Source organism: Candidatus Kuenenia sp., assembly GCF_027493735.1.
Taxonomy (GTDB): Bacteria; Planctomycetota; Brocadiia; order Brocadiales; family Brocadiaceae; genus Kuenenia; species Kuenenia stuttgartiensis_A.
The window spans coordinates 57672-173014 of sequence record NZ_JAOSKF010000006.1 but is presented as its reverse complement, the minus strand read 5'-3'; the positions used below and the strand labels follow the sequence as shown (position 1 = coordinate 173014).

Genomic DNA, 115343 nt, shown 5'->3' with positions numbered 1-115343 from the left:
ACATATTACCCCTGCCAAAAAAGAACAACTGTTTTCCTATTTCAGCCTGTTGCGAAAGTGAAACACATGGGGAGCGGGATATGGTGCATCAATCACCCCTGATTTTAAGACCTCTCTACAGTATTAACCAGGCAAACCCATAGCATTACTATAAATTTTACCTTTTATTTTCGGGATATCGTTTTTTTGATTACGTATCCTTTTTGTTTATCCTTGTATTTTTTCGGAGTTACGCATTGTGTTTGTAGATGAAGCCGTTATTTATGTAAAAGGCGGGGATGGGGGAAACGGCTGCGTCAGTTTCCGCAGGGAAAAATATGTTCCACATGGCGGCCCAAACGGAGGCGATGGCGGGAAAGGGGGTGATATTATCTTGTTGGCAAGCGAAAAGATAGAAACCCTTTTAGACATTACCTCCAGAGTCAAACACATTGCAGATAATGGCATCCACGGAAAAGGATCGAACAAAAACGGCAAGGACGGAAAAGATATCGTCCTCTTATTGCCGCGAGGCACCTTAATAAAAGACAAAGAGAGCGACCGTATCCTGAAGGACATGAGCACTGCCGGAGAAAGCATAGTCATCGCCAGAGGCGGAAAGGGCGGTAGGGGGAACAAGCATTTTGCCACCGCAACGAACCGCGTCCCCCGTGAGGCAGAAGATGGGCAGCCCGGCGAGGCACGATGGCTGATTTTAGAGCTAAAACTTTTTGCGGACGCCGGTCTTATTGGTATGCCAAACGCGGGAAAATCTACATTGCTCTCCCGTATTTCCAAGGCAAGGCCCAAAATAGCAGATTATCCCTTTACCACATTACAGCCACAACTGGGTGTTGTAGAAATAGAAAACTTCCGGCGCTTTATCGTCGCAGATATCCCCGGCCTCATAGAAGGCGCACATAAAGGCATAGGGCTTGGAGACGAATTTTTACGGCATATTGAAAGAACAAAGGTGCTGGTACACATGCTGGACGCCTCTGTTTTCCCGGAAAAAGACCCGTTAGAGGCATACCGTATCATCCGTAATGAATTAAAACAGTACAATCCAAAACTCACGGAAAAAACCGAAATTGTTGTTGCGAATAAAATGGACCTCCTTGACGAAGAAACTGGCGCTGCATGCATTAAAAAGCTTGAAGAAAATATTTCCCACCCTGTCTGCCCCGTCTCAACAATAACTGGAAAAAATTTGAGTAGCCTGATTTATTTGTTGTCCAAAACATTACAAAAAGACACTGCTTAATCGGGAGCGGCGCCATGTGGCTGGCAATTGATATTGGCAATACGAACATCCACGCCGGAGTTTTTGAGGGGGATGTTTTACGCTCATCCTTTTCCCTCAGCAGCAGCGAGCCGCATATGCTGCATGATAGCCTCGCAAAAGCAATATCCACTTGTTCTCTCAAAAACAGTGTTTCTGCCGTGATTATTTCCTCCGTAAACCCAAAACCAGAAGAGGTTCTCTTCGAATGCATAAAAACCCGGTTACATGTGTCACCCCAAAAAATCGGAAAAGATATTCCCGTTCCTTTGTCTGTTTTTGCAGAGTACCCGGAAAAAATTGGCGCCGACAGATTGCTGAATGCGGTTGCCGCATATGAACGATTCCATGATTCGGCAATAATAATTGACGCCGGCACTGCAATTACCGTTGATGTTATAAATAATCACGGCGCCTTTCTCGGCGGTATTATTGCTCCCGGCATGGCTATTTCTTCAAAGGCATTACACCATGCTACTGCTCTGCTGCCAGAAGTATCCATCACGAAAAAACCTGATACTATTTTAGGCAGAAACACCGTCGAAGCGATACGGTCAGGAATTTACTGGGGCGCAATCGGAATGGTAAAACAATACATTGAACTCATTTGCAAGGAACTCCGCGATACACCGGCGATCATTGCAACAGGGGGAAGCGCACCTATACTGGCGCGGGAGATACCGTCAATCGCTTCCATAACACCGCACCTTACGCTGGAAGGTATTCAATGTGCGTACAAGGCCTGGCGGGAGAGGGAATAAGGAGCAGGAACGGGCCACTCATGCGGTACGGATGTACGGATAAATTTTTATGGTAACCAATCCTGCCTTCATAGCTTGAAAATGGAAAAAACAACCCTGACATGGTTCGGAACCCTGTCAGGGTTAATCAAGCAAGCAAGATGCTTCTAATACAATATCTGTCAACCGACAGATATTCGCAAATATTTACAAAAAATCGGGAATGCACCCTAAAAAACTACTTTGATACTACTTTTCCTGTTCTTGAAACTATGCCTTTTTTGAGATTTTTTTTAACAGGTTTTTATACCGAAGGTCTTTTCTGAGAACCGCAAGGTCTTTGTCGTTTTTAATATAGTAAATATCGTTGTAGCCCAAATCTATTGCCTTTTCCAGTGCAATAAACGCTTCTTCTGTATTTTTAAGCAACGCATAACTGCATGCCAGATTGTAATGCACAAACGGGTCATCTTTTCGCAGGCGGCACAGTTTCAGGTCAATCAGAAGACCCTTTTCGTACCTGCCCGTTTCAGTGTAAGCATTGCCTAAATACATAAGACACTCAACATAATCCGGTACCTTTTCAATGATCCCTTCGAAAAACCAGACAATAAACTCTTCCCCCTCCCTCTGAAATTCAGGAGCACGGAGGGTGAAGTTATATTTGGGCAGTTTTATTGGTGAAAGCGCCCTTTTTTTTGATTCTGTTTTCATTTGAACAATCCACCCTGTATTATGTGTACTCTGTTAAAGAAACATTGCGTCAATCCCTATGCAACCGTTTCGTTTTCTAAAACACCAACTACCTTTGTACGGTATGTATTAATGTGGCAAATTACGCAATTAACCGTACCCCTTTCTTTTATTTTGCCAATTTTATTGTTGCCACATTTGTTCCAATATTTTAAAACATATCCTTATCTTGTCCAAGTACAAAATTATCCGTTTTCTTTCTCAAAGGAAAATACATGACCATCGATAAACAATTGCTTAAAAATGCTCTTTCCGGCAAAAAAGATGTTGCGCTCAAAAAAATAACGGAACTCGTGGCATACAAAATATATGAGAGCCAGGAAAATCTTGGGGAAAAAGCGAACTACATTGCCGCGATTGATGCTATCGTCCAATACATATCAGAAAATTTTCCCGACATTCCTTCCTTCCGGGAAAGGCTGTCACATCTTAGCAAAGGAATATTGTCTGTTCATCAGTTCGCAGATATAATTTATGAATATTACAGGGAGAATCATTTCCTTGACTTTGAGGTGGTAAAAAATCTTATCTCTACGGCAAAAGACACCGACTTAAAAAAAATTACCGATATTGTGGCGTTTAAAATCTATCAGAGCCCCGAAGATAAGGGGCCTGAACTAAACTTTCTTTCCGCAGAAACATTTGTGGCGCATTATGTGTCAGAAAATTTTAAAAATATACCCGCCTTTAAAGAATATCTTACTACCCTTGGAAAAGGAGCTGCCACTTTAGAGACGTTTGCACAAATAGTGTACTATTATTATTATCGAAATGAAAACGAGCAGTCTTGCGCAAATGAATGAAACCATACTGATCGTAGATGATGAACGGGATATTGTAAACCTTATTATGTACCATCTGGAAAAGGATGGTTACAAAACGATTACCGCCTTGGATGGCGAGGCAGCGCTTGAGTTGTCGAAATCGGAACGGCCGGCGCTTATCATCCTGGATATTATGCTTCCCGGAATGAACGGTCTGGAAGTATGCAAGCGTTTAAAGTCAGATGAAGCATTGTCCGATGCTGCCATAATCATGTTGACCGCCAGGGGAGAAGAAGACGATATAACACGCGGCCTCAAACTCGGAGCAGACGATTATGTTACAAAGCCATTCAGCCCGAAGGAACTCGTAGCGCGGGTACATTCCGTACTAAGACGCACAAAGAATGCTTCCTTTAAAAAGGAATTGTTAGAAATAGGCGATCTGAAAATTAACATGGACAACTATGAAGTAAAAATCGGACACGATGTCATCCCCCTGACACTTACCGAATTCAAACTATTGTGTCAATTGGCAGGCAAACCGGGCCGCGTATTTACCAGGGACCAATTGATTGATGCAATCGCCGGAGTGGAAACAATTATTATTGACAGGACGATTGATGTTCATATAGCGTCCCTGCGAAAAAAACTGAAGTCGTTTAAAAACCACATCATAACGATACGAGGCATTGGATACAAATTCATGGAATGGCAAGCATGTTGAAACACAAGCCGGTTTTTAAAGCATGTTTCCTCCTTTTTTTACTGTTATCCGTTTGTTTCTTCTCCGCCTTTTATTACGTTCACAGAACACTGAAATCGCATCATGTAACCCTTCTCGACGAAAATATTCTTTCAAAATCATCTGCAGTATATAATTCTTTGAAAAACGTGCTGCAGGGAAACGACAGGGGAAAGATTGTTTCTGCCTGTGAAGATATCGGTAATTTACTCAAGGTCGGCATTGTTATCACGGATGCTGCCGGAAGTGTTGCCTATACTTCCTTAAATAAAAATATACCGGAAACATTCACGGAGGATAACGTTCTCGCACGCCTGCTTAGCGGCGGGGAAAACACTATATTTCACGATAAATTACACCGGGTATCACGCATATCTTTACCTATTGCTATTCCTGATGTGGATATAAAACTCCTTGTCGTTATTTCCCCTTTTGAACACGCTCACGCCGCGATCTCCGCTGTTTCAAAAAAAATTACCGTGTGCCTTTTAATTCTTTTTGCTGTTAGTGCTGCCATAGGATTCATCATTATCGAACGAATCCTTTCCCCGGTAGCAGAAATTACCGGAATTGCCATGGATTTTCTCCGGGGTGATTTTACGATGAGGGCGGATATTTCTTCCCGGAATGGTACGAAGGAACTTGCCAAAGCAGTTAATACGATGGGAAACCGTTTGCAGGCGCAACAACAAATAATTTCCGATAGTGAAAAAAGGTTGACGGCTATCATAAATAATATGAACGACGCCATCATAGTGGTGGATTTACAGGAAAGGATTTTGCTTATAAACAATACGGCAATGACATTTTTTGGCATAGCAGAGATAACGCCTGGCAGGGATTATTTGTGGGAAAGGATAAGAAATGAAACGCTGCAAATACTGGTAAAACAGACAATGAAAACCAATACCGGATTTACGACAGAAATAGAATACGCTTCCCCAAAGAAAAAGCTGCTTCAGACGCAGTTTTCCCTGCTTCAAAAAGACAATAATACCATAGGAATTCTCATTGTATTCCACGACATTACTGATTTAAGAAAATTGGAAAACACCAGGAAGGAGTTTGTCGCCAATGTTTCTCACGAATTAAGGACACCTCTTACCTCAATCAGGGGATATGTGGAAACGCTGTTGGAAAACTATGCCGCTGGGGGCGGGCATACGTATAACAGTTTGAAAGTTATTATGAAACATACACAAAGACTTGATAATTTGATTAAAGATATTTTGGAACTCTCAAAGCTGGAAACGAACGAATTGAAAATGGAGCTTCATGAATTAAACATATATGAGTGTATTGAGGATATATTGCACACCTACAAGGAACACTGCGAGGAAAAGAAACAATCGTTTCGCCTGCACATCTCACAAAACCTCCCCACTGTAGAATCAAATGAATACCTTTTAAGGCAGCTACTGACAAACCTTCTTGACAATGCAATAAAATATACGCACGAGAGCGGGGACATCAGGCTTTCAATCTCTCCGGCGGAGGAAACAATACAAATTGAAGTTTCAGATACGGGTATCGGAATACCACACGAGCATATTCCCCGTATTTTTGAGAGGTTTTACCGGATAGACCCGGCACGTTCAAGGGAAATGGGCGGAACAGGGTTAGGTCTTTCTATCGTCAAACATATAGTAAACCTTCATAATGGCGCCATTAAACTGAAAAGTACGGTCGGCAAGGGGAGTACCTTTACGGTCATATTGCCGCAAAAACAAGAAAAACCGTCAGCCGCTTTTGATGGCAAATAACGTTGGCAAGGGGAGGTGGTTTTCTTAGCCAAAAACCTTCCATACAAAAATAACGATCATTGTCGTTCCAATAATCCCTTTCATCAGGGTTCCGCCAACAAAACCGATAAAATTACCCAGGCCTGATTTCATAGCGCCTGCGTAATTTTTCCCGCCAATTATTTCAAAAATAATGGTGCCGATAACAGGCCCTACAATTAATCCAATTGCCCCTGCCCAGAAAAACCCTGCAACGCTGCCCATGATCGACCCTGCAATCCCCCATTTCGTAGCGCCGAATCTCCTGGCGCCGTACACATTGCCTATGTTTTCGATAACTATGGAAAATACCGTTAACAGAGCAAATAGCAACAACAGTTTCCACGTTATTTCGCTGAAACCCGTGAAGACGGCATAAAAAAAAGCCCCGAACCAAATTAACGGGATACTGGGGAGTATTGGAAGCACAATACCCAGCATGCCCGCAATCATGATAACCATTGATACGGCAAATAGTATTATTTCCCAAATATTCATTTTGCAAAACTGTTTAATAGTAACATTGATATACGGTCAAAACGTATGACCGACATAGTATTTTACCTGGAATATCTGAAAAAATCTGGAATTTTATCTATCGTTAATTTATTGTTATTACAGATTTCACAGAATACTCATGCCCATACACCTTTTTTCATTCATTAATTACCTTGAACTCTGTAAATAAAACACTTTTAACTGTTATAATAGCGATAATTACGTTTTTGATTGCTATGGGGTTGCTCTCCTTTAAAATCCTTGGGTCTGGGCTTCGAAAACAGGTTCAGAACCACCTCTTTTCCGTTCGGGAAATTAAAAAAACACAGATACAGAGCTTTTTCCGTGAACGGTACGGTGACATTAATATCCTCTCCAAAAATCCGCTCATTATGCAGAGTTTACCGGTTTTTGCCGCCGCGTTTAAGGAAGGCGGTTTTGGTGATCCCCGTTATAAACAAGCAGAAAGGGATTATGGATACCTTTTTATGCATTTTTTGACGCAGCATGGCCTCCAAAACATATACCTCGTGGATGCAGAGGGATTTGTTGTCTATGGAGTAAAAGGCGAATCGTTTCGTGGAGAAAATTTAAAAAGCAGTCATTTTGTTTCAACGACACTCAATGAAGTCTTCACTGAAGGGTTAACACGCCTTCATTTTTCAGATATAACCTTTAACGAGAAAACGAGAGACTTCATGTGCATTGGCGCCTGCCCTGTTTTTGATAATGCCACTACATTTTTAGGGGTAATTATTGTTGAAATACCCTATTCGAAACTTGACGCTATTGTGTCACAATCGGAAGGATTAGGAAAAACAGGAGAGATTTATATTATTGGCGAAGACAAATTAATGAGAACAAAGTCAAGATTTCTCAGGGAAAATACTATTTTAAAAATGAAAATAGACACAAAATCTTCGCGGGATGTCATTCTTGGCAATACCTATATACAACGAGTGAAGGATTATCGCAACCTTCCCGTGATCAGCGCATATACACCCCTTGACGGTTTAAGGGATGTGAAATGGTTTCTCCTTGTGGAAATGGATGAAAAAGAAGTATTGCATCCCTTTGTTGTGCTGGAAGCGTACCTTGTAGTTGTTGCAACTGTTATCTTCACTATTTCTATTGTATTTCACCGGTTTATCAGAAAAAAAGCCCTGTTATAAATATCCTTCCGTCGTCCTCTTCAAATTTCAATTAATCCCTGGAAAACATGCCTGCCGGCAACGATTTTCACCCTATTTGTTTTCAGGTGACTCAGAGAAGAAAATTACCGTGACACAAAAAGTGCCACGGTAATTTTTGGCAATCACATTTATCCTATTTTTGCGGATTTCTTTCATAAGGCAACACCATTTCGACATCTTCGATGCTGACAATTGTATCGGGGTGCTTTGGTAATATTTCCTCACGTAAATACTCAAAAAGCTCATCGGCTTTTTCATTTTGCAGCAGTGCTTCAATACGCACTAAAGAATATGCTGCATTTGGTGTGTCCGTCAGCTTTTTGACCGGTTCTATGCTTGCAAACCTGGCAATATCAAGGTTCATAAAGCCTTTCCTTACCAACGCCTGGGCTCCCGTTTCAGCAACAATGCTTACATGTTTTCTTACGATCAATTCCCTGTTATGTTTCATGGCAGAAAGTTTATGTCCCGACAGCTTTTGATGTGCCTCTAAACCAACTACTTCCAGGGTAAGATTTTTACGCTCGAATTCATGCTCGAACTCGTTTAGCTTTCCCATAACACTATGATCAATAAGCTTTGTTTTTGACATGTTCAATATTACATTTTTACCTTCTTTAAGGAAGTATTCTACCTGTTTTCTGAACGGAATCCAGTTGCTGAAAACAGCCGAATCGCTTGCGAAAATTACTACCGTCTTATCGTCCTTTATCTTAACATCCAGATACGGCCTGAATAATGACCGAAGGGGTACGCCGTTTATGATATGTACGAAAAATTTTGCTCCTATGCCTATGGCGATTCCGATGACCAGGTCCGTTGCCAATACTGCTACTAATGTAGTGACAAATATGACCAACTGCTCCACGCCAATTTTGTAAGTATGAACAAATTCCTTTGGCGCGGTTAACTGAAACCCTGTGTATACAAGCATTGCGGCTAGCGCCGCCAGGGGTATTTTGCAAAGTAAAAAAGGCACAAGCGCGACAAAAAGCAGCAACAATAGACCGTGGTACATGTTTGCAAAACGTGTGCGCGCACCATTGTCTATATTTGCCTTACTACGCACAATTTCAGATATCATAGGCAGTCCGCCGATAAATGCACACAGTGTGTTTCCTATTCCAACAGCAAACAAATCCCTGTCAAGGTTTGTTTTCCTTTTCCATGGATCAAGAATATCTATCGCCTTTGCGCTAAGAAGGGATTCGATGCTTCCTATCAGTGCAAACATTATTACCCATTTCCATCCTGCAATGTATTTTAATGAAGAAAAATCCGGGAAGGCGATTGCCTTGAACATATTGCCTGGAATATTTACCATGAATTCTTTTCCGAGGTTATATTCATATCCTTCAAAGACATAAATGCCTTCATTTGGCACTCCAAGAGATAAACAAAGCGGTATTGCAAAAAATAGCACAAACATTGGAGGAGGAATCTTTTGCAGTATTTTATACTTATGCTTTATCTTTGGGATACCAAACATGATAATTAAACTGCCGATGCCTATTGCCGCAATGTAAGGATTCATATCAATGATAACCCTGGGTATCTCTGCCATTAATTCAAAAGGTTCACCTGCCGCAGTACCGCCTAATACTATGGGAAATTGTTTGAGAATGACAATAATGCCAATAGCGGCTAACATGCCATGTACAGCACATAAGGGGAAAAAATCCCCAAGTGAGCCTACCCGGAGAAGACCAAATATAATCTGTAAGCAGCCGGCGGCGACACCTACCCCCAGCGCCATTCTGTAGGCTTGAATATCTGCGGCGATGTCTCTTCCCCCGGTATACCCGAAATCGGTAACTGCACCAATTGCAATAACAATTAACCCCGCGGCCGGCCCTTTTATTGTTAACTGTGAATTACTAATAAACGTTGTAACGACTGCGCCTACAACCGCAGTGAATATGCCTGCTATTGCCGGATAACCACAGGCAAGAGAAATCCCCAGACACAACGGAAGTGCAATTAAAAAAACCAGAAATCCCGCATTAAAGTCTTTTTTAAAATTTTGTCCCATTCCGGAAAAGCCGGCATTCGGAACGGGCTCTTGAGCACCGTTTAATTTCGACACACTCATTTACCTCCTTAATTGTAAATCTTAAGAATATTTTTATACGATAGTACCTTCTTGTCACACCACTTCTTTTAAAAAGAAGTAGTCACAAGTCAAGCAAATTGCGCTCCCAAAACAATACACCTTTTATACACATGAATATGTCATATATACTTAATCATACTCAGGATATTTACAAAATGTGCTTTTTATGCTGTGCGGCAGGGGCAAATTATGTTTGTCTTAGTTGAACTTGCACAGTGTTGTCCATGGACGTCTATGCTAAAATTTTGATATACAGCACAAGCCTATAGTGCAAGGAGTCTCACGCAGGCATTTTGCTAAAGCATTCTGCTGAATGATATAACCACTATTCAATGCATAGCTTATGTGACAAATTATACTATTGCAGGGATCTGATTTTAAGCTCTTAACAGGTATGGGTTATTTATAATATCTACCTTGCGCTATGTTTTATTTCGGACGAGAAACAAGCATTTCATTTTGCAAGGATACTTTGTTTGTGCATTTATGGTTTTAGAGACGTATAAAATGATCAACTTTTTTCGCGAGAAGCGGGGCTTGTCGGCAGGGGTAGGCATGTGTGGTTTTTCGAAAAAGGCTGCAATGCCAACCTTCTCTGTCTCTTTTCTTCCTGTTTTATGCTTATTTGGATCCGGCTTATCCTTGTTAAGGATGATTTGGTTGAAAGAATGAGGCGATAAATGGCTGAGTAACGCAAAAAAGCCAGCTACCGAAATAAGCAAAACAAATAAGCGTAATCCAAAAGATTTTCAGAAAATTTGTGTAAAGAGGATTTTTTTTATATATTTCAAGCCAAATGGTGGCTAATGTGAGCAGTACAGGATTTATAAAAAGATCGTTTGTGCCGGGCGAGGTAGTAGCCCCGATATAATTAAAGAGAAGGCCTACCACTACGCTAATAAACAGAGAGAGATAGTAGGTGTTTTTCGCAATAATAATGCTGAAAATAACCAGGGAATGTGAAAGTATGGATGCTATTGCGAATTCCAAACCGCGGTAAAACTCGTAAGAGATTATAGAATAGGGCGTAAGAAACGCAAAGAGGATGGCATTTCTCTCTTTCCCAGTTGTATTATAAAAAAAATATAATGAAGCCGGGGCGATAAATTTGAGAATGTCATTATCACTCCAGTATTCATTGTCGCCAAAATACACACATGCAATGCCAATGCAAGCGGAAAGATAGAGGAGAAATTCTATTTTTTGCTTTCTTCGCAAAATCCATAATACAAGGAGAAAAACAAGTGCCGATTGCAATAGGGTAAGGCACTCTTTAAGCCAGAAAATATGTTCATAGATATAAATAAGATTTTCGAAGTTAGTTGTGATAAATTCCATAGGATTATTGCATTTTCAAATGATAAAAAACAAAAAAAGTGTTGCATGGAAGCTTATTATACAAAAACGAAACAAGCCTGGAAATCTGTGGTTTCAACCTCTTTTTACCTTTGCTACTGAAACTTTGTCCCGCCGGATGTTTTCCACTTATATCATTTTTTCAAAGCCATGGGGAAATGAAAAAATTCTAAATGAAATTTTTTTAGGAACTAATCTTATAATTTAGGAGTGTTTAAAAGTTCATTTTCCCTTAAAATCATAAGTAATTATTTATATATATGTTGTAACGTTTCAGGCGGAAAATTTAGTTGAATTTAAAGTTTAAGTTTGTTAAACTCAATCCCTTAAATACCTTAAAAGAACGTCTTTTAAGTAATTGCATTTTAGTAAAACAGATGGAGATTCGGTAATATGGCAGATACGGTATCTGAGTTAGATATCAACAAACTCCTTGACGCTGAAACAATTTCAAGAGAGACTGTTGCTGAGATAAAACAAAAAGTTTTAGGCTTTTTAGAAAACAGGAAGATCTTTGATAAAAAAATAGAGTCATTAAGGGAAGGAATAAGGAAGGAAACTGATAACGCTAAACTGAAAGACAAAAAGCTGTTGCTGGGAATATGTTTGTGGATCATTGGAGAAACGAAAGAAGCTATGGGCTTATTGAATGAAGTAAAGACAAGGAAAATAGGCTCGTATTACCTGGGGAAATGTTATCAGGAATTGGGTGATTATAAAAATGCGTTAGAGTGTTTTGAACGGGCGAAAAAATCAGATGATGAAGAATTTGATATCTGCATGGATATTGCCGAGACAAAAAGAATGGCGGGCGACAGCAATGAGGCATTAAAGGTAATAAAGAATTTTTCACAGTCACACAACGACAACGCTGAACTGCATTATCAATGGGGACATTGCCTGGAGTCCTTGGGGATGTACGAAGAGGCTTTCGTGCATTACGACAAGGCGCTTCAGATCGAACCAAATCATACGAAATCTCTTTTTCAAATGGCATTTAATTACGATATCGCCGGGGAAGACGACCTTGCGATTGAATATTATGAACGATGCACCAACCTCCGTCCTGCCCATAAAAATGCATACATGAATTTAGGGATATTATACGAAGACAATGGAAAATATGATGACGCAATTTTTTGTTATGAAGCCGTTTTGGATGTAGAGCCTATGCACGAAAGGGCCTCATTTTGCCTGAAGAGTGCAAAGGCTTCTTCGGAAATGGTTTTTGATGAGGAGGCGTCGAAAAAACAGGGACATGAAGGTGACGTGTTAAATATTCCCATTTCCGACTTCGAACTTTCCGTTCGGAGCAGAAATTGCCTTGAAAAAATGAATATTCATACCTTAAGAGATCTGACAAGAATTTCAGAACCAGATTTGTTGACATTTAAAAATTTTGGGGAAACCTCTCTTAACGAAATAAAGGCAATATTGATACAAAAAGGATTACAATTGGGACAATCCTATGATGGGCACAATATCGAGAAATCCACTGGCAAAAAGACTGGTTCCCTGAAGAGGGCAAAAGGTTGATTTGGCAGTTTGCTTTGCCATGGTCGGTTTAGGCAGATTGCAATCTGAAGGTCAGCATTTTTTCGTGTTCCACAAGTAAGTTTTTCTTGGAAATCAACAAAATAGAAACCCCTTTCAGACAGATATAAATGTTGGCGGTATAAAGTGGCAGGAGGCGTGTTTGCGGAAAGGCCTCAAAGAAAATGGCAGGAATGGCGCTGGATGTTATATAGCAGTGTGTTGCGGAAGGTATTCTTATGTTAGATTACATCCGGGGGCAAGTGATTAGCAAATCTCCCACCAAGTTGGTCTTGGAAGTTGCAGGCGTTGGTTATTTATTACACATTCCAATCTCTACTTTTGAAAAAATTCCCAGCCGTGGCGAAGTTACAATTCATACTCAGTTGTTTTTGAGAGAAGATGGCATAAAACTGTTTGGATTTGCCTCAGATGAAGAAAGGGGCTTATTCCAGCTATTGCTATCGGTAAATGGTGTTGGGCCAACTATGGCAATTGCCATACTATCCGGCAGTACGGCAAACGATATTAAGTGTGCAATAGCCAGAGAAGACACAAAGGCATTAATGCGAATCAAAGGAGTGGGAAAAAAAACAGCGGAACGAATTGTGTTGGAACTAAAGGAAAGCGTTAAAGGGGCAAAAGCATCCATAGATATAGAAATGGATGGCAGACAAAGGGCATTTGCCGACGATGCAATTATGGCGTTAATTTCTTTAGGATATGGCAGGCCTGTGGCGGAAAACGCAGTAAAAGAGGCCGTAAAAAAATTGAATTTGGTGGACAATATAGAAGTTCTTGTGCGGGAAGCCTTGAAGTTTAAAACATAATAGAGTGCTGTAATGGTTCTTAATTTACTAAGTAAGGAATCGGGCATGTTAAATGAAGGGGTATTGTCTTCTTCCGCGGCAATTGAAGATAGTAATCTTGATCTTACGCTTAGGCCGAAAAGATTTAATGATTTCATAGGACAAGATCGTATAAAAGAAAACCTGCATATCTATATAAAAGCGGCAAAAAAAAGGGGTGAACCAATTGATCACGTCTTGTTTTCCGGCCCGCCTGGTTTGGGGAAAACGACGTTATCCCAAATCATTGCGAGTGAAACAAATACCGCTATAAGGACGACTTCCGGTCCCATATTGGATAAACCGGCAGACCTTGCGGGCATTTTAACCAATTTACAGCAAGGTGAAATTCTTTTCATTGATGAGATTCATCGATTAAATACTAATGTAGAAGAATATTTGTATTCTGCAATGGAAGATTTCTCCATCGATATAATTATTGACCAGGGGCAAAAAGCGAGGTCGGTAAAAATAAACCTGCAAAGGTTTACACTTATTGGAGCCACTACCCGTGAGGGGTTGCTTACTGCACCGTTACGGTCACGGTTTGGGGTACTTGAGAAACTGGAATTTTATCCATGGGAAGATCTGTATAAAATTGTGTGTAATTCTGCGCGTAAGCTTGCGATACCAATTGAGGTAAAGGGTGCAGAAGCAATAGCAAAGCGGTCGCGTGGCACCCCGAGGATTGCAAACAGGTTTTTAAGGAGAATTCGGGATGTGGCCCAGGTGTTAGGAGAAGACGGGAAGGATGTGATAGACGAGAAAATAGCACTCAGGGGGCTGGAGATGTTGGGCGTAGACGAAAATGGTTTATGCGAAATGGACCGCAAGATTTTGCAGACGGTAGTAAAAAGCGGAGGAGGCCCTATCGGATTAAAAACGATAGCAGTATCGGTAAATGAACAAGAAGATACTATAGAAGAAGTGTATGAATCCTTCCTTATCCAAAGAGGTTATTTGGAAAAAACGCCGCGGGGGAGAATTGCCACAAAACAAACATACGAGCATCTCGGTGTTCACAAACAAATGCCGGCGCAAAAAAAGATATTTCAATAGCAAAGGAATTTTCAAACAAATATGCAGCTATTATTACATATCTGTTGCGCATGTTGTTTATGTGCGCCACTCAATGAATTGAAAAAAGAAGGTTTTGCCGTTACCGGGTTTTTTTATAATCCGAATATACATCCATTGCTTGAGTTTCGCCGTAGAATAAAAGCATTGCGGGTTTTTCAGGAAAAAAATCCAGTAAAAATTATTTTTAACGAAGAATATGGATTAAGAGATTTTTTGAAAAATGTGAATTATGAGGGAGGCAACCGTTGCGCAGATTGCTATGCCATGAGGCTTGATTGTGCCGCATCGTATGCAAAAAAACATACGTATGACGCCTTCACCTCTACAATGTTATTCAGCAGGTACCAGGACCATGTACAATTAAAAGAAATTTCCGAAAGGCTATCAAAAGAAAAAGAGATACCTTTTTTGTATCGTGATTATCGTTATTTATCTGAGCATAGCAATGAAATTGCACGAAAAAACATGATTTACCGGCAGGGCTATTGTGGTTGTGTCTTCAGTGAATATGAAAGATACAAAGATACGACCCGGGAATTATATAAGGGAAATAGCCTTCAGTACAAGGAGAATGAAGATACTTCCGGGGGGTTGCCGGCAAAAAGCGGTGGCGAAATATGCCATTGTTCAAGATGACATGTTCCCCCTTACCGTGGTTTTTCAAAAACTAAATTGTTGCCATTTTTTTGGTATAAAATCATGCACAAAACATTCTATATAGCAATAATGTTCATTGTGCCGTTTCTTGTTGCAGTCACTCATCTGTCATGCAAGAGGGATATTACAAAAATAGAAGAAGGGGGGCGGGACTATGCTTCCCGTGATGAAAGTGCTCTCAACGTCAGGATACTCCTTCTGGATAGGGTTAAAAAAGCTGAATTGTCGGTTGATGGGCGATATCAGATTTTGGGGGGTTTGTCCAATGTGGTAGATGAAGGTGTGAAGTTGGATAAAGCGAATGTTTTTATCGAAAATGGCTGGATTAACCTAGGCGGCAAGAGGCATTACAATAGCGAGTTACGGATCAAAGATTTAGGGGGTAGCGGTATTGTATTGGATTCAATCCCCTATCGCGGCGAAATACGGATATTACCGCAAACAGACAAAGAATTTTCGGTTATCGAAGAAATTAATATTGAGAATTTTGTGGTAGGCGTACTTGGGTGCGAAATGCCGAATTCATGGGAAGAAGACGCTTTACGTTCCCAGGCAGTCGCCATAAGAACTTATGTGGAAAACAGAAGGAAGGCCAAAAAAAACGAACCGTTCCACCTGGATAAGTCTGAGCTTGCATACAGGGGCATGCTTGGAGAAACTGCGAAAAGCGTAAAAATTGTACAGGATACGGCGGGCATTGTTATGGCATATCACGGAGAGATATTTTCTGCCTATTTTCACAGCACCTGCGGCGGACATACCGAGGACGTCAATTTGGTATTTGGCAAAGAAAAGCTTCCTCCGCTGTCTGGGGTAAAATGCGGGTACTGCGAAAATTCCAAATATTACACATGGAGCGTTAATATTGAGAAATCCTCAATACTACAGAAATTACAAAAAGCGAAGGTTAACGTTTCAAATATCGTTTCTGTTAAAACGGTAAATCATGGCCCTGGGGAGCATGGTTCTGAGGTTGAAATTATTGCTGCAAAAGGGAAGGAACTGATGAATGCAAACAGATTCAGGCTGCTGGTAGGGCCAAATAATTTATATAGCACCGCATTTACCGCCAGGAATAATGGCAAGAATATTACCTTTTCCGGCAAAGGCTGGGGGCATGGCGTCGGGCTTTGCCAGTATGGCGTACAGGGCATGGCGAAAAAAGGGTTTAACTGGAGAGAGATTTTGGGACATTATTATCCAAAAAGTGAGTTAAGGCGAATATATTAATCACCCATTCTTTTGGGGGAAATAATTGTTTTTCAAGGTTTTGGCAACAGATAAACAAACAAAAGCAAGGCGTGGCGAATTACATTTGGCCGGTCAGATTATCCCTACCCCGGTTTTTATGCCGGTTGGAACGCAAGGTACGGTTAAAACGCTAACCCCGCTGCAGATCAAAGAAACAGGAGCGGAAATAATTTTATGTAACGCGTATCATTTATGTCTGCGGCCAGGCGCTGAAATTATTAAACAACTTGGCGGACTTCACCGGTTTATGGGATGGAAGGGCGCTATTATAACGGATAGTGGGGGATTCCAGGTTTTTTCGTTAAGCAAATTGACAAAAATATCAAACAATGGTGTGGAATTTCAATCTCCTATTGATGGTTCAAAATTGTTACTTACCCCTGAGAAGGTGATAAAAATACAGAATGACATCGGGGCAAATATTATTATGGCATTTGATGAATGCGTTCCGTATCCCTGTGAAAAAGACATGGCAAGTGTTGCAGTTGAGAGAACGCTTAATTGGGCTGCGCGGTGTTTGGATTCCCATAATAATGAAGACCAGGCGCTTTTTGGCATAGTTCAGGGAAGCGTTTTCGAGGAACTTCGCATTGAATGCGCAAAACATCTTGAAAAAATGAATTTTCAGGGCTATGCCATAGGCGGATTAAGCGTTGGCGAGGGAAGCTTATTGATGAACGAGGTCATGGATTATACAGTTGAGTATTTGCCTCCGGGAAAGCCAAGATATTTAATGGGCGTTGGCTTCCCTGAAGATATTCTTCACGCGGTAGAACGGGGGGTTGATATGTTTGACTGCGTTATTCCGACTCGCAACGGTAGAAACGGCTGTGCTTTTACTCATTTGGGAAAGGTGAAAATACTCAATAGCCGATACAAAGAAGATACAGGGCCGTTGGATGAAATGTGTGATTGTTATACGTGTAAAAATTTTTCAAGGGCGTATTTGAGACACCTCTTTGTCGCAAAAGAAACATTGGGGCTAACGTTGCTCTCATTGCATAATATTTTTTATTTTCAACGGTTAATGCAACAGATAAGGGACTCTATTGAAAGGGGAGAGTTCCGAAGCTTTAAGGAACAGTTTTTTTCAGCGTACAAAAATAATTGAAAGATTTTTTTCAGCAATATTGTGTTGGCGGCATTGGTCGCATATGGTGAAGTTGACGGGGAAAGGTTCGTTTAATTTTTTTAGTAGTAAGGAGGAATATTATGCTTGTTCTATTACAAGCGGCTGGAAAAGGGCCCGGCGGGATGATGTCTTTATTGCTTCCATTTATACTTATGTTTGTGGTAATGTATTTTTTAATACTCCGGCCTCAAAAGAGAAAAGAAAAGGAGCGTAAAGCATTATTGTCCCGGATAAGAAAGAGTGACAGGGTCATTACCGCGGGAGGTATTCACGGGGTTGTTACCTCTGTGCGGGAAACTGAGGTGGTTATTCGCATAGATGAGTCAAAAGACGTTAAAGTTAAGGTGGACAGGAGTTCAATTGCCACGGTATTGGAAACCTCGCATGATAGTGATGTTGAAGAAGAAACAGAAGCGGAGGCGATGACGTCAGAAAGTAAGGAAAAAGAGAGCAAAGGAAAAGAGGGCAAGGAAAAGAAGTAGATACTTTGCTCTTTTGTGTTGATTTGACAAATTTTTCATGAATAACGGAAAGGGAGCCGTTTGAGGAGACGGAAACGGAAATGGGAAAAAACTTAAGGTGGAAGATACCTCTCATTGTGATAGTGATTGCTATTGGATTTATGATCTTGTACCCACCAGCGGAAAAGGTCTTAAAGAGAGAGATGGTAAAAGAAGCAGATGGCAAAGTCATTGAAAGCAAAATAGTTGAGAAAGCATGGACACATTTTTTGGTAACGAATCCTATTATCCGTGAAACGATCATCGGCGAGGAAATTGGTACAGATGGCAAAAAGATAACCACCAAAACCGTTGAATATTTTACAAAGGGAAAGATTAAACTTGGATTGGACCTTAAAGGCGGTTCGGAGTTGCTTTATACGGTCCGGGTAGATGAAAGAGAAGACCGCCCTGGCATTACAAAAGAAATTATTGAGGTATTAAAAAAGAGGATAGATCCGCAGGGTGTGATGGAATACAGGATACAGGAGCAGGGTCATAGGAGAATCCTTATTCAGGTACCGGGGGCAACAAGGAGTGAAACGGAAAGCCTGAAAAACCGCATAACCAAGCTGGGGAAACTGGAGTTCCGCCTGGCCGCAAGCACTGATAGCGTTGAATATAAAGACGCAATGGAAGGGAAAAGCGTTCCCGGATATTACAAACACTGGCTGCGGAAACGAAAAGGTGAAGAGGGAGAGGAAGGAAAGTGGTTCCTCGTGAGAAATACAACAGAAATCACCGGAGAACATTTATCCAGAATTTATGCGGATACAAAGGGGATAGAGCCTGTAGTCGGTTTTGAATTTGACGCTGCAGGAAAATCGAAATTCGGGCAAATTACGGAGAGAAACATCGGCAAGCCGCTGGCGATTATTTTGGATGGAATTTTATATTCCGCCCCAACAATACGTGACCGCATACCGGGAAAGGGCATTATTGAGGGGAGTTTTACACAGAACGAAGTCAATGAACTTATTGCGACAATGAGGGCGGGAAGTCTTCCGGCAGACCTGGAGCTGGAAATGGAGACCATGGTTGGCCCAAGTCTGGGAAGGGATTCTATCAATAAAGGCCTGACGGCTGGTATTATCGGGGGAATCTTTGTTGTCCTCTTTATAGGTATTTACTATCTGGGCATAGGTTGGGTTGCAAATTTTGCGAACGCATTGAATGTGTTTTTGATCATTGGGATAATGGCATTGCTGAACGCAACATTAACGCTTCCCGGAATAGCAGGGTTAGTGCTCATGATAGGTATGGGCGTAGATGCGAATGTGCTTATTTACGAAAGAATCCGAGAAGAAAGGGCAAAGGGAAAACCTATTCGCGCTGCGGTGAAAGCAGGATACCAAAAGGCGTTTTCCGCAATTTTCGATTCTAATATTACGACGTTAATTACCGGCGTAATACTTGCCTCAGTCGGCACAGGCCCGGTAAAAGGCTTTGCATGGATATTGATCATTGGTTTGATTATAAACTTGTTTACCGCAATATTTGTTACGAGAACAATATATGAATTGTTAATGGATTTAAAATGGGTAAAGAGTTTTTCGATGTTGAGGCTAATTGGTGTTCCAGACATCAGGTTCCTTAGCATACGGCATATTTTATTTATCGTTTCCGGGGTCTGTGTTCTTGGCGGCATGACCTTTTTTGTCATTCGCGGAGACAAAAAGTATGATATAGATTTTACCGGCGGAACGCTCGTGCATTTACACCTGAAAAACGAAACAACACCTGGTTTTATCAGAACATCATTAAAAGATGCAGGTTATGGGGAAGCAGAGGTGCAGAGCATATGGTCAGGCGAAAACCTGACTCAGTTTGTTTCAAAAGCAGATGAGTTTGGCATAAGAATTAAAGAGATAAACGAAGAAAAGGAAAAGCAAAAAATTGCTACGGATATAAGCAATGTATTTGGCCAGACGGAATTATTACAGGGTATCGATTTTATAAAGCCGACAATATTTAATTTAAAATTGCAAAGGCCAATAGATGAATTAGCAGTGCAAAAAAATCTGAAACAGGCTGGATATAGCGAGGAAGATGTGGCGTCCATAATGCCTGTTAACCTCCTTGCCAATAAATATTTATTAAATATTGCCGGAATTGATGAGGAGCCAGAGAGGTCACGCTTGATAGGTGCAATGGTAAATGGACTTAAAGACCATCTTGTATTCCAGGAGGCGAAGATAACTCTGGGTGAGGTGGTTGAAACATTGCAGGCACAAATGTCAGTACCTTTTATAGAGGTTGATTTAAACAGACGAATAGCCCCTGTATTGTTAGAAATTGAATTAAACAGGCAGGGTTTTAATAATGTCAAAGTGACCGAACAGCCCGGGAGTGAAAAAAAAGGTACTGTTAACAAGCTAAGAATTGAAGGATCAAGAACGGCTTTGCAAAATATAAAGCAATCCTTTAACGATAAAATTTCTTTGCCTGGGATTTATTTTGATGGGGATACATCTGCTGTAAAGGTGGAATTGAAAGACAAAATAAGCAAATCAGATTTTGTCAGCATGATAAGCAAAATCAGGGCGGTGAAAAACATGATTAAAAGTGTTTATACCCTGGACGCGCCAGCGCAAACATTTGCAATTCACCTGAATCCATTGAGCGCGGAAAAGATACAGGAAAAAATCAAAGAGGATATTATAAACAAATTCAAAGACAACCTGTACGAAGAAAAGATCGATGTGGCTTTTCAGGAAATTGGCGATTACCTCTTCAACATGACATTGTCGAAACCCCTTCGCAAGGAAACGATAGAAAAGACATTGGATTCTGCGGGTTATACAGGCTTATTGACTGAAAATCTGGCAATGGACAAGGAATATCAAACGGTTGCGTTATCCTTTAACGAACAACAAAATGTTGGAGCAGCAAAGGAAGCGATTCAAAAGGCGTTTATTGTTCCCAATCCACTAAAGAGAGTTGTAAGCATTGGCTCAACGGTGGCAGATGAGATGAAAAGCCGCGCTATATTAGGGGTCTTCTTTGCGTGCGCAGCGACTATATTTTACGTATGGTTTCGTTTTGGGGATTTCAGATTTGGTTCTGCAGCAATTATTGCGGTTATTCATGATATTCTTATAACGTTGGGAGTTGTGGCTGTAGCGGACTATTTATTCGGCAATATGAAATTCGACAGTTCAATGGTTGCGGCGTTTCTTGCTGTAGTGGGATATTCGCTGAATGATACGATAATTGTTTTTGACAGAATCAGAGAGAACATGGAGGGACGCGGCAAGATATTAAACGCACAACTCATCAATGAAAGTATTAGCCAGACGTTAAGCCGTACGATATTGACAAGCGCTACTACTATTGGTGTATTGTTCTCCTTGTTCTTCCTTGGCGGAGCGGAAATTCATGGATTTGCCTTTGTTATGTTAACGGGTATTATAGTGGGCACGTATTCTTCTATTTTTATAGCTTCTCCGTTGTTGCTTAGAGGGCAATCTGCGCCAAAAGTAAGACATACCTCACAAAAGCAAAAGGGAAAGGCGGTTGTATCGGCGAATAAGGCATAAAACAGACGGTAGGCCTTTAAAGGCTTTGTGTATCGGTAAATTTGAATAGTGCTAATGATTTATCCGGCAGGAGTCTTTTGTCTGGGTAATAGTTTAGCCCATTCCTCTAAACTATCCCAAGTTGGGAAAATATAAAAAGTCCCTGCTGAGAGGGTAAATTAAGGGTGGGTTGGCGCACGGACAAACAAGGTTGCCCGTGCGCCAACCCACCCTATAGATATTAAGAGATTATATTAAATTTTTCGAAAAATTTACACACTCCCCGGCTCCTCTTCTTAGAGGAGATTAAGGGGTATGTTTGATAGTATGCTTAGTCAGATAAATCTGTTTTTTAGAAAGCCATTTTATCGCAAAATTTCTAAAATCATATTTGTTTGGCTATAGTATTGGATGGACGAAATAACATTTTAACAAAAAGCAAGACATGGTTCTGCGTTGATTTTTAAGTATTCATTCCTATTGCGGCAAAAGAAAGGGACAAAAATTATGAAAAGAGATGTGCAGGTCGGCGTTATCTTGGGAGTGATTATTCTTGCAATTATCGGAGTTTTTCTTAGCACAAGAACCAATGTAAAAGAGCCTATTATCCCCATTCCGGAAATAGATGGTGATGTATCACGGGATTTATTAAGTCTGAATGAACTTCCTAAGCATCCGGAAGGCTTATCTCCACAAGGCGAAGACCTGGCAAAGAAGGAGGACGAAATCCGTGGAGGGGTAGAGCCAAAAAGAGAAAACATTGGACAGGAACCGGCAGTTGAAGAGCAAGACTATGTAATTGAGGGTGAATTGAGGAATGCAGGCAATGCCGAAAACAAAGTTGCGGCAGGCAGTCAAAAACAGGCTATCAAAAGCCGGGAACACGAGTATCAGGGAAAAAGCATTCTACCCGCAGAATCAGAATCGTCGCAAAACCCAAACGTCGTGATATATAAGGTGCAAGAGAGGGACACCCTGCATAAAATTGCCAGGAAATATTATGGCGATGATAATAAATGGCTGCTGATTTTTAATGCAAACCAGGATCGGATTTATGACCGCAACAATCTTCGCGTGGGTACGGAACTCATTATACCAAATAAAAATGAAATCCCTGCGCAGGTATCAGATGAAAGAAGTACGCGTTTGGTGGCGCATGAAGTAACTGAACAAACAACAGCCGCAAAGAAACACGTCGTGCAGGCGGGAGATTCATTGTATAAAATTGCTTTAAAGCATTATAAAGACGGATCAAAATGGAAAAAAATATTAGAGGCAAATAAACACAATATAAAAAATGCAAATGTATTAAAGGCCGGCCAGGAATTGATTATCCCTGACATTTAATAGCAGTGGATTTCCCCTTTTATTTATATCGGTATCCAGCATATTTTGCATATCTTATCCCTGCAGGTTCTACCTGCGTTCTCGGTAGGACAAAACAAGGTGTATAGCCAAGGTTTTCCTCCTGTCTGCAGCACTAAAAGCCGCTATTTTAGCCTCATTTGTTGTAAGGTTTTTAGTTTTTTAAAACCCAACCTAATTTAAATAAGGAAAAAAAATAAATGAAATTAGAAAATAATCCGGCAAAGGACTTGATACGCATATTTTGTTTTATTCTGTGCACTATTGTGATATGCGATTATGTCGATAGCGGGAATGTTTACGCAACAGATGCCAACAGTGCATTTCCCATGTTCAAATACAACAGAGAAAGGACTGGCAAAACGCCTTTCGATGGGCCTTTTAAAAACGAGATAAAGTGGTATGTTTCCAGCGCCGGTGAGATATGGTCTTCTCCGGTAATTTCTAAAGAAGGAAATATTTATATAACAAGCACGGATGGTAATTTGTTAGCAATAGCCCCTGAAGGGAATGTTTTGTGGGCATTTAAGTCGGAAGATGAGATTTTTGCAACGCCCGCGGTGGGGGAAAACGGAGACATCTATTTTGGAGCGGTTGATGGAAATCTTTATACAGTTGATGCTTACGGAAAAATGAAATGGAAATTCAACACAAATACGTCCATCCATTCCTCGCCGGTTATTGATGCAGAGGGCAATATTTATTTTGGCGCCTATGATGGCAATCTTTATGCGGTCGATGCTCAGGGAAAGCTTTTATGGAAATTTAAGACAGGATCTGCAATTATTGCATCTTCTCCTGCTATCGGGCAAAATAATACAATTTATGTCGGCTCGTGGGATAAACACCTGTATGCCATTAAAAGGGATGGTGGTTTGATGTGGAAATTCCGGACAGAAGGCAAAATAGACGCTTCTCCCGCAATTGGCAACAGTGTAATATATATTGCCGATGTAACTGGAAAATTATATGCAGTTAATCTGGACGGTACCCTGAAATGGGGATTTGATCTTGACTCCCGCACGCACTCTTCGCCGGTACTCTGCTCTGATGGAACAATTTGCATTGGCACACACGATGGCGGTGTATGTGCAGTGAAGAATGATGGAAGTTTAAAATGGAAGTTTAAAACAAATAAACCTGTCACCGCAACTCCAACGGTTGATGCAAAGGACATTATTTATGTCGGGTCATGGGATGGTAATTTATACGCTATAAATAAAGACGGCTCTCTTAAGTGGAAACTTGATTTTAAAAACTCATTGCTTTCTTCGCCGGCAATAGATTCCCGAAACAATATTTACATTGGCTGCGCCGACTGGCGCCTTTATGCAGTTGGGCAGTAGATTTTAGAATATATTTATGGACGTTATTTTGTTAGAATAAAAATTATTACATAAATGATAATTTATTCATCGTAGAGAGAAATATATACTGCGAAAATAATGCTATTTTAAAGTAGGTGTTGTTAGTCGTTGTTGTGTATGTTTCGTATTAACAGGAGAAAGATATGATTGGTATATCAAAATTATATTGTGGAACGGTTGAACCTTCTGATGCTTTAAGATATGGAAGAGAATCCAAAAAACTTCCGTCACATTTATTGCAATTTTCAAAAGATAAAAAACCCGTTGTTGTTTGGAATGTAGGCCAAAGATGTAATTTAAAATGCGTACATTGTTATTCTCAATCGAAAGATATCGAATATCCAAATGAATTATCAACAAAAGAGGCAAAGGCAATGTTGGATGACATAGCTGAGTACGGCGCCCCGGTGATTCTTTTTTCCGGTGGAGAGCCACTCATGCGCCCAGACCTTCTGGAATTGATAGAATATGCCAAAGCGCAAGGATTACGGGCGGTAATAAGTACTAACGGCACATTGATTACGAAAGAAAAGGCGGATGAACTGAAAAAATTCGGCCTTTCTTATGTTGGGATCAGTCTGGACGGACTTAGGGAAACAAATGATCGTTTTCGGGGCATTCCGGGAGCATTTGACCTGGCAATAGAAGGCATAAGAAATTGTATGGCAGCCGGCATAAAAGTTGGACTTCGTTTTACAATCAATAAGCGCAATGCGCATGATATCCCTGGGATATTCCACCTTATTGAAAAGGAAAATATACCACGGGTATGTTTTTATCATTTGGTATACTCGGGAAGAGGTTCCAATTTGATCGAAGAGGATCTTTCTCACGAAGAAACGCGGAAAGTCGTAGATTTAATAATAAATAAAACAAAAGAATCCCACGACAAAGGTAAGAAGATAGAAGTGCTTACGGTAGATAATCATGCGGATGGCCCGTATATTTACTTACGTCTGTTGAAAGAAGATGCGAAGAGGGCAAAGGATGTATTGGAACTTCTTCAGTGGAACGAGGGAAACAGCTCCGGCAAAGGGTTGGCCTGTATTAGTTGGGATGGCGAGGTTTACGCAGATCAATTCTGGAGGCAATATTCCTTTGGAAACGTGAGAAAGAGAAAGTTCAGCGAAATATGGGAAGATACATCAAATGAACTAATGGCAAAACTTAAAAATAAAAACCCCTATATAAAAGGGCGTTGCGCCTTGTGTAAATGGCTGAATATATGCGGAGGAAACTTTAGAGCAAGGGCAGAGGCATTCTACGGCGATATATGGGAGCATGACCCCGCATGCTACTTAACAGATGAAGAAATCGGCTGCGGGACGGTAATTGCAGTCGAAGAAAGTAAACAAAAAATTATGGTGTAAGGAAACCTTATTAATGAATTTTTAATATAGGGGCGAAGCATTTGCTATAAGATGTCATTAATACGCAAATACCCAAATTGGCAAATGCTTCGCCCCTGTTTTTTCAAAGAACGAAAGTTAGGTGCATTTGCTGCCACTTGCAGCTTCGATCATTACACCTGCCAGTAATTTATATGCCTCACTCCATGCTTCTTTTACCTCCAAGGTAAAAGCATCTCCCAAACCCTGCTCTAAAGTCCAAAGCAAAGCATTGCCGACAGTTTCATAATGCTCTTCTTTTACTCCATATCCAACATGACGTTTTCCCAGCGCCTGAATTGCAGGCAGGATTATTTCCGGGTCGTCTAAACCTTTGACTGCAAAGTCAATCATTTGCATGAGCATACGCCCTTGTTTCTTTATGTCTCTTTTAAAAAGTTGTCTTAATGAAGGGTCTGTCTCAAACAAATGCCTGTAAAACATTTCCGCTGCTTTGTAGGAAACAGGTTGAATTTTTGCAAATGTCTTCCGAACCAGCTCTATTTGTTCGGGTCTCATTGCTCCTCCCTTCTATGTTCCAGCAGAACATAAAAAAGGTTTTTACGATTTCTTAAATTTTTTTATCCCCCGCCTATCTGCATCCATTCAGGCCATTCAGGCCACTTGGAACGATAGGTCTCATGACATTTAAAGCAAGCATCCCTTAGCATCAAATCAAAGCTATTATACGTCTCTGCAATATTTTGTTTTGTAGAAATTTCTGCTATTTTTTTTGCCGAGCTGGTGATCTTGAGTATGTATTTTTCAACATCCTCTTTCACCGCCTGTACCATCTTTGGATTGTTTTGATCTAAACCTGAAATACCAGAGCCTTCCATCCATTTACCAACAGGTTCCCCTTCCGGGAAAAAACTTCTCAACAAGCTCTCGCTTTTCTCAACGACGATGTCTGCTTCCTTTTTCACCGAATCATAATCACCCATCATGATAGCATCCAGAATATTTGATGTATGAGAACTTATTATAAACATCAACGACCTTATTGGTGCATATTCTGCCTTATGTTTTTTTTCAATATCTTTTCCCGAAACAATACCACCCATGAATACACCTAAAACACTTATTAAAGCTATAAAAGATACAATAACCATAATTGCTCGTTTTTTACCCTTTTTTCTCATATGCATTTTCTCCTTATGAAAATTTTATGTATGAAAAGAAGCAAAAGTGTTTAATGCTCGTGTCATTATTCAATAATTATTAAACTCTTGTAAACCTGAAAACAGCGTTTTTCCTGCATTTAGACAAATTTAATCATGAAGATATTTATTCATAGTCTTTCGTTTTACCTGCCAGGGCCGTGACTTCCTGGTTGGTCAAGCAGCCAGTCCCTATTTTTTCTGTGACAAGCAAAACAGGTTGTTTCAATCATATCCGTAAATGCCCTTAAGGTTTCTTCCTGATTCCCGGACATGGCCATTTTTCGAACGTTCAAGGCCTTATACACTATTCCACTCTGATATAATGTAAATTCTTCTTCTCGTTTTGCAATCTCCCCGGTATCAGCCGGATCGATGCCTGCACGTTTAAACCAGTCATTTCCCTTCCTGTTAAAATCAAAGAAAATCTGGTTTATTTTGTAGCTTTTATCAACAATCGCACCAGCTTCATTCGCAACATATTTCAAATTATTCTCCAGAATTCCCGACAACATATTATTTAACCGATTTTCTATTTCTTTCATTAATTCCTTTGTTGGCGCTATAACTTCTTCGTGCTCCATTGCTTTCCCTTGTGCCATAATCACTTTAGAGTTTACAGGAACATTTACAACAACGCCCACGGTTAATAGGCAAAAAAACAGTGCATGATACTTCATGATGCAACGCCTCCTTTCGTTTAAAACAGTAATGATGTAAATTTATTTAACAAAACAACAGTGGTGACTTTATGATTACAAAAAGCATATATACCGTAAGGGTTCACCAACAGTGATTTTTAACATATATTTAACCTTTGTTAATATAAATAGTTATAGCATTTCGCAAATCACATTTTAGGAGATCCCTGAGTATAAATATACTTTTAATAAAAAAAGGTATTAATAGTATTTTTAAACTAATTTCTTTTTTTTTCAATACCCTAAAATGGGTAGACCCGAAAGGGTGTATGCAGGGAGGGGTATACAACAAGTGGCTTAAAACAATTTAAAAACCTATAAATGTATATGTATAAATTATCATTTCTATAATTCTAAGACATTCAAGAAGATTAAACTATTTTTACCTATGACGTCCTATATTTCCAATAAGTTACGAAGAAAATACGCTATAATGGATGGCTAGAACAATAAGTGGTGCAATGAGATAGATATTAATTGACGCGGATAAACGAGGTTGATACTATGCCGTTGTTATTATAAGCAAAGGGTTTACAGTATGAGCTATTACCACCAACTGGAACATTGGGCTTCAGGATTCAAATCTAAACCTGCACAGGACAGTCATGTTGCTGTTATTCAAGCATCTGCAACTGCCCTGCCTTATAAAGATAATTTCTTTGATGCCGTTTTTACTGACCCACCCTATTACGACAACGTGCCTTATTCTTATCTTTCAGACTTCTGAGAGTAAGGAGAAGAAACTGTTGGATGGACTTCTTGCTGGTAAGGAAAGATTGAGGGATGAAATAACGAAATAATCGTCAACGCCAAAACAAAAGAAGTTGCTTTAATGAAAAAAAACACAACTCCCTATATCCCCCTTTGTTAAGGGGGATTTCAATTAAGTCCCTCTCAACAAAGGGGAAAATTTTAAGGTCCCCCTTAATAAAGGGGGAATCAGGGGATTGTTATCTCTCAGATGAAAAATCTTTCGGTTTTCAGCATAATCCTGCTGATTGTGATTGATATTTGCTATATCACAAAATAACATGTGGGGCAATTGTGGGATAAAGATAAATATTATGCAGCAATACTTGTACGAAGAGAGACCTTGAAATCAAATGCCGGAACCTACGATTAAGTGTTTAAACTGCCAAACTGAGTTTCAAAAGCGTCGTTTGCGTTGCACAAATTGCAATGAGATCGGCATCTATAAACTATACAAGTATGTAAGGTTCTACGATCGTTCACTCGACATATTGAAAAACAAAATGATTTGGTTTTCAACTGCAGAAAAATTAAACGATCCATTTGAGTTTAGTTTTCACCTTTCTGAAATGCATATAAATGGATTTCCGATAGATGAAGTATCGCTCGAAACAGCGATAAGAGCTATGAAACAAATGGGGGTGCTTCCGTTTAGCGAGATTAACGATAATATCTTGATGTGGTCGCACTATTCAGAGTCTCATACTGGTTTTTGTATCGAATTTGAGCGAACCGATTCTAACGAATTGGGGAATTGGGATTATTGTATGCCTGTCCTGTATGATGATAATCTTCCAACAATTAAACCCATCGAATTGGGAGATAAAAAGGTTGTCTCAAAGATATTGACTACAAAATCAAAGCTTTGGTCATATGAGAGAGAGTGGCGCATCCTAGTCAACAAAGGAAATCAAATACATGATTTACCAGGCAACATCACGGGAATAGTGTTCGGTTGCAGGATGCTCTTTGCTAAACGTCGAGAAATCGCAAGAATTCTCGGCGGCGCTGTCACGTACATGCACGCCGTTAAGGCGCTGTAAATAAATTAACGTCTCACTTTGAAGCCTTGATTGCATGTTTCCAGAGCATGAAATTGATCTACTTGATACCTTTATTTATTTACAGTGCCTAAGAGTGCAACCAAGTTTGCTTTTGATATAAAGCCAGTTTCGTTATCTGATCTAACAAGTTGATGTAAGGTGGGTAATAAAAAGATGGTAACGGCATGAAAAACAAGGAAGAATTTAAAGAGTTATACGGATGGGATGATGGGAATATATATTTCATGAATGAAGAGCGCAAAAAGGAATGGTGTGTAAGTGACAATGAAGAATTGTATAATCAATTAATAGAAATTTGTAGAAAATATTTTAAAGTGAATGATGTCGTATAGCAGGATAAACTACAGAGGACACGAAGAACACGAAGGTATTAATTCATGGCAATAATTTGGGTTTTTGAAAAATTCCGGTAATGTAGGGGGTCGAACATATGGTCACATATAAATTTTCAGTAATAATCGAAAAAGACAGTGACGGTTATTTTGCCTTTTGTCCTGAATCCTAGGGTTGCTATGCACAGGGAAATACTTATAATGAGGCATTGGAAAATATCAAAGACGCTATAAGGCTTCATATAGAAGATAGAATCGCAAGCGGTGAAGATATTCAACAATCTGACTCTGTGAGTTTGACCCTCATGGAAGTATCAGTATGACAGAGAAGTTGCCAAAAGTCACCGCAGGAGACACAATCAAGGCATTAGAAAGAGCCGGATTTTACTTTTCCCGACAGAGCGGAAGTCATAAGATATACGAGGATAAAGATGGACAACGAATATAAAGAAACATACGCAAAGCTATACAAAATTTACAAAAAATATCAGAAGAAGTATAAGCATAACCCGGACTCACACCAAATGTGTTGTATGTGGTCAACGGTTAATCCCCCAGATACAATCGAAGATACTAAGCCAATGTATGAAATAGAGAAAACTTTTGAGATAAATTTTGACGAAGACGAGGCGCTTGTGCTTTATGATATGGATTTAGATGAAGCAGCTCAAAGGATTATTGAGATAAAGAGGGGAAAATGCTAACAAGGCCTTTATGCAGGAACTTGCCGAGGCGGTAAGCGCATTAGAAAAGATTTGTCTTGTAGTAACCTTGCCGTCGAGTGTTATTGAGCATTATGATGAGGGTATAGAGAAGCTCTATCAGCAATTACAAAAGGTGGCAGGACGCGTTGAGAAGATTTACACCCCGTACAAGGTTTGGGAACGAGCCGTGTATCGTTTACGCTGAATAGTTACGGAAAAGATGCTATTATCAAAACCTGAATAGTAGTTCTCATATTTTTTTAACTTATATTACGAAAAAACATACCAATGAATCCCATTTTTATTCTGTGCATTTCCGTTGTCTGCTTTTTGCTGGCGGGTAGATTTTACTCCAGATTCGTATCAAATACCTTGGGAGTCGATTCCGGAAGAAAAACCCCTGCGGTAGAAATAAATGATGGACGCGATTACGTGCCCACTGCAACCCCTATCGTTTTTGCGCATCATTTCGCGGCAATTGCCGGAGCAGGGCCAATAATAGGCCCTGTTATGGCACTAATCTACGGATGGGGTCCCGCATGGTTATGGATATTACTAGGCGGGATATTCTTCGGCGCCGTCCATGATTTTTCCGCTCTCTTTATAAGTGTGCGGGAAGGGGGGAAATCTATTGGCGAAATCGCCAGAAAGTCATTTGGCCCGGCCGCGTTTGTTATGATCATTTCCTTCGCCATCGTCATGCTGGTTCTGGTTAATGCAACATTTCTCAACGCATCCGCAACCGCCCTGACTTCAATCATTGATAGTACACATATCGGTCTCAGCAAAGACCAGAAATTCTTTCGGTGGGCAGATGAAGCAGGGGGCAAGGTGCTTATCGGCGGAATAGCATCGATGTCGGTTATTATTGTCACCGTTTTTGCGCCGCTGATGGGCTATCTTTACATTAAACGCAACGTTTCTGTCATAAAATGCGCTCTTTTCGCTATTTTTATTTGTATTGTTTCGGTTGCCGCCGGAATCTATATGCCGATAACCATGGAACCAAAACACTGGATGTTCCTCATTTCCCTGTACACCATCGTTGCGGCCGGTGTACCCGTCTGGTTATTTTTGCAGTCGAGGGATTTTATTAATGTGCACCTTCTCTATATCGGTCTGATATTGCTTTTTCTGGGAATTATTGCATCCGGGATACGGGGTGTTGAAGTAAATTTCCCGGCAAATAATATGAAAGAAGGTGCATTGTATCTCGGTTTCCTGTGGCCCGGACTTTTTATCACTATTGCGTGCGGGGCTATTTCCGGATTCCACGCACTTTGCGCCGGCGGCACCACCGCAAAACAAATCAAATCCGAAGGCGCTGCGCATACGGTGGGCTATTATGGGATGCTTCTGGAATCGTTTCTTGCCCTTTGTGTTATCATTACCGTTATTATGGGACTCGATATGGTCCAGTATAAACAGCTTGTATTTCCCTCTGAAGAATCAGGATTTAAATGTAATCCGATATTAACCTTTGCCCTTGCGCTCGGACGCTCTCTTCACATCGGGCTAGGATTGCCGTTGCCTTTAGGGATCCTCTTCGGAATGCTTCTTTTAGAGGGATTTGTCATTACAACTCTTGATACCTCCGTAAGATTAAACCGCTATCTTTTTGAAGAACTATGGAGAACGGTTTTTCAACGCACACCGAAGATGCTTGGATATTATTGGGTAAATTCGGGGATGGCGGTTGGTTTAATGATCGGGCTTGCATACAAAAATACGGTAAGCAATATATGGTTAATTTTCGGGACGAGCAACCAGCTTCTTGCGGCATTTACCTTAATAATAATTTCATTCTGGCTGCTGTCAAAAAGAAGGAATCTATGGCTCACGGCAATACCCGCGGTATTTATGATCATCACTACGCTGACAATGCTCGTTGGAATGCTTGTTCACCAGTTTATACCAAAGGGCAATGTGCCGCTTATTATTGCAGATGTTGTACTTCTCGGCCTTTCTTTCGGCATTATTTGGGTTGCGGTAAAAACACTACTGAACTACAGGAAAACTATCGTAACAATTTAGTAGGGGCGAAGCATTTGCCCGTTTGGGTATGAACGCATTTATGACAATTTATAGTAAATGCTTCGCCCCTACGCTATTCGCAATCAGTGAATTAGTCTTCTTCACTATGGCAGTGATTTTTGGTCCGGCAATGCCATTGCATGGCGTCCTCATATCTTTTTTCTGCAACATTTGCCAGAAATGCCAGCCTTGCGGCATTGGTTGATTTTTTTAAACGCCATGACCGTGTAGCATGGTCTAGCGCCTTTCCTGCATTCCCCGTTTCCAGCTTTTCCCTGCCCAGTGAAACTTCCTTTTCTGCAGCCTGCCGGATTGTTTTTAATAATTCCAGTTCACAGCCGCACCTTACACATTCCGGTGAGTCCGGATTTATCTTTTTGCAGGAAGGACATTGAATCTCCATCACTCCTCCAAATAAAATATAATGTCTTCAAGGGATTCATTTATCTCCGACAACCCCACGAGATCATGTTCGTTTACAGCCTTTTCACTCTTTTCCAGTAAATTGCGAATATCATTTTCGTCCTCCAGGGATATTGAGTCCATAAGTTTCTCGGCGCGCCTTCTCAAGTCTTTAGTCCTGGCAATGGCATCACTTTCTTCTGCAGGAGCTTCATGGCCTCCATCCTCTTTCGTTATAAGCTTAAACTCTTCGCTGTCAAATTCTTCCTCTGAAAACAGCGAAGCAACATTCTTTTGCGACTCAATGATGTTGAAGTTTGATTCAACGTCTTTGGTATCCATTGTGACTTCCTTTGAGAGTCCCGTATTTTTTTCAACCGCAGTAACCTTCAGAATCCCGTTAATATCCAGTTCAAGGTTTAAAATGATTTTATTCCCGGCGGGTGCCTCGCTCAGCCCCTGAACCATGAAATTGCCGATAAAAATGTTGTCCTCTGCAAGCGGTTCTTCTCCCTGATAAATATTGACCTCTACCGCCTCCTGATTATCAACCATAGTGCCAAATACTTCGCCTTTGCTCACGGGAAGGGGTGTGTTGCGTTTGATAATAGGAACAAACACATTGTGATGAATTGCCCCGTCATAGTCTCCGACAGCGCTGGTGCCAAAGGTGTAAGGAGTGATATCCACAAGGATGGATTGCGTTTTGTGTCCGGCAATAATACCCCCCTGTATTGCCGCCCCCATAGATACTATCAGGTCGGGGTTGATTTCATAATGCGGTTCTATTCCAATCTCCTTTGTAATGATTTCGTGGACTAAAGGAGTCCGTGTTGAACCGCCGACTAATATTACCTTATCGATATCGCCCGGGATGAATGATGCATCCTTGAGGCACATATGGATACAGTCCAATGTTTTTTGCAACAACGGACGTATCATGGACTCGTAATCATTCCTGGATATCTCCATTTCAAGGTGCAGTTCCTTACTAATAAATTCTTCTCTAATCTTCGCAAAAGGGTGGTCAGAAAGCTCACGTTTTGCCTTTTCCAGGGTATTAAGAAGCCTTCTTCTTGCCCTTATATCTTCATTTAAATCGACGCCATGTTCTTTTTTAAACACCTGCAATACATGATTGAACAACAATTGATCAAAATCATCTCCGCCTAATTTGGTATCGCCGTGACTTGCCAGCACCTCTACTACCCCATTTTCAACAACGACAAGAGACACATCAAACGTGCCGCCTCCCAGATCATAAACAAGAAGCTTGTGATTTTCAGGGTGACCGGCATCGTATGCAATAGCCGCAGATGTAGGTTCATTGATAATCCTTACCACATCCAGGCCGGCTAACAGTCCGGCGTCCCTGGTTGCATTCCTTTGGCGGTCGTCAAAATATGCAGGAACGGTAATAACCGCTTTTTTAATCTCACTGCCAAGATATTTTTCGGCGTGTTTTTTAAGCGTAAGCAGGATGAAAGAAGATATCTCTTCGGGACGGAACTCCTTTTCCCCCAAACGTACCTTGACATCCTCGCCCATTTTTCTTTTTATGGAGAAGATTGTAGATTCGGGACTCGAAACTGCCTGGTTTTTCGCCGTTTTCCCTACAATAAGCTTGCCTGTAATATCAATGCCGACACATGACGGCATAATCAGATCATCGTCCACCGGAATAACCTTTGGTTTTCCATTCTCCAAAATGGATATCTCTGAATTCGTGGTGCCAAGATCTATCCCAACTATTGTTTCCATGCTATACCCTCCCCTGCGTTTTTGATATCTTTACCTCTGCCAGTTTAATAACTCGTTCTCCCTGTAAGAAACCAGGCGATATTTCTTCTATCACCATATGAGGCAAATGTTTGTCCGTATACTCAACGGCAACTGCATTCATTTGGCCTGGATCAAATAATCTGCCGAGCGTTTCCATTTTTGTAATACCTTCATTTTTCAATAAATTTTCTAAATAACTATACGTAATCTCAAAACCTTCCCGGAACCGATTCCAAACGTTTTCCCAATTACCGTAATTTTTAAAAAGTTTTTTTTTCGGCGGGGTATATAATCTTTCTTTTAATCTTCCCATCCGTTCAAAGACATCAATCACTGCCAGAAAACGGCGCTTGTTTGCAAGCAGTTCTTCTTCCTTTTTTCTCGCATCTGCCTGACCCAGCCGGTTTTGTATATCAACAAGGACATTTTGAAAACCCGCCAGACTTTCTCCAAACCGTGTTAAAACGTCATGATTTCTCCGCCCGCCTTTTCTCACCTCATTTCTGAGAACACAAAGCTCCTCATAGAAAGAATAGATATCCGGTTCATCATCCGTAAATTCTACGCGGGGGATTTCAGATAATTCATTTAACCATTGCCTGAAATCACGTTCCATTTCCGTCTTCCGGAGTTCTAAACAAATGTCTGTATTTACCGGTTCATTTTTACCGGCGAGATCTTCGACATTCAGGATTTCGGGGTTTTGGATTTCGATTAGAGATTCCTCTTCGGAAACCGGAATCCGGGAATTCGGGATTTGGGATTCATCTTTCATCGGAATCGAGGTTTCGGGTTTCGTGATGCGCATATTATCATTTTTTTGTAACCTACCTGAGAAAAAAACTTTTGCCAGAAAATTAACCAATCTTCTTCGAAAATCTGAGTAGAAAGTGGGGATCTTATTAGTGTTCGCCATTAAAATTGCTCTAAATTATTATTTATAAAAAACCTGAAATGCACACATTCGGGATTCATCAAACATCACTAAGCAGCTCCTTCAATCTTTCAAAACCTGGGGGTTTTCGCTTATTCGTTACTCCCGCATGCAGCAATAATGCCTCAAATGGACGATTAATTGGCATATCTCTGTTAAATACATAATAGTGCAACCGTTTTCTCTCATCCCGTATCAGATCATATGCATTGGCAATTTTTTTGAACATTTCCGGCGCCCTGTCTGGCGGATGTTTTTTTACCAACTCCAGATAAGCATTACGGATCGTCGCATCGTCTGCTGAGAGGCCAATACCTAAAATTTCATACGGAGTCATTTTTCATCACCTTTTGCTTTCCATAATCTGAAATCTGATAATTACCTAAGCTGGCATAGCAAGAAATAAAAAATACGAAATACGAAACAAATTCCAAAATCCACCCCCTTACTCCCGCCGACGGGGAACATTCTCCCACTTTGGAGGAGGTAAGGGGGTGGATTCGTATTTAGCATTTCGTGTTTCACTATTAAATATTTTGCCAAAAAACGCAAAGAAATTACTGATAAAGTGTAACTATTCAGCGTAATTTATTAAACCACCGGAGATCAGAACGTAACGCGTTTCCAAACCTTGTACTGAACATAGTGACGTATCTGTTTGGAAACGAGCCGTGTATCGTTTGCGTTGAATAGTATAACGTTTCATTAAAATATCTACATTGATACCGTCATTGCGAGCGACAGCGAAGCAATCTTAAGTCTTTTGGGAACAAGAGATTGCTTCGTCGCTACACTCCTCGCGATGACATTTTTTTACGTACACATTTTAACGAAACAATGTAATAGTTACGATAAAGTACTAATGGTTATCCTATTTTTTCTTTTTTTTGTGCGCCCTCTTTGATGGAGATATTCCTTCAAATATTCTTTTTATTATATCGAAACCGGAGTCGCCATCCTCGTCGAAAGCATCAAGCATATCCTTGGGGAAGGGGCCATTCAAAATATTCTTAGTCTCTAAAAATTCCCGTAAGTTCTCCACCTCACTTTTCAATTCACGCACCAACTGCAAATTATTTCTCTTTTCCGCCAAAAGCAGTATATGTTCAAGTTCCTGAAGGGTTTTTTCTGTCGGGACTACTCGTTTGCCTAACTCTCTTAAGGTAAGTTTATGGTAAAGAAATAATGGGGCTTCTTTGTCTTCCTTCAACATTTTTGCAATATATCTTTCCCCGAGTTTAAATTCTTTCTCTTGTAATGCAAATTTTACGATCCTTGATGCATCTGTTTCGGAACATGGCGCCCATAATGTTTTAAACGCATATTCAACAATCCTTTTTTTTTCACTAACCAGCCATTGGGGTTTGCTAATCTCCGATATATAAGAATAAATATCTATTAATAAAGCAACATTGGCGGGGGTGGGTGCGTTGCGCCATGCATTGTCAAGCTCGTCGTAGCGTTTTTGTATATATATATCAGGCACACCATAACACCGGTATACCAACTGTGTAAAATAAATAAGCGGGAAGGGACTCTCTGTGTTGTTTAGCGCCAAATGAAATAATTCATTCCCCCGCTCTTTGTTCTGGTTTTTAAACTCAAGACCAGACCATCGTGCGTAAATATAGGCAATCCCTCTGTTAAAATCATGCGAACTTTTTATTCCAATGTTAATTGCTTTGCCATACATTTTTCTGCCCTGTGGTATCTGCCCTTTATCAAAATTTAGCGGGGCAGCTCGCAGATATGCCAGAGCCAACTGTTTCTTAATTTTGCTATCTAACGGATCAAGGCGGTTTGCCTGCTCCAAATACTTTATTCCCTTCGCAAATACATTGCGATTAACACAGCTAATCCCCGCGTTGGTTAATATAAAAGGGTCCTCGGGGAATATAGCCACCAGTTTATCCAACAGTCTGTTTAACTTCTGTAGTTTGCGGGTTTTCCCGTACACTATTAATAATTGCAAACAGGCATCCTTGCTGCCTTCGTCACGGTCAATACTCTTTAGTAAATAGCGTTCGGCGAGTTTTGCATTTCGGAAGCAGACTTCATCTTCCCTATGTTCCATCCAATGAAAAGGGGAAGGTTCATTTTTTTCTTCGACGGCAAAACTCCCCCCCAAATGTGCGTACACAATGGCTTCAATTTTTTTATTTTCGCCATAAACCTCTTTATATACATCGAGAAAATCTTCCCATATACCTGCATATTCCAGATCACTTAATCGCCAGCCCCTAGAGAGAAAACATTCGGCTTTTTTTATGAGCAAATTTTCAATTTTTCCCTGAGCAGTTAATGAGCGGTTGTTTATAATACCTTCTATAAAGTCCTCGGCATCATCTGCCCTCATATAGTAAATACTACTGAAATAAAACCTGGTAAGGGTGCCAACAATGCCTGTTTCCTCTGAAGGAAAATCCGAAAGTCCGTTACGAATATACCTGTATGAATTAAGATGATCGCCTTCCTCCCAAAAATAATCCGCATCGGGCAATACATGCGCAAGCTCTGGATATCCCGACAAATAGCATATCTTCCTTAAAGTCTTTTTGCTTAGAGTCTCAGGCAATTTTTGCTGCGTATTATCCATGAGTACCATAAACGCCTTTGCGGTATCGTGCAACAGCGTGTCTGCGGATATGAGGGAAAAAGCCAATTTCGCCTTTTCATCCTCATTTGTATAAAAGGCAATACTCCCTTTTATAAATAACTTCCAATGCGAAAATACGGAGTTTCGTCCTATCTCTTTTACTTCTGCCCAGGCTTCATCATAACGTTCATGTGCAATATTCTCCAGCGCCTTGTGTATCGCAATTATTTCTTTATATATTTCCGGATTGTATGACTTAAAAAAAGAACTGTCATGGAAACGCAAGACTATTGCATCTGCCATCCCTGGAATTTCGTTAATGCCCGGCGCCTCTATGCCTTTCGACAAAAGGGAAATATACTCATCTGCCGCAGCGGCATAATCGCCCCTCTTAATTGCTATTTTTACCGCTAACAAATCATCGCATTCTCCGCCTGTTATCTCTTTTATCTTAACTACAATATCCTCAACATTCTCCCATTTTTTGTTTTGAATAAATGTATCCGCTAATGCACGATAACTGGCCAGGAGTTCGCTACGATATTTTTCATTGTCCATCCAATAAAGTTCTTCAAAACTCTCCATTGCCTCCCGGTATCTCTTTTTCTCAAAATCATCTCTGGCCTTATGCTCCAGCATTACCGGAGAAAGGTATTTTCTCTTTTTTTTGGTCATTGTTTTTTTGCTTATGTTTACTATTGATGCTGATGAGTATTGAAGTTTTTTTAGCAATGGATAAAAAAATGAAACAAAATGTATTTAATATAATACAAAATTAATAAAGCAAATTAAATGAAATTTAGCGATAATTCGCCCAACCATAACATAGACAAACCAGTGCCAAACAAATACGAAATATGAAAGATGAACCACAGATTACACAGGTTACACCGCTTACACAGATTAAAAAAAATCGTAACAAGTAAATTTTCAAAAAACCAAAGTGTTGCCAAAATTTCATTTTATGAGAAACCATAGTCCAAATCCGGTAATCACAACTTCGATAATCCTCATAAATACCTGAATAGATAATCTCTCTAATATGCTCTTTCCAACGAAGGAGCCAATGACCATTACCGGACAAATAGAAAGCCCACATACCCAGGTAGATGATGAAATCGCACCAAAACTCTGATAAGAGACAAGCTTTACAACGTGTATTGCCGCAGTCCCTAAAGCCTCGGTTCCGATGAACGCACCCTTGATGAGCCCGTATGAAAGATAAAACGGCGCAAGAAAAGGACCGGCACTGCCGGAAATTGCAGAAACCAAAGAAAACATGGACCCAATGGGGGCAAACCAATGCGGGCGGAATCCTGTGATCAGACGTCCGCGCCAATGCCGCCAAATGACGGAACAGATTAAAAAGCCACCCAAAATCCTGAGAAGACCGGTATCTGGTAATTTGGTGAAAAGCCAGGCGCCTAGAATGGAAAAAGGAATGGCTCCGGCAACAAACCAAAAAACGACAGGAAGTTGTATAAATCGCCGGTTAAATCCAACACGGCTCAGGTTGCCAACAAGCTGGGCAACGGCATACATCGGAACAGCATCGCGCACCCCAAATATTGCGACCAAAACAGGAAGTAAAATTATACCTCCACCCGTACCGGCAATTGCAGCAACAACAGATGCTATAAGCGCAGAAGATAAAATAAGTAGCCATTGTTCCATTATAGTGTTATTTTCTGGCTCAAATTGGGCAAGTTAACCTACAAACAAACAGACATGTGCGTTGGTATGCATTCTCGGCTGAAACCGGGGGGGGAGGCGTTATACCCGTATATCTACAATTTTGACTGAATCCGGTACATATTTTTTTACAGCAGCAATATCCGGCTCTTTTGTTAAAAGCAGGTAATCTGGAGAGCAGATACTTATTTCTTCGAGTCCGATGACATGGTAACCGAAAATTCGAATCTTCATCTCATCATCAACCACAGCGACCAGATCTAATTCTTTATCCTGGATCACTAAATACGCAATTTCCATAAGGTCAGTAACGCCATAAAGTGCAACACGGGTTTGACCGTTAAAAGGGATCTCTTGTACCTTGCTTTCAACATCTTTTCTCACCGCCTTGTAAAAACGAAAATTTCTGTTTAAAAAATTATAGGCAATCTGCGTCTTTTCTGTAATCCCTTTTGAAGTTAAAATATAGCGAATCTTTCTTGGGTTTGTACCCAAAACTTTTATCAACCCCCTCTTTGTAAGTTTTTTTATCGCAAAGTTTATAGAAGCAACGTTAATGCCCAACTGCGTGGATAATTGGCGCTGGGAAATCCGGTCGCTGTCCGACAATTTTTCAAGGATATTATATTGTGTGATTTCTTCGTCGTTTGCCATACATCTTTATTTATTATCTATCTGATTTTAATCTGAAAAAAGATTACCGGTATTAATTTGAGGCAACACTAATCAATTGATTCAATATCCGCTATGCTAATCTCTGCTGACGTAGATTTTTGCAAAATGTCTATAGAAACTACAACGCGATAATTCGTCTTCCTTTTGACCAGTAGTCCCTCTAAACCAATGAGCGGGCCTGAAACAACCCGGACCTTCGTGCCTTTTTGCAAATATTTGTAAGGGTCTATCGCAACATTGCTGTTTATCAAGGTCTTTAAATTGTTTATTTCTGCATCCGGAATAGGAGAAGGAATAAAGTCATCCTCGTTGCCAATAATCCTTACCACTCCCCGTGTGCTTTTTATTTCATATAGATTATCCAGTGTTATATTGACAAACAAATACCCTGGAAAAAGAGGAACATCAATAAATTTCTTTCTGTCCCGTCTGCGGCTGATTGTTTTCACTAGTGGAAGGAAGGAGCTGATATTCTTTTCCCTTAAGAAGGAATCTACTTGCTTTTCGTGACGAGATCTTGTGTGAACTGCAAACCAGTAGGCAACGTTTTTTTCCATGTTTTTAAAAAACCTCCCGCAGGGTAATAAACCTGCGGGAGGAGCGGGGCCTCACAATTGGGAGATGTGAGAAATTGTGCAATTTCTACTGTTTAAAAATATAAACGTTAGTTAATTTAAACGATTATTTATTGAATGTCAATATAAAAAACAAAAATGGTTACTTGTTTAGATCGTCCAGAATTTCCTGTGCTATTTCCCGAACGGAGCCATCTTCATCATTAAGCGCCTGCTTAATGATTTCTATAGCCTCCTTGCTCTCTATTTCGCCCAATGCCTCTACGGCGCTTTCGCGAACCCACGGATCTTTGTCTTTTAGAGCGGCTTTGGAAATTGGTTTTATTATAGATGCGTCATCTATATCTATTTCCAGCAATGCATCGATGGCGCTTAACCGTACGTCTACATTTGTATCTTTTTCCAATGCCTTAGCAATAATTTCTATTGCTTTTTTATCTTCAGTTTCTCCCAGGGCTATTATAGCATCTTCCCTTTTTTCGGCATCTTCATTTTCCAATGCGTCTTTGGCAAGCGCTTCAAACTCAGGGTCTTTTTTCTTTTTTTTATCTTTTCGTTTGATTAATTTTTCTGGTGGTTTTTGGCTTGTTGGCGTGTAAATTTCTTTCGATTTATTGGCGCTGACTATTGATATTTTTCCTTCTTTTAATTCGTTGGGATCATAACTGAAGGCGTAATTTTTGTCTTTCAAAATCCTGCGTATCCCTTCTCTGATAGGAACATCCTGATATTCCATAGTGACTTTTGTGTCAATTGAATCGGTCAGCCATATTCTTGCGCCGCTTTGCGTCATAATTTCCTTTAACACCTTTTCCAGCGGGGAATCTTCCAGTTTTACGGATAATTTCCCATTTGTAAATTTAATATCAAAGACCTCCGCATCGGCGTTTGTTCCTATGCCGGTAAATTGAGGGAGGGACAGCAGGAAAAAGGCTGCAATCGCAGCATACATGGCAATTTGTGAAAAACTAAGTCGAATAAGAAAGGCTGGTGTGTACATTATCTCCCCTCAATAATGCTGGTAAGCGTTTTTTTCCCCTTTTCCATTATTTCCGGTGTTTTTCCTTCTACATTCAATCTCAGAAGAGGCTCTGTATTTGATTTTCTGACATTAAACCACCAATCGTTGTATTCAACGGTAATTCCATCAAGGTAGTCTATTTTTGCGTTAGGAAATTTTTTAACAATTTCTTCTAATTTCGCATCCTTTTCTTTCACCTTAAAATTTGTTTCCCCCGAGGAGCAATATCTTTTTAGCGGTGCGAGTATGCTGGAAAAAGGAGCCCGTCTTAAACTTAAAAGTTCCAGGATCAAAAAAAATATGATAATTCCCGAGTCGGAATAGTAGTTATCCCTGAAATAATAATGTCCGGAAAGTTCTCCGCCAAATGGTGCGTTTTTTTCTCGTAAGGCGGCTTTCATGTATGCGTGGCCTACCCGTTCGCGACAGGGAATTCCACCTGCGGCTTTTATTTCTTCCGGAACGACCTTGCTCGACCGGAGGTCATATACAATCGCAGCGCCTGGTTCCTGTTTAAGAAATTTTTGCGCTACCAGCGCGGTAATAATATCGCATCCTATTATCCTCCCCATTTCATCTGCAAAAATACACCGGTCTGCATCTCCATCAAAGGCAACCCCCAGGTGTGCCTTTGTTTCTTTTACTTTGTTTTGCAAATCTTCAACATTTTCAGGTTTGAGTGGATTTGCCTCGTGGTTTGGAAAGCTCCCATCAAGTTCAAAATATAACGGAATAATTTCTATTGGAAGCCCTTCACAAACGAAAGGAATAATTTTTCCGGCCATACCATTTCCCGCGTCCACAACAATGCGAAGGGGTCTTAGGTTGTTTGCAAATTTCATTACATGTTTTTTATAATCTTTAAAAACATCATTTAAGATTACCTTTCCAAGCTGGTCAATGCGGGGCGGATGGTATTGTTTTGTTAATTTTGCGATTCTTTCTATTCCTGTTTCAAAACTGACCGGCATTGCCTGCTCTCTGCATATCTTAAATCCGTTATATTCCGCGGGATTATGCGATGCCGTTACCATTACGCCTCCGTCATAAGCGTAATAACCCACGGCAAAATAAGTCATTTCCGTCGGCACAACGCCGATATTTATCACGTTTGTTCCAGTGGAACAAATGCCTTCGATAAGTGCGTTTGCCAATGACCTGGAAGAAGTCCTCATATCTCTGCCAACAACGATGTTTTTTGAACGAGGGTTGTTTTCTTTAAAAAACAAGGCAATGGAAGTTCCTATCTTCCGGGCAGTCAGATCATCAAGTTCTGAAGGATATTTTCCCCGAATATCATAACTTTTGAAAATACCCGTTGATACCGTTGTTTCTGATTTTGATTGTTCAGTATCGTGTTGCGCTTCTACTTTTTCCAGACATACATTGCATTTTGGGTAATTTACCCCTTGCCGGCCTTTGCATACTGAATCGCTGATCTCGTAAGGCTCCCCCGGACAACGATGTTTTCTTTTTTGATTTCCCATAAAACTACTCAATTAAAATCTAATACATCAGATAAATAATGTTTTGCCGGTATCAAATGCTTGTTTAAGGATGGCCTGTTTTTTATATACCGCCCCTTTTTCTTCCAGTTCTGAACACAGCATATCACCGGCATATTCCGCATCAATGACGTGAAAAAAAGATTTCACTGTTTTTATTGCCCCGGCAAAAAGTTCCTCACTCTCATGGCGTGCGGCAGTGGCAATAAAAAAACCTTTAGCGGCAACCCCATCTTTCCTTACCGGGAAATGTAAAATATATTTACGCGACCAAAATACCTGAAAACGGTCAATAAATGCCTTTAGCTGTGCGCTCACGCCCATAAAATAAATGGGAGACGCCACGATTATGCCACCGGCTTCAACAATACGGGGATATATTTTTTGCATATCGTCATTAACTGCACAAATCCCCGTTTGCATGCATCTTCCGCATGAAATACATGGGCTGAAGCTCAAATTCCGCAAAATAATCTTTTCTACGCATATGCCATTCGCTTCAATGCCCTTAATAAGATGATCGAGTATTATATCAGAATTCCCACCACTGCGGGGACTGCCAAAGACCGCAATAACTTTCACAAAAATACCTCAGTGATATGTGAGGACAAGCCTCATATTTATAAGGACAGATTAAAATCACTCAACAATGTAGTGCTGATTGCTTTGTTAAAATCTGCGCAATCAATGGTTCACGAAATTTCTTCCAAAACTTGATTCATATATGAAGATAATTCGCATATAGAATTTACTGTTATTTATTTTTGTTCAACGTGTCCTGGAAATATTTTAAGGTCTTTTGCAGACCAATATCCCTGGAAACCCTTGGCTCCCAATGCAAGAGGCTCATGGCTTTGGATATGTCCGGCTGCCGGACTTTCGGATCGTCTACAGGAAGTTCCTTAAATACAATCTTGCTTTTGCTGTTAGTAAGAGAGAGTATCATTTCTGCCAGTTGCAAAATCGTTATTTCTTCAGGGTTCCCTATGTTTACAGGATTATTTTCCCCTGAAATCAGCAATCGGTAAATGCCTTCCACAAGATCCGATATAAAACAAAAACTCCTTGTCTGGGAACCGTTTCCATATACGGTAATATCTTCGCCTCTTATTGCCTGGCACATGAAGTTAGGGAGGGCACGCCCGTCTTTAATGCGCATTTTCGGCCCATAGGTATTAAATATTCTGACTATTTTTGTATCCATATTGTGATATCGATGGTATGCCATCGTCATTGCTTCCGCAAATCGTTTCGCCTCATCGTATACGCCCCTGGGACCTACCGGATTAACATGTCCCCAATAATCCTCCCTTTGGGGGTGTACCTGGGGGTCGCCATATGTTTCAGAAGTAGAGGCGAGAAGAAATCGCGCCCCTTTTGCCTTTGCCAGCCCCAGACTGTTCAAAGTGCCAAGGGAGCCGACCTTTAGCGTTTGTATGGGATAATTTAAATAATCAAAGGGGCTGGCGGGAGAAGCAAAATGCAATACATTATCGATGCGACCATCTACGTATATATAGTCGCTTACATTGTGTTTTATAAACCGGAAACGGTTATTTCCAATTAAATGAGAAATATTATCCGGACTGCCTGTCAAAAGATTGTCTATACAGAGAACTTCATGTCCTTTTTCTATAAAATAATCACAAAGATGCGAACCAATAAATCCGGCACCTCCTGTTATTAGCGTTCTCAATCAATATTCTCCCAAATTCTGCAAATATCATTATTAAATAGTGTTACGTTGGATTTTACCGCTTTTCCATTTATATTCAAGCGTGAAATCTTGTTAAAATAATCTGTAACTTCTCAATAAGTTGAGGTTTTTATAATAATTTCTACCTTATTCCCCGTTAATAAAGGGGACGGGGGGAGTGTTTTCCTCAATTTATTGAGAAGTTAAAACAATTTTGACAGGTCTTCTATGCTCTTTTCTTCCTGATCGATTAATTTATCCATATTTGAAAAATCACTTTGCTTCTCTATTGAGTCTTTTAATTTTACGGTGATTTTGTGTCGGCCGCAAACAACAGCACCAACAACTCTTCCCTCTTTTGTCGTGACCATAACATATTCCTTCGGGGTTTTTCCTTTGAAATAATTTCTTTTCCCCCCTTTCATCCGTAGATTGCCTGTTCCAATAAGATTAAAAAAAAGATCCCCTACCCGCTTGAAATAATTTGACGTTGTCTCATATTTCCTCAGCCCTCCTCCCGCCATGTTGTTGCCGGCAATGTCGCCTTGCGCTATTGCATTTATCCAATTGGTTTGAACAATATGTTTTTCAAAAACAGGATCCATGATTTGCGCCGCATTACCGGCTGAAAAAACAGCATCATCGTCATCATGGCTTCTCAGATACCTGTCAACCAAAACGCCATTCTCTATTTTCAAGCCGCTGTCTTTTAGCCAGTCAACCGCATGGGTTGCGCCTATTGCTATAAAACAAAGATTACTGTCAAATCTTCTTCCGTCCGTTAACAGTACCGATGCTAATTGATTGTTTGTCCCTTCGAGTGACTGAACCTCTGCATTGGTAATGACTTCAACCTCCATATTTTTAAATTCATCACGTATTAATTTGCAGCCATATTCATCAAAAAAGGGGTCGCCTAAACTATTTCTCCTTACGAGAAAGACAACATGCAATCCTGTTGTCCTGAATTCTTCTGCCATATCCATGCCCAAAAGACCTCCGCCAACCACAACAACCTGTTTTGCGTCCCTGACGGCAACCTTTAATCTTTCAGCCTGAATCAAATCATGCATAGTAAAAACGCCTTTGAGGTGGCTTCCCGGAAATTTAGGTTCTATTGGCGAGATTCCCGTAGCAATAAGAAGTTTATCATATCCATAGATATTCTTTTCAGATGTCTCTACAACCCTCTTCTTCTTGTCAAGTTTTGTTGCCCTTGTTCCTAAATGAAGTTGGATTTTTTTTTGCACGTAAAAATCCTTTTTTTTCACCATAATCTCCTCAATGCCTATCTTTCCCACAGAGTATTCCGGAATTCTCGGACGGTAGAACATGGGGGTCTTTTCTTCAGATATTACGATAATTTCCGCATCACTGTCCAGATTACGTATGCGCTCCGCCGCGGTAATACCGGCAGGCCCGCTGCCCACAATTAAATATGCTTTTGCCATAAAGCCTCCAGTACATTCACGTAAAATAAATGGCGTTATTATGATTATAATTAAACCAAATACATGGTATTATAACAGCTATGTATAATCAAATTATTCTTACATCCTGCACATAATTACCGACGGGGTTTTTCTTTATGCGCTTTTAACGACATGTACGAAATTTTTAAAGAAATTCTTCACTTAGCAGAAACAAAAGAACCCTGTGTACTGGTTACTGTTGTTTGCACAAAGGGTTCTACCCCGCAAAAAGACGGAGCAAAAATGTTAATCCGCAAGGATGGCAGTGGTGTTGGCGCTCTCGGCGGCGGGTGCATAGAAGGGGAAATATGGTCGCAGGCAAAACAACTCCTGAAAGAGCATGGCAGGCCTGTGCTCCGCACGTATGATTTGAACGAGGACTTCTCTGCAAGAGACGGCATGGTATGCGGAGGAACTATGTCTTTTTTTATTGACCCACTGACAACACCACACCCCTTTGAAACATTTGCAAAAGAAATACTCCTTGCCTATGAAGGATATGCCTCTCTTGCCCTTGTAACAATCGTAAACGATAGAAGGGGGAAACATGCCCCGGGGGCAAAATTTCTTGTTAAGGCAAACGGCATAAAACAGGGAAGCCTGGGTAATGAAACACTTGAAAGGGAAACAATCGGGGTTGCCGGAAATATTGCTCTTCACGGGGGGAAAATATTTTTTCAGGCAAGTGACGGAACAGATATATACATAGAAGGATTTCAGACGCGGCCAGCACTTATCCTAATCGGGGGAGGACACGTAAGCAGGGCGGTTTCGCGAATAGCCGCTATGCTGGACTTTGACATCTCTATTGTGGATGACCGTAAGGATTATGTTCAAAAAGAAGATTTTCCTGATGCAAAAGTATGTATCGTCTCCGACTACGGGAAGTGCTTTGAGAATATTCCGTTTACCCGGAATAGTTATATAGTTGTAGCCACACGCGGGCATCGTTACGATGATCTGGCCTTGTTTGCCGCCGCGCAAACGCAAGCCCGTTTCATCGGGCTTTTGGGCAGCAAAAGGAAATCGATGGAAATATTCAAAAGTCTCTTGAAAGAAGGTGTTTCCCCTGAGAAGATCAAAGAAATACACGCCCCTATAGGCCTGAATATCGGAGCCGTTACCCCGGAAGAAATAGCAGTAAGCATTATGGCTGAAATTATAATGATTCGCTATGGCGGCGACGGTTGTTCGTTAAAAATGCCAGCATCAAAAGTAAATGCAAATTCCCTTAATGTTCCGAAAAAATAACGTCAATCGAAGCATCCCTCCCCTCAGCGGAAAAGATAATTTTCGTTCCTCCCGGGGAAATGCCATATATCGATACACTGGCTTTGCCCAAAGAGTCTGTCGTAATTTCTTCCGGTTTTACCACGGCTACCGTTGGAGAAGTGCTGAATACTTTAATTTTTGCGCCTGAAATTGGCATGCCTTGTTTATCCAGCACTTCAATGAAACCTTTATTTATCGATCCGGAGTGTGCATTCAATTTAAAAGGAGTTGCAAACAAATTTATTTCATCGCGGGGGGCAGGTGTTTGGGCACATGAGTTTAATAGGAAAAAAGATAATACTCCTAAAACAAAAACCACTTTTTCACACACATTTTTCTTTGGCATATACACCATTTATCGGTCAGTGTGCCCTGACAAAAAATTCAAAGAATATCATAAAACCTACCAAAACAAAGATCAAGGCGCCGGACATAATTATATACATTTTTAAATTCATAAATGGCTGTACCTTCAAACACAATAAAACTGTAGTTTATTTGCAGTTCCAAACGTTAAACAAAATAAACAAGCTTCTTCAGTTCAAAAGGCGTTTCTTCAACGGTATTTTATGGGACAATAAGATAAAACATTTAAAGAATTCCTACAAGAAGAACATCAAAGGTCAGGTCTTTCCCTGCTAAAGGATGGTTGCCGTCCAGTGTGACGCTATACGCAGAGACCTCCGTTATTGTCGCAATTACCTCTCTGCCATCTTCATTGTTTCGCATTTGTATTTGCTGGCCTACTTTTGGTTCTACGTTGTCCGGGACCTGGCTTCTATCCACCTTTAATACCATTTCATTATAATAAGGGCCGTAAGCCATGCCTGGTGGAATTGTTGTCGTCCTTGATTCGCCGGGATTCATCCCTACTACCATTTGTTCAAAACCAGGAATTAATTGCCCTTCTCCAACGATAAATTTCAATGGTTCACGGTTCACGGAAGAATCAAAAATCGTGCCGTCCTTTAATTTACCAGTATAGTGAACATGAATGGTATCGCCCGGTTTTACCTGTGCCATTTTTTTCTCCTTTCATTTCAGACTTAAGGGTAAAAGTAAAAAAGTTTAAAAATATATCACCAACTATTACATTCACTATTTGCAGAGTCAAAAAATGACAGGTTTTACATGGCAGGAATAAAAAATATCCGGTAGTGCTATTCCACGTAATTTGAATGCATGACAAGCCGATGATTTAGCCTGTATAAACAGGTCTTTTCCTGATAACAATGCGGAAGAGATTTCCAGAGAAATGTATGTCATTTTCTCAGTAACAAAAAAAATAACATTTCTCTCCATTCATATCAAGAGGTAAATGGATTGCAGCGCATAAGTGGCGTTAAACAAAAATGAAAGAAATTGTAACTATTCAGCGTAATCTATTAAACTACCGGAGATCAGAGCGTAACTCTTTCCCAAACTGATACTTCACTATGTTTAGTACAAGGTTTGGAACGAGCCGTGTATCGTTTTACGCTGAATAGTTACGAGGAATCTTGTGATTGTGCTTTTTCATTTTCTCAATGTACCAAATATTGCAAAGGCACTCAGAAATTTTGCGGCAATACCTTTTCTTTCATTTCAAATGCTCCGCTGGTAATGTAGAGAACAAAAAAACACTTTATTTCTCTCTCTCATTACTACTGGGATACTCCTGTTACATTTTGTTTGTTTTGCTCATTTTTGCCTATTTATATGGAAATTCTATTGTTTTTTACTTCTTTCTACACTTATTGAAGGGATCTTTTGGCACAAATTCTTGATCCGCGTCTTTCGTAGGGGGACTTTGACGTTGCCGTGATAATTACCAAAAAACATTTGAATTTTGGTAATACTTTCACTACCATTACAAAATATCTAATAAGCAAATTCCCATTATCTATCGGTTGTTGAAAGCCGTTGGCAGATCTATTGTCGCTAATCCTGGCCGCTGCATTAGCGCACAGGTGCAAGTTAATATCTGGTTTGTTATAAGTATCGTTTAAAGTGTATTGGTTCCTGACCTGACACTTCAGCTTTGGCATGGAGGGGCCGGCCGAACTTGCAGCTTATTATTATGACCGGAAACTGACAGAAAAACCCGATAAGCCAATAATCAATGCGCTGGATTTTATTAAGAGAGCCTTTAAATGTGCATTAATATAAAGTTGGGGTAGGCCAATAACTTATTTTAACCGCCAGACTATAAAAATATGATAATAAACCCCTCCATAGAATTCAGCTTACCGGTTATTTTATTCAGTATCATTTTTCTCTCAGGCTGCGGAACAGACGTCAAGCCACTGGCTGAGACGACACCGCGTGTTAAATACTTTGAGGTTGGTGAACAGGCAACCGGACAGTCCAGGCGTATTTCGGGCAAATTGATAGCGGCTGATACGTCGGTACTCAGCTTCAGTGTTAGCGGTACTATAGAGCAGGTATTGGTCAGCAGAGGAGATACGGTTCTACAAGGCCAGGTATTAGCCGTGCTGGATATGGAACCGCTACGACTCGCCGTGGAACAAGCACGGGCGCAGCTCAATATCGCGCGGGCAAAGGTTACGGAAACCAAGCAAATTTATGACCGTACCGTAACGCTGTTTAACAAACGTGCATCGTCACAGGCTGAAGTCGACACCGCAACTGCAAATCACGCAGCGGCACGTGGCAATTTAAAGGCTGCCCAGAGTGACCTTGATCGCAAGCAGCGCGATCTTTCAAATGCCGAATTAACCGCACCCTTTGCAGGCACGATTGCCGAACGGAATATTGATCCTTTCCAGGAAACAACGGTTGGTCAGGGTGCCTTTTTACTGCAATCCTCTGATGCCCTGGAAGTCGATGTCCGCATCCCTGAAACGATGATTCGCGATATTGATTATGGTCAGCGAGTCCAGGTCACCTTCCCAACAATCCAGGGCACAAGCTTAACTGGCGTTGTAAGTGAAATCGGCTCGCGAGTTGGAGCAGGTAATGCCTTTCCCGTAAAGATCCAATTATCCGCATCGCAAACCAAATTACTTCCTGGCATGACAGCCAGTGTCACCTTTAACTTCAACGAGTATCTTGAGGGTAGTACCGTGTATTTGATACCTCTTGCAGCGATTGCTATAGAATTTAGCATGCTCAGGCAAGCGAAAGAGAGTAGTTCGCAGGTGCCTCAAAAGACAGCACCGGTATTTGTGATTGACGATAACTACCGGCTGCAAGTCAGGGATGTGGTCATCGGTGACCTGCGAGGAAATCAACTGGAAGTTTATGAAGGCCTTGAAGCGGGTGAGAAGACTGTCAGCGCAGGCGTCACCTTTCTGCATGAAAATATGAAGGTTGAACTGTGGACGCCTGAACAGGGTTTAACGGATGGATAAACTTACACGGTTCACGATTAGTCATGCCAGGTTTTCGTGCTTGTTGATTGTCGCGATTTTGCTTGGTGGGCTTGCTATTTTCGTTTCCCAGCCCCGGCAGGAAGATCCCGAAATCACCTTGCGCAGCGCACAGGTGATCACCTCTTTTCCAGGTTTATCGCCCGAACGAATAGAACAGCTCATCACGAGTCCTATTGAAGACAAAATCAAGGAGTTGTCTGAAATCGACAAAATTAAGTCCGTCTCAATGACGGGCCTATCAATTGTTACGCCAGAAGCCCATGCCCGTTACCACGATATGGACACGATTTGGACTGACCTGCGCAATAAGATGAATGATCTGCGTGATAGCTTGCCAGAGGGTACCCAGGGCCTAACCGTTAATGACGATTACGGCCGTGTTGCGGTGGTCACACTGGCACTGACTGGAGCCGACTATTCCATGGCCGAACTCAACGAGGTCGCTAAAGATATTAAAGATAGCTTGAGTAGCCTGCCACTGGTAGCGCGTGTCGACCTGTATGGGGTTCAGGACGAACGTATCTGGTTAGAGTTTGATGCACATTTTATGGCTCAGTTTAAGTTAACTCCGACCGCCATTGTGACCGCATTGCGGGCACAAAATATTGTGTTGCCCGGCGGAACGGTTAATGCCGCCGGACAGACGGTGGTCATTGAACCCTCCGGTGACTTTCGCTCAGTGGATGAAATTCGTAATTTAGCCATTGAAACGGATGACGGCGAATTAGTCTATCTGCGTGATCTGGCAACTGTCCGGCGGGGCTATGTGGATCCTCCCAAAGCCCCGGCTTTCTATAATAACCAGCCGGCGATTGTGTTGGGCGTATCTATGATGACTGCCTCTAATGTGGTTGAGCTGGGCAAACAGGTTAATGCCCGGCTAGGCACCCTTAAGCCCAAGTTGCCTGTTGGCATGCAGTTGGACGTTGCGATTTTCCAACCTGATCTGGTAGAAGCGTCGGTGAATGACGCCACCAACAATCTACTGCAGACCATGGTTGTGGTATTGGTCGTGGTGATGCTGTTTCTAGGTTGGCGTATCGGTTTAATTGTTGGCACTATGGTGCCTCTGACCATGATGGCAACCTTGATAGGTATGTACATATGGGATATCGAGTTACACAGGGTATCGATCGCCGCCATCATTGTTGCTCTGGGCTTGCTGGTGGATAACGGTGTCGTTATAGCCGAAGATATTCGTCAGCGCATGGATAATGGAGTGGAGCGGCTTGAGGCTGCACTCGCAACACCCAAAATCCTGGCCATCCCGCTGCTTACCAGCTCCCTTACCACCGTAATTGCATTTCTTCCATTGGTATTAATCGATGATACTACGGGCGAATTTCTGCGTTCATTAGGCCAGGTATTAGCCATTGCCCTGCTATCTTCCTGGGTATTAGCCATTACCGTCATTCCTGCATTTTGTTACTGGTTTTTGCCTGTCTCGACAAATACTAATTCGAAAAATACCGGTTCCACAAACAATAGCGCCAACACCTATAAGGCTCCAGTTTACAAGTTCTATCGCCAGCTACTTGGCATCCTACTTAAATGGCGGGTTGCGTTCATTGTTTTGATGATTATTTGCCTGTTTGCTTCGAGTCAGGTTTTTAAGTTTGTTAAACAGCGATCGCTGGGGCCGTCAGAGCGTAACCAGTTTACTGTCTATATTGATTTGCCCGCCGAAGCCGATATCAGTGAAACACTGATTGCCAGCCACAAATTAGCGGCCTATTTGAACGATAAGGGAAAGAACCCGGAAGTCACCGGTATTTTGACTTATGTGGGTTCCGGTGGACCCCGATTTTTTCTGGCTTTAAGCCCCAATGATGCGCAACCCAACAAGGCCTTTCTTGTGGTTAACACTCAAACCAGTGATCAAATAGCCAGGGTTATGCAGCGTGTTGAGGAGTTTATTAAGCAAGATTTGCCGCAGGCCAATGGCAGAGCGGATATCCTGTTTCTCGGTCACGGAGCGCTTGGCTCCGTCGAAATACGTGTGCGGGGCCCCAATGCGGATGTGTTGCGAGCGCTGGGAGCGCAGGTGAAAGACGCCTTTTACAGTGTGCCCGGTGCTCAAACAATCCGCAGTGACTGGGAAAACCCGGTGTTTAAATTGGTGGTAGATATTGACCAGGAACGGGCCAGGCGTGCCGGCGTAACAAGCGAAGCGATCGCGCGCACTTTATCCGCCTCCTTTGATGGCTATCAGATCACCAGTTATCGTGAGGACGACAAAGTCATACCGGTAACTATTCGTGCGCAGTCAGATGATCGCGGTAATCTGGATCGCTTGAGAACCGTCGAGATATTATCTGACGCTGGTGTTCCTGTACCGCTATTACAAATAGCGGACTTCAAAGGCGTCGTCGAGGCCAGCCGGATTCGCCGCTATAACCAGCAACGCGCCCTCACTATCGCTGGCAAACACCCGCGTTTAACGGCGATCGAACTCTACGCCGCGATGCAAGAAGGATTGAATGCCATCGAGGTGCCAAGCGGTTATACGTTAGAGCTGGAAGGTGAAATCAAAGGCGCTCAGGAATCTAACAGTAAGCTATTTGGCTACGCTCCCCATGCCCTCTTCCTGATTATGCTGTTGCTGGTGTTGCAATTTAACTCTTTCCGCCGCTCTGCCATTATCCTGCTCACCATACCCCTGGTTATTATCGGTGCCAATTTTGGTTTGATGATATTTAGCGCCTTCTTCGACTTTACCGCTATGTTGGGCCTGTTTAGCTTGGCGGGAATTATTGTTAACAATGGTATTGTCATGATCGATCGAATTGATCAGGCACGAGACGAGGGTTTGGTGGTTGATGCAGCCGTAACCATAGCGGCACTAGCCCGTGCACGGCCCATCATCATGACCACCATTACCACTATTGCGGGACTATTACCGTTGGCATTATTTGGTGGCGAGTTCTGGTATGGCATGGCCATTGTCATTATGTGCGGTCTTGGAATGGGTACTATTCTGACCCTGGGTTTCGTGCCTGTTTTATACAGCTTAATGTTTCGTTACAAGGACGCAGCACCGGCCACCGCAACGGAACACGCGATATGATTGATTACCTTATGAATAACAATCGATTTAGGTGTCGACCCAAGTGCAGACCCAGGTGCCGATTTGCAGGGCTATTATTATTTACTTTGCTGGCCAGTTGCACCACGGTAGGCCCCGATTATAAAAAACCTGATAGAGCATCACCTGAAGCGTGGGTCGGTCAACTTGAAGGCGGTTTGACCCAGCAACAACTCGATCCGGAGACACTCTCGCAATGGTGGAAATCCCTGGGGGACCCTGTACTTAGTGGTTTTGTGGAAAGGGCAATAGCTGCCAACCTTGATCTCAGAACAGCGGAAGCACAATTGTGCCAAGCCAGAGCCCAAAGGGGCATCATTGGCAGCACTCGCTTTCCAACGATAGATGCCGAAGGCTTTGCGATTCGTACTGGAAGCAGTGAGAACACCGGCGCGGGTTCAACCTCTGAACTTTATTCTTCCTCCTTTGATGCCGCTTGGGAGCTGGACATTTTTGGTGGCCGGCACCGTGCTCTTGAGGCCGCCGAAGCTGACTTTCAAGCGGCCCAGGAAGCGCGACGTGATGTGCTGGTTTCGGTGTTAGCAGAAGTGGCTGTTAACTATATTGAGTTGCGCACTTTTCAGGCCCAGTACGCTGTTGCCAAGCAAAACTTATTGGTACAACTTGATACGTTAGAAATTGTACAGGCACAATTCGATGCTGGTGCGGTGTTGGAGCTTGATCTTGAGCGTGCGGTATCAAATGCAGAAACTACACGCTCCGAACTACCCCGTCTAAACCAGGCTATTACTCAAGCCAAAAATCGTCTCGCCGTATTGATTGGTCAGACCCCCGGCACAGTTGATAAAGAGTTAGACGGGTTGCGGCTGATGTCCACGCCCAGCGTACAAATTGCAGTTGGTGTGCCGGCTGAAACATTGCGCAGACGGCCTGATGTGCGCCGTGCCGAGCGTCAGCTTGCCGCAGAAACGGCACGGATTGGCGTTGCCACAGCCGTGCTTTATCCGAAATTCACCTTAGCTGGCACGATCGGCCTCGAGTCTTTATCTCCGTCAAACCTCATTGCAAGTGATAGCAGAACCTGGGGTATTGGCCCGAGTGTGCAATGGAATATTTTTGATGGCGGTCGTACCCGGCAAAAAATTGCAGTGCAAAATGCACTGCAAGAACAGGCGATGGTACAATACGAAGCCAGTATTCTCAATGCGCTGGAAGAAGTAGAAAATGCGATTACCGCGTTTACCCAGGAGCAACTTCGTTATCGCTCGCTAGTGGAGTCGGCTGCAGCAGCTGAACGAGCAGCAAATATTGCCCAGACGCGCTATGAAGCGGGAGCAAGCAATTTTCTAACGGTTCTCGATACGCAACGAACCCTGCTGAGCACCCAGAATCGACAAGCTGCCAGCCAGGGAGCGATTATGTCCAATCTGGTTCGCTTATATAAATCGTTGGGGGGAGGCTGGACTCCTGAGCAACCCATCAATGGGAAAACGGAATGATATCTATTGAGGTTCCTGATTTTATCGCTCATACGATGGGCATTGTAGTTTTCTTTGTTGGCGTACACATCAATCGAAAATTCACTATTTTACGCGACTTTAATATTCCTGAGACAGTGACGGACGGACTGTTCGCTGCCGTCATCGTGTTTTTAATTGGTCTCTTTGCTGACATAGAGATCAATTACCAACTGAAAACTCGTGACTCGCTGCTGGTTTATTTTTCAGGCTGACCTGGATAAATTGAGTTGTCTAGCGTGAGTTTATCTCAAAAGAAGAGAAGTAGCAATGTAACATAAATACAATCAATGCGTTAAGCACAATATCAATTGTATACACTGAGTCCTTGAAGTTTCAGTCGATGTTTGTGGAAATCCATAATACCTAACGTATTCATCAACTCTTACAATTTTTAGTTAGCCTTAACTCTCCCTCTGGCCTTTGTTTCTTCAAGTATCACAGAAAGCCTTATATTATTAAGGGTGTCTAACAGGGTATCTAACGTTCCATTAAATTGCGCGTGCACTTTTGCCTGATGCCACACAATCGCCGCCATTAGGTATCCGAGGACGCAAATAAAAAAATGCACCCTGATTTTCTGATCCGTCCAGTGAAATTACGGTTTTAAAGCGATAGATTTTTTTAGGACATTCAACCGGCAAGCGAATCGCATCTGAACCTTTGGCATAATCGTTTGATGAAAGTTTTATTTCCAGTTTAGTCGAAATTTCTGGTGCTTGCAGATGTGCTTCGAGAAAGCATAACAAAAGCAATACACCCGCTTCGCCATCATTCTGGTTATAATCCCTGAATTTCGAAGCTGCTTTTGCATAAAGCCCGTAACTATTCAGCGTAATTTATTAAACTACCGGAGATCAGAACGCAATTGCACTGGAAACTTTGTTTCCAATGAGGGTCAGACTTGACAAATTGCAAACTGTCTTAACCCTGTGATTTTATTCCCTATCTATCAGCAAACAGGCGAGAAACCGGAGTTTCTCGAACAAACGCATTCCCAAACAGATACTACACTATGTTCATTACAAGGTTTGGGAACGAGCCGTGTATCGTTTACGCTGAACAGTTACTAAAGCCCTCCGTTTTTGGAAGAGGAAAGTGGGTTTTGTTTTCGATATATTGTAAAAGATTATATAAGGTATTGGGCATTTTTCAAAAAATAGGTGCGATAAAAAATGAAAAAAGAAATCATGGAACGAATATGTTTTAACTGTAACGTTTTTTTCCCTGCAAGTATGGATGGAAATACAGAATATGGCATCTGCCTGAATGATAAAGAATTTGAACCATTTATAGATGAATTACTGGAGAACTTCAATTATTCTTCTTGCCAAAATTTAGTCGATACAAAAAAATTTTCGGGGGAACGTAATGGTTGTGAAGATTATGAGGAAATGGAATTTATAGAAATGGATAACACGAGCGGATTGAGTAATGAGCTAAAACGTTTATCTGAAACCGGTGAACTTGATTTTGAAGCACTTAAGGAATGGTTGTTATATGAACAGGTAAAGAACATTAACTGGGCAACTATGCCGGTAGATAGATATGTCCGCCAATTGCAAAGTCCTTTAGAAAAAGACCGGAATGCGGGTATATCCAGTCTTGGCGGGATGATTTCCTTAGGAAATAAAGAGGCGTTTATGGAATTACTAAAATATTTCAGCAAATTACCTCCTACCAAAACGTTGGAGGAGGTTTATTTGAAAAAGGAAGTTTTAAGACATTTAGTACGTGATGATATGAAATCGCAAATACTTCCCTACATTATTAACGAATTGTACAATACACCCTCAAACAATACCACTCGTCAATGGATAACAGCAATTTTTGAATTTTTATCCCATTCTCCAAAAGATAAAATCCGTGAGCCTTTGGAAAAAATGTTAAAAGATAAAAGGTTTTCATACAGACTTAAGGAAAAAATGAAAAATATTTTATATGGTAATTCTTTATAGTATTTTTGGTATGAGAGGAAAGGCGATACTTTACCCTATAGAAATCCGTACATGTATGATAATAATTCGGGGCATGTACTGAAATTATACTTGATGTAAAAGTGGGTGTGAATAATTTTGTTTGCAGGAGGAGATAATGGTATTGATAAGGGCGTTTTTAGTGAGTTTGACAGGTATGTTGCTCTGCGCTATTTTCAATGTTTTTGCCGGATGAGCGCCGGTAAAAGGTGTAGAAAAGGGGGAAAGCGAATTGGTTGTGCTTATGGCTGAAATAGAAGGAATTATAAGGTTCCGGAACGGCTTTCCACCTACTTTTCTATTGAAGAAATAGAAAAAGAACGGAAAATTTACGGTGACGCAAGCGCTAATCTTACAGCGCTCTGCAAGACCGCTACAACAAAATTTGCCCGGACGGACGACGATAAATATTACGAAATTAATTTTGCAATACTGGCAGCATCTGAAAATATAGACGGTATATTTAGGGATAAGGGAGAGTCTGTTACGTTGGAAGATGTATTATGGCAAGTCGGCCGATTGCGACAGACCTGCGCCGACTGCCATAAACACCTGGATGTAAAGATTGGAACCGGTAAGTATGGTAAACAGTAAAATATCCGAGACACTTGAAACGTGCAATGAATAACGAATAAGGAGTTTCGGATTAGTGCTTATGGGACATTGCCCGCTAAAAATACTAATTGCCCACCTTACGCAACTACACGGCTTTCGAATCCCCGTTGCCGCTGCCGTTGATTGCTGACGTCTGTATAATGCCACCGGCAAAGACAGGCACGCCAATTAAAACGCCGAGGATAACGCCTACGAATTCATCCACCATATCAACGGTTATGCTGCCGAAGGACACAAAAATCCTGTTATTGCCTTCTTTTGCTTTTAAATCCTGATGTTTAAGACCAGAAGAACATACGCCTCTTTTACGAAATTTTTTTATTATTTTCCGATCCTGAACCCATGCGTTTATGCGTGTAATGGGGCATGGGAAAGTGTTAAAGAATGCCAAGCCATACAGAACAGAGCCGTCAAAATCGAGAGGACTTGTTAATGAGATTAAACAGGAATTTATAATAGGGGTAAAGGGATTTACCTGAATATTAATCAATTCCAACATAATCTTTGTAATTAAAACCGTTAAATGCATAATCGTTTAGGGACGAAACACATAAAATTGTCAATAGATTAGGTTTGACCCCCTACTTTCTCCCAGCTATTCAGATAGTACTATGCCCTTCTGTACTTCTATCTCCTGTCTTCTAACTTCTGTCTTCCTTGTAGATTCAAAACAGATAACAATCTAAAATTCATAATTTGTCATTTCAATATTGTGTAGGGGAGAAGCATTTGCTATAGTGGGCACGAATACATTTAAACCCAATTATGCAACGGATGTTCACCCCTGCCAAAACGCATAAGTGCTTAATACATAGTTTGTTAAGGCTGTATTTTTAATAAATATGTAGTCACTAATATATTGTTATTATCCGACAATATACTTGACTGATAATGGTTGTTATCTGTACAATGGTGGACATGCATATTGTAGAGAACAAGTCAAAATCCGGTAAAAAAATCTATCGATCTACCCTTCTGCGGGAATCGTACCGTGAGGATGGGAAGGTCAAGAAACGCACCATTGCGAATCTGTCGAATTGCACTCCCCTGGAGATTGAAGCGATAAGACTTGCACTCGCACATAAAGACGATCTCTGTGCATTGGGCGCATTGTCAGAATCGGTGAAACTCCATGAGGGTTTGTCTGTGGGAGCAGCGTGGAGCGTGTACCAAGTGGCAAAGGAATTAGGGATAGAAGAGGCATTGGGAAAGGACTTTGAAGGAAAGCTGGCGCTTTGGCAAGTAATGGCAAGGGTAATAGGCCGGGGGTCAAGACTGTCTGCAGTAAGGCTGGCGCAGATACATGCTGCGGGTGACGTCCTGGATATGAAGCGTGGGTTTGACGAGAACAATCTGTACGATAATTTGTCATGGTTGTCAGAGAATCAGGCAAAGATAGAGCGAAAGCTGTTTGAGTTAAGACGAGGAGGCAATAAGCCGAAGTTGTTTTTGTATGACGTGACGAGCAGTTATTTAGAGGGGAAGTCGAATCATTTTGGTGAGTACGGGTATAATCGTGACGGCAAAAAGAGGAAAAAACAGATAGTGATCGGTATGCTTTGTGATGAATCCGGGGGGGCGGTATCAACAGAAGTATTTAGGGGCAACACCCAGGATCCGAAGACCTTTGAATCTCAGGTAAAGAAGGTATTAGAGCGGTTTGGATGCAAAGATGTAACGATTGTAGGAGATCGTGGGATGATCAAGACGGTGCAAATCGAAAGTTTACCGGAAGGGTTTCATTACATAACGGCGATAACTAAGCCGCAGATAGAGTCGTTGATAAATAAAGGGATACTGCAATTAGGATTGTTCGAAGAAAAGCTCTGCGAGATAAAGGATGATGAGGTTCGATATATTCTGAGGCGCAATCCGGTAAGGGCGGAAGAGATGTCAAAGACCCGTGTATCAAAATTACAGAGTATAGAGAAATACATCGTGAAGAAGAACAGTTATCTGAAGGAACATCCTAAGTCGTCAGTATCGAAGGCCCTGGAAACAACAAGGGAAAGGCTAACGAGATTGAAACTTGATGGGTGGTTGCAGATAAAAGAAGAGGATAGGACGCTAAAGATAGAGAGAGCTGAGGAAGCATTAAAGGAGGCATCATACCTTGATGGTTGTTACGCAATCAAGACTGATCTTGAGGAGAACGAGGCGGATACCAATCTGGTACATGAGATCAAGGATTTAACGGAAGTGGAGAAGGCGTTTCGGGACTGTAAGACGGTGAATTTGGAGGTTCGTCCGGTGTATGTAAGAAAGGAGGATAGTACACGGGGACATGTGTTTGTGGTAATGCTTGCGTACATGATAATTCGAAGGCTGCGCAGAGCGTGGAAGAATTTTGACTTGACGGTAGAGGAAGGTCTCGCACAATTGACGACCATTTGTTCGATGGAAGTAACAATCAAAGGCCAAAAAGCTAGTTGCCAGAAGATCCCGCGTCCGCGGCAACAATCACATGAATTATTAGAGGCATTACAGATAAAGTTGCCAGAAGTATTGCCAAGCCGGAACATACGGGTAGTCACTAGAAAAAAGCTTGCTGTTCGGCGTAAAAGTCAATAAATATAAGGCTTTTACGGCACTTTTGTTTTTGTTGGGGTGAACATCCGATAAAGGTTTACTACCTGATTTACTGAAAAAAGATAAAATTGTTTATGGTGAATGTTATTTATTTGAATGGTATGAATGTGAGCCACAGAGATTTCGCAGCTACGCAGCCATTCAAATAGTACGATGCCTTCTGTACTTCTGGCTTCTGTCTTCTGACTTCTGTTAAATTATCGAAAGGAGTGTATTATGTGTAGGATAGTACGCTTGTGGCGTACAGTGATTTTTATTGCTTTGGCTGTAGGGATTTATACAGATATCGGGCATGGAATGGAGGATGCCGTATCGGCTGCCTATGAATGGGATATCGGAGTACACAGCGACCCGGTATTCACGATAAACGGACGCGCCGTAAATGTTCCAGCAGAGCCATGCAGGTCGGGCGAGCGCACCCAACAATCCGGTTCAAACATTTTAAATGACTTGAACGGCTTAAACGCTCTATTCACCCCCGAAGACGTCAGCGGCACATCGGAACCTGGCGAGGCGGTACGCACCTCCGTGCAGGAATCTTACGGTAAATTGCCCCTCTATTTCATACAGAATGACGGGCAGGTGGATGCGCGGGTACAGTATTATGAAAAAGGCAGCGGACAGGGCATGTTCTTTACCAAAAAAGGGATATATCTCTCGCTGACACGCGGCAAAAAAACGGAATCCGTAAATCCTCAATCTGCAATCCCTAGCCCACAGCCGCAGGAGCACATACGGCTATTTCCCCTTGGCGCAAACAAAGACCCCGGGATCGTTGCGGAGGATATGCAGGAATGCAAGATCAATTACTTTGTAGGCAGCCCTGAGAAGTGGCGTACCAATATCCCCACCTTTGGCGCGGTTGTGTACAAAAATATTTACGACGGCGTCGATATGCGGTTTTACGGCAACAACCGTCAGATGGAATATGACGTCATCGTGAAGCCCGGAGTCAGTCCGTCCCGTGTTCAGTTGTGTTATGAAGGGATAGAAGACTTACGCATCAGGGAAGACGGCGACATGGAAATCATCCTTAAAGAAGGCAGCATCATCCATAAAAAACCGTATATTTATCAGATAATCGACGGAGAAAAGAGAGAGATTGAAGGTTCGTTCAGGATACTGAACAGGGTATGTGGTTTGGATGAATCCAGTCCTGCGACGGCCGAATGGACGGGGCGCACCCAACCGGGACATCAGGTGGAGGTGATTCACCGCAAAGACGCAAAGGGTGCAGAGCCTGTACCAAACCTGACCACGCCCAAAGCTCCTCCCCCTAACCCCCTCCAAAGGGGGACAGATCCTCGTCCGGTTCTTGCGCAGTGCCTTGCTTTACCGGGCACCCTCCAACGGGTGGCGGATATATATTTCCCGTTGGTGGGGGTGAAGGCGCTTGCAGAGCCGCAGGATACGCTATTGGTTGAAATATGTCCCCCGCTGGCGGGGGTGAAGGGGGTGGAAGGAACGGATACTTGCGCCACCATAGCTAAGGTTTTAAAGGGTATAAACAACGGGGATCAGGTTACAAACCTGATCCCGCCCGAACCATCCAAGAGTGTACATCCCGAAAGACGCCATCATAAATTCGTCTACGGCTTTACCGTTGCCTCATACGAAAAATCCTCCTCCCTCGTCATAGATCCCATCCTCGAATACTCCACCTACCTGGGGGGGGGGACGATACTGATCGTGGCTATGGCATCGCCGTGGATAGTTCCGGGTATGCGTATGTTACCGGGTTTACCACATCCGCCAATTTTCCCGTCGTGGGGACATCAACGGCCAAGAAAGCTAATGAAGATGTCTTTGTCACCAAACTTGGCACGGAGACGCCCCTTGCGCTTATCTACTCCACCTATATTGGGGGAGACGGCGATGATCTGGCAATAGGAATCGCGGTAGATGGCTCTGGCTCTGCGTATATCAGCGGGCATACTACATCCGCCAATTTTCCCGTCGTGGGGACAACGACAGGCCATGCAGGAGGGATATACGATGCCTTTGTCACCAAACTTGGCACAGAGACGCCCCTTGCGCTTGTCTATTCCACCTGCATCGGGGGAAGTGGTAATGATTATTGTGGACTAGAAATTGACGTTGATGGTTCCGGCTCTGCGTATATCATCGGGTATACCACATCCACTAATTTTCCCGTTGTGGGAACAACGACAAGCCATGCAGAAGGTACAGAAGACGCCTTTGTTATTAAACTTGGCACGGGGGTGCCCATTTCGATTCTCTACTCTACCTACATTGGTGGAAGTGGTAGTGATGTTGCCCTTGGAATTGCCGTGGATGGTACCGACTCTGCATACATAGCAGGGTATACCGGCTCCAGCAACTTCCCGATCGTGGGGACGTCGACGGCTAAAAAATCTGGTGATGACGCCTTTGTTACCAAGCTCCTCTTCACACCACTGGTGATAACCGGCTCTGCCACCAGTGTAACGACAAGCTCCGTCACGCTCTCTGCAACGGTAAGCACGATAGGGTTGCCTACCACAGCCCTGTTCAGCTATGGCGTCTCAAGCGGCGTGTACACCGGCACGTCAACCACCCAGTCCGTAACCGGTGAAAATACGGCAGTGAGCATCAGCATAAGCGACCTGTCCGCGGCCACAACCTATTATTACCGCAGTGCGGCAAATAGCAGCGCAGGCACCTCAACCGGCAGCGAACAGTCCTTTACCACGTCAAGCTCAGGCGGGGGAGGCGGAGGCGGCGGGGAGCCGAAGGCAGCGACGCTTTCCATCAACTCAACCAATCCGTTAGACAACGCGGTAAATGTACCCGTTGATGCCGCCATATCCGCAACCTTTTCCATGCTCATCAACGGCTCTACGGTGAATACGGATAGTTTTTATGTGACCAATCCTGACGGAAATAAGATAGATGGCTTTGCAAGTACCGATTCCTATGACGTCATATTTACACCCACAGACGCTCTTTCTTACGATACTACCTATACGGCATTCGCCACTACGCAAATCCAGGCGGCAAACTGGGCGGGAACAACAATAGAATCGAACCATTCATGGAGTTTCACCACAGAATCCTCCCCGATAGTACCCACACCGACCCCGGCCGCAGCAGCGGCGTCGCCCACACTCACGGTTTTATTAACGCCGACCCCCACAATCACACCACAGCCCTCGCCAACCCCGACGGTATCGCAGGACGTTATGACACTGAGCAAGGATGTGGCGTATCTCTCCGGTGATACGGTGATTGTCACGGTAGCGGACGGCGACAGAAACACCGATGCAAGGGCAGAGGATATACTCACCACTGCCATAAAGGTTTCGGGCGATAACTATTATATCGGAAGCGACCTCCTGCTGGATTTAAACGAAGACGGCGCTGACAGCGGCACATTTATAGCGACCATAAAGACAGGTACTACCACGAGCGGAGAGGCAAGTGCAACGGCGCGGTCAAATATCGGTACGGTAAAAACCGTGCAGGACGGTGCGATTACGGTGGCGTATAATCCGCCTTCCGCCGTATCAGTCACAAAGAAACTCTCTTTCAGTAATTTTGACGCAACGCTTGCATTCAGCCGTTCTGCATATCTTCTCGGGGAATATGCGGAAATCACCCTCAATAATGCGGAGTCGAACGCAGACCATAAAGAGGCGGAAACGCTTTTAGAAAAAGTTTATGTGCAGACCTCTCGGCTTAATATTGCAGGGGTAAGTATGGCGGAGATGGGCACCGATACGGGTATATTCATGGGTTCAATACAGATAAGCGCCGATTCCACACTCGACTATGAACACATACAGGCGGCAGACGGAGATACCCTGACGGCGAGTTTTTATGACGAGACAACCATTACCGGGTTCCCGCAATTGATGACGGGTACCTGTTCAGTAGTGGCTCTGCCTGTGCCAACGGAGTCCCCCGCCTTCACACCGGCAACACCAGTTCCCTCACCGTCAATTACCCCTGTAGCAACTGTACCCGTTCCTACACCTACACCTACACCTACACCTACACCTACACCTACACCTACACCTTCTTCTTCACCCGCCCCCGGGGTGCCTGGCAATGCGGAGAAAATAGCGGTATCGCCGGACTCACTATTTCTGGAAAAGGGTGAGGAAGGGCAGGTGACGGTAATGGTTACTGATGTGGATGGCTTCGGTATTGAAGGGGTCAAGGTAAAGAGAAAAGTAACCACGAGTAACAATAAAAAAATAAAGGTGAAGCCTTCAAACCAGAATACAGACGCAGAGGGCAAGGCGGTATTTACCATAACAGCAAAGAAGGATAAATGCAACCTGAAGGATAATTGCAATGCAAAGGTGAACTTTAAGGCAAAGGGGGTGAAGGAAAAGGCCGGAGTGACTGTTTGGCTGGTGGAATAGGCGTAAGGCTGTTAACGGTTGATTAGTTGAATCCAGAACCATAACCGGACGTATGTTGGTCAACCCTGACAGGGTTTTTTTTGTGGGTTCAGGCTTGCAAGCCAATGTCATTAAGTTAAGCAAACGGCCGCAAAAGTCCCCCTTAATAAAGGCGGAAAAAGGGTATTGTTTTTGATTAAATAATTCATAGCACCTTAGTTATTTGAAAAATCCAAGGGGACATAAAAAGCAATGTAGCCTCTTTAGGGGCGGTCTGTTTGTAGCGCAATAAAATTCAACAGGTAAATAGCTCCGTAGGAGCGGCCTGTATATGATTGACAGGAAGACAGGCTGCTCCTGATTATAGAGACAGGTTTCAAACCTGTCTCTACGATCTGTTATGGTATCCTATCTACTTAATGACATTGGCTTGCAACCTGAACCCGCAAATGTAGTTTCCAGCGCCAGTACGTTTCCAGGTAGCGGCAAGACACACCTTGCCGCTACCTGTTACTGTTTTTGAGAAAAAAAACGGGTATGTACGCATAAAACGACTTGGAATTGGCAATCAAACGGAAGCGGTCTGTTTGGCACAAGATTCAGGTAACAATCTTCAATCTACAAAAACTTACAAAAAAAGAGGTTTTTGCAGAGCAATACTATAGTCCTTGATTTAAAAGTACATTTCTGATATTTTTTCAATAATGGAACGGCTTTTAAAACAATCTTCTATTTATGACATTCTTCAAAAGGCGGAACAGCAGAAACGTTTAGGATTTGAAGACGGCGTGCGGCTTTTCAAATCGAATGATCTCCTTCATATAGGTCTTGTTGCCAACAGCATCCGGGAGTGGAAGAACGGCAACACGGCATACTATATCATTAACCGCCATATCAATTATTCCAACATTTGCAAGAACCAGTGCAAGTTTTGTGCGTTTAGCAAAAAACAGGAAGACCCCAACGGATATGCCATGGACATGCTGGAAATCATGGACAAGGCCGCTGCTGCTTCGCTGGAGGGAGCAACGGAATTCCACATCGTGGGCGGTTTACACCCTGAACTTCCCTTTGATTTTTATGTCGAAATGCTGAATGCAATTCACGAAAAACATCCTGATATTCACATACAGGCATTTACTGCCGTAGAGATTGAACACCTGTCACAAATAGCAGGGCTTTCCGTAACGGATACCCTGAAAAAACTGAAAGAGGCTGGGCTGGGTTCTCTTCCCGGCGGAGGCGCAGAGGTGTTCTCTCCGCATGTTCGGGAAAAACTCTGTCCGGAAAAGATCAGCGGGGAAAGATGGCTTCAGGTAATGAGAGAAGCCCACAATCTAGGCCTCAGAAGCAATGCCACTATGCTGTATGGCCATGTGGAAACACCGGAAGACAGAATCAATCATCTCATAAAACTTAGGGAATTGCAGGATGAAACAGGCGGGTTTATGTCTTTTATTCCGCTTGCATTCCACCCCAAAAACACTGAATTGTCTTTTTATGCAAACACGACTGCTATGCTTGATCTAAAGGTAATTGCCATCAGCCGTCTGATGCTTGACAATTTTGACCACCTCAAGGCGTTCTGGATCATGCTGGGCATCAAACTTTCCCAGATTTCCCTCAGTTTCGGGGTGGACGATATTGACGGCACCGTGCAGGAGGAAAAGATTACCCATGCCGCGGGAGCTAATACTCCTGAAGCACTTTCCGTAACTGAAATTATTCGATTGATCAGGGAGGCTGGGCGTGAACCTGTTGAAAGGGACACCCTCTACAATCCCGTGACAGGAAAATCCCGGGATGCAGTATTGCAGGGGGTTTGAGTTTCTGAAGCCAATAGTCAGTTGGCAATCCACAGTCTGCAATATTAAATCTGAAATTTGCCGGCTGCCGATTGCCGACTGACTATTGGCACGTATATCACAGTTTTTCTCTCACCTATTTTTGGAGACCGTATTACAAATGACAGCATTTCCCAATCTTTTCAGCCACTTTCGCATTGGTTCCCTGAATATCAGGAATCGTATTGTGATGTCTCCTATGGAGACGCATCTCTGCAATGCGGAAGGTTTTGTCACTAAAGAACTCATCAATTATTACAGAGAACGCGCCCTTGGCGGCGCAGGATATATTACGGTGGAAAACACTGCTGTTGACCCTGCAGGCAGGGTCAATGACGGCATGATGTGCATTTACAATGATACGTTCATTCCTGAATTAAAAAACCTTGTTGATGCCGTTCATGCGGTAGAAGGGAAGATCGTACTTCAGTTAAGCCATGCGGGCAGAGAAGCACTTCCGTATTTTACCGGAACGGGAACAGTTGCCCCTTCGGCTATACCCAGTCCTTTAACAAAGGAAATGCCGAAGGAATTGACCATCGACGAGATTAAAGCGATTATCAATGCCTTTGCCTGCGGTGCGGAACGGGCGTTAAAAGCCGGGTTTGACGGCGTAGAAATTCACATGGCGCACGGGTATCTTGTGAATCAGTTTTTCTCGGCTGAGTCCAATACACGAACGGACGATTATGGAGGCGACACCTCGCGAAGGGCACGGTTCGGGAGAGAAATTGTTGAAGAGATAAGAAAAAAGGTTCCGGCGGATTACCCTGTTATTTGCCGGATCAGCGCGGATGAGTATACCGAAACAGGACTGAAGCTGGAAGAGAGCAAAGAAATTGCAAAGATACTGGAAAGGGCGGGGGCTAGCGCCATTCATGTATCAGCGTGTAATTATGCATCGGCCTTTTTTAACATACCCTGCTATTATCTGGAGGAAGGATGTTTCATTCACCTCGCGGAAGGGATTAAGGCAATTGTAAACATGCCTGTGTTGTCCGTGGGAAGGATTCAGGATCCCGCAATGGCGGAAGAAGTGCTGAAAGAAAACAAGGCAGATCTTATTGTTCTGGGACGTTCGCTTATTGCCGACCCCTGTTGGCCGAATAAGGTAAAAGAAGGAAATCTTGATGATATACAGGTGTGCTTAAGCTGCAACAGATGTATCGAAAGCATCTCGGATAAAAAACTCATTTGTACGGTAAACCCCTATATTGGAAAAGACGAACGCTTTCATTTGCAACAAACCACAAAACCAAAAAAGGTGTTGATTGTCGGTGGAGGCCCTGCGGGTATGTCTGCGGCCATAACACTGGCGGGCAGAGGGCACGACGTCTCGTTGTGGGAAAAAAGCGGCGAACTCGGAGGTAATTTGCGCTATGCTTCCATGCCTCCGAAAAAGGAACCTGTAAAGAAGTATCTCCGGTATATAACAAAACAAGTAGAAAAGAATAATATCCCGGTAGCGCTAAACAAAGAAGCAAACGAGGATAACATTAAACAATTTGCGGCTGACGTAGTAGTCCTTGCGATGGGAGCCAAAGACGTTCCTGTCGAAATAAATGGTATGCAGGAAAACGGCGCATTAACCGTCAAGCAGGCGTTTTCCTCTCCGGACACTATTGGCAATAACGTAGCAATTATCGGTGGCGCCGCAGAAGGATGCGAATTAGCTGACTTTCTTTCTTCGCGGGGAAAGAAGGTTTCCGTTATTGAAATGAGGCGTGTTCTGGGGCTTGGACTGGTTGCACACCCCAGGTTTCATGTATGCGAACGCCTGAGAAAACAAAGGGCCACGCTTATTGTAAATGCGAAAGTGACTGAAATAGGGAGCGATTACATTGTCATAAGCCGCAGGAGGCAGCCTGACGAAAAGATTGAGGGGTTTGACACGATAGTCATTCCCACACTGCATCAGCACAACACGGAGCTTGAACCAATGCTTCAATCCTTCGTTCCTGAAGTATATACCATTGGCGATGCAAAAGAAGGCAGAACAGCCCTTGAGGCAATTGCTGAGGGGGTTGAAATAGGGTTAAAGATATAGCAATAGTACACCCACCCGGAAATCCCATCCAGAAAGGGACTGGGGGCATAGATTTAAAAGTGGAAAACAGTCGGCAATCTGCAATTTGCCGATTGCCGACTTTCGAGGTAAGTTTTTATTAGTGGTTAAATTCTTTTTGGTTGATGTACAGCGATAATTTTTAAAAATGGAATTGACCATCATCGGCTCTGGCACAGGAGCACCTTCAAAAACAAGGGCATATCCGTGTACTTTGATAAAAGTAAAAGACAAACACCTTGTATTTGACACAGGCCCAGGTTCATTACGCCAGTTGCTTCTTGCCGGCGTTACGTATGCGGATGTTGATTATATCTACTATTCGCACTTCCATCCCGACCACTCCCTGGATCTCGTCTCCTTCCTTTTCGCCATGAAATATGATTCTCCTGTGAGGACAAAACCTCTTTACATTACAGGCCCCTGTGGTTTGCACAAGTTCCATCAGGGATTAGTTTCTGTTTATGGCAACACGATTACTCCAAAGACATTTGACCTCCATCTGGAAGAAATAGAGAGGGGCGTACTCACTTATGACGGATGGAAAATTACTGCAGAACCCGTGCGGCATTCATCACAAAGCATCGGTTACAGGATAGAATCTTCTGCGGGCAGGACAATTGCTTATTCCGGAGATACTGATTACTGTGAAGGCATAATTCTTCTGGCAAAAAATACCGATCTGTTCGTTCTCGAATGCTCTTTTCCCGATGATAAAAAAACTGAAGGGCATCTTACTCCCCATCTGTGCGCTCAAATCGCACAAAAAGCGCAATGCAAAAAGCTGATACTCACACATTTCTACCCCGTTTGCAGTGAAGCTATAAAAAATAACGCAAACCTGCTTGCCGAACTCAAAATTATTTATGATGGAGAGATAGTTATTGCAGAAGATTTTGACAGGTTTGAAATATAAAATGACCGCATATTGCAGGGCAAAATAATTTCATATCAAAAAAACCTTTTCTCCACGAAGAAAACAGCGCCCCCGTATAATAAAGGAAAACCTCCGTGACAACCAACGCAGAAAATTAATTCCGGTTTGGCTGCGGGGTGTTCACATTCGAAGGCGGCAAAACGGGATAAATAATTTCAGGCCGGTCTCCGGTCAGGGTTTTTAGAAATGCGACAATCTTGTTTGTCTCATCCTCGGTAAGTTTTATTCCAAGCTGATATGCTGCCATTACCTGTACCGCTTCTGCCAGTCTCCATGTGCTGGCATCGTGGAAATAGGGGGCAGTGAGTTCAATGTTTCTTAGCAGTGGAACCTTGAATACGTATTTATCTTCAACTGCCTTTGTTACATTATACCGTCCAAGCGTCCCGGTGTCTTTTTCATAGGGCTTTGCGATACCAAACTTTTGAAAGGAACCGCCGCCAACACCAACTCCGTTATGACAAACGATACAACCTTTTTCCTTAAAGAGGGCATACCCTTCTTCCTCTGTTTTGGAAATCCTGTCATACCCCCTTAACCACAAATCAAACCTTGCATTGGGAGTGGTTAACGTTTCTTCAAATGCAGCGATGGCGTCTGCAACAGTATCAATGGTAATGCCCTCCTCACCGTAAACCTCTTTAAACCACTTCACGTATTCCGGTATTGATTGCAGTACCTCTACCGCAAGGTCGTGACTGGAAGCCATTTCCATAGGATTTGCTATGGGACCCTTTGCCTGTTCCTTCAAATCCCTGGCACGCCCGTCCCAGAATTGCGCCAGATTAAATTTTGAGTTCAGTACAGTCGGTGAGTTTATGGATCCCGACATCCATTTGTGTCCGATAGAAGTTGGGAGGTTATCCGCTCCGCCGGTTGAAAGGTTGTGGCAGGAATTGCAGGTAATCCATCCGGATTTGGACAATCGAGGTTCAAAAAATAATCTTTTCCCCAAATCAGTCTTTGCCCTGTTGTTGTCAAAATTAATTGGAATAGGCTTGATAGGTTCTTTTGATCGGTCTGATTTTATATCTCTTCCAAAAGCCATATCAATCAACCCACCGGCAGAAGCAAATGGCAGTATTGCGGCGCTGATAACTACAAAAGACAACAGATAACCCATTACGGCAAATTTAACAATTTTCATATGTCCTCCTTATTTAAATTGTAATGCGAAAGCGGTTTTAAAAAGTACTATTCATTTGTAAGAACGCATACAGGTCACACAATATTTTCCCACACGTTTAATACTATTTATTACAAAATGAATGTCAACAATATTTAGCATAACACGTTGATTTTTTGTCATTCGAATTTCGAATTTTGTTGCACTCAAAGGCTGCGCTATAGATTTTTTGTATCCTCTCCTGTATAATATGCCTCAAAAGAATAGGCATTTTTAAACGGCCCTTTTTGAAAAAGGATTCCTCAATGGCAAATAGAGAAGTTTTGAAAACTGTGCTCGATTCACCCTCTTTACCTACGTTGCCCACCGTTGCATCAAAACTTATCTCGATTACGTCGAACCCGGAAACAAGTATGGCAGAAATAGCTCATTTGATTTCGAAAGACATCGCCATCTCGGCTAAAATATTAAAAATTGCCAATTCTTCCTTTTACAGTTTTTCTAGTAAAATCAGCACAGTTCATCAGGCTGTGTCGAATATCGGAAAAAATGCGATACGAAGCCTCGTCCTCTCTGTTTCATTTCTTACCATCAAAACCAATTACAAAAATGAAGTCTTTGATTACGAAAAACATTGGCAAAAATCACTTTCTGCTGCAGTTGCTGCAAAACTTATTATGGCAGAAATAGATAAAACAGACCCTGAAGAAATATTTATTGCCGCACTCCTGCAGGATATCGGAGGATTAATTCTTGCACGAGCCTTTCCACAACAATATGAACAAACACTGATAGCGCTCACCGATGACAAAAGAGATATCATAGAAATTGAACGGCGAATTATCGGTGCGGACCATGCACTTATTGGGTACGAAGTCACACGAAATTGGGGGTTCCCGGCGGAATTGCTCGTCCCTATACAATTTCATCACAACCCTGAAAGTTACAAAGAAGGCAATAACAAACTCAGAACTGCTACAAATGTAGTTTACTTATCGGGGATGATTACCAATATACTGTTTTCCAATAAGCCGCAGGACTACCATCAGCAGTTTTTAGAAAAATCCGGAAAAATGCTTGGCTTCGATAATACGGTTATTAACAGGATACTCAGAAAGGTACATACGGAAATAGCGGAAGTTGCCAGTTTTTTTGATTTCCAGATACAGAATCCAAAACCCGTCGAGGAAATCCTGCAGGAAGCCAACATTGCGTTAAGCCTTATTAATCTGTCATACGAACAGATGAACAAGGAACTCATTGCCGCCAAGATGGAACTGCAGAAGCTGGCTAATGACCTGGAAGAAAAAAATAAACGGCTAGAAAAACTTGCCAATATAGATGGACTGACTGATGTGTACAACCATCGGTACTTTCAAAATTTTCTTGAAACGGAAATCCGCAGGTCACTGCGCAAGAAAACATCTGTGAGCCTGGTACTCTTTGATGTTGATCACTTTAAAAAATTTAATGATAGCTACGGACATCCGGCGGGCGATTTTATATTAAAAGAATTGTGCAAACTGGTTAAAAAAAACCTCCGTGATTACGATCTTATTGCCCGGTACGGCGGCGAAGAATTCATTCTTGTTTTGGTAGAAACGGCAGCGGAAGATGCCGCAGAGATTACTGAAAAATTACGCGAGGTCATTGCCTCTCATATCTTTATTGATGATATTAACGAATACAAGGTAACAGCAAGTTTTGGAGTGGCAACAATGAGTCCTGCTAAGGATGAATTTAAACAAGGTGATTTTATTGACTTTGCGGACAAGGCCCTATACGAGTCAAAGAAAAAAGGCCGCAACAAAATTACCGCATATACCCATAAAAAGAGGTGGTTTGGGAAGGGTTAGTACAAACCGGTGGGTTGGGGCATACGTGTTAAGTTAAGGAATCAACAATCACCGGTAAATCCTTATGTGTGTTGCATCTGCCATGTCCCCCGCTGGCGGGGGTGCAGGGGGTGGAAGGGACTTCTCCATCGCTTCAAATACCCTTTATTTTGGATACGAATTTTCACCTTCTTACCTGATGTTGAGTCACCAATCATTGCATAGTGAGCTACGGTTTAAAAATACTTATGGATATGCAGATTATGCGCCTACCAAAATTCATGCTTCTGCCAGTCCACCCCCTTGATCCCCCGCCAGCGGGGGACAGTAGCCAGCCACATCTCTAAAAGTTTCATACCATTGTGGGCCACAAGCAGGTACGGATAAACGTAGAGACGACCTGCCATGGTGTTTCTTCAGTCCATGCTACCCCAAAGAATCGCTTAACTTAACACGTATGGGGGTTGGGGGGGTAAGGCGACACGTTTTGCCTCCATTAGAATGGTTTGAAATTCCTGTACGTTAAATTATGCCTTCGGTTACTTTTTCATGTAGAGCGAAGATGTTCTTCGCGCTGAAACAAGTGAGCTTCTCCCCATACGCATCAACCGAACCTTCCTCTCGTTTCCAAGCTCCACAGAATGGGTCAAATGGACAGTGTGGTCTTCGCGGGTTCACTCATTAGAACCTGAACCAAACGTTTTATACTTTCAATCCTGCCTTCTATAAGCAGAACAAATGACAAATGACAAATAAATTCCAAATTCCAAGCAGGGATTTTGTGATTTGGGCAGTGGAATTTTACCGTAGTACATGGCCCCATTATCCGCATAAACTCATGGGTTCAGGCTTCGTCGCGAGCTCTGCCGAACGATTGCAAACCAGAACCCGTCGGGAGTCGTGTAATGTTTACGCTGAATAGTTACATAACTTTCACCTTATTCCCCATCAATAAAGGGGGTAATGGGGTTGTTTCCCTCAACTTATTGAGAAGTTACGATACTATCGAGACTCTCTTGTACAAAGGCATCATCCGGGTTTTGGGACAAATATTGCCTGAGCACGTTTATCGCCTTCTCGGAATCCCTTAAATATTGATAAACAATGGCCAACCATAAATAACCAGTCCTTTGCTTAGGAAGAAGTTTGATTGCGTATTCAGCCGTTTCCTTTGCCTTTTGAAGAAGGCCTTTGTGTAGATACGCCTTTTCCAATTCATCCCAAATTAACGGCAATTCCGTCTGGATTTTCAGGGCATTGTTTAATGCATTTATTCCATCATCGAAATTGTTTCTTGCAAAGTTTATTTTTGAGCGTGAAATGTACAGCGATGTTTCATGATGAGGCAATAGGTCATTTGCCGTATGCGCAGGCGTCTTTCGTTTAGAATCTTCCTCTTGTTTGATAAATTCTTCCGCCTTATCAAGTTGATTCTCTTCTATCAAAAGCGCCGTCAGCGCAATGATAGTGATGCCTATGTGAACCTGGTCGGGAGGGTAACAATCATTTATATTCGTTGGCAATGTATCAAAATATCTGAAATAAGTTTGAATGGCCTTGTTTTTGTCGCCGGCAGATAAGTGTGCAACGGCTTTTTTACGATACATTTCAGGGTGATTTGGCAATCGGCCCAAACCCTTTTCAAGCGTATTCACGGCGCTTTGGCAATCTTTCTTAGCCATGTATAAGTCAGATAAATTTGTATAAATGGATTGAACTACATATTTATCTGCTGTATCGCTGCGCCCTAAATAACGCCATGAGTTTCCCGTCTCTACAATTTTCATGTTGTCCAGTTTATGCATCAGCGCATTGAATTCTTTCTCTGCTTCAACATTGTTGCCTGCACGATATAACGCACATGCGAATTTAAAAGTAATTCCAAACCTGTCTTTCTCGTCCCGCAGATATCGCAGTGCCTGGCGATATGCCTCGCTTGCCTTTTCGTAATCATGTGAATATATTTCGTGAAACATTCCATAATATTTCCAGAGTACGCTGGTATGGGGGTGTTTATCAAGGATGCCGGTGCATAGTGTTGTAACATTCTCAATGCTATCGCCGGATTTTAACCTTAGTCGTATTAAGTGGCTGATTATGTTTACCTTATCATTAAAATCGTAATCATCATTAAATTCTTCCATTAACATTTTTTCATATAATGCCTGACAAAGATTCATACAGGCGGCATCATTTCCGATGGACAGATAATATTCACTCAGCACACTGCCAAAGCAATATTTGAACGCTGGTTTATTTATTAAAGCCTTGTCATAGAACGATATTGTTTCAGACATGGGCTTGTTATTGAACAAGAATTTAAGATAATTAATATGGTACTTTCTGCTTAAATTTTTATTGCCTTCTGTTTCTAACAGCAATCTTTTCAGGCAATCTTCTTTTTCCGCAAGGCATTCCCGGATTTGCCCCTGAGAACCTGTTTCTTTTAAGATTAAAAGTTTAGTGTCAAGCAGCATATCTAATGTAATAAGGTTACATTTTTTTGCGATACCCTTATTGCATATATCAAGTGATTTTTCATAGCTACTTTGCTTTCTGTAAAAAAATGCTAAAGCGAAATCTGATAAGCAGCTCATATCAAGTTCCTGTGCTTTAAGATAACATTTTTCTGCATTATTAATATCGCCGGTAGTTTCATACAAACTACCCAAACCCAAATAACACAGGGGATTCCACGGTTGTAATCCGGCGGCTTTTTTATATTCGGTTATCGCCTCTTCAAATCTGCCAAGGTAGTCTCCAAGAATTTCGCCGCATAACAAGTGCCCAAGCGCAACGTTGGGCCTGAGGTTGGATACTGCCAAACACTCGTCCAGATTTCTTTCTCCTGACAGGCGGTTTTTTGCAAATATTCTTGACAGCATGGCAGGATAAAAATCAGATTCTTTTTCCACGCACATTTCAAACAAACGCAGGCTTTTCTGCTCTCTTTCAGGGATATCGGGTTGTTGGCATATTAACAGGCCTAATATGTAGGCTTCCCTGGAACTCAGGGATTCCAGGTGGTCTGATGAAATACCTCTTTCATAAATTTCAATATTACTGCCTAACGGCCCGGACTGTAATAATTGAATGCATCTGAAATCCGGATTAATTTTTTCGGCATCTTCGAAATCCTTCAATGCGCCTTCTCTATTTTCCCCTGATACCAGATATGCTATCCCCCTTTGAATTAACGCCCACCAGTTTTTATTATCTATCTGCAATACTTCGTCATAGTATTTAATTGCTCTTTCTGTAAGCGTCTCTCTGGCTAATAATGGCCAAGGCAGGGAATTAAGCGCCGCCTGACACAGCAGTACGTCCGCTTCGTCAAGCAGTTGATTAACATAGGCAATCCTGTGAGCTTCACCCTCTTTCTTCCGGTTATGGTGATATAGAGCAAAACATGCGAAGATTAAACACAGAACCAGAAAACCCATAACGGTTTTAACCGGATTTCTGCGTATAGTTTTATAGGTTCTGATTGTAAAAGGAGTTTTTCTTGCAATGACAGGCCTAAAATCTAAGGCATTTCTTATATCATTGGCAAATTCAAGGGCTGAATCGTACCTCTCGCCTGGATTCTTTTTAAGGGTATGCAGCAAAATAGTGCCCAAATCCCTTGAAAGTTTCGGACAGTATTTTCCTGGAGAAGTCGGTTCTTTTGATATGATCTTCGTTAAAACATCATTTATCGAAGCGCCTTCAAATGGGGTATGGAATGTAAGGCACTCATAATAAGCTGCGCCTAATGAATATACATCGCTCCTGCGGTCAACTTTATCCGGGGATTGGATTTGTTCCGGCGACATATAATTCGGAGTTCCAAAAAGTTCGCCGGTAATGGTAATAGACTGATTTGTCTCGCTGTTCGCCAGCCCAAAATCAACTAATTTTGCATTGCCATCTGTGTCAATCAGGATGTTTGACGGCTTAATATCTCTGTGTAAAATTCCCTTGTTGTGTACATGATCCAATGCAGACGCAATATCTATGATTATTTTGCTAATGGTTTGAATATACTCGTCGTCAATTACCGGCCTTCCTTGTTTCGTCTGCGATGTATCAACAGAAGCGGTATTCTTCGACCTGACATAATCAGAAAATAGAGCGCTGGCGTTTGTGTTTTGGTTTGATGAGCGCATGTCTGCAAGCACATTGCCTAATGAATCGCCGTTTACGTATTCCATTGCGAAGTAGAAATATGGCCCGTGCCGCCCGGTTTCATAAATTTGCACAATATTGGGATGGGATATCTTTGCCAGCAGATTTGCCTCTCGTTTAAACCTTTCCAGCGTTTTACTACGAATCCCGCTGACGTCGCTGATAACTTTAAGCGCCACATGCCTGTCCAGCGAGGTTTGCCTGGCGAGAAAGACAGTTCCCATGCCGCCTGAGCCTATTAGCTCAAGTATTTCAAAGTCACCCATCTTTTGGCCAATAAGCTGATGTGCTAAACGGTCGTTTTCATCCTCTCCTGTAAGGGAAGCAAATAAACTGTTGATTTTTTCAAGATTTTCAATCCGTTTCTTGATCTCGTCTGCTATGTCAGGGTACTTTCTCAGGACATCATCTAGCCCTGGATCCTTCCCCTGCAACGTATCATCTATAAATTGTTGGACGATTTGGTCAAGTTGATTCATTTTACAGATCTTAGTACCTTGTCAGTAATTTCTTCGAAGTTTTTGGCAAAATATTTAATGGTGAAATCTGAAATAAATTCATAATTTCAATTCCACCCCCTGCACCCCCGCCAGCGGTGGACATTCTCCCCCCTCGGAGGGGATATGGGGGAGGACTTTGTAATTTATGCTTGTTTGGTTCCGGCTATGCCCGCTTAGGAATTATTATTCTTTATTCTCGTAACACTTTGGTTTTTTTGAAACCGTAGGGGCGAAGCATTTGCTATAACGGGCATACATGCGTTCATGCCCAAACGGGCAAATGCTTCGCCCCTACATCGTGCAGCAAACAATGTTACTATTGGAATTTTTCAAAAAACTAAAGTGCTACCTATTCTCCCCAAAAGCATTATTTAGGGCATTAAGCGCCCTTACTAGCAGCATCCGGGTGGCATCCGGGCTTTTGCCCAATTTTTCACCAGCTTGTTTTTGTGAAAGTCCTTCTGCCTTTGTTAACAGGATTACCTCCCGATATTCCGGCTTTAGTTTTTGCATAGCCTTTTCCAGTTTGTCAAGGTCCTCCTCTTTAGACAATATTTTGCTGGGTGTTGCTGAATCCATTGGTTCATATGTATGTACACTGCTATCATCTTTTAATTGTTTATTGCTGCTTAAAGGCTGTTCCCTTCTATGGTCGCGCACCTGTGCCCTCATCTCACTTATTTTGTCACGTATTCTGTTTTCCGCAATATGTGACAACCATCGTAAAAAATCACCTTCATTTTTATAGGTAAACTGTTTCAAATCACGAAAAGAACTCAATAATGCGTCCTGAACCAGATCCATTGATTGCATCTTACTTCGCAATTCATTGCCCATGCGCATCCTGACGATTCTTAGAATACGCCCGCAGTATATTTCATATAGTTTTTCAATTGCCGGTTGATCACCAGACTTTGCAAGCATAACCAAATGAAGTGTTTGTGGATTAACGGATTCAGGCATGTTTTCATAATCTCCATAAATAAAGCCAGTTATAGCCGCAATAATATTTATTTTTCTAAAAAAGTCAATTAACTTCGTTCGGTTTTACAAATTTTTCCGCTATTAAGAGTAGGAGCATAAAAATTGTAGTTGTCAAAAAAACCTTTTTGAAAGGAGGTATTAAATCGTTTAACGAATTATTTAGCCAGTAAGAAGGACAAGTAATATTAAAAATATTTTAAACATAAATTTAAAAGGAGTAATAAAAATGAAAAAAACAATCGCAATTTCACTTATTGTAGCAAGTGTGTTTATAGCCGCACTGACTTCTAAAGCAGATGATTACGTTCATGGATATTATAGAAACAATGGAACCTATGTTAAACCACATTATAGGTCAAACCCTGATAGAAATTTTTATAACAACTGGAGTACATACCCGAATATCAACCCATACTCAGGAACAAGAGGCACAAGAAGAACTACAAATTATCAAATAAGTAATTCATTTTCTACGCCAAAGTATTCTTATTCCTCAGGGAGACAATATTCATCCTCAAACTCTTTCGGTAATTTTTTTGGAGGAAGATAAATTAATTATTTCACGACTTGTTCCCAAACTCTTGTTTGGGAACAAGCAGTCAACCTGTCACTACAGTATTGAAAGCCGCCTAAAGCTTAATTTTAAAAGGAAGGAGTAAATATGAAAAAGTTGTTATTTGTATTGCCATATTTGTTTGCCTGTAGCGTTGCCTTTGGATATGACTACGTAGATGTATCTGGTAAGGTAAAAAATATGGAAGGAATGGAACTTGAGGATGTTGTTATAAGACTCGACAACGATTCAGACCATTACAGGGCAACGACCGACTGGAACGGCGATTTTGAACTATATGACGTTGCAGTAAACACTTATACTGCTACATTTGAGAAACAAGGATATATAACATCCACGCAAGAAATAACAATCAATGGCGATAGTTATGAAATGAATATCGGAAGTTTTTATTTAGAAAAAGATATTGCATCTGGCATGGCTGGCGCATGGGAAGGATATCTGAAAACTTGTATATGGGATTTAGATGTATCAATAACCATAACACAAACCGACGAAACTATATCGGGAACGATATTGGCAAATGGCCGCCCGTTTGGGAAATTAACGGGAACGATATCCGGCGATGATATAGAATTTGAAATTGAGAAATCAGCGCCATGCAGGGGATTTATCGAAGGAAATGGATTTGTTACAGAAGAAAAAATTATACTGGTATTTACTGATGGCAGGGATTGCCAGGGCGAACAAAACGTTGGAAATTGTGAATTTGTGAATTGTGGAAAGCGGAGTAAATGGAAATTAAGATTAATATAGAAAGGAAGGGTAATATGAAAAGGGGAATATTGTTATTTATTGTGTCTTTGGTGTGTATTGTTTTTACGGTAAAAAGTGATGCATACGCCTTAGTAAGTGATGGTTTAGAGGGAACATGGAAGGGTTATTATTCATCGAGTATACTTTCCAGCACAAGTGTAACTGTAAAGCTGAAGAAAAAGAGCAGCACAAAATACAGCGGTACTTATAAGGCAGGAAATGGCGCAAAGGGAAAGATTATCTTGAAAATAAAGGACACCGGCAAGCAGAGGATAAAAATGAAATCAACCACATCAGGTTGTTCCGGCTCTTACAGAGGCAATATAACAAACAATGATGGGTCATATATAGAATTCGATTTTACCGGCAACGATTGCTCAGGGTCGCACAAAAACGGAGAGGGGTATGTGGAAAAACAATAGAGATTGTCAGGACGGGCAAAGCTTATGGAATTGGGAGTTGTGGAGAGAGAACTCAGTATCCAGAAGTGCAGAAGTGACATCCTGAGTCTCCTGGCAATCTCCGTTCACAGAAATAGCGCCTTCAATTATGTATGGTGCACAAGAGATGAACACGGACATAATGGCAATGAGTAGTGATTGAGTTTTCTTAAAGTATCGTGCATCAAAAGGCTGATTATTGAGGATGAGGGGCACACCTAATCAGGCTGTCCGCGAAACATACAAAAGTAACCTCTTGCGGAGCATCAAGGAAAATGTAATAATCCCAACTCCTTACCGATAATATGCAAAATGATGGATTCTCCATGTGAAATTATCTGTTTTTTTTGAAGAGTAGGCAATAGTAAAAAAGCAATGAGGGAATTTAATACGATGTTAGCTATAAACTTAACAATTACTGGTTAGGCGAAAAGTTATGGGGACTAGCGTGAGTTTATCACGAAATAAGGTGTAAGACAAAGACATCAAGTTGCAATCCAATGATTTGTATCGGGTTGCGACTTTTTTTGTCTAAAAAATTATGTATACACTGAATAATACTATATTTATATTGCATTATATGCCTGTATATACTATTATACACGGAGTATTAATCTATTACGTATACACTAACAACTAATAGCCATGGCTACCATTCAATCTAAAAACTCCAGAGGTTATAAATATTGGTATATTGTCGAATCGCGGCGCGTTAACGGCAAGCCCAGGCCCATCGTCCTGGCCTATCTTGGCAAGGCAGACGATTTATTAAAACAACTGCAAGGTCTTACCGAAAAATTACGGCTCAAATCTTATTCACATGGCGCGGTAGCCGCATTGCTAAGTGTGGCCAATGCCCTGGACGTCCCTTCCGTGATTAATAAATATATAAAGTCGCCACGGCAGTATTGTGCTAAAAAACCTGTTCGAAATAATCTGACCGCCGGAAGTACCCTCTTGTTGGGTGCCGTGGGGAGAGTGTGTGTGCCTACCAGCAAAAGAGGATGGTGGGATTGGGCAAAGACGACTACTGCCGAATACTTACTCAGACACAGCTTGAGTAAAATAGACAGTCAGCATTTCTGGGATTTGATGGATGCACTTCCTGAAGAATCCATTGCAGAAATCGAGCGCGAATTAATTGAAAAGACATTTAAAACATACAACCTTCAAAGCGACACACTGTTTTTTGATACAACCAATTTTTTCACGTATATCGACACAACTAATCTGCGATGCACTATTGCCCGGCGGGGGAAAAACAAACAAAAGCGATACGATCTCAGGCAGGTCGGGTTGGCGATGGTCGTTACACGTAACGACATGATACCGTTGTTTCACCATACCTATCAGGGGAACATGGCGGATGCAAAGGTGTTCAGCGCGGTTCTTGAGACGATAAAAGACAGGATGACCGGATTAGGTTTCGACAGCAAAAAGCACACTATTGTTTTTGATCGTGGAAACAATTCCATGGACAATATGGCTATTGTAGAGAGATTGGCATTGCATTACGTTGGAGCGCTTACACCGTATCATCACAAGCAGTTGGTAGGGGATGCCATGTGTAATTTCAGGGAATATGACGTTGACGGCAGTAAGATACAGGTGTACCATGACAAACGGGTTATTTGGGGGCAGGAAAGAACCGTTGTCGTATTTATTTCCGAGAAATTAAAGGTTGGGCAATTAAGGGGAATGTCTCAGTCTCTGGAAAAGGCAGAACATCAGTTAAAGCTCTTACAGCAGCATCTGTGTAATCCAAAGGGAAAGATGCGGGACAAAGAGGGTCTGGAGGATACGATAAGAAGTGTAGTGAAATGTCAATTTGCGAAGGATGTTATCGATTGGTCGTTAAAAGAGGTATCTGAAGGCAAGTTTCAATTGAATTTTTCAATCGACCAGAAAAAGCTCGAAGAAATAGAAGGGGAACTGGGGTTCAGGATTCTTATGACAGACCATCACGATTGGGATACCGCGGACATTATAAAAGCCTACTATGGGCAATCAAAAATTGAACATGCCTTTAGAAATCTCAAGAACCCCTATCACCTTGCTTTAAAACCGCAATTTCACTGGACGGATCAGAAAATCAGGGTGCATTTTTTTATTTGCGTCCTCGGATACCTAATGGCGGCGATTGTGTGGTATCAGGCAAAAGCGCACGCACAATTTAGTGGAACGTTAGATACCCTGTTAGACACCCTTAATAATATAAGGCTTTCTGCTATGCTTGAAGAAACAAAGGCCAGAGGGAGAGTTAAGGCTACCTACAAATTGGAAGAAATGTCCGACAAGGAATCTCTGTTGATGAATGCGTTAGGCATTATGGATTTCCACAAACATCGGCTGAAACTTCAAGGACTCAGTGTATACAATTGATGTTGTGCTTAACGCATTGACTGTATTTATGTTACGTTGCTTCATGCCTTATTTTGTGATAAACTCACGCTAGGGAACTCTTAAACGATCAACAGGCAGATAGCCATAGGGTGCAGAAAGCCGTTAGGCTTCTCGACTATTTGACACGACTTGCTTTACTTCGCGCGAAGCTGATCAGCGACATTGCCGAATACGAGAATGTCCTTTGGGTATCAAACGTTCCACATGAGCGGGGGTGCTTTACGCAGGCATGGGGGAGCGATGAGGAACATGAGATGGATGAATGGCTGGAAGTGCAAAACCGGCGCGAGCCAGAATTGCATGCCATTCCCATTCAATGCAGAGACTGGCTTAACCAGTCGGCGCTCTGCAATAAGAGTGATTTGCCGGAACTCCTCCCGGAAATCACCCAACAAGTCCAAAATCCCGACTGGCGCGAAGGATCGCATCAGCCGGAAACCATGCCACGCACCGAACGCCTTGGCGAACATCCCGAAGTTCTGCGGGCATGGGAACGTTATGTTGAAGACAAGTGGCTACCATGGACGGAAGATCACAATGCGTGGGAAAAAATCCACCGTGTCTATTCCGAGCTTTTTGCCATTCATCAAGAGCAACTCAGGCTTGGCGAGGAATACGAACTCGTACTTGGGTTGGGTCTGCTTACATGGCAGACGCCCACTGGGCAGCGCGTCAGACGTCACTTGGTTGTCGCGGATGCCATTTTGGAGTTTGAAGCTCATCTGGGTAAATTCACCGTTCGGCCTCATACCGAAGGGGCAAAACTCCGGCCAGAATTCGACATGTTGGATGTAGAGGAACAACCGCCGCGCGCCGAAGAAACTGCGAAGTCTTCGTTGGCAGGAGAAGAAGACGATCCATGGGAAAAAGGGGGCATTGAAAGCGTGCTTAAGGCGTTGGTGCATTCGATCGACTCCCAAGGTGAGTATGACGACTCCTTGGCGGCGAAAAGCATCCGTGCATCAGCGAAGCCAATTGTCGAATATGCTCCCGCTTTGATCCTACGAAAGCGCTCCGCAAAGGGTCTTACCGAAACCTTGAAACGGATCAAGGGGCGGATCGAAAATGCCGAAGGTATCCCTGACTTATTCGCGGACCTTGCCGAGATTTCCAACAAGAATGACTACGAAACGGGCGATGGTTTAGAAGAATCAAGCAGCGCATTCGATGGAGAAGTTTTCTTCCCAAAGCCATCGAACGAAGATCAACGACGTATCGTTGACAAGATTCGTGCGGAAAATGGCGTTCTTGTGCAGGGGCCTCCCGGTACGGGAAAATCTCATACTATCGCGAATCTCATTTGCCATTTGCTCGCCACTGGCCAGCGAACGCTTATCACCGCCAAGACGCCGCGTGCTCTTCAGGTACTTGAAGGACTTATCCCGAAAGAATTACGCCCTCTCTGCATCAACTTGCTTGGCAGCGGTCTTGAGGAGCGGCGATCTTTGGAATCCAGCGTCGGCGGCATACTTCGCAAGAATGATGAATGGAAAGAGGATCGGGCTAAACATGAGCGCACGGAACTAGAAGATCGACTCCAACGCCTCCGGCAGGAGAAAGCCAAGGTTAATCGACGGCTCCGCGATATCAGGGAATCCGAAACCCAATCCCAATCCATTGCGGACGGAACATATCGAGGTACGGCAGCCCGAATAGCGGAGGCCGTCAACCGTGACAGAAGCGTTTACGAATGGTTCGCGGACACCATCCCCTTGGACAAGACCTGTCAGTTATCCGCCAGCGATTTGCGTGATTTTCTTGAGGACATTCGTTATTTTGCACCAGAAAAGCGTCAAGAATTGAGCCTTGAATGGCCAAATGCCTTGCCTTCCACAGAACAGTTGGCCAATCTTGCTGAGAACGAGGTGAAAGCGACTGAGGACGAAAGCAACTCGGTAATCGGGGCAGATGAACGTATCGCCGATCTGATATCAAAGGGCAATTTCGCGACCATCGAAACGATTCGTGACGCTTTCTCCAATTTTCGCGACGCACGAAGAAGGATGATGGCGTCGCCCCATTCATGGATGGCAGATGCATTACGCGATATCTTGGGAGGTAATTCATCCTTGTGGCGCGAGCTTTTCCGTATCACGGGAGATGCTATTGCATCAGTCGAAACTGTAGTCACAATCGCTGACAATACAAGTATTGTTTTCCCAGACAATACCAATATCAGTACGCTACGAGAAGATGCCAGAAAACTGAAAGAGCACATGGAGGGTGGAGGGAAGCTGGGTTGGGGCCCATTTCGGCCCAAAGAGGTCAAAGAGCGCCTCCATGTAATCAAGACTGTGCGTATTGGAGGACGGTCTTGTTCCGCTGTCGAACATTTTTCAAATCTTTCCGATGCATTGCATGTCCGGATCGAGTGTGAGAAGGCGTGGGGGTTCTGGGCATAAGCGCTAACTTGTTTTAGGTATGCTCGAAGTATTTTGATATCTGTGTTTTTCGGATTCTTGTATTTTCTGCTAAAGAACAAGCAATGTCATTCCAGCACTTAAGAACTTCCTGTAATGATAACGCTGGTTCTATAGCCCGTTTTACTTGATTAAGCATAAAAGCAAATTCACGCCATTTGCTTTTAGTCTTCTTGCTTGACAATGAAGTATCCCCAGGGGGAAAAAGACGTAGCAAAATCTATTAGTTTTTCTGTCAAAAGAGCAACGAATAGTTTGCCATAAAGCCAAGCTTTTGAGCTATCATCATCGTATTTAGGTAAGTGTCCAAATTGTGCTATTTGTTTAAATCTTTTAAAGACCAGTTCAATTTGCCATCGAACTCGATACCATTCTAAGATATCAAAAGCGGTAAATTGATTTTCAGGAAACGTTGTGAATACTATTACGTACTTGGCATAAATAAGGGTCTCCGGTTTTAGTTCAATGCCCTTTTTGCTTGCATGTCTTTTAAGTTTTTTATGAGCTATTTTAATGGCTTCTTCTGTTTTGCGTATTATACAAAGACGACCTTTGACATATTCAGTATTATCAACGTTTGGAATAAAAACGTTCCATGATTTTATAGCAAGGGGTCTTTTTAAATATTGGATTTCTTTCAATAAAGGAAAGGGTTTCTTTTCTTCGCCGAATATCCGTAGAGATTGCGAATTAACTCTAACGCTAAGATAAGCGCCTTTCCTTGTTGCATGATGAATTCCTTGGCCAGTACAGTAACCTCTGTCAGCTATAATATAATCATCTTTTTTCATCGGAAACTGCCGAAAAGATTCTCCTGTGCCTTCTCCTTCAGTTCCCGTAAGTTTAAAGAAATCGCAAGATAATGAAGGAACCTCAATACTATAATGAATGCGCCAAAGACTTCCTGTTTTCCCAGGTTCCTTTACTGTTGTTGCATCAAATAAGCGAAGATGAAAATTATTCCGTTTATTAATTTGGAGGCCACGCTCACGGAATAAAGATAAACATAATTTATATAGCCATTCTTTGCTCTTTTTTAATCGCTTTAATAAGGCAACATCGGATAAATCTGCTAAGTTAGCACGCTTGGCTAGAACTACTGTTTCACGCAATGAATAGCCACATCCTAAATGAATTAATAATGTTCGAAGAAGCTTTTCTTCAGATTTATCCTTGCGCAAGCCTTTTAAAGCATTTGTATCAACGGCTAAACTTTTCCAATCGTTTGGGAAGAAAGTTCTTAGAAGATCCCAATCTTCTCTCATCATGGCTTTATCCTCCTATAGAGTGATTAGCGGGATAATTAACATAAAAATACCATGATGAATAAAATTTGTCAATAAAACAAGTTAGCGCTTATGGGGGTTCTGGGTGGGGCGAACCGATAAGATTCAAGGCCCTTATGCTCTACAATTGACTGCGCTCAAATCACTGTGTGACGCTCTTGAAAATGCCTTGTCGCTTGAAACGCTCATTGGAGAATGCCGTGGGATCATACGCCAGTTTCAGGCTATAAGCGAACCCTTTTGGGCTGACGAATCTCAGGTTGAAAGGATAATCGCGTCATGCGGCCTTGCGCATATCCGTCTCCGCAAGCGGCTTGTAGCTGAAGAAATACAAAGCATTGAGGCTCCGGTATCGTACGTTGCCGCCATGGGCAACGCACATCCGGTAACGAACGAATTGCTACACGCGATTCGTGACCGCAATGTAGATGGATTCGCGAATGCCGCGAGCAAGATTCAGGAATTGGAAAAGGAGCGTCAGCGCCTTCAGAAGATGGATGAATACCTCTCGGAAATGAGCCACCGACTCCCACGTCTCACGGATGAATTGATGCGAACCTGTGACGAGCCATATTGGGATGAGCGACTTCAACAAATTGGAAACGCTTGGCATTGGGCGCAGGCGCAATATTGGATTGAGGAATACATACGGCAGGAGGACATCCCTGCCCTCGCCAAGCACGCCAAACAGATCGAGGACGAGATCAACGCCATTATAGCTAAACTCGCCTCGCTCCATGCCTGGTCATTTTGCTTTTCCCGACTCAATAGCAATCATCGACGCCATATGGAAGCCTGGCAGCAGTCTATGAGGCGGCTTGGTAAAGGCACAGGAAAACACGCGCCACGCCACAGGCGTGAAGCTCAACAGCACCTCAATGAGTGCCGTGAGGCGGTTCCGGCATGGGTTATGCCTCTCCACCGAGTTTGGGACACGGTGGATCCCATACCTGGTATGTTTGATGTCATTATCATAGATGAGGCATCGCAATGTGGAGTAGAGGCACTTCCTCTATTTTATCTAGGCAAGAAGGTATTAATTGTTGGCGATGATAAGCAGATCAGCCCGGCTGCTGTAGGCTTGCCTCGAGATGCCGTGCATCGTTTGATGGAGGAATTCCTACATGATTTCCAATTTAAGTCGTCATTCGATGTCGAAAGCAGCCTGTTTGATCACGGTAAACTTCGCTATGGAACGCAACGAATTACCCTACGCGAGCACTTCCGCTGCATGCCGGAGATTATTCGTTTCAGCAATGACCTTTGCTATTCAGATACGCCGTTGATTCCCTTGAGGCAATATGGGCCTAACCGATTAGCTCCCCTTGAACTTGTTTTTGTAAATGGAGGGTATCGCGAAGGTTCATACAACCGGACGATCAATCGCCCTGAGGCCGAAGCCATCGTTAAAAAGATCGTCGAACTGTGTGGCGACACCAGGTATGACGACAAGTCGATGGGTGTGGTTGTGCTTCAGGGCGAAGCACAGGCGGCTTTGATTGAGAACCAATTGCTTGAACAGTTGGGCGCCGAGGAAATGGAGCAGCGGCATTTGGTCTGCGGTAATCCATACAGTTTTCAGGGTGATGAGCGAGACATTATGTTGCTATCGCTTGTTGCGGCCAACAATGAAAGAATTGGCCCTCTAACGAAGGCTTCGGACGAACGGCGGTTCAATGTTGCCGCCAGCCGTGCCCGCGACCAGATGATTTTGTTCCACTCTGTCACTTGTGACGAACTCAGCGCCTCCTGTCTTCGTCGACGACTCCTTAGTTTCTTCGAGAACACGAAACCACAACAGATTGCAGGAATTGAGCGTAATGAGCTTGAGCGGCGCACCTTTCAAGATAATCGACGAGTTGTAAATCCCCCCGCGCCATTTGAAAGTTGGTTTGAGATTGATGTTGCATCGGATGTTCACCCCTGCCAAAACGCATAAGTGCTTAATACATAGTTTGTTAAGGCTGTATTTTTAATAAATATGTAGTCACTAATATATTGTTATTATCCGACAATATACTTGACGGATAATGGTTGTTATCTGTACAATGGTGGACATGCATATTGTAGAGAACAAGTCAAAATCCGGTAAAAAAATCTATCGATCTACCCTTCTGCGGGAATCGTACCGTGAGGATGGGAAGGTCAAGAAACGCACCATTGCGAATCTGTCGAATTGCACTCCCCTGGAGATTGAAGCGATAAGACTTGCACTCGCACATAAAGACGATCTCTGTGCATTGGGCGCATTGTCAGAATCGGTGAAACTCCATGAGGGTTTGTCTGTGGGAGCAGCGTGGAGCGTGTACCAAGTGGCAAAGGAATTAGGGATAGAAGAGGCATTGGGAAAGGACTTTGAAGGAAAGCTGGCGCTTTGGCAAGTAATGGCAAGGGTAATAGGCCAGGGGTCAAGACTGTCTGCAGTAAGGCTGGCGCAGATACATGCTGCGGGTGACGTCCTGGATATGAAGCGTGGGTTTGACGAGAACAATCTGTACGATAATTTGTCATGGTTGTCAGAGAATCAGGCAAAGATAGAGCGAAAGCTGTTTGAGTTAAGACGAGGAGGCAATAAGCCGAAGTTGTTTTTGTATGACGTGACGAGCAGTTATTTAGAGGGGAAGTCGAATCATTTTGGTGAGTACGGGTATAATCGTGACGGCAAAAAGAGGAAAAAACAGATAGTGATCGGTATGCTTTGTGATGAATCCGGGGAGCCGGTATCAACAGAAGTATTTAGGGGCAACACCCAGGATCCGAAGACCTTTGAATCTCAGGTAAAGAAGGTATTAGAGCGGTTTGGATGCAAAGATGTAACGATTGTAGGAGATCGTGGGATGATCAAGACGGTGCAAATCGAAAGTTTACCGGAAGGGTTTCATTACATAACGGCGATAACCAAGCCGCAGATAGAGTCGTTGATAAATAAAGGGATACTGCAATTAGGATTGTTCGAAGAAAAGCTCTGCGAGATAAAGGATGATGAGGTTCGATATATTCTGAGGCGCAATCCGGTAAGGGCGGAAGAGATGTCAAAGACCCGTGTATCAAAATTACAGAGTATAGAGAAATACATCGTGAAGAAGAACAGTTATCTGAAGGAACATCCTAAGTCGTCAGTATCGAAGGCACTGGAAACAACAAGGGAAAGGCTAACGAGATTGAAACTTGATGGGTGGGTGCAGATAAAAGAAGAGGATAGGACGCTAAAGATAGAGAGAGATGAGGAAGCATTAAAGGAGGCATCATACCTTGATGGTTGTTACGCAATCAAGACTGATCTTGAGGAGAACGAGGCGGATACCAATCTGGTACATGAACGATACAAGGATTTAACGGAAGTGGAGAAGGCGTTTCGGGACTGTAAGACGGTGAATTTGGAGGTTCGTCCGGTGTATGTAAGAAAGGAGGATAGTACACGGGGACATGTGTTTGTGGTAATGCTTGCGTACATGATAATTCGAAGGCTGCGCAGAGCGTGGAAGAATTTTGACTTGACGGTAGAGGAAGGTCTCGCACAATTGACGACCATTTGTTCGATGGAAGTAACAATCAAAGGCCAAAAAGCTAGTTGCCAGAAGATCCCGCGTCCGCGGCAACAATCACATGAATTATTAGAGGCATTACAGATAAAGTTGCCAGAAGTATTGCCAAGCCGGAACATACGGGTAGTCACTAGAAAAAAGCTTGCTGTTCGGCGTAAAAGTCAATAAATATAAGGCTTTTACGGCACTTTTGTTTTTTGACTTGGGGTGAACATCCGTTGCATTGGAGTTGGCGAGGCGGGGTTTCAACGTCATTCCGCAGTATGAAATCGCTGGCAAGCGAATCGATATTGTTATAGAAGGAGGCAACGCGCGCCTGGCAGTCGAGTGTGACGGTGACCATTGGCATGGCCCCAACCGATACGAAGAGGATATGCAACGCCAGCTGCAATTAAAGCGGTGCGGCTGGGAGTTCTTCCGCGTCAGAGAATCGGCCTTCTACTCTAACAAAGATGACGCGCTAAAAGGGCTTTGGCGTGCGCTGGAGGAACGAGAGATTTTCCCCAAGTCATGAAGCGCGAATACAAGGAGAGCATGGGGTCACATCTTGATTAGTGATTATGTGTTTGGATAATTAGGGGGCACTTCCCATATTGCTTGCGTGATCATGTTTGGGAAAATAAGGGAAGTGTCCCTATATTTAAAAACCAAAGCATTCGTAGCGATGTCATTTGATAAGACCTTGCTCCCCGTCTACGAGAATGCAATAGCACCGGACATTGAAGCCATGGGTTATCGGCCATATCGGGTGGACTCGTAGCCGCATCTTGAACGAATTGATGCGAAAACCAGTGCCGCGATACGAAACTCTGGATTTATTGTAGCGGATGTAACGCAGCAAAAGCCTGGAGTCTATTATGAGGCAGGTTTTGCATACGGCTTAGGGCTGCCTGTCATCTGGTGTGTCCGACATGATGACTCGCAGAATATCAATTTCGATACAAGGTAATACAATCACATCGTATGGGAAAATGAACCGGAATTGAGAGAAAAGCTGGAAGATTTCATCCTCGCAACCATTGGAAAGAAAGTGACTTCACCATTAGGTCAACAGGATGCTCCTTACGGCGCGCCCGTTACCCAAGCCGTTAAATAATAAAAATTGCAATAAATACATTGGTTAAAATGTTACAAGAGAAAGACGAATTACCCAATATAAAAGGGGTAGTTGCAGAGTGGAAGGAGTTAATGGAAAATGCTTGCCCGCCACCTGGAAACTTTGAAAGCCAATTTTCATGGCTTAAACAAAAAGACATTTATTCTTCTCAATTATTAAAAATTGAAAAAACAATTGTATCTTATTTTGAAAGTTTGCACTTACCTGATTATCCAACGATATATGATTATCTTGTATTAGGACTTCGTTCAAAAGACATTATTGCCACATTTAATTGGGATCCATTCCTAATCCAAGCTTATAGAAGAAATAAAGATGTAGCAAAGTTACCTGATATACGTTTTTTACATGGTTGTGTAGCTTTTGCAACATGCAATGAGCATGATATTTTAGGTGTACCATCTGAGATATGCACAATATGTAATACAACATTAAAACAAAGCAAACTATTTTATCCTGTTGAAAATAAAGATTATACTAATGATAATTTAATAAAAAGAGATTGGGAAAAGGTTACAGAAAAATTAAAAGAAGCATTTCAAATAACCATATTTGGTTATTCTGGACCAGCCACAGATTTTAATGCTCGTCAGCTTTTACTTGAAAATTGGAATCCTACACCAACAAATAATTTCAAACAGTTTTGTCATGCGGAAATTATTGATATAAAAAAACAAGAGGAAATTGTTAAATGTTGGAAAAATTATTTCCCTCTTGGGCATAGTATTATTAATTCAGATTTTTGGAAATCATCTATAGCTATCTGGCCAAGAAGGACTTTTGAATGGAAGTATTCTGTTTCTATTGAAGGTAAGTTCTTAAGAAATGGAGAGCATTATAAAACGGACTCATTGAAAGACCTTCAAGACTGGTTTTCAAAACTTTATTATTAGGAAAATTTGATATCTAACAAATTGTTCAAGAGGGATTTTGGTTGCGCTGGCGCTCCACCAAAACCCCATAATTTAAAGTTAGGAGTCTTTGTGATCACGAAGAAAATTAACAAGGAAATGGAAGAAAAATTGCTCAAAATAATTTATGAGCGATATGCCGTAATTTGAAAACTTTTATATGTGGATCGTAAATAGGAGACATAATAAGTGTCCGATCCAAGGGAATGGGGGTTCGTAGCGGATATGAACTGTAGCGGCTCAACCACAATTAGTGACGTGTGGTTGTGGTTTAAGTGGCTTTGTTTTTATCCTGGAGATTACTTATTGTACTATTTAATTCATAGTAGGCCAGAATTCGCTGCTTTCCTTGAGATCACGTGCAATAATTACGGTGGAGTATTTTCAGGTATCGTTGTCTTTGTGATTATTATGGCGATTAGATATCCGATTGATAGATACACCAATTATCACAAAAAACAAATTACTGAAAATCAAAATGTAGACTGCTATTATTGCAAAGAGAAAATTAAACAAAATGCAAAGATATGCTTTCACTGTGGGCACTATCAGAAAAAGCGTATCCAGTGGTTTAACCAGTATATTAATCATGTTGCGACGTTCATTTCTATTTTTCTTTTAGTTGTTGCTTATTGGCAATATAATGAAGCAAAAAAAGAGCGTGAAGATGCGAAAAAGGCTTTAGAACATGCCTAACAAGCCGAGAAAAAAATTTCCGATGCCAGCAAAGCTATAGCAAAAGTCCTTCTTGCCCAAAGCACGCTAGAGGCTAGTCTTGATAGCTTTGATGTATTAAAGTTTTTTCCAAAAATTATGCAAAATGAGGCAAAATCGTTGCTCGATACTATTGAAGTTACTCCCGAAGAACGGCAAAAAATTTATGAATCAAGCAACCTCTTAAAAATATGGCAACAAACTATTGATCCAGTAAGAAAAGAAGAACTGGAAAAGGAAATAGAACAGTTACTCAACCAATAAAGAGGAAAAAGGTTGCTTTCCCCATATTCATAAATGTTTTAGTACGGCAAAGAGACGTGTCATTGTTGTGGATTTCAGTTATTTTGAGATAGTTTTGGATGGCAGAATACCAAATCAAAGTAACTGCGGTAGGAATTAGAATCAACGACTATTGCCATGACTACTCGATAAATATGATAGATTAATAAAACTCAACGAGGAGAATAAAAGATATGAAAATAAAAGTTATACTGGAGCAAGGAGAAGATGGTTACTTTGCTGCATATTGTCCATCGTTAAAAAGCTGTTGGAGTCAGGGAAGGACAGAAGATGAGGCATTGCAGAATATTCGGGAAGCAATAGAATTATATTTAGAACCTGACGAGGACTTAACAGAAAACAGTAAACACAAAGTTTATGAAGTGGCGATATGAAACTCCAGATATTATCAGGACGAGAGGTTTTGGCAGCTTTAAAACGGATGGAATTTAAAGAAATTAATCGAAAAGGCAGCCATGAGGTAATTCTGGGGACACCATACTTAATTATTGATTATTGATTCTGTGTTGAAAGATGGTTAAGCTTTCGCTGTGTCAGGATTTTGGACGGTGGAATTCTGATTGCAGATGGTTTTAATTCTGAAGGTGTATAAAGAAAAAGAAAGGAAAAATTGCATGGCATTAACCAGGAAAAAATCAAAAAAGCAGACAGTTACATTTCCACTGAGTGTTTTTGAAACCGCTGATACAAAAGAAGACCTTGAAGACTGGCTTTTATCACAAAATCCTGAGTTTATAAAAAACATGCGCAAAGCAAGACAGGATGATATGCAGGTAAAAGGAAAAGACTGGCAATCCCTCTGGGAAGAACTCTGTATAAAATAACGTTTTTACCCGATGCCGAGGAATATTGACATCGGAAGCTCTGATAAGGGTCATGTGTTGGTAGTGGTTTATACTGAGCGAAGTTCAAATATTCGTATTATCAGTTGTCGCAAGGCAAGTCAGTCGGAGCTGTCACTTTATGAAGAAGGAGGTAAATAAAATGGCACAGCTTGAGAATAACGATATGCGCGCTAAATATGATTTCAGTAGTGGAGTACGTGGTAAGCATTATAGAGCCATGCAGGCTGGATATACAATTACTGTTCATGAAGCAAATGGCACAACTGTTGTTAAGGATGTGACGCCAAAAGAGGGGTCGGTTATACTAGAACCAGATGTTAGAGCGTATTTCCCAGACTCAGAATCTGTGAATAGGGCTTTGCGTTGTTTAATTCCGCTGCTGTCACAAAAGCGTAAGGTAAAAACAAAGAAAGCCTAACAAAGCACTCCACCTGACCGCTATTCCGCTACGCTCCATAGCGGCAGGCGAGCTTGGTCGTTATGCACTGAAGGGAGGATTATGAAGGGGCAATGGATCGGCTACTATCAAGGAAGTGCGGAAGGGCGGGTCATGATCAATGTTGATGAAGTCGACGATCATTACGAGGGAGCCGCGTACTTAAACCCGACCACAAGATGTATTCCCGCAACCGTAGCATACTTGTCAACTATAAACAAAGATCATGAACAAGTTGCAACTGCATATATGATTATATTTCTGGAGTTCGCCAATATGATTCAAGCACTTAGCAGTAAGGCATACAAATAAAAATATATTTCATAATTGCCGTAAAATAATGTGACATTTGGGAAGTCTGATATAAATTTAACCGCTTCAAGTGATAACGGACATGCCAGAAGAAAATGATCTTATCCTTTCCAAAGAATTGTATACCGTGCGGTTTTGGGTAAAGCGCGAGCTGGAAGCGAAGTATCTTCCGGCCCTGCCTGACCTCGTCGAAGAACAACTATTTCTACAAGGTAGGACCGCATGGAATTTTAAATACTCTAATCTAAAGATTGATCCACTCAAGGCGTCGAAGAGAATCTCAATTACTATCTTTGCATTGTTAAAAAAAGAATTTCATCGGTTTTTTGATAAGCATCGTTTTTCGTTTAATGTAACAACTATTTATTGGCCGGATACACGCAAGCTTAAGATAGAAAATATCCAAGCAATTGAGTGCCAACAGCGCAGCTAACACGGCACTGCTGCCGACGCGCGAAAGGGAATTAGGGGACACTTCCCATATTGCTTGCTTGATCTGGTGGAAAAATAAGGGATGCGTCCCTATATTTCAATAAAACACGCAATTTTGTAACACGTTAGTCTTTTTTAAAAAACTAAAGTGTTGCAAGTGTTATCATTTATTGAATTTTCTGGTAAATCTTGTGCCTGTTACCGTAGAAAGTAGTATAACGAGAGAACTTACAGGCATAAGTATTGCCGCAACAAGGGGCGAGATACCTCCGAAAAGAGCGGCTATTCCGCCGGCAAAGTTATAAAGAAACGAAATTACAAGGTTTCTCTTAATAATAGAGAGGGTGTTTTTGCTTAATAAAATCAGGTCTAAAACAGGAGAAACCCCCTCCTTCGTTGAATAGATGTCCGCTGCGACCAAGCTCGCCTCTATGCTGCCCAGAACCGCAATGCCAATGGAACCGGATGACATGGCAAGGGCGTCGTTTACTCCATCGCCTACCATAAGAGCATTCGGAACTTTATTGACTATAGTGCTTTTCTCTTCCGGTGAAACTCCTGAATTGGAGAATTAGGGACACATCCCATATTTCTTGCTTGATCTGGGGGAAAAATAAAGGAAGTGTCCATACTTCTATATTTCCTATAAAACACGCAATCCTTAATTTTATAGAGTTTTTTCAAAAAACTAAAGTGTTACGTTTTTGTTGATATTGGGAAACACGATGAGGCTTACTAATTGCTAAAAAATGGGAGTATTCAAAATTAAGTATGGTGTCGCCAGAATTTGGGAATGTAATATCAGAGTCCTCATTAATCCTAAGTTGGCATAGCCAGAACCAAACAAGCACGAAATCAGTCCTCAATCTGCAATTTTGCCGACTTTAGACTGCTGAGCGCTACGGTACAATAGAAAAATCCAATTCCCTAAGCACCATGCACTTCAACGGCTTTTTACCCACCCCTCAACCCTTATGTTTATACACATCTTTTCCATTCCGTGTTTTCGGTTGCACAGGCCCAAAGGCTTTCCATGCCAATGTGAAGTCTACCATTCGCTGCAGGCCAACCCACATGGTTTTTGGGCCTGGTGGGCCATCGCATTTGCGATTTAAGTATCCTCCCAGACTTGATACCATTAAGGTAAAGTCTACGCGCGATGGCGGGGTTTCGGGTGGAGCTTCATTTTTGGCAATCATATACACGGGTTTCCATTCATCATCCTCTAAAAGCGCTGTACACGGCAAATCCGGGCATTCCCTTCCAAGCATGGTAACAAACAATACCCGCCATGCCACTATCATATAAAGAGCAATACACGGCTTGATACGCTCCGCTGTCTCCAATTGACGCTCTTCTATCTTGCAACCGCTCTTTAATACTTTAAAATACATCTCTATCTGCCATCGGCAAAGGTAATATTCCACCACGAGACACGCTTGCCCGAAGGTGTCTATGGGGAGGCTGGTGAGCAGCAACCATGCGATCGGCTCTCCTCCTCCTGGAGGATTGATCTCTTCGACGAACACCACATTGATTTCCACTTCAGGCATCATTTCTCCTTTGCGATATGGAGGCTTGAGTCGAACACGGCAAGCCTTCACCGACTGTACCACCCTTCGGGCGGAACGGTTCTCTGTTTTGGGAATTTTGAATTCCACCTCTCCCAAAATGGGTTTTCCCGATACCTCCTCCATCAACTTTTTATAGCATCCATCTTCCAGCTTCTCCGGCAATCTTCGGTCATGGCAACCACGAATTATAAACTCCGCCCGCTTACCCTCATCCATGCGCACAGACTCCCAAAAACATTCGTAGATATCACCTTTCCGATCTGAAATACTTACGAGCATTGTGCCGGGGAGTTGTTCGCTTAACTCACAGACTCTACGGTAACCTTCCAGCCAACGATGACTCTCCTTTTCCTCGATAGGCTTTTGTTTGCGCTTGTCATTTTTATTGCGGTCTTCAAAGTCGCGCACCCACAGTTCTGCGTCTAACACGCCCAGACAAAGGCGCTCTGGCGTAACAGCCAGAGTCACGTGGTTGAAAAAACCAATCCGTTCCTGAATACTGAGCGGCCCTGCCCCCTTGAGTTTGCGTCCCGTAAAATCCATTTCCGTCGTGCCTTGAACACAGAGAACCACTTTACGCCCCGCCATTCGCTTGTGCGTTGCGTCCCTGTGTGATGATAATACTTTTTGGTCGGTTACTTTTTCATTATCTAAAAAACGATACGCGGCTATGGTCTCATCCCACCCCTTGCAGGCCGCTGGCACACTTGCTCCGGGCTTGCTACCCAATCGATCCAGCAACGCTCGCATCCGTTTATTCAATCGCTCATCTGAAAAATCCGCCGTTGCAGTTTCCTCGTTTCCCCAGTCGCTCATTGCACCACCTCCGCCAAACTCTGACGGGGATTGCAAACAAGCGGGTACACAAAAACGGCCTTGACCGGAACACCCTGCATATGGTAACGGTCTAACTTCCCTCTTCCCTTTGTATCTCCCAGGTAAAGCCAATTCGCAGCGCGATAACAGACTCCTGAATACCTACCCTTTTCCACAAATGTCTCGAAAAGAACCGGTTCATAGTTATAGGGCTCTAAAAAATCAACTCGTATTCGCCTCGCGCAAAGGGAAAGCACACGGGATGCCAAATTCTTCACCCGGATATTTTGCAATACTAAAATCGCGCGTTGTTCACAATCATGCGTAAACCCTTCTCGCGGGTCAACGCATCCCACCCTATCCACCGGTCTCGTACTCCCACTTTCCATGCCGCTGCGGAAAAACCTATCGCCCCCAAATCTCCACCGTCCCACCTAATCAAATACCTTGCCTGCGCCCCAGGAAGTGGCTTGTAGCCCAGATAATGATACTCATCAATCAAGCTATTCCAATATGCAGACTCTTCCCGACTGCGTACCCTATCCAATCGCAATCCGGTCAGGCTTTGAATGTCTGTCTCCAATACGCTTAGCAGCGGAAGCTTTGCTTTTTGCCGCACCAGTCCTTGGCCATTCCCATGTAATACAGTTTGTATTTACTCAAAGAGATAATTATAATTATTCAGTGTTTCTGTGTTCAGCTAAATTTCTTAATGTATCTTCTCCCTTGCCACAATAACTCTAGCGTGAGTTTATCACAAAATAAGGCATGAAGCAACGTAACATAAATACAGTCAATGCGTTAAGCACAACATCAATTGTATACACTGAGTCCTTGAAGTTTCAGCCGATGTTTGTGGAAATCCATAATGCCTAACGCATTCATCAACAGAGATTCCTTGTCGGACATTTCTTCCAATTTGTAGGTAGCCTTAACTCTCCCTCTGGCCTTTGTTTCTTCAAGCATAGCAGAAAGCCTTATATTATTAAGGGTGTCTAACAGGGTATCTAACGTTCCACTAAATTGTGCGTGCGCTTTTGCCTGATACCACACAATCGCCGCCATTAGGTATCCGAGGACGCAAATAAAAAAATGCACCCTGATTTTCTGATCCGTCCAGTGAAATTGCGGTTTTAAAGCAAGGTGATAGGGGTTCTTGAGATTTCTAAAGGCATGTTCAATTTTTGATTGCCCATAGTAGGCTTTTATAATGTCCGCGGTATCCCAATCGTGATGGTCTGTCATAAGAATCCTGAACCCCAGTTCCCCTTCTATTTCTTCGAGCTTTTTCTGGTCGATTGAAAAATTCAATTGAAACTTGCCTTCAGATACCTCTTTTAACGACCAATCGATAACATCCTTCGCAAATTGACATTTCACTACACTTCTTATCGTATCCTCCAGACCCTCTTTGTCCCGCATCTTTCCCTTTGGATTACACAGATGCTGCTGTAAGAGCTTTAACTGATGTTCTGCCTTTTCCAGAGACTGAGACATTCCCCTTAATTGCCCAACCTTTAATTTCTCGGAAATAAATACGACAACGGTTCTTTCCTGCCCCCAAATAACCCGTTTGTCATGGTACACCTGTATCTTACTGCCGTCAACGTCATATTCCCTGAAATTACACATGGCATCCCCTACCAACTGCTTGTGATGATACGGTGTAAGCGCTCCAACGTAATGCAATGCCAATCTCTCTACAATAGCCATATTGTCCATGGAATTGTTTCCACGATCAAAAACAATAGTGTGCTTTTTGCTGTCGAAACCTAATCCGGTCATCCTGTCTTTTATCGTCTCAAGAACCGCGCTGAACACCTTTGCATCCGCCATGTTCCCCTGATAGGTATGGTGAAACAACGGTATCATGTCGTTACGTGTAACGACCATCGCCAACCCGACCTGCCTGAGATCGTATCGCTTTTGTTTGTTTTTCCCCCGCCGGGCAATAGTGCATCGCAGATTAGTTGTGTCGATATACGTGAAAAAATTGGTTGTATCAAAAAACAGTGTGTCGCTTTGAAGGTTGTATGTTTTAAATGTCTTTTCAATTAATTCGCGCTCGATTTCTGCAATGGATTCTTCAGGAAGTGCATCCATCAAATCCCAGAAATGCTGACTGTCTATTTTACTCAAGCTGTGTCTGAGTAAGTATTCGGCAGTAGTCGTCTTTGCCCAATCCCACCATCCTCTTTTGCTGGTAGGCACACACACTCTCCCCACGGCACCCAACAAGAGGGTACTTCCGGCGGTCAGATTATTTCGAACAGGTTTTTTAGCACAATACTGCCGTGGCGACTTTATATATTTATTAATCACGGAAGGGACGTCCAGGGCATTGGCCACACTTAGCAATGCGGCTACCGCGCCATGTGAATAAGATTTGAGCCGTAATTTTTCGGTAAGACCTTGCAGTTGTTTTAATAAATCGTCTGCCTTGCCAAGATAGGCCAGGACGATGGGCCTGGGCTTGCCGTTAACGCGCCGCGATTCGACAATATACCAATATTTATAACCTCTGGAGTTTTTAGATTGAATGGTAGCCATGGCTATTAGTTGTTAGTGTATACGTAATAGATTAATACTCCGTGTATAATAGTATATACAGGCATATAATGCAATATAAATATAGTATTATTCAGTGTATACATAATTTTTTAGACAAAAAAAGTCGCAACCCGATACAAATCATTGGATTGCAACTTGATGTCTTTGTCTTACACCTTATTTCGTGATAAACTCACGCTAGGGAAACGAAAAAGATGTGTATAAACATAAGGTTATAATATCCTGTTTTCTCAAATTTAGTAACACTTTAGTTTTTTGAAAATTCCAATAATCGCATTGTAGGGGCGAAGCATTTACCGTAAATTGTCATAAATGCATTCAAACCCAAAGGTGGCAAATGCTTCGCATCTACTTTTTCAAAAAACTAAAGTGTTACCAAATTTACTTACTAATTTGTGGTTACCGTTTGTTTATCCGGTTAATAGAACATTACTTGTGATAAAAAACAGCCGCTTCAAGACATTTTTTTTTGCACAGAGAGTTTTTTGCCTTCAATGCATGAGACGAAATTCTTTGGGAGGAGAAAGACGGATTGCCTGTAGATTTTAACACTCAAGACAGGGTAGAAACCAGACCCATTACAATACCCGGCAGATATGTTATTGTGCTGGGAATTTGAATGTTTGTATTAATGTAAGGAAGTCTTCATGCTTGGCGTCAAAAAAATCGGGAGGTGCAAAATAGACGATGTCGCAAACAATGCCCTCTCCTTTTATAGTATAGGAGTCAAATTTAAATTTTCTGCTGTCGAGTTCCCCCAATAATAATGAATGCAGTGCGTCCTTGCCGTCAATGATTAACGGTTCTTTCAATACAATATCCTTGTTCCTTATGCCAATAAACAGTTGATGATTGAGCAGATCGGGTGTGAGTTTTTTATTGCCGGAAGGACTATAAAGCATGACAATTGCGGCAAGGTGCTCTTCATTCCATAGAATGATACCCTCCTTTTCATCCTGAAGGACTTGCCACCCTTCTCTCTGCGAAAGTATTGCATGTTGTCTATCAAAATGAAAAGGATGGTCTTTGTTGCTTAACGAGGCGCATCCGTAAAAACAAAGGGGAAAAAACAACATGAACCAGCAGAAGATGGGATATTTTACTACGGAATGATTCAACGCGTCCTCCTTTCACAGAGGGCAAAGAGTTAGTACCCTAAAAGGTATTTCTTCGCACTTTTGTCAAAATATTTAATGGTAAAATCCGAAATAAATTCAAAATTTTAATTCCACCCAAAGGCTAACTACGGGTTCGGTTTGCAAACCTGTGTAGAATGCGGATTAAGGCGCGGCTTTTTAGCGACGAATCCACCAATAAGAACCGCATACCATTAACAAAAAAATGTCCTTACATTTTAGCAGACAACCGCCACTTTTACTATTCATTTGTAAAGCGGTGAGGCGCTGTCACAATAAGTCTGTAAATAGTGTTGATACAACGGTATCGGAAGCGCTTGTTTATTTTCGTCAGCGTAACAATACTTGACTTACCATTGTTGTTTATTTAACATAGCAAACTATGATTTCAGTAGATGAAGCAAAGAAAATTATTATTGAAAATGTAAGCCCTTTAGCGCCCACAGAGGTGTACTTTGAGGACGCACGGGGTTTTTGTCTTGCCGAAGACGTAAGGTCCGACATCGACATGCCCCCCTTCAATCGTTCTGCCATGGACGGATACGCTGTGATTGCGGAAGATACGAAAACCGCGCCCGTCGTATTAAAAATCATTGAGAATATTGCGGCGGGAGATATGCCTGCAAAGAAGGTATCGCAGGGGTGTGTTTCTAAAATTATGACCGGCGCATCCGTTCCGGAAGGTGCGGATGCGGTAGTCAGGTTTGAGGATACGGACGATACCGGGGAAGAAGACCGGGTAAAAATATCGAAATCTGTTAAAACCGGAGCCAATATTTCCAACCGTGGCGAGGATATACAAATCGGGCAAATAGTTCTTCATGCAGGGATGCAGATTCGTCCACAGGAAATAGGGATACTCGCAACAGTGGGAAAGTCTGTTGTAAAAGTATATCCTGCCCCTGCCGTTGGCATCATTTCTACAGGGAATGAACTGGTAAACGTTGATGAAAAACCGTCTCCTGTACAAATAAGAAACAGCAACAGTTATTCCCTGGCAGCACAGGCAAGGCGAATGAATGCCGGGGTTGAAATACTGGGCATTGCCGGAGATAGGAAAGAAGACATTGTGGAGATAATGACGCGGGGGCTGCAGAAGGATGTCCTGATTCTTTCCGGCGGGGTTTCAATGGGAGAATATGATCTTGTCGGAGATGTTTTGAAAGAAGCAGGGGTGCGCATTTATTTTGAAAAGGTGGCGTTACGGCCGGGAAAACCCGTTATCTTCGGGAAAAAGGACAAAACATTGATTTTTGCACTGCCCGGGAACCCTGTTGCTTCACTGGTTACGTTCGAATTGTTTATCTATCCGGCGATACGGAAATTAATGGGTTTTTCTTCTTTGAGCAGAACAACGGTAGCGGCATTGTTGGAAACGGATATTTCCACGAAAAGAAGACGCCGCGAGTTTCGCCCTGCACGGTGTCAATGGAAAGAAAACACATGGTCTGTTTCTCCTGTTGAATGGCATGGTTCCGCTGACTTATTGGCAACGACAAAGGCGAATTGCCTTCTTATTATTCCTGAAGAAGCAGAAACACTTTCCAAAGGACAATTGATTGATATTATTCTTCTCGATAACCTGTGTTGAGAAATAAAGAAATTATTCAAATTACAGGCCTTTCCTTTTTAACCATCCTTTTTTTCTGCCTTTCCTTTCCTCCTGCAGATTTAGGGTATTTTGCCTGGTTTGCACTTGTACCGTGGTTTATCCTTATTATCCGGGGAAAGAAGCATGTCCTTCTTTCTTCATATCTTGTAGGGTTGCTCTTTTTTTTCACAGAGCTTTCATGGCTGCGGCATGTTACCTATGCGGCGTGGTTGTTATTAAGTCTTTATTGTGCGCTCTATTTCCTCTGCTTTGCTTTTTGCATTCGAAGGGCCGTTTTAAAACTAAAGTTACCCATCGTTTTTGTGGCCCCATGTGTGTGGATAGCTTTGGAATATATACGATCCTATCTCTTCTCTGGGTTTCCCTGGTTTTTCGCAGGCCACACTCAATACCGCTGTTTGCCGGTAATACAAATATGTGACATTACAGGAGTCTCCGGCGTATCGTTTATTATTATTATGGTGAATGCGTATATTGCGTGGTTAATCGCACATTGTTTTCTTAAAGAGAAGGGAAATGAAAAAAATGATGAAATAGCCCTTTGGGTTGGAAGAAAACACGAGTTTATTTATTTATCGTATATTTTACCGCCGCTATTTGTTATTGGGGCGTTATGGTATGGCGTGCATTGGCTTAAAGGTTATAAGCCGTATGACGGACCTGTTGTGTGTCTGGTGCAGGGGAATATCCCGCAGGACGTGAAAGCAGCGCCGTCGGAAGAGGAAGAAGTTGATACGTTAAGAAAATATTATGATTTATCTGTACGCGTTAAAGGGGAACCGGTAGATATTGTCGTCTGGCCGGAAACGATGGTGCCGGGGATACTTAATATCAACCCTGACCTTACGGGAAGAAAAATTGATTATCTGTCGCAGCTTACGGTAGTTCAACTGGCGCAGGAATTGAATGCAAACCTCCTCCTGGGCGGTATTTCACTGGTTCTTTCGGAAGATGATCAACGATATTTTAACAGCGTTTATTTTTATGGAATAAACGGAAAACTGCTGGACAGATACGACAAGATCCACCTGGTGCCTTTTGGTGAATTTACTCCGCTGAAAAAATATTTTCCTTTTTTAGCGAAACTAGTGCCTTATTCTGTTGGGTTGTCGCCCGGGAAAGCCCCCACCTTATTTCATCTTAAGACGTTGCAAAATCAAACCTTTCGTTTTGGAGCATCTATTTGCTATGAAGACACGGTTTCCGCCTTGCTAAGGAACCTGAAAAAGCAAGGAGTGGATTTTATATTTAACGTGACAAATGATGGATGGTTTCATGATAGCGCGGAATTGGAGCAACATCTTGCAATAATGGTATTTAGAGCAGTAGAAAATCGTACAGGCATGGCGCGTGCGGCAAATACGGGGATATCGGCATTTGTGAGTCCTGACGGGAATATATATAGTAAACTAACCGACTCCGAAGGGAGGCAAAAAGAGATAAGCGGCGTTCTGTTAAACCGGATTAAACTGGTTAAAAGCGATAATACTTATTATACGCTATACGGAGATTGGTTTCCCCTTGTTTGTTTAACAGTGACCGGGGGCATGGTTTTATCCTCTTTTTTTAAAAGACTTTACACTTGACATTCTGTAAATAATAAACGTATAATCCTGATTTAATTGTTAACTATTATATTTATTATACTTGCAGAAAATAAGCACTGCTGCGGGGGTACATTTCCAGAGAATAAAAATGCATCCGTTAGACTTTATTTTGGGCTTTGTTTCAACAGATATGGGGATTGATCTTGGTACTGCAAACACACTTGTTTGCATACCCGGTCATGGCATTGTATTGTCGGAACCCTCCGTGGTGGCGGTAAAGCCCGGTACAAACAAAGTTCTTTTGAACGGCAGGGCGGTAGGGATTGTCGCAAAATCTATGCTGGAAAAAGCGCCGAGCAGCATTTCCGTTATTCGTCCGCTTAAAAATGGCGTAATTGCGGATTTCGATATTACGGAAGCAATGCTGAAATACTTTATCACAAAGGTTCACAAGCGCAAATGGGGCGTACGGCCAAGGATATTGATTGCGATACCGTCCGGGATCACTGCGGTAGAAAAACGAGCGGTGGTGAATTCGGCGGAAAGGGCCGGAGCACGCGAAGTGTACCTTGTTTCAGAACCAAAGGCCGCCGCAATTGGAGTGGGACTTCCCGTCGGGGAACCGGAAGCAAGTATGGTTGTTGATATAGGGGGAGGCACAACAGAGGTTGCTGTGCTTTGCCTTGGCGATATATTTACTCACGAAAGCCTTAGAATTGCGGGAGACGAGCTGGATGAGGCGATTGTTCAGTATGTGAGGAAGACTTACAACCTTGACATAGGGCATCGAACGGCGGAACAAATAAAGATATTGATAGGGTCTGCCTACCCGCTGGAAGAAGAATTGAAAATGGAAGTTCGCGGAAGGGATGCAATTGCCGGGTTGCCAAGGGCCACGAATATTGGTTCCGAAGAGATCCGTGAGGCGTTAAAAGAACCCATTGATAAGATAGTGCATGCTGTGAAGGCCACCCTGGAAAAAACTGCCCCGGAACTTGCATCCGACTTACTAACCAATGGTTTAGTATTGGTAGGGGGTGGTGCTTTAATTAAAAGGCTGGATACACTGCTGGCGGAAGAAACCGGCCTGCCGGTGAGAGTCGCTGACGATCCCTTAACTGCTGTTGCAAAGGGTACAGGATACCTCCTTGAAAATCTGGATTTATTTAAAGCTGTTTTATATGATGAGGACCTCCAAACCTAATTTTAACGAGATCTTATCTCGTCCATTCACTATTACAACCCTCGTTCTTACCATTTCCTTACTACTATTATTCCTGCCTCTTAACGTTTCAAATGGAATAAAAATGGCATGTGTAATGCCAGTCAGGCCATTTCAGTGGGCGACGTGTTTATCCAGCAATACGGCAAGTGATTTTTTCCATAGAATTGCATATATTTGGGCGGAAGATGAGACAAATACGGAACGGGAAAATGAAGTTGCAGAGCTTAAAAATAAAATTATTGAATTGCAGGATACTAATTACAAATTACAAGATAAATTAAGCGCAGTTTCTGAATTTCATAAAGAACAAAAAAAAACAAAATCTCACATCATTCCGGCCGACATTATTGGATACGATACCTCCATTTTCAGAAGAAGCATCACTATTAACGTCGGCATAAAACATGGCGTTAAAGACAATAATGTTGTAGTGGCAAAAAATGCGCTAGTCGGGGTGATTTCTGTTGCAGGAGCCAGAACCAGTCAGGTTCGGTTGATTACCGATCCCGCATCACGTATTCCGGGAAGAATACTCCGGACAAGGGACCAGGTTATAATAGAAGGTAATGCATCTCCTTATTGTCAGTTAAAATATGTGCCGCGGTGGACGACGTTAAAAAAATCGGATAAAGTCGTAACTTCTGACGTAGGATCATTTTATATAGCATCCCTGCCAATTGCTACAGTGATAGCGAATGAGACGAAAGGCGGCGCTATTTTTCAAAGCGTAAAAGCATTGCCCCTGGTAAATATATCAAGGATTGAAAATGTTTTGGTAATAAAGGAGTAGGGGAGAAACATTTGATATAAACGGTTGCTGCTCGTTCCCCAGACGAAAGTGTTACAGTAAATTACAATTCCCCCGCATGGACAAGCCGGAAATACGAAACAAATTCTAATAACAAAGTATAAAATTCAAAACAAATCCAAAACATACAACAATATGAAGCATGAAATGCGAGATACGAAAGATGCATTTGTTTAGAATTTCAAATCATTTTGTCATTAGAATTTGTTTCGTATTTTTTATTTCCGGCTATGCCAGCTTAGAGTGAACGATGAACATTGCAGGGGAAAGCACCCTGCATCTTTCTGCAAGGATACGATTGAATATTTTTAAAACATTGCCATGCGCTGGATAACCTTTTTTTGCATACTACTATGTATTTCCCTTTTTCAATCAACATTGATGAATTGGATTAATATTGGCACTGCAACGCCCGATCTTTATTTTTCATTAGTGGTTTTTTATTCTTTTTTTATTGATGTGAAACGAAATGTGGTTACGAGCTGGTTTATTGGGATATCAAAAGATTTATTATCTGAAGGCACCTTGGGGGTTAATGCTATTTTTTTTGTTGCAGTCGGTTTTTTTATATGGTCAATAAGGGGAGTGTTATTTCGGGGACATTTAGTGACTAAAATATTGGTCACATTTATTTTTTCTCTTCTCTATAATGTACTCTATGCCTTACATACTGCAATATCCTGCCGGTCTGCAGACATTTCTTCAACGATATGGATGATCTTTATTTGTTCTTCGTACACGGCGGCCGTTACTCCATTTTTGTTTTATCTCTTTAATAAGCTGCAACCTGCCAAAAATTTCAGATCCACGGGAGAATAACCCATGTACTTTAACCGGAATAAACATATTTTAATACTATTTTTACTCTGTATTTTTTGTATTGCGGGAAGGCTTTTTTATTTGCAGATTATTGAAACCAGTAAATACAAGGGAATATCCAAAACACGCAGAATCAGAAGCTATCCGTTGGAGGCGGTTCGGGGAACCATTTTTGACCGGCAAGGAGATGTTTTGGCGATTGATCACCATGCCTTCGATATCTCGGTAAAATATAAGAAATTACTCTATAGTTCTATCGTATACGGTAACAATACTGTTCCACGGGTTGCGGAGTTAAAGGTGCACAAAGATACAGATAAATCATGCAAGGAATGTCATGCAGACATGGAGGCGTGGATGGATAATTTGTCCCGTGTATTAAATACTTCACGTGATAAATTATTGAGAGATTCCAAAAAGGCGGTTATGAAAGTAGAAAAGTTGAAAAAGAACATGGAGAAAAAATTCGGAAAGCCTGTCCTCATCAAAGAAGAGAACGGATATTATCCTGTCGTTTATGACGTACCGATAGAAAAGGCCATTCAGATTGAGGTTGAAAAGGATACATTCCCGGAAGTGCGTGTTACACCAAGGTCAAAGAGGGTATATCCGAAGCAGGAGATTGCTTCTCATGTACTCGGATATTTGGGAAAACTCACCGGTAAGGAATGGCAGGAATACAGTAAAAAATGGGATAATTTTGTTTTAGATTCCGGTCGTTCAGCAGATGAAAATCCCTTGTTGCTTTATGAAGGATACGCGAAAGACGACCTTATTGGCAGGGCGGGCGTTGAAGCGAAATATGAGGAAGAGTTGCGTGGTATGCGGGGAAAAAGGTTTGAAGAAATTATTTGCAAAAATACTCAAATAGAAAAAATTGTATTGGAAAGGCCGCCCGTTCCGGGTAATGATATTTATTTAACGATTGACAGCAAAATACAGGCGCATGCGGAAAAGGCATTGGGGAAAAACCGTGGCGTAATTATTGTTATGGAACCATGGACGGGAGAAGTAATCGCCATGGTAAATAATCCCCGGTTTAATCCCAACACATTGAATAAGGATTTTGCCCGTCTTAATAAGGATAGTGCAAAACCATTGCTTGACAGGGCGATACAGGGCGCTTTGCCTCCGGGTTCTATTTTTAAAGCAATTACCGCAATAACGGCAATGAATGAAAACAATATACATGCGCATACTGGTTATGAGTGCAATGGCTATACTAATTATAAAAATATCATTTTCCGGTGCTGGCAGAAAAGCGGGCATGGGTTGATAACCATAGAAGATGCCCTTCCCTTTTCGTGCAATGTCTTCTTTTTTGAAACGGCCAAAAGACTCGAGAAAAAATTATTGTACGACGGGGCAAAAAAATTTGGCATAGGCGAGGAAACGGGCATAGATCTTCTGTTCGAAAAAGCTGGAAACCTCCCGGAGATTCAGACAACGGCGACTGCCATGAATTTTTCAATAGGTCAGGGAGCACTGTTAACCACGCCCCTCCAGATGGTTCGGGCGTATGCTGCTATTGCGAATGGCGGTACACTTGTACAGCCGCATGTAATGCTGAAAATAACAAACAAAAATGGGGAAACCGTGAAAACTTTCACTCATAGCAAGGAGAAAAAAATCAATATTCGTCCTGAAATTTTAAACGTTATACGTGAATCCCTCCACGATGTTGTCCTCCGCGGTACGGCGCAAAATAAAGGTTTGGAGGTTTACAAGGCAGCAGGCAAAACCGGGACGGCAGAAACGGGCCGTCCAGGTGATAATCATGCATGGTTTGCCGGCTATGCACCGCACGATAAGCCTCAATACGTTTTTCTCGTACTGGTAGAACATACCTCTGAACATGGCGGTGCAATTGCAGTTCCCATTGCAAAGGAGTTATTATCTTTTTTATATCCGGAATTGGCGCAATCGTCTTAAGGATGAAAAGGTGAAAAACAGAACTATTTTTAAAGAGTGTTAAAGCAAGATGATTGGTGATATCAGGACAAAAAATTTTGATTGGATTATTTTCCCGGTAATATGCATTCTGCTGATAATTGGGGTGTTTTTTATTTTAAGCGCATCAAATGAAAAATTTGTAATGAAGCAATTTGTATGGATTGGGATGGGATTTATATTTTTTTTCATTCTTCTTTCTTTTGATTATTTATTGTTTGCGTATTATTCCTACATCATTTATGTCTGCGTACTTTGTCTTCTGGTTTTGTTGTTGATTCTTGGAGATTCTGTAAAAGGAACACGCCGATGGTTTTCGATAGGTTCCTTTTCGATACAACCGGCGGAGTTTATGAAAATAACCTTAATTCTTGCGCTTGCGAGATTTCTAAGGTATAAAAAATACGGGCTCGGGTTGTGTGATGTCGGGATTGCAATTCTTTTAACTATAATTCCCATGGCCCTTATCATAAAACAACCTGATTTAGGTACAGCACTTATATTGGTTCCGGTATTAATCGCCATGTTGTATGTTGCCGGGATTCGTATTTTTTACCTCATATCAATGTTTTGTATGTCGCTTGCCGTCTCTCCACTTCTTTGGTTTTTTGTGATGCACCCCTATCAGAAGATGAGGATTCTTGGCGTTCTTTGGCCTGAAAAGACGTCAGATTGGGGCGCAGGGTATCATCGGCTTCAATCCCTTATTGCTGTCGGTTCAGGGGGGTTGCTGGGAGCAGGATGGGGAAATGGCTCTCAAAACAGACTGAAATTTCTCCCCGAAAGGCATACGGATTTTATTTTTGCCGTTATTGCTGAAGAGTGGGGGTTTTTGAGGGCGTGTTTTATTTTATTTCTTTATGTGGTTTTTTTTATGTGCGGGCTCGGCATTGCCAGGAATACCAGGGAGCCATTCGGGCGCCTTGTTGTTGTTGGAGTGTTCACCATGTTTGCGACACAGGTTGTCGTTAATATCGCGATGAATTTAGGGATAGCTCCGATTGTTGGGATGACACTGCCGTTTATTAGCTATGGAGGATCTTCAATGCTTGCCTCTTTTATTGCCCTCTCTATTGTGTTTAATGTAAAAAGCCGTTCAAAGATCGATCTTGCCTCTGAATAATTAAGGACACGTATGAATTCTCTTAGAAAATATATCGTAGAAAACATATTGCCAAAGGTAGAAATGCCCGGACAATATATTGGAAAAGAATGCAATGTTATTGTAAAAAACCATTCCGATGTTGCTGTGAAGATAGCCCTGGCGTTCCCGGATACCTACAGCATTGGAATGTCCCATGCGGGGATGCAAATCCTGTATGGATTGCTAAACGACCGCAAAGATACTGTCTGTGAAAGGGCATTTGCACCGTTGACCGACATGGAGGCTCTTTTAAGAGCACATAAGAAACCTTTATTTTCGTTGGAAACATATACGCCGTTACATGAGTTTGATATTTTGGGATTTTCTGTTCAGTACGAGTTGTCATATACGAATATTCTCAATATGCTGGATCTATCGAACATTCCTGTTTTATCCACTGCTCGCGGAGAAGAAGACCCCCTTGTTATAGCGGGTGGCGCAATAGCGATTTCGCCGGAACCATTAGCGGAGTTTATTGATGTTTTTCTTGTTGGCGATGGAGAGGAAAGTTTACCGCAATTTGTTGAATTATTTAAAGAAATGAAACAACAAAAACTTTCCCGGCAGGAAAAACTTTTTCTTATTAGCACAAAAATGAGAAATGCATATGTGCCTTCACAATACGATGTATTTTATAATAGTGACAATACAATAAAAGAAATACGCCCCAAAATCCCCGGCGTACCGTCCTCTGTCCGATCTGCCGCAATTGAGGATTTAAACGCAGCATACCACCCAACGAAACCGGTTATTCCTTTTGTAAAAATAATTCACGACCGTATTAGTATTGAGATCATGCGAGGGTGTACACAGGGTTGCAGGTTTTGCCAGGCGGGGATGAGCAAGCGTCCGACCCGCCCGCGGACGGTTGAGAACATCCTGCGGTTGGCGGAAGAATCTTATGCGAATACAGGGTATAATGAAATATCATTAATGTCCCTTTCGGTGAGCGATTATCCGCATTTAGAGCAACTGATGGGTAAAATGAATCATGTTTTTGCACCAAGGCATGTAAACATTGCGTTTCCTTCTCTCAGGGTGAATGAACAGCTTGCTTTATTGCCTTCCATGTTGAATACGGTACGAAAATCAGGGTTAACGATAGCGTTGGAAGCGGCGAAACCTTCTCTCAGGAGAGTAATAAACAAAAACATTACGAATGAGGATTTTTTCAGAGGCATTGAAGAGGCGTTCAGGCAGGGATGGAATGCGGTAAAGCTGTATTTCATGATAGGTCTTCCCACAGAAACAGATGATGACATTGAGGCAATTGCAGCATTGGCTTATGACGTTTCTGATGTAATGAAAAAGGTGAGAGGCCATTATGGCCAAGTGAATATAAGCATTGCCCCTTTTATCCCGAAGGCCCATACTCCCTACCAGTGGCAGCCGATGGTTTCCATGGATAGGATTAAGGAAATAAGAGAAAGACTCTACCAGAGAATAAAAAGGAAAAACATTCGCATAAAATTTCATAAGGCGGAGCGTAGTATTCTGGAAGGAATCTTTGCCCGTGGAGACAGAAGACTCGGGAAGGTTATTTATACTGCGTGGATGCATGGGTGTAAGTTTGATGCATGGGAAGAGCATTTTCAATTTGAAAAGTGGATGGATGTGTTTCATAGGGCAGGAATAGATTGGCATTTTTACATCCATCGTACCAGAGAAACGGATGAAATCTTGCCGTGGGAACACATAAATTGTGGGGTAGTGAGGCCGTTTCTCCTGCAGGAGTCGGAACGATCATCACGAAAAGAAATAACGCAGGATTGCAGGCTGGACAGGTGCCCTGAATGTGGAAGCTGTACCAGGTCGCAACATTTTTTACCCTACGCTGGCAAAGCCAGTGTTCAGCAAGCATGAAAATAGTCCTCAGTCCTCAGTCCTCAATCTGCAATTTGCAATTTGCCGTCGCCGATCTGATACCGATAAGGTACTACTGGGAGTTTTTCTGCAAAAGAATCTTTTAAAAAACATTTGAATATGCCATACACTTTAATAGAATTAAGCTCTTATCGTGCATAGAGTAAAAATACACATTTGGATACTATATGAATAAGCATAAATCGGTGGTAATAATTCCTGCAAGATATGATTCTTCACGATTACAGGGGAAATTGATTTTACAGGAAGTAAAAGATATTACGGGGAGGTATATAATAGAGCATGTGTATCAAAATGTGAAATCCGCCAGGGGTATTGAAAAGGTAATTGTTGCAACGGACAGCAGGCAGATTTTTGATATCGTAAAGGGTTTTGGGGGTGTGGCAGAAATGACTTCAGGGGAGTATCATTCCGGCACAGATAGGATCTCTGAAATTGCTGAAAGGATAGATGCGGATTTTATCGTAAACGTGCAGGGAGATGAGCCGGAAATGAACGGTGCAATGGTCGATTTAGTTATTGATGTGCTGGAGAAAGATGATAACGCGGTAATGTCAACCCTTGCAAACAGAATAGAAAATGCGGAGGCATTAAGAGATCCAAACTGTGTAAAGGTGGTATTGGATAATAACGGATATGCACTCTACTTTTCCCGTTCTCAAATACCATATGTGCGGGATAATGATGAACAAGGAAATGGCAGAGAATTTTTAAGACACCTTGGAATATATGGATATCGCAGGGACTTTTTGCTGAAGTACCGTAATTTATTGCCATCGAAATTAGAGATGGCGGAAAAACTTGAACAACTTAGGGCGCTTTCAAATGGATATAAAATAAAAGTGGCAATTACTGAGTATGTATCGTGTGGTATAAATACTAAAAATGATTTGATGGAATTTATAGAAAGACATAAAAATGACTAAACATATTTTTGTTACGGGCGGAGTAGTATCGTCACTCGGGAAGGGCTTAAATTCTGCTTCTATAGGGATGTTACTGGAGAGCAGAGGATTAAAGGTGCGATTGCAGAAATTTGATCCGTATGTCAACGTTGATCCGGGAACGATGAGCCCGTATGAACATGGAGAAGTATATGTAACTGAAGATGGCGCGGAAACGGATCTGGACCTCGGGCATTATGAAAGATTTACCAATGCAGAAACAAACAAATACTGTAACTTTACTACAGGGTCTATTTACTATTCCGTTATTATGAAGGAGCGGAATGGCGAATATTTGGGAAAGACGGTGCAGGTCATCCCTCATATTACGAATGAGGTTATAGAATGCATTAAAAAGCTGGATGGACCGGACACTGATGTGGTAATTTCTGAGATTGGCGGCATTGTGGGCGATATCGAAAGCCAGTTGTTTCTTGAAGCAATCAGACAATTCGGGCAAACGATAGGCAGGGGAAACGTACTCTACATTCATTTAACACTTGTGCCATATTTAAGTGCGGCAGACGAAATAAAGACAAAACCTACACAACACAGTGTTGGTATGTTACGGCAGGCTGGTGTGCAGCCGGATATTATTATATGCAGGACAGAGAAACATTTGAGCGAAGAGATAAAAGAAAAGATATCGCTTTTTTGTAATGTTGATAAAAACGCAATTATAGAGGAGAAGGATGTAAAACCATATTTGTATGAAATACCTCTTATACTTATGGAACAGGGGCTGGACAAGTTGATCATACAAAAACTCCAACTGAAAACAAATAATGGGAATATAGATAAGTGGTTATCAATATTAGAGATACTGAGAAATCCGAAGTATACGACAGAAATAGCTATTGTTGGAAAATATATAGGGCATCAATCGGCGTATGAATCTATTTATGAGTCGTTAATACACGGCGGAATAGAAAACAATGCACGAGTAAAAGAACGCAGAATTGAATCTGAGGATGTAGAAAGGTTCGGGGCAGAAGCATGCTTAAAAGGGGTAAATGGAATATTGGCGCCCGGTGGATTTGGTGCGAGGGGTGTTGAGGGAAAAGTAATGGCAATTCAATACGCGAGGGAAAACAACATCCCCTTTTTTGGCATTTGCCTCGGAATGCAGTGCGCCTCTATAGAGTTTGCAAGAAATGTCTGTAATCTTGCCGGCGCAAACAGCACCGAATTTGATCCTGCTACCCCGCATCCCGTAATAAGCCTACTCGAAGAACAGCAAAATATAACAAAAAAAGGCGGAACAATGCGATTAGGGGCTCAAGCCTGTTTTGTTGAAGAAGGTACAAAGGCGTATGAAGCATATAAAAAGGCCATGGTTTCCGAAAGGCATCGACATCGATATGAATTCAATGATGCGTATAAAGAGAGATTTTTAGCAAATGGAATGAGATTTAGTGGACATTCACAGGAAGACCGGCTGGTCGAGATCATGGAAATTATAAATCATCCGTGGTTTGTCTGTGTGCAGTTTCATCCGGAATTTAAATCAAAGCCAACAAAAGCACACCCATTGTTTAGAGAATTTATACGGGCAACGTTAAAAAAATGAATTTGCGGGGAAAGTGAATATCTATTTTAAAGACTAATCCCGCTTTTATTGGCAATCCGCTCGAACTCTTCATTGTTGTTAAAGGCAATAGTTATTTGCCCCCTACCATGTCGTTCGC

At 42.1% G+C, this 115343-nt stretch carries 96 protein-coding genes (2 of these 96 cut by a window edge); 62 read left to right on the top strand and 34 right to left on the bottom strand.

Annotation, left to right across the window (positions count from 1 at the left end; genetic code table 11):
- The 3 genes from M5U24_RS05115 to M5U24_RS05105 all read left to right on the top strand — a co-directional run.
- Positions 1-61, top strand: partial view of a class I SAM-dependent methyltransferase gene (locus tag M5U24_RS05115; protein WP_099324957.1) — the end only. It extends 554 nt beyond the left edge of the window; the window shows 61 of its 615 coding nt (coding positions 555-615); its start codon lies off the left edge, out of view; it ends in the stop codon at positions 59-61.
- 177 nt (positions 62-238) lie between these two features.
- On the top strand, positions 239-1243 hold the full coding sequence (obgE, locus tag M5U24_RS05110) for a GTPase ObgE (protein ID WP_099324956.1): 1005 nt from the start codon (positions 239-241) through the stop codon (positions 1241-1243).
- Positions 1244-1257: 14 nt separating this feature from the next.
- Positions 1258-2022 carry a type III pantothenate kinase gene (locus tag M5U24_RS05105; protein ID WP_099324955.1) on the top strand — a complete coding sequence of 255 codons (765 nt, stop codon included), beginning with the start codon at positions 1258-1260 and terminating at the stop codon, positions 2020-2022.
- 249 nt (positions 2023-2271) lie between these two features.
- Here M5U24_RS05105 and M5U24_RS05100 read toward each other — a convergent pair whose 3' ends face one another.
- Positions 2272-2715 carry a hypothetical protein gene (locus tag M5U24_RS05100; RefSeq protein ID WP_099324954.1) on the bottom strand — a complete coding sequence of 148 codons (444 nt, stop codon included), beginning with the start codon at positions 2713-2715 and terminating at the stop codon, positions 2272-2274.
- 254 nt (positions 2716-2969) lie between these two features.
- On the opposite strand from M5U24_RS05100, the gene M5U24_RS05095 reads away from it, so the two are divergent.
- From M5U24_RS05095 to M5U24_RS05085, 3 genes are read left to right on the top strand one after another with little or no spacing between them, the layout of a single operon-like run.
- Positions 2970-3557, top strand: coding sequence for a hypothetical protein (locus M5U24_RS05095; protein WP_099324953.1), 588 nt, complete (start codon positions 2970-2972; stop codon positions 3555-3557).
- The gene (locus tag M5U24_RS05090) at positions 3550-4242 is read left to right on the top strand and encodes a response regulator transcription factor (protein ID WP_099324952.1); all 693 of its coding nucleotides are present in this window, start codon (positions 3550-3552) and stop codon (positions 4240-4242) included. Before M5U24_RS05095 ends, M5U24_RS05090 begins: the two co-directional genes overlap by 8 nt.
- Complete coding sequence (locus M5U24_RS05085) at positions 4236-6023, top strand: ATP-binding protein (RefSeq protein WP_164994431.1); 1788 nt, start codon at positions 4236-4238, stop codon at positions 6021-6023. Before M5U24_RS05090 ends, M5U24_RS05085 begins: the two co-directional genes overlap by 7 nt.
- A 24-nt stretch (positions 6024-6047) precedes the next feature.
- Here the strand turns inward: M5U24_RS05085 and M5U24_RS05080 are convergent, their stop codons facing one another.
- Complete coding sequence (locus tag M5U24_RS05080) at positions 6048-6539, bottom strand: DUF456 domain-containing protein (RefSeq protein ID WP_099324950.1); 492 nt, start codon at positions 6537-6539, stop codon at positions 6048-6050.
- Between the two features lie 173 nt (positions 6540-6712).
- Here M5U24_RS05080 and M5U24_RS05075 point away from each other — a divergent pair, with 173 nt between their 5' ends.
- Entirely contained in the window at positions 6713-7711 is a 999-nt protein-coding gene (locus M5U24_RS05075; RefSeq protein ID WP_157820487.1) for a cache domain-containing protein, read from the top strand.
- A gap of 154 nt (positions 7712-7865) precedes the next feature.
- Here the strand turns inward: M5U24_RS05075 and M5U24_RS05070 are convergent, their stop codons facing one another.
- Positions 7866-9818: a SulP family inorganic anion transporter gene (locus tag M5U24_RS05070; protein ID WP_205713359.1), complete on the bottom strand. Its 1953-nt coding sequence runs from the start codon at positions 9816-9818 to the stop codon at positions 7866-7868.
- A gap of 672 nt (positions 9819-10490) precedes the next feature.
- Positions 10491-11183 (bottom strand): hypothetical protein, encoded by a 693-nt coding sequence (locus M5U24_RS05065; RefSeq protein WP_099324947.1) that lies wholly within the window; start codon positions 11181-11183, stop codon positions 10491-10493.
- Between the two features lie 411 nt (positions 11184-11594).
- On the opposite strand from M5U24_RS05065, the gene M5U24_RS05060 reads away from it, so the two are divergent.
- The 11 genes from M5U24_RS05060 (at position 11595) to ahbC (ending at position 25822) form a co-directional block, all read left to right on the top strand.
- The gene (locus tag M5U24_RS05060; protein ID WP_099324945.1) at positions 11595-12737 is read left to right on the top strand and encodes a tetratricopeptide repeat protein; all 1143 of its coding nucleotides are present in this window, start codon (positions 11595-11597) and stop codon (positions 12735-12737) included.
- A gap of 236 nt (positions 12738-12973) precedes the next feature.
- Positions 12974-13564 (top strand): Holliday junction branch migration protein RuvA, encoded by a 591-nt coding sequence (gene ruvA / locus M5U24_RS05055; RefSeq protein WP_099324944.1) that lies wholly within the window; start codon positions 12974-12976, stop codon positions 13562-13564.
- Positions 13565-13609: 45 nt separating this feature from the next.
- Entirely contained in the window at positions 13610-14641 is a 1032-nt protein-coding gene (gene ruvB / locus M5U24_RS05050; protein WP_099324943.1) for a Holliday junction branch migration DNA helicase RuvB, read from the top strand.
- A 21-nt stretch (positions 14642-14662) separates the two neighbouring features.
- Complete coding sequence (locus M5U24_RS05045; protein WP_099324942.1) at positions 14663-15298, top strand: epoxyqueuosine reductase QueH; 636 nt, start codon at positions 14663-14665, stop codon at positions 15296-15298.
- 63 nt (positions 15299-15361) lie between these two features.
- Positions 15362-16549: a SpoIID/LytB domain-containing protein gene (locus tag M5U24_RS05040; RefSeq protein ID WP_099324941.1), complete on the top strand. Its 1188-nt coding sequence runs from the start codon at positions 15362-15364 to the stop codon at positions 16547-16549.
- 25 nt (positions 16550-16574) lie between these two features.
- Positions 16575-17681, top strand: a complete 1107-nt coding sequence (gene tgt / locus M5U24_RS05035; protein WP_099324940.1) for a tRNA guanosine(34) transglycosylase Tgt — start codon at positions 16575-16577, stop codon at positions 17679-17681.
- 101 nt (positions 17682-17782) lie between these two features.
- The gene (gene yajC / locus M5U24_RS05030) at positions 17783-18184 is read left to right on the top strand and encodes a preprotein translocase subunit YajC (protein WP_099324939.1); all 402 of its coding nucleotides are present in this window, start codon (positions 17783-17785) and stop codon (positions 18182-18184) included.
- An 80-nt stretch (positions 18185-18264) separates the two neighbouring features.
- A complete protein-coding gene (gene secD / locus M5U24_RS05025; protein WP_099324938.1) occupies positions 18265-21741 on the top strand; it encodes a protein translocase subunit SecD in 3477 nt (1158 codons plus the stop codon).
- 486 nt (positions 21742-22227) lie between these two features.
- Positions 22228-23067, top strand: coding sequence for a LysM peptidoglycan-binding domain-containing protein (locus M5U24_RS05020; RefSeq protein ID WP_099324937.1), 840 nt, complete (start codon positions 22228-22230; stop codon positions 23065-23067).
- Between the two features lie 218 nt (positions 23068-23285).
- Entirely contained in the window at positions 23286-24431 is a 1146-nt protein-coding gene (locus M5U24_RS05015) for a PQQ-binding-like beta-propeller repeat protein (protein WP_099324936.1), read from the top strand.
- Positions 24432-24595: 164 nt separating this feature from the next.
- Entirely contained in the window at positions 24596-25822 is a 1227-nt protein-coding gene (ahbC, locus tag M5U24_RS05010) for a 12,18-didecarboxysiroheme deacetylase (protein ID WP_099324935.1), read from the top strand.
- A 117-nt stretch (positions 25823-25939) separates the two neighbouring features.
- On the opposite strand, the gene M5U24_RS05005 is transcribed toward ahbC, so the two are convergent.
- The 3 genes from M5U24_RS05005 to M5U24_RS04995 all read right to left on the bottom strand — a co-directional run bounded on the left by M5U24_RS05005 (position 25940) and on the right by M5U24_RS04995 (position 27680).
- Positions 25940-26359 carry a globin family protein gene (locus tag M5U24_RS05005; RefSeq protein WP_099324934.1) on the bottom strand — a complete coding sequence of 140 codons (420 nt, stop codon included), beginning with the start codon at positions 26357-26359 and terminating at the stop codon, positions 25940-25942.
- A gap of 62 nt (positions 26360-26421) precedes the next feature.
- On the bottom strand, positions 26422-26982 hold the full coding sequence (locus M5U24_RS05000) for a cytochrome c (RefSeq protein ID WP_099324933.1): 561 nt from the start codon (positions 26980-26982) through the stop codon (positions 26422-26424).
- A 164-nt stretch (positions 26983-27146) separates the two neighbouring features.
- Positions 27147-27680 (bottom strand): cytochrome c, encoded by a 534-nt coding sequence (locus M5U24_RS04995; protein ID WP_099324932.1) that lies wholly within the window; start codon positions 27678-27680, stop codon positions 27147-27149.
- Between the two features lie 517 nt (positions 27681-28197).
- Here M5U24_RS04995 and M5U24_RS04990 point away from each other — a divergent pair.
- The 7 genes from M5U24_RS04990 to M5U24_RS04960 all read left to right on the top strand — a co-directional run bounded on the left by M5U24_RS04990 (position 28198) and on the right by M5U24_RS04960 (position 32585).
- The gene (locus M5U24_RS04990; RefSeq protein WP_261341089.1) at positions 28198-28428 is read left to right on the top strand and encodes a methyltransferase domain-containing protein; all 231 of its coding nucleotides are present in this window, start codon (positions 28198-28200) and stop codon (positions 28426-28428) included.
- A gap of 526 nt (positions 28429-28954) precedes the next feature.
- The gene (locus M5U24_RS04985; RefSeq protein ID WP_157820486.1) at positions 28955-29494 is read left to right on the top strand and encodes a DUF2971 domain-containing protein; all 540 of its coding nucleotides are present in this window, start codon (positions 28955-28957) and stop codon (positions 29492-29494) included.
- 185 nt (positions 29495-29679) lie between these two features.
- Positions 29680-29847, top strand: a complete 168-nt coding sequence (locus tag M5U24_RS04980) for a hypothetical protein (protein ID WP_157820485.1) — start codon at positions 29680-29682, stop codon at positions 29845-29847.
- A gap of 319 nt (positions 29848-30166) precedes the next feature.
- On the top strand, positions 30167-30295 hold the full coding sequence (locus tag M5U24_RS04975; RefSeq protein ID WP_099324929.1) for a type II toxin-antitoxin system HicA family toxin: 129 nt from the start codon (positions 30167-30169) through the stop codon (positions 30293-30295).
- Positions 30279-30551: a hypothetical protein gene (locus M5U24_RS04970; protein ID WP_099324928.1), complete on the top strand. Its 273-nt coding sequence runs from the start codon at positions 30279-30281 to the stop codon at positions 30549-30551. Before M5U24_RS04975 ends, M5U24_RS04970 begins: the two co-directional genes overlap by 17 nt.
- Positions 30552-30561: 10 nt before the next feature.
- Entirely contained in the window at positions 30562-30756 is a 195-nt protein-coding gene (locus M5U24_RS04965; RefSeq protein WP_099324927.1) for a hypothetical protein, read from the top strand.
- 83 nt (positions 30757-30839) lie between these two features.
- Positions 30840-32585 carry a carbon starvation CstA family protein gene (locus tag M5U24_RS04960; protein WP_099324926.1) on the top strand — a complete coding sequence of 582 codons (1746 nt, stop codon included), beginning with the start codon at positions 30840-30842 and terminating at the stop codon, positions 32583-32585.
- A gap of 91 nt (positions 32586-32676) precedes the next feature.
- On the opposite strand, the gene M5U24_RS04955 is transcribed toward M5U24_RS04960, so the two are convergent.
- From M5U24_RS04955 to M5U24_RS04895, 13 genes are all read right to left on the bottom strand, one after another.
- Positions 32677-32988, bottom strand: a complete 312-nt coding sequence (locus tag M5U24_RS04955) for a hypothetical protein (protein WP_099324925.1) — start codon at positions 32986-32988, stop codon at positions 32677-32679.
- Positions 32988-34748 (bottom strand): Hsp70 family protein, encoded by a 1761-nt coding sequence (locus tag M5U24_RS04950; protein ID WP_164994439.1) that lies wholly within the window; start codon positions 34746-34748, stop codon positions 32988-32990. The genes M5U24_RS04955 and M5U24_RS04950 overlap by 1 nt, the downstream gene beginning before the upstream one ends.
- A gap of 1 nt (position 34749) precedes the next feature.
- Complete coding sequence (grpE, locus tag M5U24_RS04945; protein WP_157820484.1) at positions 34750-35577, bottom strand: nucleotide exchange factor GrpE; 828 nt, start codon at positions 35575-35577, stop codon at positions 34750-34752.
- Positions 35578-35743: 166 nt separating this feature from the next.
- On the bottom strand, positions 35744-36040 hold the full coding sequence (locus tag M5U24_RS04940; RefSeq protein ID WP_298201749.1) for a DnaJ domain-containing protein: 297 nt from the start codon (positions 36038-36040) through the stop codon (positions 35744-35746).
- 534 nt (positions 36041-36574) lie between these two features.
- Positions 36575-38974 carry a hypothetical protein gene (locus tag M5U24_RS04935; RefSeq protein ID WP_099324921.1) on the bottom strand — a complete coding sequence of 800 codons (2400 nt, stop codon included), beginning with the start codon at positions 38972-38974 and terminating at the stop codon, positions 36575-36577.
- A gap of 282 nt (positions 38975-39256) precedes the next feature.
- Positions 39257-39973, bottom strand: a complete 717-nt coding sequence (locus tag M5U24_RS04930; protein WP_099324920.1) for a sulfite exporter TauE/SafE family protein — start codon at positions 39971-39973, stop codon at positions 39257-39259.
- A gap of 99 nt (positions 39974-40072) precedes the next feature.
- Positions 40073-40645, bottom strand: coding sequence for a winged helix-turn-helix transcriptional regulator (locus M5U24_RS04925; protein WP_099324919.1), 573 nt, complete (start codon positions 40643-40645; stop codon positions 40073-40075).
- A gap of 68 nt (positions 40646-40713) precedes the next feature.
- On the bottom strand, positions 40714-41223 hold the full coding sequence (locus M5U24_RS04920; protein ID WP_099324918.1) for a UpxY family transcription antiterminator: 510 nt from the start codon (positions 41221-41223) through the stop codon (positions 40714-40716).
- A gap of 160 nt (positions 41224-41383) precedes the next feature.
- On the bottom strand, positions 41384-42241 hold the full coding sequence (locus M5U24_RS04915; protein ID WP_099324917.1) for a HEAT repeat domain-containing protein: 858 nt from the start codon (positions 42239-42241) through the stop codon (positions 41384-41386).
- Complete coding sequence (locus tag M5U24_RS04910; protein ID WP_099324916.1) at positions 42241-43749, bottom strand: phosphomannomutase/phosphoglucomutase; 1509 nt, start codon at positions 43747-43749, stop codon at positions 42241-42243. The genes M5U24_RS04915 and M5U24_RS04910 overlap by 1 nt, the downstream gene beginning before the upstream one ends.
- Positions 43750-43776: 27 nt before the next feature.
- Positions 43777-44349 (bottom strand): flavodoxin family protein, encoded by a 573-nt coding sequence (locus M5U24_RS04905; RefSeq protein WP_157820483.1) that lies wholly within the window; start codon positions 44347-44349, stop codon positions 43777-43779.
- Positions 44350-44521: 172 nt separating this feature from the next.
- Positions 44522-45463, bottom strand: coding sequence for a UDP-glucuronic acid decarboxylase family protein (locus M5U24_RS04900; protein ID WP_099324914.1), 942 nt, complete (start codon positions 45461-45463; stop codon positions 44522-44524).
- Positions 45464-45666: 203 nt separating this feature from the next.
- Positions 45667-46914 carry an FAD/NAD(P)-binding oxidoreductase gene (locus tag M5U24_RS04895; protein WP_298201746.1) on the bottom strand — a complete coding sequence of 416 codons (1248 nt, stop codon included), beginning with the start codon at positions 46912-46914 and terminating at the stop codon, positions 45667-45669.
- 153 nt (positions 46915-47067) lie between these two features.
- On the opposite strand from M5U24_RS04895, the gene M5U24_RS04890 reads away from it, so the two are divergent.
- On the top strand, positions 47068-48186 hold the full coding sequence (locus M5U24_RS04890) for an XdhC/CoxI family protein (RefSeq protein ID WP_298201744.1): 1119 nt from the start codon (positions 47068-47070) through the stop codon (positions 48184-48186).
- On the opposite strand, the gene M5U24_RS04885 is transcribed toward M5U24_RS04890, so the two are convergent.
- Together M5U24_RS04885 and M5U24_RS04880 are read right to left on the bottom strand one after the other, a co-directional pair.
- Complete coding sequence (locus M5U24_RS04885) at positions 48167-48553, bottom strand: Ig-like domain-containing protein (RefSeq protein WP_157820482.1); 387 nt, start codon at positions 48551-48553, stop codon at positions 48167-48169. The genes M5U24_RS04890 and M5U24_RS04885 overlap by 20 nt on opposite strands.
- Positions 48554-48798: 245 nt before the next feature.
- Positions 48799-49230 (bottom strand): peptidylprolyl isomerase, encoded by a 432-nt coding sequence (locus M5U24_RS04880; RefSeq protein ID WP_099324910.1) that lies wholly within the window; start codon positions 49228-49230, stop codon positions 48799-48801.
- Between the two features lie 1172 nt (positions 49231-50402).
- On the opposite strand from M5U24_RS04880, the gene M5U24_RS04875 reads away from it, so the two are divergent.
- The 4 genes from M5U24_RS04875 to M5U24_RS04860 are packed head-to-tail and all read left to right on the top strand — an operon-like array spanning position 50403 to position 56359.
- On the top strand, positions 50403-51560 hold the full coding sequence (locus M5U24_RS04875; RefSeq protein ID WP_099324908.1) for an efflux RND transporter periplasmic adaptor subunit: 1158 nt from the start codon (positions 50403-50405) through the stop codon (positions 51558-51560).
- Positions 51553-54648, top strand: a complete 3096-nt coding sequence (locus tag M5U24_RS04870; RefSeq protein ID WP_099324907.1) for an efflux RND transporter permease subunit — start codon at positions 51553-51555, stop codon at positions 54646-54648. The genes M5U24_RS04875 and M5U24_RS04870 overlap by 8 nt, the downstream gene beginning before the upstream one ends.
- The gene (locus M5U24_RS04865) at positions 54645-56126 is read left to right on the top strand and encodes an efflux transporter outer membrane subunit (protein ID WP_099324906.1); all 1482 of its coding nucleotides are present in this window, start codon (positions 54645-54647) and stop codon (positions 56124-56126) included. Before M5U24_RS04870 ends, M5U24_RS04865 begins: the two co-directional genes overlap by 4 nt.
- Positions 56123-56359, top strand: coding sequence for a sodium/glutamate symporter (locus M5U24_RS04860; RefSeq protein ID WP_099324905.1), 237 nt, complete (start codon positions 56123-56125; stop codon positions 56357-56359). Before M5U24_RS04865 ends, M5U24_RS04860 begins: the two co-directional genes overlap by 4 nt.
- A gap of 276 nt (positions 56360-56635) precedes the next feature.
- Here M5U24_RS04860 and M5U24_RS04855 read toward each other — a convergent pair whose 3' ends face one another.
- A complete protein-coding gene (locus M5U24_RS04855; RefSeq protein WP_261341706.1) occupies positions 56636-56977 on the bottom strand; it encodes a DUF1837 domain-containing protein in 342 nt (113 codons plus the stop codon).
- Positions 56978-57319: 342 nt separating this feature from the next.
- Here M5U24_RS04855 and M5U24_RS04850 point away from each other — a divergent pair, with 342 nt between their 5' ends.
- Positions 57320-58102, top strand: a complete 783-nt coding sequence (locus M5U24_RS04850; RefSeq protein ID WP_157820480.1) for a hypothetical protein — start codon at positions 57320-57322, stop codon at positions 58100-58102.
- 718 nt (positions 58103-58820) lie between these two features.
- Here M5U24_RS04850 and M5U24_RS04845 read toward each other — a convergent pair.
- Entirely contained in the window at positions 58821-59264 is a 444-nt protein-coding gene (locus M5U24_RS04845; RefSeq protein ID WP_295101310.1) for a hypothetical protein, read from the bottom strand.
- A gap of 362 nt (positions 59265-59626) precedes the next feature.
- Between M5U24_RS04845 and M5U24_RS04840 the strand changes: the two genes are divergently transcribed.
- The 5 genes from M5U24_RS04840 to M5U24_RS04820 all read left to right on the top strand — a co-directional run bounded on the left by M5U24_RS04840 (position 59627) and on the right by M5U24_RS04820 (position 70498).
- Positions 59627-61306 (top strand): IS1634 family transposase, encoded by a 1680-nt coding sequence (locus M5U24_RS04840; protein ID WP_298201739.1) that lies wholly within the window; start codon positions 59627-59629, stop codon positions 61304-61306.
- A 1724-nt stretch (positions 61307-63030) separates the two neighbouring features.
- The gene (locus tag M5U24_RS04835; RefSeq protein WP_298201736.1) at positions 63031-65694 is read left to right on the top strand and encodes an SBBP repeat-containing protein; all 2664 of its coding nucleotides are present in this window, start codon (positions 63031-63033) and stop codon (positions 65692-65694) included.
- A 683-nt stretch (positions 65695-66377) separates the two neighbouring features.
- A complete protein-coding gene (gene mqnE, locus M5U24_RS04830; protein ID WP_099324898.1) occupies positions 66378-67499 on the top strand; it encodes an aminofutalosine synthase MqnE in 1122 nt (373 codons plus the stop codon).
- Between the two features lie 139 nt (positions 67500-67638).
- On the top strand, positions 67639-69564 hold the full coding sequence (locus M5U24_RS04825) for an NAD(P)/FAD-dependent oxidoreductase (protein WP_099324897.1): 1926 nt from the start codon (positions 67639-67641) through the stop codon (positions 69562-69564).
- A gap of 166 nt (positions 69565-69730) precedes the next feature.
- Positions 69731-70498 (top strand): ribonuclease Z, encoded by a 768-nt coding sequence (locus M5U24_RS04820; protein ID WP_099324896.1) that lies wholly within the window; start codon positions 69731-69733, stop codon positions 70496-70498.
- 115 nt (positions 70499-70613) lie between these two features.
- Here M5U24_RS04820 and M5U24_RS04815 read toward each other — a convergent pair whose 3' ends face one another.
- The gene (locus M5U24_RS04815; RefSeq protein ID WP_169703192.1) at positions 70614-71666 is read right to left on the bottom strand and encodes a cytochrome-c peroxidase; all 1053 of its coding nucleotides are present in this window, start codon (positions 71664-71666) and stop codon (positions 70614-70616) included.
- 284 nt (positions 71667-71950) lie between these two features.
- On the opposite strand from M5U24_RS04815, the gene M5U24_RS04810 reads away from it, so the two are divergent.
- Complete coding sequence (locus M5U24_RS04810) at positions 71951-73501, top strand: GGDEF domain-containing protein (protein WP_099324895.1); 1551 nt, start codon at positions 71951-71953, stop codon at positions 73499-73501.
- Positions 73502-74463: 962 nt separating this feature from the next.
- On the opposite strand, the gene M5U24_RS04805 is transcribed toward M5U24_RS04810, so the two are convergent.
- Positions 74464-78126 carry a serine/threonine-protein kinase gene (locus tag M5U24_RS04805; RefSeq protein ID WP_099324894.1) on the bottom strand — a complete coding sequence of 1221 codons (3663 nt, stop codon included), beginning with the start codon at positions 78124-78126 and terminating at the stop codon, positions 74464-74466.
- A gap of 366 nt (positions 78127-78492) precedes the next feature.
- Positions 78493-79110, bottom strand: a complete 618-nt coding sequence (locus M5U24_RS04800) for a sigma-70 family RNA polymerase sigma factor (RefSeq protein ID WP_099324893.1) — start codon at positions 79108-79110, stop codon at positions 78493-78495.
- Positions 79111-79357: 247 nt separating this feature from the next.
- On the opposite strand from M5U24_RS04800, the gene M5U24_RS04795 reads away from it, so the two are divergent.
- From M5U24_RS04795 to M5U24_RS04770, 6 genes are all read left to right on the top strand, one after another.
- The gene (locus tag M5U24_RS04795; protein WP_157820478.1) at positions 79358-79681 is read left to right on the top strand and encodes a hypothetical protein; all 324 of its coding nucleotides are present in this window, start codon (positions 79358-79360) and stop codon (positions 79679-79681) included.
- 111 nt (positions 79682-79792) lie between these two features.
- Positions 79793-80461, top strand: a complete 669-nt coding sequence (locus M5U24_RS04790) for a carboxypeptidase-like regulatory domain-containing protein (protein ID WP_099324892.1) — start codon at positions 79793-79795, stop codon at positions 80459-80461.
- Positions 80440-80883 carry a hypothetical protein gene (locus M5U24_RS04785; protein WP_099324891.1) on the top strand — a complete coding sequence of 148 codons (444 nt, stop codon included), beginning with the start codon at positions 80440-80442 and terminating at the stop codon, positions 80881-80883. Before M5U24_RS04790 ends, M5U24_RS04785 begins: the two co-directional genes overlap by 22 nt.
- A 24-nt stretch (positions 80884-80907) precedes the next feature.
- The gene (locus M5U24_RS04780) at positions 80908-81057 is read left to right on the top strand and encodes a hypothetical protein (protein WP_157820477.1); all 150 of its coding nucleotides are present in this window, start codon (positions 80908-80910) and stop codon (positions 81055-81057) included.
- A gap of 489 nt (positions 81058-81546) precedes the next feature.
- Positions 81547-83283 (top strand): IS1634 family transposase, encoded by a 1737-nt coding sequence (locus M5U24_RS04775; RefSeq protein WP_099323573.1) that lies wholly within the window; start codon positions 81547-81549, stop codon positions 83281-83283.
- 275 nt (positions 83284-83558) lie between these two features.
- Positions 83559-85706, top strand: coding sequence for an AAA domain-containing protein (locus tag M5U24_RS04770; RefSeq protein WP_230408061.1), 2148 nt, complete (start codon positions 83559-83561; stop codon positions 85704-85706).
- 182 nt (positions 85707-85888) lie between these two features.
- Here M5U24_RS04770 and M5U24_RS04765 read toward each other — a convergent pair whose 3' ends face one another.
- Complete coding sequence (locus tag M5U24_RS04765) at positions 85889-86992, bottom strand: IS4-like element ISCku3 family transposase (protein WP_076611654.1); 1104 nt, start codon at positions 86990-86992, stop codon at positions 85889-85891.
- Positions 86993-87095: 103 nt separating this feature from the next.
- Between M5U24_RS04765 and M5U24_RS04760 the strand changes: the two genes are divergently transcribed.
- The 10 genes from M5U24_RS04760 to M5U24_RS04715 all read left to right on the top strand — a co-directional run bounded on the left by M5U24_RS04760 (position 87096) and on the right by M5U24_RS04715 (position 95626).
- A complete protein-coding gene (locus M5U24_RS04760) occupies positions 87096-88949 on the top strand; it encodes a DEAD/DEAH box helicase (protein WP_230408060.1) in 1854 nt (617 codons plus the stop codon).
- A gap of 91 nt (positions 88950-89040) precedes the next feature.
- Complete coding sequence (locus M5U24_RS04755; RefSeq protein ID WP_205713364.1) at positions 89041-90723, top strand: IS1634 family transposase; 1683 nt, start codon at positions 89041-89043, stop codon at positions 90721-90723.
- 957 nt (positions 90724-91680) lie between these two features.
- Positions 91681-92565 carry a hypothetical protein gene (locus M5U24_RS04750; RefSeq protein WP_099324888.1) on the top strand — a complete coding sequence of 295 codons (885 nt, stop codon included), beginning with the start codon at positions 91681-91683 and terminating at the stop codon, positions 92563-92565.
- 243 nt (positions 92566-92808) lie between these two features.
- Positions 92809-93279 (top strand): hypothetical protein, encoded by a 471-nt coding sequence (locus M5U24_RS04745; RefSeq protein WP_157820475.1) that lies wholly within the window; start codon positions 92809-92811, stop codon positions 93277-93279.
- Positions 93280-93396: 117 nt separating this feature from the next.
- Entirely contained in the window at positions 93397-93561 is a 165-nt protein-coding gene (locus M5U24_RS04740; protein WP_157820474.1) for a hypothetical protein, read from the top strand.
- A gap of 212 nt (positions 93562-93773) precedes the next feature.
- A complete protein-coding gene (locus M5U24_RS04735) occupies positions 93774-93974 on the top strand; it encodes a type II toxin-antitoxin system HicB family antitoxin (RefSeq protein WP_099324886.1) in 201 nt (66 codons plus the stop codon).
- The gene (locus M5U24_RS04730; protein WP_261341705.1) at positions 93971-94099 is read left to right on the top strand and encodes a hypothetical protein; all 129 of its coding nucleotides are present in this window, start codon (positions 93971-93973) and stop codon (positions 94097-94099) included. The genes M5U24_RS04735 and M5U24_RS04730 overlap by 4 nt, the downstream gene beginning before the upstream one ends.
- Before the next feature lie 67 nt (positions 94100-94166).
- Positions 94167-94424 (top strand): hypothetical protein, encoded by a 258-nt coding sequence (locus tag M5U24_RS04725; RefSeq protein ID WP_099324885.1) that lies wholly within the window; start codon positions 94167-94169, stop codon positions 94422-94424.
- Between the two features lie 160 nt (positions 94425-94584).
- Positions 94585-94863: a hypothetical protein gene (locus tag M5U24_RS04720; protein ID WP_197705381.1), complete on the top strand. Its 279-nt coding sequence runs from the start codon at positions 94585-94587 to the stop codon at positions 94861-94863.
- Positions 94864-95275: 412 nt separating this feature from the next.
- Positions 95276-95626, top strand: coding sequence for a hypothetical protein (locus tag M5U24_RS04715; protein WP_099324882.1), 351 nt, complete (start codon positions 95276-95278; stop codon positions 95624-95626).
- Positions 95627-95788: 162 nt separating this feature from the next.
- Here M5U24_RS04715 and M5U24_RS04710 read toward each other — a convergent pair whose 3' ends face one another.
- The 5 genes from M5U24_RS04710 to M5U24_RS04690 all read right to left on the bottom strand — a co-directional run bounded on the left by M5U24_RS04710 (position 95789) and on the right by M5U24_RS04690 (position 101704).
- Positions 95789-96130: a hypothetical protein gene (locus tag M5U24_RS04710; protein WP_099324881.1), complete on the bottom strand. Its 342-nt coding sequence runs from the start codon at positions 96128-96130 to the stop codon at positions 95789-95791.
- 460 nt (positions 96131-96590) lie between these two features.
- Positions 96591-98015: an IS4 family transposase gene (locus M5U24_RS04705; protein ID WP_099324880.1), complete on the bottom strand. Its 1425-nt coding sequence runs from the start codon at positions 98013-98015 to the stop codon at positions 96591-96593.
- A gap of 295 nt (positions 98016-98310) precedes the next feature.
- The gene (locus M5U24_RS04700; RefSeq protein ID WP_157820472.1) at positions 98311-98634 is read right to left on the bottom strand and encodes a Druantia anti-phage system protein DruA; all 324 of its coding nucleotides are present in this window, start codon (positions 98632-98634) and stop codon (positions 98311-98313) included.
- A 194-nt stretch (positions 98635-98828) separates the two neighbouring features.
- The gene (locus M5U24_RS04695) at positions 98829-100565 is read right to left on the bottom strand and encodes an IS1634 family transposase (protein ID WP_099323573.1); all 1737 of its coding nucleotides are present in this window, start codon (positions 100563-100565) and stop codon (positions 98829-98831) included.
- 620 nt (positions 100566-101185) lie between these two features.
- Positions 101186-101704: a hypothetical protein gene (locus M5U24_RS04690; RefSeq protein ID WP_099324877.1), complete on the bottom strand. Its 519-nt coding sequence runs from the start codon at positions 101702-101704 to the stop codon at positions 101186-101188.
- Between the two features lie 400 nt (positions 101705-102104).
- On the opposite strand from M5U24_RS04690, the gene glp reads away from it, so the two are divergent.
- The 9 genes from glp to M5U24_RS04645 all read left to right on the top strand — a co-directional run bounded on the left by glp (position 102105) and on the right by M5U24_RS04645 (position 115225).
- Entirely contained in the window at positions 102105-103313 is a 1209-nt protein-coding gene (glp, locus tag M5U24_RS04685) for a gephyrin-like molybdotransferase Glp (protein ID WP_099324876.1), read from the top strand.
- Positions 103307-104920, top strand: coding sequence for an apolipoprotein N-acyltransferase (gene lnt / locus M5U24_RS04680; RefSeq protein ID WP_099324875.1), 1614 nt, complete (start codon positions 103307-103309; stop codon positions 104918-104920). Before glp ends, lnt begins: the two co-directional genes overlap by 7 nt.
- Before the next feature lie 109 nt (positions 104921-105029).
- Positions 105030-106085 carry a rod shape-determining protein gene (locus M5U24_RS04675; protein ID WP_099324874.1) on the top strand — a complete coding sequence of 352 codons (1056 nt, stop codon included), beginning with the start codon at positions 105030-105032 and terminating at the stop codon, positions 106083-106085.
- Positions 106086-106188: 103 nt separating this feature from the next.
- Positions 106189-106896 (top strand): rod shape-determining protein MreC, encoded by a 708-nt coding sequence (gene mreC / locus M5U24_RS04670; protein WP_169703514.1) that lies wholly within the window; start codon positions 106189-106191, stop codon positions 106894-106896.
- Between the two features lie 840 nt (positions 106897-107736).
- Positions 107737-109665 carry a penicillin-binding protein 2 gene (gene mrdA, locus M5U24_RS04665; protein ID WP_099324871.1) on the top strand — a complete coding sequence of 643 codons (1929 nt, stop codon included), beginning with the start codon at positions 107737-107739 and terminating at the stop codon, positions 109663-109665.
- Between the two features lie 49 nt (positions 109666-109714).
- Positions 109715-110806, top strand: a complete 1092-nt coding sequence (gene rodA / locus M5U24_RS04660; RefSeq protein ID WP_099324870.1) for a rod shape-determining protein RodA — start codon at positions 109715-109717, stop codon at positions 110804-110806.
- A 12-nt stretch (positions 110807-110818) separates the two neighbouring features.
- Entirely contained in the window at positions 110819-112690 is a 1872-nt protein-coding gene (locus M5U24_RS04655; RefSeq protein WP_099324869.1) for a TIGR03960 family B12-binding radical SAM protein, read from the top strand.
- 188 nt (positions 112691-112878) lie between these two features.
- The gene (gene kdsB / locus M5U24_RS04650) at positions 112879-113637 is read left to right on the top strand and encodes a 3-deoxy-manno-octulosonate cytidylyltransferase (protein WP_099324868.1); all 759 of its coding nucleotides are present in this window, start codon (positions 112879-112881) and stop codon (positions 113635-113637) included.
- Complete coding sequence (locus M5U24_RS04645) at positions 113630-115225, top strand: CTP synthase (protein WP_298201720.1); 1596 nt, start codon at positions 113630-113632, stop codon at positions 115223-115225. Before kdsB ends, M5U24_RS04645 begins: the two co-directional genes overlap by 8 nt.
- Positions 115226-115251: 26 nt before the next feature.
- Here M5U24_RS04645 and M5U24_RS04640 read toward each other — a convergent pair whose 3' ends face one another.
- Positions 115252-115343, bottom strand: partial view of a ParB/RepB/Spo0J family partition protein gene (locus tag M5U24_RS04640; RefSeq protein WP_169703195.1) — the 3' portion only. 775 nt of this gene lie beyond the right edge of the window; 92 of the gene's 867 nt are visible here — the last part of the coding sequence; its start codon lies off the right edge, out of view; it ends in the stop codon at positions 115252-115254.

Excerpts from the sequence above, each read along its gene's own strand:
- M5U24_RS05105 (WP_099324955.1), top strand. The coding sequence starts at position 1,258 with ATGTGGCTGGCAATTGATATTGGCAATACGAACATCCACGCCGGAGTT.
- M5U24_RS05100 (WP_099324954.1), bottom strand. The coding sequence starts at position 2,715 with ATGAAAACAGAATCAAAAAAAAGGGCGCTTTCACCAATAAAACTGCCC.
- M5U24_RS05095 (WP_099324953.1), top strand. The coding sequence starts at position 2,970 with ATGACCATCGATAAACAATTGCTTAAAAATGCTCTTTCCGGCAAAAAA.
- M5U24_RS05090 (WP_099324952.1), top strand. The coding sequence starts at position 3,550 with ATGAATGAAACCATACTGATCGTAGATGATGAACGGGATATTGTAAAC.
- M5U24_RS05085 (WP_164994431.1), top strand. The coding sequence starts at position 4,236 with ATGTTGAAACACAAGCCGGTTTTTAAAGCATGTTTCCTCCTTTTTTTA.
- M5U24_RS05080 (WP_099324950.1), bottom strand. The coding sequence starts at position 6,539 with ATGAATATTTGGGAAATAATACTATTTGCCGTATCAATGGTTATCATG.
- M5U24_RS05065 (WP_099324947.1), bottom strand. The coding sequence starts at position 11,183 with ATGGAATTTATCACAACTAACTTCGAAAATCTTATTTATATCTATGAA.
- M5U24_RS05060 (WP_099324945.1), top strand. The coding sequence starts at position 11,595 with ATGGCAGATACGGTATCTGAGTTAGATATCAACAAACTCCTTGACGCT.
- ruvA (WP_099324944.1), top strand. The coding sequence starts at position 12,974 with ATGTTAGATTACATCCGGGGGCAAGTGATTAGCAAATCTCCCACCAAG.
- ruvB (WP_099324943.1), top strand. The coding sequence starts at position 13,610 with ATGTTAAATGAAGGGGTATTGTCTTCTTCCGCGGCAATTGAAGATAGT.
- M5U24_RS05045 (WP_099324942.1), top strand. The coding sequence starts at position 14,663 with ATGCAGCTATTATTACATATCTGTTGCGCATGTTGTTTATGTGCGCCA.
- M5U24_RS05040 (WP_099324941.1), top strand. The coding sequence starts at position 15,362 with ATGCACAAAACATTCTATATAGCAATAATGTTCATTGTGCCGTTTCTT.
- yajC (WP_099324939.1), top strand. The coding sequence starts at position 17,783 with ATGCTTGTTCTATTACAAGCGGCTGGAAAAGGGCCCGGCGGGATGATG.
- secD (WP_099324938.1), top strand. The coding sequence starts at position 18,265 with ATGGGAAAAAACTTAAGGTGGAAGATACCTCTCATTGTGATAGTGATT.
- M5U24_RS05020 (WP_099324937.1), top strand. The coding sequence starts at position 22,228 with ATGAAAAGAGATGTGCAGGTCGGCGTTATCTTGGGAGTGATTATTCTT.
- M5U24_RS05015 (WP_099324936.1), top strand. The coding sequence starts at position 23,286 with ATGAAATTAGAAAATAATCCGGCAAAGGACTTGATACGCATATTTTGT.
- ahbC (WP_099324935.1), top strand. The coding sequence starts at position 24,596 with ATGATTGGTATATCAAAATTATATTGTGGAACGGTTGAACCTTCTGAT.
- M5U24_RS05005 (WP_099324934.1), bottom strand. The coding sequence starts at position 26,359 with ATGAGACCCGAACAAATAGAGCTGGTTCGGAAGACATTTGCAAAAATT.
- M5U24_RS05000 (WP_099324933.1), bottom strand. The coding sequence starts at position 26,982 with ATGAGAAAAAAGGGTAAAAAACGAGCAATTATGGTTATTGTATCTTTT.
- M5U24_RS04995 (WP_099324932.1), bottom strand. The coding sequence starts at position 27,680 with ATGAAGTATCATGCACTGTTTTTTTGCCTATTAACCGTGGGCGTTGTT.
- M5U24_RS04985 (WP_157820486.1), top strand. The coding sequence starts at position 28,955 with ATGATTTGGTTTTCAACTGCAGAAAAATTAAACGATCCATTTGAGTTT.
- M5U24_RS04980 (WP_157820485.1), top strand. The coding sequence starts at position 29,680 with ATGAAAAACAAGGAAGAATTTAAAGAGTTATACGGATGGGATGATGGG.
- M5U24_RS04975 (WP_099324929.1), top strand. The coding sequence starts at position 30,167 with ATGACAGAGAAGTTGCCAAAAGTCACCGCAGGAGACACAATCAAGGCA.
- M5U24_RS04970 (WP_099324928.1), top strand. The coding sequence starts at position 30,279 with ATGGACAACGAATATAAAGAAACATACGCAAAGCTATACAAAATTTAC.
- M5U24_RS04965 (WP_099324927.1), top strand. The coding sequence starts at position 30,562 with ATGCAGGAACTTGCCGAGGCGGTAAGCGCATTAGAAAAGATTTGTCTT.
- M5U24_RS04960 (WP_099324926.1), top strand. The coding sequence starts at position 30,840 with ATGAATCCCATTTTTATTCTGTGCATTTCCGTTGTCTGCTTTTTGCTG.
- M5U24_RS04955 (WP_099324925.1), bottom strand. The coding sequence starts at position 32,988 with ATGGAGATTCAATGTCCTTCCTGCAAAAAGATAAATCCGGACTCACCG.
- M5U24_RS04950 (WP_164994439.1), bottom strand. The coding sequence starts at position 34,748 with ATGGAAACAATAGTTGGGATAGATCTTGGCACCACGAATTCAGAGATA.
- grpE (WP_157820484.1), bottom strand. The coding sequence starts at position 35,577 with ATGCGCATCACGAAACCCGAAACCTCGATTCCGATGAAAGATGAATCC.
- M5U24_RS04940 (WP_298201749.1), bottom strand. The coding sequence starts at position 36,040 with ATGACTCCGTATGAAATTTTAGGTATTGGCCTCTCAGCAGACGATGCG.
- M5U24_RS04935 (WP_099324921.1), bottom strand. The coding sequence starts at position 38,974 with ATGACCAAAAAAAAGAGAAAATACCTTTCTCCGGTAATGCTGGAGCAT.
- M5U24_RS04930 (WP_099324920.1), bottom strand. The coding sequence starts at position 39,973 with ATGGAACAATGGCTACTTATTTTATCTTCTGCGCTTATAGCATCTGTT.
- M5U24_RS04925 (WP_099324919.1), bottom strand. The coding sequence starts at position 40,645 with ATGGCAAACGACGAAGAAATCACACAATATAATATCCTTGAAAAATTG.
- M5U24_RS04920 (WP_099324918.1), bottom strand. The coding sequence starts at position 41,223 with ATGGAAAAAAACGTTGCCTACTGGTTTGCAGTTCACACAAGATCTCGT.
- M5U24_RS04915 (WP_099324917.1), bottom strand. The coding sequence starts at position 42,241 with ATGTACACACCAGCCTTTCTTATTCGACTTAGTTTTTCACAAATTGCC.
- M5U24_RS04910 (WP_099324916.1), bottom strand. The coding sequence starts at position 43,749 with ATGGGAAATCAAAAAAGAAAACATCGTTGTCCGGGGGAGCCTTACGAG.
- M5U24_RS04895 (WP_298201746.1), bottom strand. The coding sequence starts at position 46,914 with ATGGCAAAAGCATATTTAATTGTGGGCAGCGGGCCTGCCGGTATTACC.
- M5U24_RS04890 (WP_298201744.1), top strand. The coding sequence starts at position 47,068 with ATGTACGAAATTTTTAAAGAAATTCTTCACTTAGCAGAAACAAAAGAA.
- M5U24_RS04885 (WP_157820482.1), bottom strand. The coding sequence starts at position 48,553 with ATGCCAAAGAAAAATGTGTGTGAAAAAGTGGTTTTTGTTTTAGGAGTA.
- M5U24_RS04880 (WP_099324910.1), bottom strand. The coding sequence starts at position 49,230 with ATGGCACAGGTAAAACCGGGCGATACCATTCATGTTCACTATACTGGT.
- M5U24_RS04875 (WP_099324908.1), top strand. The coding sequence starts at position 50,403 with ATGATAATAAACCCCTCCATAGAATTCAGCTTACCGGTTATTTTATTC.
- M5U24_RS04870 (WP_099324907.1), top strand. The coding sequence starts at position 51,553 with ATGGATAAACTTACACGGTTCACGATTAGTCATGCCAGGTTTTCGTGC.
- M5U24_RS04865 (WP_099324906.1), top strand. The coding sequence starts at position 54,645 with ATGATTGATTACCTTATGAATAACAATCGATTTAGGTGTCGACCCAAG.
- M5U24_RS04860 (WP_099324905.1), top strand. The coding sequence starts at position 56,123 with ATGATATCTATTGAGGTTCCTGATTTTATCGCTCATACGATGGGCATT.
- M5U24_RS04850 (WP_157820480.1), top strand. The coding sequence starts at position 57,320 with ATGAAAAAAGAAATCATGGAACGAATATGTTTTAACTGTAACGTTTTT.
- M5U24_RS04845 (WP_295101310.1), bottom strand. The coding sequence starts at position 59,264 with ATGCATTTAACGGTTTTAATTACAAAGATTATGTTGGAATTGATTAAT.
- M5U24_RS04840 (WP_298201739.1), top strand. The coding sequence starts at position 59,627 with ATGGTTGTTATCTGTACAATGGTGGACATGCATATTGTAGAGAACAAG.
- mqnE (WP_099324898.1), top strand. The coding sequence starts at position 66,378 with ATGGAACGGCTTTTAAAACAATCTTCTATTTATGACATTCTTCAAAAG.
- M5U24_RS04825 (WP_099324897.1), top strand. The coding sequence starts at position 67,639 with ATGACAGCATTTCCCAATCTTTTCAGCCACTTTCGCATTGGTTCCCTG.
- M5U24_RS04820 (WP_099324896.1), top strand. The coding sequence starts at position 69,731 with ATGGAATTGACCATCATCGGCTCTGGCACAGGAGCACCTTCAAAAACA.
- M5U24_RS04815 (WP_169703192.1), bottom strand. The coding sequence starts at position 71,666 with ATGAAAATTGTTAAATTTGCCGTAATGGGTTATCTGTTGTCTTTTGTA.
- M5U24_RS04810 (WP_099324895.1), top strand. The coding sequence starts at position 71,951 with ATGGCAAATAGAGAAGTTTTGAAAACTGTGCTCGATTCACCCTCTTTA.
- M5U24_RS04805 (WP_099324894.1), bottom strand. The coding sequence starts at position 78,126 with ATGAATCAACTTGACCAAATCGTCCAACAATTTATAGATGATACGTTG.
- M5U24_RS04800 (WP_099324893.1), bottom strand. The coding sequence starts at position 79,110 with ATGCCTGAATCCGTTAATCCACAAACACTTCATTTGGTTATGCTTGCA.
- M5U24_RS04795 (WP_157820478.1), top strand. The coding sequence starts at position 79,358 with ATGAAAAAAACAATCGCAATTTCACTTATTGTAGCAAGTGTGTTTATA.
- M5U24_RS04790 (WP_099324892.1), top strand. The coding sequence starts at position 79,793 with ATGAAAAAGTTGTTATTTGTATTGCCATATTTGTTTGCCTGTAGCGTT.
- M5U24_RS04785 (WP_099324891.1), top strand. The coding sequence starts at position 80,440 with ATGGAAATTAAGATTAATATAGAAAGGAAGGGTAATATGAAAAGGGGA.
- M5U24_RS04780 (WP_157820477.1), top strand. The coding sequence starts at position 80,908 with ATGGAATTGGGAGTTGTGGAGAGAGAACTCAGTATCCAGAAGTGCAGA.
- M5U24_RS04775 (WP_099323573.1), top strand. The coding sequence starts at position 81,547 with ATGGCTACCATTCAATCTAAAAACTCCAGAGGTTATAAATATTGGTAT.
- M5U24_RS04770 (WP_230408061.1), top strand. The coding sequence starts at position 83,559 with ATGGATGAATGGCTGGAAGTGCAAAACCGGCGCGAGCCAGAATTGCAT.
- M5U24_RS04765 (WP_076611654.1), bottom strand. The coding sequence starts at position 86,992 with ATGATGAGAGAAGATTGGGATCTTCTAAGAACTTTCTTCCCAAACGAT.
- M5U24_RS04755 (WP_205713364.1), top strand. The coding sequence starts at position 89,041 with ATGGTTGTTATCTGTACAATGGTGGACATGCATATTGTAGAGAACAAG.
- M5U24_RS04750 (WP_099324888.1), top strand. The coding sequence starts at position 91,681 with ATGTTACAAGAGAAAGACGAATTACCCAATATAAAAGGGGTAGTTGCA.
- M5U24_RS04745 (WP_157820475.1), top strand. The coding sequence starts at position 92,809 with ATGAACTGTAGCGGCTCAACCACAATTAGTGACGTGTGGTTGTGGTTT.
- M5U24_RS04740 (WP_157820474.1), top strand. The coding sequence starts at position 93,397 with ATGCAAAATGAGGCAAAATCGTTGCTCGATACTATTGAAGTTACTCCC.
- M5U24_RS04735 (WP_099324886.1), top strand. The coding sequence starts at position 93,774 with ATGAAAATAAAAGTTATACTGGAGCAAGGAGAAGATGGTTACTTTGCT.
- M5U24_RS04730 (WP_261341705.1), top strand. The coding sequence starts at position 93,971 with ATGAAACTCCAGATATTATCAGGACGAGAGGTTTTGGCAGCTTTAAAA.
- M5U24_RS04725 (WP_099324885.1), top strand. The coding sequence starts at position 94,167 with ATGGTTTTAATTCTGAAGGTGTATAAAGAAAAAGAAAGGAAAAATTGC.
- M5U24_RS04720 (WP_197705381.1), top strand. The coding sequence starts at position 94,585 with ATGGCACAGCTTGAGAATAACGATATGCGCGCTAAATATGATTTCAGT.
- M5U24_RS04715 (WP_099324882.1), top strand. The coding sequence starts at position 95,276 with ATGCCAGAAGAAAATGATCTTATCCTTTCCAAAGAATTGTATACCGTG.
- M5U24_RS04710 (WP_099324881.1), bottom strand. The coding sequence starts at position 96,130 with ATGGTAGGCGATGGAGTAAACGACGCCCTTGCCATGTCATCCGGTTCC.
- M5U24_RS04705 (WP_099324880.1), bottom strand. The coding sequence starts at position 98,015 with ATGAGCGACTGGGGAAACGAGGAAACTGCAACGGCGGATTTTTCAGAT.
- M5U24_RS04695 (WP_099323573.1), bottom strand. The coding sequence starts at position 100,565 with ATGGCTACCATTCAATCTAAAAACTCCAGAGGTTATAAATATTGGTAT.
- glp (WP_099324876.1), top strand. The coding sequence starts at position 102,105 with ATGATTTCAGTAGATGAAGCAAAGAAAATTATTATTGAAAATGTAAGC.
- M5U24_RS04675 (WP_099324874.1), top strand. The coding sequence starts at position 105,030 with ATGCATCCGTTAGACTTTATTTTGGGCTTTGTTTCAACAGATATGGGG.
- mreC (WP_169703514.1), top strand. The coding sequence starts at position 106,189 with ATGGCATGTGTAATGCCAGTCAGGCCATTTCAGTGGGCGACGTGTTTA.
- mrdA (WP_099324871.1), top strand. The coding sequence starts at position 107,737 with ATGTACTTTAACCGGAATAAACATATTTTAATACTATTTTTACTCTGT.
- rodA (WP_099324870.1), top strand. The coding sequence starts at position 109,715 with ATGATTGGTGATATCAGGACAAAAAATTTTGATTGGATTATTTTCCCG.
- M5U24_RS04655 (WP_099324869.1), top strand. The coding sequence starts at position 110,819 with ATGAATTCTCTTAGAAAATATATCGTAGAAAACATATTGCCAAAGGTA.
- kdsB (WP_099324868.1), top strand. The coding sequence starts at position 112,879 with ATGAATAAGCATAAATCGGTGGTAATAATTCCTGCAAGATATGATTCT.
- M5U24_RS04645 (WP_298201720.1), top strand. The coding sequence starts at position 113,630 with ATGACTAAACATATTTTTGTTACGGGCGGAGTAGTATCGTCACTCGGG.